This window comes from Marinobacter sp. ELB17 (assembly GCF_000169375.1).
GTDB lineage: Bacteria > Pseudomonadota > Gammaproteobacteria > Pseudomonadales > Oleiphilaceae > Marinobacter.
Genome location: NZ_AAXY01000001.1, coordinates 166834 through 282176, shown reverse-complemented (window position 1 = coordinate 282176; position 115343 = coordinate 166834). Strand labels below are relative to the sequence as shown.

Here is a 115343-nt window from a genome sequence, read left to right as displayed (position 1 = left end):
ACCGGTATCAGTCCCAGAATAAGCAGGCCCAGGGCACGGGGCAGGTAATAGCCGATTTTCTGCAACTCGCGCCACAGCGAACGCGGAATGTCTTTAACAATACCCGCCCAACCTTCGTCGTCACCGATTGGTTGACCGGTCAGGTGCTGCTCGCAGCGCTCCGCCAGGTAACCGTAAAACGGTGCACCAATCAGATTGGCCACCATCACAAAACCATAAGCCAGCACCAACACAATAACAGCGCCGTAAAGCAACCAGAACAGCCAGTCCAGCGCTTGCAGCCAGGCCCAGTCTGGCAACCAGCCCATGGCCGTCGCAATCAGACCGGAAAATAATTCACCCAGATAAAAAAATAGCAGGCTGAACAGCAGAATGTTAATCAGCAGGGGGATAATCACAAAAAGGCGAAGACCGGGTTGCCAAATCAGGCCAAAACCTTCGCCCAGATACCCCAATCCGCGAAAAAAGTTACCATTGAGCATGGCGTAAAACCTTGGTTGCAGTGACATTGACGGGCTGCAAAGCATATCATGATGCGGTCTTTGCCACAGCCGGAACAATCAATCAATATGCTTTTAGCAACCACGAAACAACGGCTTGCACAATTACTCCGCTTATGTTCCCTGTGGCGGTTTGCGCTATTGGCGTCTATCGCCGCTATCCTGTTTCTGGCCACGACCGCAGGCCCGCTGCCCGTGCCCTCTGCGCCCAGCGACAAGGTCAATCATCTGATTGCATTTCTAGAACTTACGCTGCTGGTGCGCCTGGGCTGGCCGCAGCTGAAACCGCTTTATTTCGTCCCGCTGCTGCTGGGTTTCGGCATGCTTATAGAAATTGTGCAAGCTACCCTGCCCTACCGCGACTTTTCACTGGCTGACGTGGCCGCTGACGCCGCTGGCATCGCGGCCGGAATGCTGATTTGGCCTTGGCTGCAAAAATTTAGAGCGCAATACTGAAAAATGTGCAGGCCAGTGTAAGCATTCTCTTACAAATCCATTGTTTTTTGGCTTTTTATTAGCAAGAAAATACAACATGAATAATAATAAATCATTGATTATTAGAGAATTTATATAGAAAGTCCGTGTATTTTATAGGGTTATAATCCGAAGGTATAACCTCCCAAACACTCTGTATTGGTAAAATGGCGTTGGTCACGGACGATGTATGCGCCACGGAGTGGGCCAAGGAGCAGCAACACGGCAGTTGCACATTGCGCAAGGATGCGCCGACCTATTATTAATGGCGGTCCTTTTCGTACTAGCCCCGGCACAATCGAACTAACTGCTCTATACTGATTTCCCAATTTGGCCAGTTTATCCTCCTTTTATGATCCGCAGACAAGACACCGACGATTACCTTTCTCTATTTTTAAACAACACACCGCTGCTAGACGTACGTGCGCCTGTCGAATTCGACAAAGGCCATCTTCCCGGCGCTATTAACGCACCGCTGATGAATGACGATGAGCGCCACCTTGTCGGGATTTGTTACAAAGAGCAGGGCCAAAGCAAAGCCATCGAGCTGGGCCACCAGCTGGTGCAGGGCGACATCAAGGCTCAGCGCCTTGCAGCCTGGAAACACTTTTGCACCCAACATCCAGACGGCTACCTGTATTGTTTCCGCGGCGGACTGCGCTCTAATCTTTCACGCCAGTGGATTGCGCAAGCGGGCGTTGATTATCCGCTGGTAGAAGGCGGCTACAAAGCCATGCGCCGGTTCCTGATTGATCAGCTGGAACAGCAGATTGCCAGCGAGACGTTTTACATCCTCAGCGGCCGCACCGGCACTGGCAAAACCCGTGTATTGAACACCCTGCCCAACCCGGTAGATCTCGAAGGCCTGGCCAATCACCGCGGTTCCAGCTTTGGCCGGCAGGTAACGCCACAACCCACGCAAATCAACTTTGAAAACCAGCTTGCAGTCGCCATGCTACACGCCAGGCATCAGCGCGGCGGCCCCATTTATCTGGAAGACGAAAGCCGCCTTGTGGGGCGTTGCGCGCTGCCCGTCAGCCTGCGTGAACGCATGGCGGCGGCGCCTTTAGTCGTGCTGGACCGGCCAATGGCCGGGCGCATTGATATTATTCGCCAAGACTATGTCGAAAATATGCTGACCGATTACACCAATCTGGATGGTGCACAGGCCGGTTGGCAAAATTTCAGCGACTACCTTCTGAGCGCGCTTGATCGAATTCGTAAACGCCTGGGGGGCGAACGTCATCAGCAACTGCGCAGCATGATGGAGTCAGCACTGGCGCAACAGGCAGAGAACGGCGCAAGCGACGGTCATAACGCCTGGATACAAAGCCTGCTAGAGCATTACTACGACCCAATGTACGATTACCAGTTGGCCCGTAAACCGGGCACAGTGATTATGCATGGCGGTCCGGACGCCATCGCACAGTGGGCCCTGCACGCCCACCCGCACATTTCATAAAACGAAAATTTCACAAGGAGTTAGCTATGGAAGATTTATTCGGCGCCAACGGCCGCGCCACAGAACTGGTAGACCAGGCCATCACACTGGTCATGGCCTACGCACCCAAAGTGGTACTGGCCATTATCACCCTCATTGTGGGTATGTGGCTGATCAACCGGTTTGTTCGCTTACTGGATAGCAAACTTGGCAAAAAAGACCCTACGCTGAATACCTTCCTGTGTGGCCTGTTATCGGCGATTCTGAAAATTCTGCTGCTGATTTCCGTCGCATCCATGGTGGGCATTGCCACTACCTCCTTCATTGCCATTATTGGTGCTGCCGGCCTGGCCATTGGCCTGGCACTGCAAGGCAGCCTGGGCAATTTCGCCGGCGGCGTGCTGATTCTGATCTTCAAACCATTCAAAGTGGGCGATGTCATTGAAGCTCAGGGCTATCTGGGTTCGGTGGTGGAAATCTCTATCCTGTACACCATCGTTAATACCTTTGATAACCGCCGCATCATTATTCCCAACGGCGACCTGTCCAACTCCAGCCTGACCAACCTCAGCGCCTACCCTACCCGCCGCTGCGATATGAGCTTTGGTATTGGCTACGGTGACGACATCGACAAAGCCAAAGCCACCATCAGGCACCTAATTGAAGAGGACGAACGCGCCCTGAAAGACCCGGAGCCAATGATTGTGGTGGGCGGCCTGGGCGACAGCTCTGTTAACCTGACCGTCCGCGCCTGGACCAAATCCGCAGACCTGTGGCCGTTCTACTGGGACATGCAGGAACGCGTGAAGAAGGCGTTTGACGCCGAAGGCATCAGTATTCCCTTCCCCCAGCGCGATGTGCACATGTACAAGGCCGATTGAGGCTGCGTACAAAAAGCCAGCACCCACTCCACGGCTTGCCTGTTCGTTGCCATCGCGTAAACTGACAACAACAAACAGGAACCCGATATGACTCAAGCATTTGATATTGCGGTTGTCGGCGCCGGCATGGTGGGTGCAGCCCTTGCGACAGGCCTGGGCCGCAACGGTTTTCGCGTGGCGCTGATTGACTTCGCTGACGCTCCCGAATTTGTGCCAGGCAGCACGCCGGATATTCGCGTGTCCGCCCTTAGCGCCGGCAGTGAACGCTACCTGCAAGGCCTAAAGGCCTGGGACAACGTTCTGGCCATGCGCGCCACGCCCTATCGCCGCCTGGCGGTGTGGGACCAGTCCTCGCACCCGCTTACCCGGCTGCTGCCAAAGCCCCTGGCACGGGTGGAATTCAACGCCGACAAGTTGGGCGCCAGCCACCTTGGCCACATCGTAGAAAACAGCGTTACCCAGGCGGCTCTCTGGCAGGCCGCGAGTACCCAGCCGAACATCACTTTAATGCCGGGCGTTGCGGTTACAAACCTCACCCAGAACCACGATCACGCTCAGCTAGACCTGAGTAACGCTACCGCCATTACGGCAACCCTGGTGGTGGGCGCCGACGGTGCCCAATCCCGGGTGCGCGATCTGGCCGGCATTGGCGTCACCCGCAGCCAATACGACCAACAGGCCATGGTGATGTCTGTTCGTTACCGCGGCGCGGTGGAAGACATCACCTGGCAGGGCTTTTTACCCTCTGGCCCGCGGGCCTTTTTGCCGTTGCACACAGCCGGCGAAGAATTTCCGGGCGAAAGCTGGGGCTCGCTGGTGTGGTACGATGCTCCCGCCCGGCTTGCACAGCTCAAAGCCATGCCCATCGAACAGCTGATGGCCGAAATTCAACAGGAATTTCCCCAACCGCTGCCAGAGCTAACGCATATAGACACCCGCGCCAGCTTCCCCATTGCCCGCCAGCACGCCAAACATTATTACCAGGGCCGTGTGGTATTGGCCGGCGATGCGGCCCACACCATCAACCCGCTGGCCGGCCAAGGCGTGAACCTGGGTTTTCAAGACGCCCAATGCCTGCAACAGCTATTGATCGTTGCCCGCAACAACGGCACCGACCTGGCCGACCCCGACTTACTGAGCCAATACGAACACCAGCGCCGACCGGCTAACCGCCGCATGATGCTGGCTATGGATGTCTTTTATCATCTGTTCAGCAACCGCGTTCCGCCTCTGCACCTGTTGCGCAATCTGGGCCTGGGCGCCGCGCAGGCACTGCCCTTCGCCCGCAACCGCGTAGCCCGTTACGCCATGGGTCTGGATTGAAATTCACTTTAAACAAGGAGCCTGTTATGTCAGAAACCCTTTTTACCAAGATCATCAACCGGGAAATTCCCGCCGACATCGTGTACGAAGACGACACCACCCTGGCGTTTCGCGACATTAACCCGCAAGCCCCCGTGCACCTGCTGATTATTCCGAAAAAGCACATTGCTACTATTAACGACATCACCGAAGACGATCGGGAGTTGGTGGGCAATCTGTATTACGTGGCCGCCAAGCTGGCGAAAGAAATGGGCTTCGCCGACGACGGCTACCGAACAGTCATGAACTGCGGCGAAAACTCCGGCCAAACCGTGTTTCACATCCACTTGCATCTGCTGGCCGGTAAACCTATGGGATGGCCGCCTTACTCTGACAAAATGAAGCAGGGGTAGAGCAAGCACTGTTTGAGCAAATCAAAAGCGGCGCCTGCAACGGGCGCCCCTTTTTGCAGTTGTTCAACGTTCATTTACGGAGCTTTTTTGAACAGGAATGCGAAAGGGTTTTTCATGCTGGGGTTCTCTGGATAGTTGGCAGAAAGCAAAACCACTGATTACTGCTGTTTACTCACATCTTTTGATTTTGAGTTACTATAACTCGCTCAGTGTTTACTTTGCTGGGTGCTTGGGTTTGTCGCCAAACGCCAAAAATAACGGCTTATGGGTAGTCTGAATGACCGAACAGAAAAGTAAAACGAGGTTAAATTTGCCATTAGCTTACCGCCTTCCCATTGCGTTATATATTCTCGCTTTGTTAGGCCTCGTGGCGTCTGCCGGTTACGTAGCTCAGAGTACCTACAGGCAGGCTTCCGAGACGGCGACCAATCGCTCTGCCGCCCATGCCGATCTCGCGGCTGAAATGGTTGCTAACCGGCTGCTTTCTGCCGGGTACGACCTGCGGACTTTCGCCGGATTTGTTCAGCCTCTGGTGCGCCAGCCAAATACCCCCGGGGACACTCGCCCTGAAAACATAGAGCCGTATCTGGACAAAAGGGTATCCACCCTCGGGTTCGTAGGCGAGCTGTTCGTCGCCGATCCAGCTGGCAATTTTTTCTACCCGTCAATGGCCGAGAAAGTGACCAGAGCTCCTGACTGGCCCTTTATTGCAAAATACCTGTCTGACAACCCGAACCGAGAGGTTGTAACGCCGCTGTACACGGACCCCGTGACAGGTGAGCTGCAGATCTGGATGTTAAGTGAGCTACATTCCGACCCGGGCGACGTCGCTACTGTGATTGTGGCGCGTCAACCGCCGGATGTGCTTTCTGGATCGCTGGCCGGGTTATCTTTGTCCGCTGGTCAGAGCATTGCCATTCTGGACGAGTCGATGATGCTGGTGGCCCGCCTTCCGGTCGTCGCCGGAGCCGCAGTCAGCCCGGGGCAGATTCTTACGGATGCGCTGGCCCGCCGTTTTATCGATAGTGGCTCCGACAGCTACCAGGTGATAATCGAAGGGCCTATTCCTAATGATGGTGAAGCGAGATTTTACGCTTTCAAACGTGTTCCGGGTGCACCCTATATCGTTGTCGTTGGCGAGAAAACGTCAGTGGCGTTACAAGATTGGCACCAGAGTCTTTGGGTTGGGGCTACCGGCATTTTACTGGTTGCGATCATTGGCCTGTTTTTTCTGAAGCAGTTCTGCCGAAGACTGTCCGTTGAGAATGCACTGTTACACGAAAACCGGGAACGGAAGCTTTTGCAGCAAAACGCGCAGGCCAATGAAAGTCGATTACAGGCCCTTGTTAACTCCATTCCGGATTCGACCTTTGTGTTCGATGAACACGGAAGGTTTACCTTTGCTCATGCGCAGAACAAAGGCCAGCTACTGAGGCCTGTGGAAAAACTGCTTGGCCTGCATTACAGCGAAGTACTGCCGCCCGAGCTCGCTGCCCGGTTCGACGGAATTAAAACAGACGTCGAAAAATCACAGAAAATGCAGAATATTGAATACCAGTTATTTATTGACGGCGAGGCCCGCGATTATGAGGCTAGGGTAAACGCGCTAACAGACTTGGAAGGCCAGCACAGTGGTTTCCTGACCTTAGTGCGAGATATCACCGAAGACAAAGTTCTCGAAGCTGAGCTGCGTATTGCTTCCACCGCGTTCGAGACCCACCTCGGCATAATAATAACCGACGAGAATAGTATAATACTGAGGGCCAATAAAGCGTTTTCCCGGATCACCGGTTATGCCGAGCATGACGTTTTGGGAAAGACCCCGAACGTTCTTCAATCCGGCCTGCAAGATGCCACTTTTTACCATTATCTCTGGGCCCGGGTTCGGGAAAGCGGCTCATGGGAGGGTGAAATATGGAACCTCCGAAAAGATGGGGAGGCGTATGCGGAATGGCTGACGATCACCGCGATTTGTGGAAAATCCGGCGTTGTCCAGAACTATGTGGGAACCTTTCACGATATCACCAAGCGGAAGAAAGCCGAGCGGGAAGCGCATCGATTGGCGTTCTACGATTCGCTGACGGGGCTCGCGAATAAGGCACTTCTTGAGGAGAGGCTTTCTGAGGTCTGCAAAGCAAACACTCGACAGAATACCCATGCTGCCCTTTTGTATGTCGATGTTGAGCAGCTGCGTTCGGTTAACGATGCCAGGGGATATGAGTTTGGTGACCTGGTCCTGAAGGCCATTGCTGAGCAGCTCGGTACCATGGTGCGTGAGAGTGATACGCTTGCTCGCATCGGAGGTGACGAATTTGCCATCCTGCTTTCCAACCTGAACCCCTCACAGGACGTTGCCGCCCGCGTGACAGAGGGTGTTGCAGATAAAGTTCTTGATGCCTTCACCCGCCCGATTGAGGTTCTGCAGCAGAAAATACAGGTGAATATCAGTATCGGTATCACCCTGATTGACGGACGGAGTTCTCCTGTCGATCAACAGCTTCAGAGGGCCGAGCAGGCCACCCAGCAGGCAAAAGAGCAGGCTAAGCTTCGGGGTGAAAAGCGCATCTCATTCTTCGATCCTGAAATACAGGCCCAGGTTGTTCAGCACGTTCTTATGGAAGAGGAACTGCGGAACGCGTTGGCGGAAGAGCAACTCGTGCTCTATTACCAACCCCAGATCCGCAACCCGAATCAGCTGCTCGGCTACGAAGTACTCTTGCGCTGGCGTCACCCGAAACGGGGCATAGTATCCCCCGCTGTTTTCATTCCGATAGCCGAACAGAGCCGGCTTATTCTGCCTATCGGTCGGTGGATTATCGAACAGGCGTGTGAAAAGTTGGCCGCCTGGCAGTCAGAGCCAACAACCTCTGAGCTCAGTCTTGCAGTGAATGTCAGCATCATTCAGTTTCAGAGTAATAACTTCGTAGAACAGGTGGGCCAGATTCTTGAAAAAACAGGTGCGCCACCACGCTTGCTCAAACTTGAGGTGACCGAGAGCCTGCTAATGAATGACCCCGAGCGGATCACTGAGATGATGAACCGTCTCCGTTCTATGGGAGTTCGCTTTTCATTGGACGACTTTGGCACAGGTTATTCTTCGATGAGCTATCTCAACCAGTTACCGCTGGATCAGATCAAAATAGATCAGTCGTTTATAAATGAGGTGGCGAACAACCTGGCAAGCTCTGCCATTGTGGAGTCCATAATCGGGCTTGCCAAGGGGCTGAATCTGGAAGTCATTGCCGAAGGGGTAGAAACAGAAGAGCAAAGAAACTGGCTGGCGAATCATGGATGCCAGAATTTTCAGGGGTACCTGTTTGGCCGCCCGGAAGAGATTTGAGTGCTGGAGCTGCGCTTGGGCTTGATGAGGCCGAACGAATGAATCTTACACACAGACAAGCTAGTTGAGCGAGTAGGCGCGGCAGATGTTCGGCGTCAACTATCCTGTCCGGCCATCCTAATTGTCGCCGAACAGGCAGAAGTTTGGTAATGGAATGCTATTGATTGTGGCTAGAAAAAACTCGAAATATTGTTTGAGATTAGTTGACGGCTACAAAGCGTAAGACAAAAAAGCCCGGTCAGCGGATTTTAATCCACGCGCCCGCAGGGGGCGCGACAGGGAAGTATTAGTTGATGAGCAAAGACTTGTGGGGTTTCAATCCACGCGCCCGCAGGGGGCGCGACACAGGCCGCTGATTTTCTCGCCAGATTGGCCGCGTTTCAATCCACGCGCCCGCAGGGGGCGCGACTCCAATGGTTTCAGCCCCACTACTAATTACAGTTGTTTCAATCCACGCGCCCGCAGGGGGCGCGACAAACAGGTCGAAAGGTCGCAAGCGCACATAGTAGTTTCAATCCACGCGCCCGCAGGGGGCGCGACTAGGAAAAAGCTCAGAAGGTACTTGGCTATGCTTGTTTCAATCCACGCGCCCGCAGGGGGCGCGACCTGAGAAGGCCGTGAAGTTCTGCGCCGATGTTGAGTTTCAATCCACGCGCCCGCAGGGGGCGCGACCCGGTCGCGTTGCAGTCGTGGCAGGGCATTTCGTGTTTCAATCCACGCGCCCACAGGGGGCGCGACCGGAAGGGTCGCCTTCTACCATTGAGTTTTTCGAGTTTCAATCCACGCGCCCGCAGGGGGCGCGACGTGTGGCTGGACATATTCCCGCAAACAACGCGCGTTTCAATCCACGCGCCCGCAGGGGGCGCGACCTGCGCAAGCGCCAATTGCGCGTGGGTGATGTGGTGTTTCAATCCACGCGCCCGCAGGGGGCGCGACGCAGGAGGTAGCAGGCCATAAGGTGCGTATCGCTGTTTCAATCCACGCGCCCGCAGGGGGCGCGACGCCGGACCAGTAGTTATCAATCACCCACTGGCAGTTTCAATCCACGCGCCCGCAGGGGGCGCGACAAGGGCAGTCGGCGCGGCATGTCACCGAAAGAAGTTTCAATCCACGCGCCCGCAGGGGGCGCGACCTCTGAGCGTCTTTGACTTGCATTGGTACCAGTGTTTCAATCCACGCGCCCGCAGGGGGCGCGACTTTCGACGCAAGCCATGGCCTGGCGCCTGAGTATAGTTTCAATCCACGCGCCCGCAGGGGGCGCGACATCATGCTCATCACGCGGCCTCCTGAATGCAGTGTTTCAATCCACGCGCCCGCAGGGGGCGCGACTCGCTGGAAGTCGCCTTGTCTGCGTCTGTTTTCGTGTTTCAATCCACGCGCCCGCAGGGGGCGCGACTTAGGTGCGTCATGCAACCATCTCCACTGGACCTGTTTCAATCCACGCGCCCGCAGGGGGCGCGACGATCGCATGATGTAACGTCGTGGCCTAAGGCTCGGTTTCAATCCACGCGCCCGCAGGGGGCGCGACGACTCCGTGCCAGTTCTTTCGGCATATTTCCCAGTTTCAATCCACGCGCCCGCAGGGGGCGCGACATGAGGCCGCCGCTAGAGCCCTGGCCAACATGAGGTTTCAATCCACGCGCCCGCAGGGGGCGCGACCTCAATCTGGAGCGATTCACTGGCTGTTCGTAACGTTTCAATCCACGCGCCCGCAGGGGGCGCGACTAGCACCGCTCAAGCATGTGTTTCCATGCCCGATAGTTTCAATCCACGCGCCCGCAGGGGGCGCGACGCGATACATATAATTGACCGGAATGTCAATTTGGTTTCAATCCACGCGCCCGCAGGGGGCGCGACATCAATTGGTCGGTGGTGCCGGTGTCCTTTTTTCTGTTTCAATCCACGCGCCCGCAGGGGGCGCGACGAGCGCAGAGCTAAGGAGGTCTTGGAATTTGGAAGTTTCAATCCACGCGCCCGCAGGGGGCGCGACAGATGGGTTTAGTAATGATGGGGATGAAACAAGCGTTTCAATCCACGCGCCCGCAGGGGGCGCGACATCATAGGCGTACTGGCGCAGAATCAAGACGGCGTTTCAATCCACGCGCCCGCAGGGGGCGCGACTCAGATAACGGAATGAATTTCTGTATGGGTTGCGGGTTTCAATCCACGCGCCCGCAGGGGGCGCGACCAGGAAGCCTACGGCCAGTTCTGCCAGTGGGTGAGTTTCAATCCACGCGCCCGCAGGGGGCGCGACGTTTTGATGGTGGGTGTGTTCATGACGCCTCCGAGTTTCAATCCACGCGCCCGCAGGGGGCGCGACTTGATTAGCTTACCGTCTGACTTGCCATTGCTGCGTTTCAATCCACGCGCCCGCAGGGGGCGCGACCATGTACGTGCCTCCATACGCCTCTACGTGTTTGCGTTTCAATCCACGCGCCCGCAGGGGGCGCGACGTATGGGCTGTGACGATGTTGCCGATGAATTTTTGTTTCAATCCACGCGCCCGCAGGGGGCGCGACAACCATCCATAGAGAGTCCATCCATGGATGCCAAGTTTCAATCCACGCGCCCGCAGGGGGCGCGACCGCTTCATTGACACTGAAACTGTTTTATATGCGGGTTTCAATCCACGCGCCCGCAGGGGGCGCGACGCGCAACACCACTATCCGCGTCTGCTGTTGATAGGTTTCAATCCACGCGCCCGCAGGGGGCGCGACCTGGGCCTTGATCCTAGGCTTCATACGCATTCTGGTTTCAATCCACGCGCCCGCAGGGGGCGCGACCTCGATATTCATAATCAACCCCCTTCCATCCAGTGTTTCAATCCACGCGCCCGCAGGGGGCGCGACTTGAACAGAAAGCGGTAATCGCTTGCATCATCCTGTTTCAATCCACGCGCCCGCAGGGGGCGCGACATTTGGACGACGGTGGGCCGGCAGATAACGGAATGTTTCAATCCACGCGCCCGCAGGGGGCGCGACAATGTGGACCGCATCAGTTCGTCATATCTTTTGGAACGTTTCAATCCACGCGCCCGCAGGGGGCGCGACGAGGATGGGGAGTGAGCCGCACAAAGCATCACAGTTTCAATCCACGCGCCCGCAGGGGGCGCGACTTTCTCAATGCACCATATGGCGCATGGGGTAATGTGTTTCAATCCACGCGCCCGCAGGGGGCGCGACATGATTCCGTTTAGCTGTCTTTCTCGCCTCTGCTGTTTCAATCCACGCGCCCGCAGGGGGCGCGACGATCCCTCTGGAATGATTCTAATATTCGATATTGGTTTCAATCCACGCGCCCGCAGGGGGCGCGACCAGCCGCGCATCCTCTCTTTCGCCTGTAAAACAGGTTTCAATCCACGCGCCCGCAGGGGGCGCGACATTCTTTGCGTTGGCGGGGTTCGGTACACAAAGCGGTTTCAATCCACGCGCCCGCAGGGGGCGCGACCCGTATTTTGGCGAAAACGTAAACGTGGTCATGCGTTTCAATCCACGCGCCCGCAGGGGGCGCGACGAAATACAAGCCGGTAAAGTAGGTGGCCAAACCTAGTTTCAATCCACGCGCCCGCAGGGGGCGCGACTGACCAGGTTGAGCAATTGCAGGCGCGTGTGGCTGTTTCAATCCACGCGCCCGCAGGGGGCGCGACACCATGCCAACTTTTTACAACGCACACTTTTATCTGTTTCAATCCACGCGCCCGCAGGGGGCGCGACCCGACAAAGCCGAAGGAGCCGACAATGCCAAATGTTTCAATCCACGCGCCCGCAGGGGGCGCGACACCGCATCGGATGGCACGGACGCCAACTGTAAGCGTTTCAATCCACGCGCCCGCAGGGGGCGCGACTGCCCGATCATATCTCATTGATAACGGGCGCTCTACAGTGCAAAGATCGCTAACGTATTTCATAACGATTATTTGCGCGCTACAACTTCGCGCTAAAAACGAACAAAGCCAGTCCCATCGCCGGAACTGGCCTTGCGCTAACATCACGGGTTTTTAATGAGCACTTCCGGTTAGCGTTTACAAAATCATCGCGTCTCGGAAAATGTCTGGTGCAGGTTTGGCACCATGGTGTTCAATACGGTTCTTCCAATTTTTACCCAACTTATAAAATCGGAGACTGTCTTTTGCAGGGTTATAAAGTCGGAGCAATTGATCTCTAAAAAAAGCCCACTGAGCTGGGTCAATCTCACATTCAAAAACAGAATATTGAACCCTCACGCCATAATCCAAACAGGCTTTAGCAACACGTCTCAACCGTGCCGCGCCACCAGAATCCTCCATCGAGATGTCATAGGTTATAAGTACCATCATTTCAAACTACTACCTGAGTACGCATGGCGGATATCGCTCCAGATCGCCTCTTAAATGACGAGCAAGCAGCATGGCCTGAATGTGGGGAATGATGCCTATCAGTACTTTTTCTTTGAGGAATGGATGCATCACTTCTTGCTGCTTTCTTTCTTGGTAGGCAATCAGTAACTGTTTCCGCGCGCCGTCAGCTAATCTGACGGCACCCGAAGCTTCGGTTATAAAATCCGACGCTTTTAACTGCCGTCGATTGATCAAGCTCAAAACCAATCTATCCGCCAGCCAGGGCCGGAACTCCTCAAGCAGATCTTGCGCCAAACTATCTCTTCCTGGTCGGTCTGCGTGCAAAAAACCAACCTGCGGATCTAGACCAACTCCGTTCAAGGCCGCACTGATATCCTGACCTAAAATGGAATAAACGAATGATAGGAGTGCATTAACTGGATCGCGGGGTGGGCGGCGATTGCGCCCGGTAAATGGGAAGTCGCCTCGCAGCTTTTCATTAATTAGCAGCTCAAAAACAGAAAAATAGGTGGCTGCAGCATCGCCTTCAATTCCGCGTAACGAGTCCAGATTATTGGTGTGCCGTGCCATACGTACAGATGCGGCCAAATGCTTCACCGCATGCTCGATTGGAGCACTAACACCGTGGTTACGCTTATGGCGTAGAAGAACATTTCTTCCACCCACCAGTTTTGCAGCTATCACCGAACGGGCAATTTCCAGCGTTTTTTGCTCATCTGCGTGATATTGCGCCCGACGCAGCAGAACATTGCCGGACGTTTTACCCTGAAGTCGGCCATAAAAACGGCCATATTCAGTGAAAAATGCAAGGTTAACGCCCTTTTCTCCACAAAAACCCATCAGCGCTGGTGATACCAAAACATTACCAAAACAGAAAACTCCAGAGACCGAGTGAATCGGAAGCTGCATCAGTTTTTTACGCTCATGCTCGATAACGATGGTTTCTCTCTCTTTATGAACATATACGCCCTGCCGCGTGATGTAGAGGCTGTTTTGAAGTTTCTTCATTGAGCCTCTCCGTCGTCGAAAAGGTCTTCAACATAACGGGTACTTCGGTCTCGACTCAGTAACTTGGGGTTGCATAAATCGTAGAGCGAACAGGCATCACACTTTTTTTCATAGACTGCCAGTGGGGTTTGGCCGCTGATCAACAATTGACGTACTTTCTGAATAACGTGGTGAGTCTCTTCACGTAGCTCATCGGTAAATGCCACTTCATCTCTGCGACGAGTCTGCCAATACCAAAGCGCGCCTGAGCTCACGGGTTGCCCTCTCATCTCTTCAAGACATAATCCTTGAGCGCACAGCTGAACTCGATCCGAACTGTCCTTCTTCGGCTTTCCTCTTTTGTACTCAACCGGTTTCACTGCGTTGGTCGATAGGTCAATCTCAACCAAATCCAACTTACCCGTTAGACCGATTGTTTCTGCACTCACAAGAACACCTCGCTCATAGCGCGTTCCTTTACGAGTTTCAGGCGGACCATTATCGACTCGTTTATGCAACACTTGCCCTTGCGCCGTCAGCCAGTTCTCAGCCCATAACTGCTCGTTATGAATTAACGCACACTGTCTCGGGCAGAAGGCATAATGCTGCAACGCAGAGAGCGGAATGAACTTTTCGTCCTGCATTGGCGACGGGGCCTCCCTAAGCCGCGAACTGAATGACCTCAACCTCATGATTCAGTTTCATGGCTTTCTCTGCCATCGCGAGGGTTTTACCCGAGATTTCATCGCTCAGGTAATATTCGCCACAGTTTTCACAAATATCTGCCGGCACTTTCTTAATCACTATTGTTGCCTCACCGCGGGTCAACGTGACAGTGGTGACGCCAGAATAGGTTTCACCCTGCTTGCAAATTACGCATTTCATTCAAGACCTCCTGGTTTTGAAGTCATCAGCCCAAATGGCCAGCGCTGGATAGTATGCTGTGATCACGTAACAGGCATCGTTTTCCGAGGCTTGCGACACCACAACATGAATCGCTTTTTCGCCCACCCAGCCGAGCCGAAGCTGGCTTGGATGCGGCCTGTCATCAGGATAATCCATTATCACTTCACCTGTCTGAATAGCGAACAGAACCTCGTTATTCATCAGGCCTCTCTCGAACATTCTCCTAAGCGCATGGCCGTTGAACGATATCGATGAACATTGTTTCATCCCTGATCAAACTCCCTCTAACACTAAAATGCAAGGTGTTGGCTCAGTCCAGAAGCGCCGTCAGTTCAATACCTTTTGGAAGTCTATCGCGGTGAACAGTGACCTCATAATCTCTGAAATCCCGCGCCGGACCATCAGAAACTTTGTGGATTTCTATCAGTTCAAACAGCTTTCTGGCAGGGGCATTACCAAGCGCGGATTCGTGCTTGAACACGTAAAGGGCGCAGGGCGACATTTCACCACGACTGGCTGATCGGTCATGGTCCAGCATATTAATCAACGCATCCCAAAACAGCTCCAGGTCTTCTTCGCTGAAGCCTGTCTGCCCAGCCAAGTTGGCAGAAACATAACCATGGCAACGGTAAAGGCCGTAGGGAATCGTAAACTTACGACCCATTGTGCGGTTGTCACCGCCTTGTTGTTCCGCCTCTTTTTCAGTCGTGACGGCCATGCGGGTAATGCTGTGCTCCGCGCTGACGACGGGATCAATACTTCTGGCAAAATTCATTTGAATCGGGCCGCGAACCTGACCAGTATTCACCTCAGTCGACATAACGGCGCCAAAGGTGCGAATGTCAAAAAAGTTCTGGCACATCCACTGGGTTATTCGCTTTGCATCTTCTTCCTTCTTGGGCAGCTTCTTTGACTCGTGCTTAAGCTCGAGCGCCTCATACGCACGCAAATTGCTGCGGTTCAAAACCGCCTTCTCTTTGATATAGATTTCAAACGGTGGAGTTTCTTCTTTTACCATGCCCACATAATTGCGTATTTTACGTTTAAGGCACACGTCCGTAACCAGCCCCTGACCCGTTTCAGCATCGATCCTCGGCAGGTTGCCTGCATCGGGATCACCGTTCGGGTTACCGTCTTTAACGTCAAACAGAAAAACAAACTCATAACGGTTATTCAGGCTCATGCTTCAGCTCCTTCGGTTTGTACTTTGCTTGTTTCCGTGCCTTTTTTTGTAAACAGTTCCTGGCGCTGATGGTAGTAGCCGATAGCAAACAGGCCCTGATCTTCCAGCGGCAAGTGAGCGGGAAACTCATTGATGTCGGCCATAACCGCAGCAATTCGTTTTTCCATATTCACCCGTTGTCCGTGGTGAGGTAACTTTTTCAGGTGGTGGGCGTGGAGCCGCATTAGCGTGCCAAACACTGCTCTTGGGGTGCAACTGGCACTGCTGTAATAACGATCCCTAATTGTCGCGTTGAGGCCAGGGTTAGCGTCGTTTTGCAGTTTTTCCAAAATCGCAAACAGACACCCCAGCCTATAGCCAATCCGTTTTTCTTCAGAGTTGTAAGCCATAGTAATTTCCTTGTTGCTCGACTGCCGGTAACGGTATAAACGGTTGAGATAGCCTTTGATGAGGCTCGCGCGGTGGAAGGTTATATACCCCTGCTCGGCTTTGATGCGTTTAATAACCGCTTGAAGCAGGCTTGCAGGCAAAGGTAACCCCATTAATATGGCGCGAACGGTTTCTCCAATCAGGTGTGGCGGAAGATTTTCGTCTTTGCCCAGCAATGCGGTAGAGCGCAGTAGCGGCTTTAAAGGCGGGTACTCGAAATTTCTGGAGATGATCTCAATATCTTTGAACCACTGCCCTAAGCGCTCACTAAATTCGGCAACAGTACCCACCTGCCAGAAGCGGATGGAAATGCGAGCAGCATTGGGAGACAAGCCGAGCAAGTAAAAACGCTCGCTACCCTCTGACTTATTTACAGCGCCACTGTGAAGACTTTCGAAAAGTTGTTTAACGGCTCTGGTACCGCGCTCTGGATCATCTTTCGGCGCATCATTGAAAAACGATGACATATCGGCTTCCAACGCATTTTTACCGGAAGACCACCAAACCATAGATGTTTCGTTCAGTTGTAACCGCGTAGGACTGGCCGTGCGCAGTAGCTGATTCAAAGCCGTTGTGTATTTGACGGCTGCTTCTTCGCCAACGGGTGCGTTGTTGCCCTTTTCTTTACCCCGGGAATTGAACGAGTCAATATTGAACGAAACAATATTCGCGCCGGCCATTTGCGCACCCCATACACCTTTGACGGAAGGGTGCAGGCGGGCAATATTGGTTTTCTCGCCTGTTACCAAGCAAATACCAGGCTGATTATCAATGCCTAATGGCTGTTCGCGAATCCAATACTGTACCTTAGACGACTGGCATATCAGGTGGTTTTCTATCGCCAGTTGAAATGTCAGATTACAGCCGGGTATTTTCAAACACTCCTGAAATTCAGGCGATGCTTTAACTTTTTCCTTCTCGGTTTCGCTTGCCAAGAACGCATGTACGGCCTTTACACCGTCGTCGTTCGGTATTTCGTTATGTAGCTGGCCAACCAGCTCAACAAACGCTTTATGTTGCTTAGCCGCCATATCGATTTCTTTAGCGCTGGGATTACTGTCTGGTCGAGCGACTTTTGGCTGATTCAGCACATAGCCGTAATGATCCCAGAGGCAATATGCGGTTTCGTAAGCCTTCCCTCCCATTCGTTTTGGGCCCTGAGGAACAATGAAACTTTTTGCAAGCGGCTTTCCCTTGCTCTGAATTTCCCGCGTATCTCTGAGCAAAACGAAGCGACCGTCCAAGTCCAAAACAATAACAAACGAGATTTCTTTTTCTTCAAAGCCAACTTGAGGCAACGGGTTGTCAGATATTTTTTTGCGATCGTAATATTCGCACAGAGCTTGCAGAATCATCCGCGCACCTCCGGGCTGTGTCGAGCAGGCACGTCCAGACTGCCGTTTTCAATGTGGGCTCGAAAGAAAAGAGGCGTCGGCGACGCTGGATTCGAATAATCCAGATCGTAGAGCATAAATCCCAAATCGCGGGTGTCATTAATTGGATCAGGGTTAGCGGTGTCGCCATCTACTAATGCGAAATCACAGGTAAACTCACGGCATCCCAGATACGGTTGATTAAAACATTGACCTTTCTCCGCGCGTCGCCGAAACATATCCGCAAATTTTGCCGCTGAGTCTTGCGGACCCGCTTTTTCCGTCATAGTGAATTCGCCATGTAGCCTGTAGCGGACATCTTTTAAGAGCAGGCTGGCTCTTTGTTGTCGCTCTTCATCGACATAAATGCCGAGATGCCCAGAGCCATTTTTCATCGCTGTCTGCGCGGTACGAGCGGAAATAATCGACTCAACCTCGTTGCGCCTGAGGTTCATCCACTTGATAGGGTTAAGCACTTCAATCCGAGTGATATGCCATTGAATTGCAGGTTTCCAGAGAATGGCTTCAAAGATCGCTCGTGCAGCGGAGGGTGTAATCACGTCGTAACTGACCCGCTCAACTTTCATTTCGGGCCGTGTAAAACACGCGAACTCACCACTGATTTCCAGACAAAATCCCATATTTTCTCCTAAATCACACTACCCGCCGCAGACAGTAGATTGCCAGGTGGCTGCATGCCCCAAACCGGGTGGTAATTGCTGGTTTCAATAACAAATTTGCCAGCACGTTCGTACAAAGCGCCGGCAGAATGAAGTTGCTTAGCGAGTCTTTCTGGCAGAGTGACGCTGTAGCGCTGGAGTTTCCGATGGGCCCATTTTTGTGAAGAGTCTTTCTCCAGTGCGGCCAACCAAATATGTACCGGGCTTTCTTCATGCCCTTCCGGGCAGAAAGGCACCACAACGCCGATACCGACGTCGTCAATCAGTCGGAATTTTTTGGCGGCCTCCCTGAATTGAATCTCTAAAGGCGCGTCCGGCGAAGTCTTTGCGTGCAGTAACTCGCAAATTCCGTGAGCATCCCGGTTGCCCAGGTAATTCAATTTGGTGAAAAATGCCTGCATAGCCGCAGGGCTGAAGGGGTCGTCGAGTTGGCCGCTCTTGAGCAGTTCCAGAGTCGTTTGGGCCGCCTGGCGCAGAAAACCTGGCGGCGGTAAGGTTTCAGGCTGAAACACAACCACCCTGCCGGGTTGGGGCATTTTGCCCTCGCGGTTACAGCGCCCGGCAGCCTGGGCTATCGAATCCAGGCCAGCCATTGCGCGAAAGACAACTGGAAAATCAACATCGACACCCGCCTCAATCAGCTGGGTGCTGATCACCCGTAGAGGCGTTGTATCACCATTACGCCTTGCTATCAGTTTCTGACGAATCTCCTTGAGTGCCACAGAGCGATGTTCCGCACACATATTGGCCGATAGATGATAGGTATCCCCATCATCCGGCAAAAGTTCGTAGACTGTTTTAGCATCTTGGCGTTTGTTAACAATAACCAGAGCGCAGGCTTCATTGGCGACCTGCCATGCAAGGCTTTCCCACGTTGTAGGTTGGTCAACATTTTGCGGAAGTTCAATCTCGACTCGCTTTAGATTCTGGGCCAGGCCAATTGGGTCAGGAATAATTTCGCTTATGTTGCTCAAACCTTCGTGGAGGGTTCGGTCAAAGGCATCCGTTTGTTGGCCCAGTTCAGGTTGGGTCGCAGTACAGAGAACCCAGGTCACGCCGAAATGATCGCTCATCTGTTGCATGGCTTGCGTAATCGGTGCATGAAAATCCCGGGGAACCTGCTGTGCTTCGTCCAGAATGATGATGCTGTTAACCAGGTTATGCAGCTTTCGACAACGGCTTGTGCGGGATGCAAACAGTGACTCAAACAGCTGGACATTGGTTGTCACAATAAGAGGCGCATCCCAGTTTTCAGCTGCCAGTCTGGAGCCGGCGTTTTCAGCACGCTGATCAATATCCAGGCTGCTATGGTGTTCCAACACCGCGGTGTCCCCAAGAAACCCCCGGAATACGTCTGCGTTTTGTTCGATGATGCTAGTAAAGGGAATGGCATAGACGATTCGGGACTTGCCATGCTGCTTTGCATGCTCGAGGGCAAACCCCAAACTGGCCAGCGTTTTACCGCCGCCTGTCGGCACGGTGAGGCTAAAAATACCAGGGGCTTCATAGGCTTCACGGTGGCATGCTTCAAAAATCGATTTCCGAATGACGTTCAGAGGCGTTTGCTCGGCGTTTTTCTGAAGCGTGCTCATTTTTTCGAAAAACAGACTATGAAGTTCATCTAACTGCGGGTATTGGTTTCTTTTGCCAACCTTTTCAGGAGACATATAACTTTCTGTATCCAGAAAGTCGGCGTCAACAAGGCTTGAAAACAGGATGCGCATCCAGAGAGCAATAGATTTCAGGCTGCGCGCCACATCTGGAACAGCGGGCTGCGCTGCCGTTAACAGTTGTTCTGGGACCCCAGCGGCAAGAGACTCTTGGTATTCTTTTGTTGCTTCAGCAAGCCGGTGCTCCAAAGACCCCCGACCTCCGGACCAATCTGGTAGTCCAGCGTGATGTCCACTAATGAGATAAGCCAGAATGTAACCTGGAATAGACGGCCACTGATTAATTGCGTGAACGGCGCCAGCTGTGGAATGCGTAACCCTGGGAGAGTGCGCTCCTTGTTCCACATGTGCGTTCTCACGCTCAAAGCCGGATGCATCACGGATGTACATTTGAAAGCCGGACCGGTACTTGCCCAGATCGTGCCAAAGCCCCGCAGCAAAACCCCAACCTTCTGACTGGCACTTTTCGGCGAAGCGCGCGCTTAGTTCCGCCACTTTTTCGAGGTGTTCATGAAGCAGGTGGGGCTCGGACCAGCTCCCTTTAGAATCTTGTTTAACGTGAGCGATATAGTTAACTTGTTCAGTCACAAGCTTCCCTCCTCATGCTTTCCGAATGTCGGCACTCTTATCTCTGCTCCGGCCTAGACGAAAACCAGTGAAATCCCCCTATCGTGCTCTAAGTCCAAGGTACGGCCTGTGACAAGACAGTCAGAAATACCAATTAATGACGTCGACGGCTACGCCACTGAAGAAGTTACAACCTTCTGACTTGGAAACCAACCATCACACCCTTTTAATACATCTCTGTTGTAATAAAAGGGTGTAGCTGCCGAACAGGTAGATCGGAAACAACGGCCGCAGACGTCAATTAAACCAGCGCCCTTCAACGCCAAGCAGGCAAGGCATCAACACGAATCTCGGCTTAACGCTAAACTTTACCCTACCGCCCCACTACCCGCTCCGTCTCTTCCATCGGCGTATGGCGTACATCCTCACCCTTAACCATGAAAATCACGTTTTCAGCAATGTTACAGGCGTGGTCGCCTACCCGTTCCAGAGCCCGCAGTACCCACATGATCGACATGCAGCGGGAGATGTTGCGGGTGTCTTCCATCATATGGGTCAGAAGGGTGCGCGCCGCAGCCTGATACTCTTCATCCACCCGTTTGTCTTCTTTCATCACTCGCAGCGCCTGTTCGGCGTCCAGCCGCGCAAAGGCGTCCAGGGAATCGTGCAGCATGGCTTGCACATGGCTGCCAATGTGGCGGACTTCCACGTAGCCCAGTGATGTCTGGCCCTCTGCCTCCAGCTTCAGCGCCAGTTTGGCGATTTTTTTGGCTTCGTCGCCCACCCGTTCCAGGTCAACCACCATTTTAATGACCGCAATCACCAGTCTCAGATCCCGCGCCGCGGGCTGACGCCGGGCGATAATGAGTATGGCCTCTTCATCGATGCCAATTTCCATCTGGTCAACGCCACGGTCTCCCGCGCTCACTTGTTCCGCAAGAACGCTGTCATTGGCGGTCAGCGCCTGCACGGCACTGCCAATCTGCGCTTCCACCAGCCCGCCCATTTCCAGAAAACGGGTTTTCAGTTCCAGCAGCTCATTGTTGAAACGCTGGGAGATGTGATCGCCATACACCTGGTCTTTGTTATTCGGCATTGTATTGCTCCGTAAATAATCTGGCCTTACCGGCACAGGCAGGCTTAGCCGAAACGGCCGGTAATATAGGATTCGGTCAGCGGGTGCTGGGGCGAGGTAAACACCGTGTCGGTTTCATTCACTTCAACAAGGTGACCCATGTGGAAATAAGCGGTGCGATTGGAAACCCGAGCCGCCTGTTGCATGGAGTGAGTCACAATGACGATGGTGTAGCTTTCGGACATCTCGGCGATCAGTTCTTCCACCCGTGCCGTTGCAATCGGGTCAAGGGCCGAGCAGGGCTCGTCCATCAGGATCACTTCCGGACTGACGGCAATGGCGCGGGCAATACACAGCCGCTGCTGCTGGCCGCCGGACATACCGGTTGCCATGGCGTCCAGACGGTCTTTAGCCTCGTTCCACAAGCCCGCCTTGCGAAGGCTGTTTTCGACAATGTCGTCAAGCTCGGACTTGCGATTTGCCAGCCCGTGAATTCGGGGCCCATAGGCTACATTGTCGTAGATCGATTTTGGAAAGGGATTCGGCTTTTGGAACACCATGCCTACCCTGGCCCTCAGTTCAACCACGTCCCGCTTGGAGTCATAGATGTTCTGCTCGTCCAGCTCAAGGGAGCCTTTGACGCGGCAAATATCGATGCTGTCATTCATGCGATTCAGGCATCGCAAAAAGGTTGATTTACCGCAACCAGAAGGACCGATGAAAGCAATAACCTCGTTTCGGCCAATATCCAGGCTGATATTTTTGATCGCCCGGTCTGCGCCGTAGGAAACGTCCACATTACGCAGCTTGAATTTAGGGTCGGCGGTAAATGGCTTTCCAACCGTCTTACCTTCTTCAATCACAGTATCTTCGGGCTTGTCTTCCATCAGGGTATCTTTGCGCCGGCCATCAGGCACAGGAACCGCTGCCCCCTTGCTTCGCATGTCGGCTTCTGCGGAAATACTCGGACTCATCGTGTTCATATCCTTCTCCTTACCAGCGACGCTCAAGCCGCTTGCGCAGCCAGATCGCCAATGCGTTCATAATGATCATGAAGGTAAGCAGCACCATGATAGCGGCAGATGCCAGCTCCACAAAACCTTGCTCGGAGCTGCTCGCCCAGAGATAAATCTGTACCGGCAGCACGGTGGCTGAACTGAAAAGCCCGTCAGGTACATCCACGATAAACGCCACCATGCCAATCAGCAGCAGCGGTGCGGTTTCGCCCAGAGCCTGAGCCATACCGATGATGGAGCCGGTCAGCATACCGGGCATCGCCAGGGGCACCACATGGTGAAGCACCACCTGCATCTTGGAGGCGCCAACACCCTCGGCCGCCTCCCGTATTGAAGGCGGGACACTCTTGATGGCGGCACGGCTGGAAATGATGATGGTTGGAAGCGTCATTAACGCAAGCACCAAACCACCGACGACAGGAACCGACCGGGGCATTCCGAACAGGTTTATGAATACCGCCAAGCCTAGCAAACCAAAGATGATAGACGGTACCGCGGCCAGGTTATTGATATTCACTTCGATAAAATCGGTGAGCTTGTTCTGGGGCGCGAACTCTTCCAGATAGACTGCCGCCGCAATTCCCACGGGAAATGAAATGGCCAGGGTCACCAGCATGGTCAATAAGGAACCGACAATCGCACCAAGAACACCGGCGTTGGCAGGCTCTCTGGAGTCGCCTCGACTGAACAGCACGTCGTTGAAGCTGGTATCGATAATCCCTTTCTGCAACAGCTCGTCGACCCAGAGTTGCTGCTGTTCGGAAAGTTTGATGCTGTACTGCGGATTGTCCGCATGCTTGACGTAGACCGACACCCGATCATGAGTGGGAAACTCAATGGTTTGGGTGGTATTCAAAAGCTCCGGATTTTTTGTCAGTAAATCGCGGATTTCGCTGTCTGCGAAGGTACCCAGAAAACGGCCCAGCTCACGCTTCTCAGCCGCGCTGGCTGCCTGAGGAACCTGCGCCTGCAAGGCGGCGATAATCGGCGCCTTAAAATCCGCGCTAGACCATTGATCTAAATCAGTCGGGTCATCCAGGTACATCATTCCGGAATCGAGAGTCACGTCCAGGGTGATGGTGGTCTTTACGAAACCTGTATGTCCCTTGCTGATGATGTCGGCGAACAGGATAAACAGGGACGCGAGTGCAATGAAAATCGCCAGAATTCCGTACAGCCGGAATCGACGTTCCGTACGGTACCGGCGTTTCAGTGATTTGCGGACGATCTCCGCCTGAGAACGTTGATCAGTCATACTGTTCCCTATATTTACGTACGATTTTCAGTGCGAGTACGTTGAGCAGCAGCGTGACAATGAACAGCAGCATGCCCAGAGCGAAGGCCGAAAGCGTCTTGGCGCTGTCGAACTCCTGGTCACCCACCAGCAGTGTCGCAATCTGCACGGTTACGGTGGTTACAGAGTCCAGCGGATTGGCCGTCAGGTTGGCCGCTAGGCCTGCCGCCATGACCACAATCATGGTTTCACCGATGGCACGGGACGCCGCCAGCAGAATGCCGCCAATAATGCCCGGCAAGGCCGCCGGAAAAATCACCTTCTTCATGGTTTCCGACTGTGTCGCACCCAGAGCCAACGAGCCATCGCGCATGGTCTGAGGTACCGCACTGATCACATCATCTGACAGCGATGACACGAACGGCACAATCATGATTCCCATCACCAGGCCAGCGGCCAAGGCACTCTGAGAAGAGGCTTCAAGGCCCACTATTGCAGCAAGGTCGCGGATAAACGGGGCAACGGTCAACGCAGCGAAAAAGCCGTAAACAACGGTCGGAATGCCCGCCAGCATCTCCAGCACAGGCTTTACCGTCGACCGCATACGCTTGCTCGCATATTCTGAGAGATAGATGGCGGACAGCAAGCCAACGGGCACTGCAACCAGCAAAGCGATGGCAGAAATCAGCAGGGTGCCGGTAAATAGGGGAATAACACCGAAAGCGCCTTCGGAACCTATCTGATCGATCCGTAAAGCGGTTTGAGGACTCCAGCTGGTCCCGAACAGGAACTCAGTAATCGGCACTCTGTCGAAGAAACGCAGGGTTTCAAGAAAGACCGAGAATACGATGCCTGCGGTGGTCAACACGGCCAAGGCGGCACACACAAAGAAGATTCGACGCAGGGTGGTTTCCACGTTTTTTCTGGCGTTTATGTGGGGCGCTACGCGGGTCCAGGCAAAAGTTGCTCCCAACACGGCAATCAACACAACCAGGATGGCCTTAAAGTTCCCGCTCTTGTCTTGCATAGCTTCCAGCAATGAAGCCGCCCCGGTAATATGCTCCGGCAAAAACTCAGGGTTGAGGCTGCCAGCTGCCACGTTGCTGATTTGAGAAAGAATCAGGCTTGCCTGTCCGGCCGACTCGGGCCAGGTATCCGGGGGCAGCGATGCAATCACAATGCCCTGAATGACCTTGTCTTCAAAACCGGCCCAGACCGCTAGCACAATCAATGCCGGGATAGCACACCAAAGTGCTGCTCGCGCCGCGTAATAAAAAGGGAGAGCCTTGAGATTCCGGATGCCGCCAAGGGGCGCTGCCACAGCCCGGGATCGCATATAAGCGAGGCCATAGGCAACCACGGCGAGAACCAGAACCAGGGGCAGAAGATTGGCCGTCTGCATAACAGTCTCTGTGTTGGTGGTTTTAAGTTAACTGGGCGCCTATTCTGCCAGTTTGCCGCATAAAAATATTCATACAACCGCAACGAAACAACGCAGGCTTGAAAGCCCGCGTTGTTTCGTCGTCATCCTTGACGTTGCCTGACTGGCCTTATAACTCGTTACCCGTCATCAGCGTCAGTTCTTTCACTGCTTTGGCAATCCTCATGCGCTCGTTGCGCGGGCTTGGTATCAGGCCTACGTCGACCAGGTAGCCGTTATCACCCCAGGTGCCTTCGCTAGTGAACTCGGAAATGTATTCCTGGATACCAGGAACAACACCCACGTGCGCCTTTTTGACGTAGAACCACAGTGAACGGGCTACTGGATATTGATCGCTGGAAATCGCTTCGGGAGTCGGTTCGACGCCGTTCACGGTCGCGGCCTGGATCTGGCCAGTGTTTTCCATCAGGAAGCTGTAGCCGAAGATACCGAGCGTTTCCGGATCCTGGGCCAGACGCTGAACAATCAGGTTATCGTTTTCACCGGCTTCAACGAACGGGCCGTCGTCACGCATGCTGTGACATACGGTCTTGAACTTGTCTTCGTCCTCGTCTTCCATCTGCGCGATCATGGGGAACTGTTTGCAACCGCTTTCCATCGCCAACTCAACAAACGCGTCGCGGGTGCCTGAAGTCGGAGGCGGGCCCATTACGCTGATGGCAATATTCGGAAGGCTGGCGTCGATTTCACTCCAGTTCATGTAAGGGTTGGCTACCAGCTCGTTGCTACCGTCTGGGTTAGGTACATCTTTAGCCAGTGCCAGGAAAATTTGCTTCAGGGACAAGTCGAGCTTTTCCGCTTCCTTGGAGTTTGCCATAACGATACCGTCAGCACCGATACGTACTTCGGTGATTTCCTTGACGCCGTTGGCCTGGCACATGTCGAATTCGCTCTTCTTCATGCGACGGGAAGCGTTGGTGATGTCTGGGTGTTGGGTGCCAACACCTTGACAGAACAGCTTCAGGCCGCCACCGGAACCGGTAGACTCAATCTTGGGCGTCGCGAAATCGGTGTTACGCCCGAAGCGCTCGGCAACCACGGTCGCAAAAGGATATACCGTTGACGAGCCGACAATGCTGATGGTGTCGCGAGCCATGGCCGGAGCCGAAAGTGCCGCAATTGCGCCAGCAAGGGTTACTGTTGTCAGAGCTTTATAGAGTTTAGTCACCGTGTTTCTCCTGGGTTGCATCACTTTTTATATCGACATCTGCTGTTTTGATGGCCCAAGATTAGGCATTCTCTGTGACAGGTTTGTGACAAAGGCTGAAATTATCTAAATTCACCATCAGAACCGCGAACACACCTGACAAATGGCAGGCGCGGCATTACCATGCAGCCAAACAATTAAGGAATCTGCCAAACTGGCGGTCCGCCACTTTTCTTAAAGGTCTGTGTGATGAGCACTTTTGACGACGACAACCCAATGCCCCTCGGCGAGTTAATCCTGCGAATCATTCCATTCCCCGGCGATACCAACGCCAACGGCGATGTGTTCGCGGGCTGGCTGGTGAAGCAAATGGATATTGCTGCGGCCACTTTGGCAGCCAGGATATCCCAAGGCCGCAGCGCCACTGTGGCTATGGACCGGATGGAGTTTTTGTCGCCGGTGCGGGTTGGCTCGCAGGTTGGCTGCTATTGCGAGCTGATCGAAATTGGCCGTAGCTCAATGAATATTAAAGTAGAAGTGTGGACTATGGACCGCTACTCCGAAGATCGCCGCAAGGTGACCGAAGGCCGCTTCGTTTACGTGGCGATTGATGAAGTGGGCCGTATCCGCGAAGTGCCAGACCAGTCCTGATCCTTGATGTGTGTAATACCTTGGTCTGCTTTAGCGCCCCGGATTGTTGTGAAACCTTGGATTGATACGATATGGACTTTTTTCAGGCGGTTTTTCTTGGCCTGCTGCAGGGGCTGACAGAATTTCTGCCCATCTCCAGCTCTGCCCACCTTATTCTTACACCGGCCCTGCTGGGCTGGCAGGACCAGGGCGTAGGCTTTGACCTGGCCGTTCACGTGGGCACTCTGCTGGCGGTGGTGCTCTACTTCCGCCGCGATGTGTTCGGCATTGCCCGCGACGGCTTGGTATCCATGGTCCAGCGCCGGATTGTGGGCCAGGGCGCCATGGCGTTTTATCTTGTGATAGGCACCATCCCCGCAGGCCTGGCAGGATTGGCGCTGCTGGATATGATTGATAACGAGCTACGCTCACCTGCGATCATTTTCACCACCACCCTGGTGTTCGGTTTGCTGTTGGGTGTGGCCGACTGGATACCCAAACGCGATCGCTCGCTGGACTCCATTCGCTGGAAAGACGCGCTGATTGTTGGCCTGGCCCAGGCCATTGCCCTGGTGCCCGGCACCTCGCGCTCAGGCATCACCATCACCGCCGGCCTGTTTCTGGGCCTCAGCCGCGAAGCAGCATCCCGCTTTTCATTCCTGCTGGCCATCCCGATTACGGCGCTGGCGGCGAGTGTAAAAATTCTGGAAGTGGCGATGACGGACACCGCTGTAGACTGGACGGGCTTTCTGATCGGCGGCGTTACTTCATTCGTTATGGCCATCACAGCCATCCACTTCTTCCTGAAGTGGCTGAATAAAGTGGGTATGTGGCCATACGTGGTTTACCGGGTGATTCTGGCTGGGGTGATTTTTGCGGTTCTGATGTAGGTTTGGGTTTTGGCCGCAGCTTTTACACCGTGCAAACAGCCAAAGCTTTAACAAGCCTCCAGCGGCGCATACGCCAATACCAGCCACTTGGCACCGTCATCAAAGTTAACCTGAATCCGGGTGTGATGGCCGCTGCCTTCGCTGTTCATCACCGTGCCTTCGCCGAACTTCGGATGCATAACCTGCTGCCCCAGGCTGAAACCCGACTGCTTGGCCGATTCCTGGCTGAACATACTTTCGTTAGGCCGCGCCACCATGGCCGGGCGGGTCACCGTATTGCGCAGCCGCACTTCTTGAATACAGTCGCCAGGGATTTCCCGCACGAACCGCGACAGCGCATTGAACTTTTCCTGACCGTACAAACGGCGGGATTCGGCGTAGGTGATTATCAGCTTCTTCATCGCGCGGGTAATGCCCACATACGCAAGACGGCGCTCTTCCTCCATACGTCCCGGTTCCTCCAACGACATGCTGTGGGGGAACAGACCTTCTTCAACGCCGGCCATGAACACCAGCGGGAACTCCAACCCTTTTGCAGAGTGCAGAGTCATTAACTGCACGCTGTCTTCGTGGTCTTCCGCCTGAGCTTCACCAGCGTCCAGCGCAGCCTGGGCGATGAATTCAGACAGCGGATCAATGCCCTCCTCCACTTCGTAAGTCGTCAACGCATTTACCAGCTCTTCCAGGTTTTCTACCCGCCCCTGGCCCTTTTCACCTTTTTCGCTGGCGTGGTACTCCTTCAAACCGCTGTCGTCGATGGTCTGCTGCATTAGGCCATGAAGGGTTCCATGTTCCGCCAGCGCAGACAGTTCTTCGATGATCGACAGGAATTTCTGCAATCCGGTTTTTGCGCGGCCTTTCATCTGGCCGGCGTCCAGCATGCGCTGGGCGGATTCCCACATTGAGATGCTTTGCTTGCCGGCGTATTGGCGCAAATCGGCCAGGCTTTTGGCCCCTATGCCCCGCGGTGGCAGATTTACCACCCGCTCAAACGCAGCGTCGTCGCGGCGGTAATGCACCAGGCGCAGGTAAGCCAGTGCGTTGCGAATTTCCTGGCGATCATAGAAGCGCAGGCCGCCGTAAACCCGGTATGGGATGCCTTGGCGCATCAGCGATTCTTCCAGTACGCGGGACTGGGCGTTGGAGCGGTAAAGAATCGCGCATTCGGCGCGCAGATTGCCGTCTTGCACCCAGCTGGTGATGGTGTCGGCAATGTAGTTGGCTTCGTCTTGCTCGTTAAACGCGGCGTAAAGGCTGACCGGTTCACCGTCAACCCCGTCGCTCCACAGTTCTTTACCCAAGCGGCCCTGATTGTTGTCAATCACCGAGTTGGCGGCTTTCAGGATCAGCTTGGTAGAGCGGTAATTCTGCTCCAGCTTTACCAGACGGGCGTTGGGGAAATCGCGCTGGTACTGCTGGATGTTTTCGACTTTGGCGCCGCGCCAGCCGTAAATAGACTGGTCGTCGTCGCCCACCACGGTTAATGGCACGCGGTTGCTGGCCAGAACTTGCAGCCAGGCGTATTGAATGGCGTTGGTGTCCTGAAACTCGTCCACCAGAATGTGCTGAAAGCGCTGCTGGTAATGGGCCAGCAGTTCCGGGCGGTGCAGCCAGAGTTCGTGAGAGCGCAGCAGCAATTCGCCAAAATCCACCAGGCCGCTTTGCTGGCACAGTTTTTCGTACTGGCGGTACACCCGCACCATGGTGCTGGTGAAGTGGTCACCGGGATTTTCCTGAATATTGTCAGCGCGCAGACCTTCGTCTTTCTGGCTGCTGATCCACCACTGGGCCTGCTTGGGCGGGAACTGGGTTTCGTCGATTTGGGCTTCGCGCATTACCCGCTTCACCATGCGCAGCTGGTCGTCGCTGTCCAGTACCTGGAAGTTTTCCGGCAGGTTTGCGTCTTTCCAGTGGGCGCGCAGCAGGCGATGGGCAATACCGTGGAAGGTGCCAATCCACAGGCCGCGAGAGGGTATGTTCATCATCTCCTCAATGCGGTGGCGCATTTCCTTGGCGGCCTTGTTGGTAAAGGTCACCGCCAGAAGGCCGGTTGCCGGTACCCGGTTCACCTGCATCTGCCACGCCATGCGGTGTACCAGCACCCGGGTTTTGCCACTGCCGGCGCCGGCCAGAACCAGCAAGTGATCGCTTTCTGCCGTCACCGCCTCGCGCTGGGCGTCGTTCAGGCCGTCGATAATGTAGGAAACGTCCATAAAATATCGCTACTGGTTAAATAAACAGGTCGGAAAGTATACCAGCCTTGAATCGCCCTTGCCGAATACGGGTGCATGGGGGCAAATTCCATGGGTTTTAGCCAAAAAAACGGTGAGCCGCGGCCCACCGTTTTAGTTCACTCTTTCACGCTTTCACGCTTTCACTGACAAGCGATAACGCTTGTTTGGCTAGCCGGCGCGACTAAAACCCGCGGGGTACGGTTTGCGCTTCGGTGAATTCAAACAGCCCTTCTTCGCCGCCTTCACGGCCAGTACCCGACATTTTCATACCACCAAATGGCGCTTCCGGCGTGGGGCCTGTGCCGGTGTTCCAGCCCACGTGACCAAAACGCAGCCCGGCCGCTACGCGCTGGGCGCGTTTGACATCGGCAGTGAACACGTAAGAGGCCAGGCCAAACTCGGTGTCGTTACCGGCAGCGATTACTTCGTTTTCATCGCTAAAGCTGGCAATGGGCACCAACGGACCAAAGGTTTCTTCCCGCGAGCAACACATTTGCGGGGTTACGCCAGTGATGACCGTGGGCGGGAAAAACAAATCGTCATCGTTCAATTCTGACGGCTTTTTACCGGCTACCAAAGTGGCGCCCTGCTCTAACGCGTTTTCCAAGTGGCGTTTGACCTTATTATAGCCGTCACGGTTGATCAGCGGGCCCAGGTCCACATCACCGTTGATGCCGTCACCCACGGTCATTTTTCTTACCCGTTCGGCCAGTTTCTGGCTAAAGCTTTCGACAATTTTTTCGTGGGCAAAAATACGGTTAGCGCACACGCAGGTCTGGCCACTGCCGCGGAATTTGTTGGCCATCAGGTTATCAACCGCGGCGTCCAGGTCGGCGTCGTCAAACACGATAAACGGCGCGTTACCACCCAGCTCCAGCGCCAGTTTTTTCACTGAATCGGCGCTGTCTATGATCAGCTGGCGCCCCACTTCTGTAGACCCGGTAAAGCTGAGCATGGGCACATCCGGGCTTTCGCTCAGCGCTTTGCCGATCATGCTGGCCTTACCCATCACCAGATTCACCATACCCGCGGGCAGATCAACGTATTTATCCATCAGAGTGAACAGCGCAACCATGGTCAGCGGGGTGGCGCTGGCGGGCTTGATCACCGACGGGCAACCGGCTGCCAGAGCCGCCGACAGCTTTTTGGCAATCATGCCAATGGGGAAGTTCCAGGGCGTAATCAGGCCCACCACGCCGACCGGGCGAAAATGCACGGTCCAACTGCAACCTTTGGGCCTTTCGTCCAGGTTACGCGGGCTCAACACCTCAATATTTTTGGCGCAGTAATCGAAGAAGCCGGCGGCGTAATCCACTTCGCCCTGGGCTTCGTTTAAAGGTTTGCCGTGTTCAAGGCACAGAATACGGCCCATCTCTGCGCGATTGGCGGTCAGGGCATCACGAATGTCTTCCAGCCACTTACGGCGGGTTTCCAGCGGGTAGGGCGTGGTCAGTTTTTCGGCTTTTTTTGCCGCGGCTATGGCATCTTGCACCTGTTGCTCGGTTACAAACGGCACCTTGGCAATAACGGCGCCGGTTGCCGGGTTATCCACGTCAAAGGTATCAGCAGCGGCTTGTTGCCACTGGCCACCGGCGTATCCGGTTATATTCTGCAATAACGGTGATTCAATCATTCAGGCTCCCATACATGATAGTCAGGCTGTTGCAATGCTGCTCAAGCTGCTGCGATACGATCTGAACGCTTGATCGCAGAAACGCCAATTCCTAACCATAGTGGATGCTGTCCGGCAACCTGTAAAGCTGACAGCGCTTTTTACGGGCTACGTTTTTTTGACCCACGCCAGTCAGTGCCTATACTCGGGTGAGCATGCACTACCGATCTCTAAAAAGGCCTCCGTAATATGAAAGCATTTTTTCACCCCGCACAAGATCAGCACAGCCCGCAGTCGTACTTCACCCGCGGCCAAATGCGCCAACCGCAAGAAGTGGCAGACCGTACCCGGGAAATGTTGGCGGGCCTGAAGGCCAGCGGTATTCCGGTGCTGCATCCGGCTGACCAGGGCGCGGGCCCCATTGGCAAGGTGCACGATCTGAGTTATCTACGCTTTCTGGAATCTGCCCACAGGCGCTGGAAGGCGATGGGCGATGACTGGGGCGATGAGGTCATGTCCAATATTTTTGTGCACAGCCCCAACGCGCTGAAAGGCGTTCTGGCCGAGGCCGCACGCTACCAGGCCGACGGTAGCAGCCCCATTGGCAAGCACACCTGGGACGCCGCCTACTGGTCGGCACAGACCGCCCTGGGCGCGGCCGACGCCTTGATGGCAGGGGAACACACCACCTATGCGGTATGCCGCCCGCCGGGCCATCACGCCCGCCACGCAGCAGCCGGTGGCTTCTGCTATCTGAATAACGCGGCCATTGCTGCCGAGCGCCTGCGCAGCCGATATCAGCGCGTAGCCATACTCGACACCGACATGCATCACGGCCAGGGTATTCAAGAGATTTTCTACAACCGCAGCGACGTGCTTTACGTTTCGGTGCACGGCGACCCCACCAACTTCTACCCGGTGGTGGCCGGTTATGAAGAAGAACGCGGAGAAGGCGAAGGCTACGGTTACAACATCAACCTACCCATGCCCCACGGCTCTGATGAAGAGTATTTTTTCAGCAAGGTGGAAGAAGCCCTGACCGCGCTGAAGCTGTACCAGCCGGATGTTATTGTACTGGCCTTGGGCTTCGATATTTACAAGAACGACCCCCAAGCCAAAGTGTCAGTGTCCAGCGAGGGCTTCTGTCGTTTGGGCAGCCACATTCGCCAAATGGGCCTGCCAACACTGACGGTGCAGGAAGGCGGCTATGACCTGGACACCCTGAGTCTCAACGTGCAGCAATTTTTTAAGGGCCTGACTGGCTGAGCCCTGTTGCGGTAAGGCACGTTGAAAACAGGTTCGGTGGGTTCCAGCCCAGTCTGGAATCCAGCGTTATTCGGTAGCACATCGGCAAAAAAACACTTAGTGTAGCGCCTCGGCCGCCGGCAATCGGACGAGCACCCGTGTGGTGGAGGATGCCGGCCGCATACCAAGGAGTTTTACGACCGATGAATGAACCCACCATCAACGCGTTGGTGTCGCCCGAAGGCAGCCTCGAAATCCTGTCTAACCATGAAGTAAACCGCCTGAAAGACCGCAGCGAAGGCGGCCTTTACCGATTGTTTCGCCAGTGCGCACTGGCCGTACTGAATACCGGAGTGGTTACCGACGATTGCCAGGATTTGATGACGGCCCACAGCGACTTTGAGGTGCACCTGGTGCCCCAGCCCCGCGGCCTGAAACTGGAACTGATCAACGCACCCCACCATGCCTTTGTCGACAATGAAATGCTGCGCGCCAATCGCGAACATTTGTTTTCGGTGTTACGCGACATCGTATACACCCATTCCAGCCCGCAGTTCATTGAAGCCCAGCGGCACCCGCGGCCGGAAGATCTGACCAATATGGTGTTCCACATTCTGCGCAACGCGCGCGTGCTGCAACCGGGGCGACAGCCAGACATGGTGGTGTGTTGGGGTGGCCATTCCATCAGCCATGAAGAATACCAATACAGCAAAGAAGTGGGCCACCAGTTGGGCCTGCGTGAACTGAGCATTTGCACCGGCTGCGGCCCCGGCGCCATGAAGGGCCCGATGAAAGGCGCCACCATAGGCCACGCCAAGCAGCGAGTAAAAGACGGTCGCTACATTGGCATTACCGAACCAGGCATAATCGGCGCCGAGGCACCCAATCCGATTGTGAACGAACTGGTGATCATGCCGGATATAGAAAAACGCCTGGAAGCCTTTGTACGCCTTGGCCATGGCGTGATCGTATTCCCCGGTGGTGTAGGCACAGCAGAAGAAATTCTTTACCTTTTGGGTATTCTGTTGCACCCAGACAACGCCGATATTCCCTTCCCGGTCGTATTTACCGGCAGGCGCGAGAACGCTGATTATTTTGAAATGATCGACAAGTTCATCCGCAACGCCCTGGGTGACGACGCCGCGAAGCGCTATGAAATCATCATTGACGATCCGGTGCGGGTAGCGCGCACTATGAAACACGGCATGCAAGATGTCGAAACCTTCCGCCGCGCCATGCAAGACGCCTATTACTTCAACTGGACGTTAAAAATAGACCCTGTGTTTCAGCTGCCATTTGAGCCGGACCACGCCAACATGCGCGCCTTGGAACTGCATCGTGATCAGCCCGTGCACTTGATTGCGGCGAATCTGCGCAAAGCCTTCAGCGGTATTGTTGCGGGTAACGTAAAAGAAGAAGGAATTCGGAAAGTGCAGGCCCATGGCCCGTTCGAAATTGCGGGCGACCCCAGCCTGATTAAGCCTTTGGAAGCCATGTTGGAACAGTTTGTGGCTCAAAACCGAATGAAACTACCCGGCACCTCGGCTTATCGACCAAGTTACCGGATTATCAGCAAGGCTTAACATGTCGTCTGGCTAAGTTGACGGACACCTTAGCCAAACGTAACAACACCTCACTATTTTGCAAAAACTGACTGCGGGATGGCTTATTTTCCGCCTGCAGGCAGACTGGCGAAGTACGCCGACAGGTTGGCAATATCTTCATCACTCAGTGCCATTGCCTGACCCTGCATAATGGCCGCCATGCCGCCATTACGTTCCTTGCTTCTGTAGGCCTTCAGCGACGACACCAAATACATCTCGTGCTGGCCCGCCAGATTCGGATACATCGGGATTAACGCAATACCGTTCTGGCCATGGCAGGCGGCACACACGGCCGCTTTTGCCTTGCCAGCGGCCGCATCTCCGGCACTGGCCATCATCGGCAGCGCGGCACTCATTGCAAAAAGACCTGCAACAGCAAAGTGCTTCAATTTCATTCGGGCAACCCTCTCATTTTTTTCAAATCGAATGTTCACAGTGTCTTCTACGCGAGTAACAGCGGATGACGCATTCTATTATTATAACGAATTATCGTTATAGCACGCGCCAAACCCTGCTCAAATGCGATAAATCAAGACGCAATCGTCTTGTCGCGGATGATAGCAGCACCCGCCCGCGATACCACGGAGATTTTTATGTCGGCCAACATCCAAAAACTGGCCTGCTATTTTTGAACATCTGATGGCGGCGGATATCAATAATGAGTGGTGGCATCAGCGTATGGCCGATTAACCCAGCGCCAGCCAGTCTGCAACCATAAACCTAAGTTGCTGTTCGGCATCGCGCTGGCCGCTGCACAGATTCTCGCGCTGAAGCTCAGCCCAACTGCGGCCCTGCACCACAGAGCGGCACCAAAGCGCGCACTGCGCGGGCTGTAATGCGGTCAGCCAGTCTGCGGCGCCGGCGCAGCGGCTAAGAGTTTGTAGCGCCGGCAGGGTCAGCTCAAAGCCGCGATGGCCAGCGGCGAAATACTGTAAATCGCGAGTGTCCTCGGCATCCGGTTGCGGGCCGGCTGGCAGGCTGCGCATTACGGCAGCCATCAGTTCCGGCTGACATTGAACCCATTGGCGCCTGGCCAGCACCAACCAGTGCCGGCCCAGGCGCTGCTGTAAATCCTGTACCAAACGCTCGCCCGCTGCACTGAGCCCGCACACAGCCTGTAACGGATATTCACCACTGCTGGCCTCCTGGCTGAAACCCAAGCGCACCGGCTGCAACCCCTGGCGCTGCCAAAAGGCCAAGAGCGCAGGCGTGCCACCAAAGCTGCTGCCGATATAATCAAAGCCTTCCGCTGTGGCATAGGCCTGAGCGGCCGCTATTAAGCGCTGGCCAATACCGCTGCGCCGCTGCGGGGCCGCCACAGCAATTCTCGTTATCCGTAAACTGCGCTGCTGGGCCGCTTGCGGCAGGCCCGCGTGCAACGCCAGCGACTGTGCCAACAAGTGTCCGCGCAGCCGGCGCAGCCCAAGACTGACCTGCTGCGCTAAAGGCGCTGAAAATTCGCCTTCGCCCTGAGCCCACAACAACCCCACGGTGCGCCCATTCATGCGAGCGCGCCAGCTGACGGCTGCGGGGTTGTCTAACCACTGGCGCAGATCTGCAGGCGTAGTGCGGTAATGGGCGTTCACTAACAGCCCGAAAGCTTCCGCCAAGTCGTTTTCTGTTGCCTGAGCCGGCTGCCAGCGCTCTACCTCCAACACCGACAAGGGATCAGGAGCCTGCTGTTGTGTATTGCCCTGGCCCTGTGCCGCTAGCATGAACAAGCGGAAAACCAGCGGTTCCAACGGGTCACTGGAGGCCCATCGCACCGGCTGCGAAAGAGGTCGCTCTTGCCAGTGCGGCGTGTGTTGGTCCAATTGTTCGCGAAAGCGAACCGCAAACCCCCGCCCGGCGCCTTCGTAACCGTGAACGGTGGTGGCAAAGGCCACCCTGGGCCAGCCCAGCAAAATACGCTGCAACAACGGCGCGGCTATGGCGGCGGCTTCGTCTACCATCACAACTTCTGCGGCAGGTTTGTCCGCCAGCAGCTGCTGCGGCAATAAAAATGTCAGGCTGGCGCCGCTGGTGGTGGTCAATTGAGTGGCCGATTGACTTTGTAGTTGGGCTCCCAGGCGCTCATGGGCGTGAGCCATAACGGTGGCCACCTGTTCGGCCGAAGGCGCAGTCAACAATACTCGCTGGCGGCCCCGCAACAGTAATTCCGCCGCCGCCAGGCCCAGGGCTGCCGATTTTCCGCGGCCGCGATCGGCGGTAATCACCAGCGGACGGCGCCGGCGCCCCAAGCCAAAACGTACCAGCGCTTGCACCAGTTGGTCCTGCTCGGGCCCGCCGCTAACGCAAAAAGCCGTTGCGGGTCGGCGACGACTTAATTCATCCCGCACACGGCCCAGTTCTGAGTTTATGGTGGCGCTCGCGCGCTCATCCGCACTCTCTACCACTCTCTCATCCGCACTCTCTACCACTCTCTCATCTGCACTCGCACCCTCACTCATATTCAGCCGAATGACGTCCGGCGCATCACACAGTATCTTCGCCAAGCGCTCAGCAAAGGGGTGCTCAGTGGCCTGATCGAGGCCGGTGCGGGCGTAGTCCGGGTCAGCAAATGTGCCCCATTGCGCCAGCGGCGGCGTCAACCAGAACCACAGGCCGCCAGCCGTTAATGTGCCAGCCAGCGCCGCCAGCCCGTCAGGCGGGTTACCACTGAAGCCATCCCACACCAGCAGGTCTAGCTCGCGCCCCAGCCAAATTCTTGCTTGCGCCGGTGTCGCTACGTGCAAGGCCGGCAGCGGGCTGTCGGCCTTGGTGCTAACCCACAAGCCCTGATCGGCACTCAGAAATGGCAGCTCTGCCGCCAACCAGTTCAATGCTGCATTGCGGTCGCCCTCAATCAGCACTAGCCTTCGTTCACCGGCGTGCCGCAATTCAACCCGCAGGGGCTGCAATGCGCGGGTACTGGGTGAATCCGGTGTAAACGTCATAAAGGGTGCTCTTGAACTGCTGAATATGAAAAATGACGACGCCATTATGGAACAGGCCTGTGCCCGCGGCCAGTTGCCGATTACAATGGCGCCATGCCACAGCAACCACCCGCTACCGATTACCAGCATCAACCCCACACTGCCGCAACGGCCCTGGTGAAACCAGCGGCACAACTCGCGCTGCCGGAGTTCCTGACTGATGAGCAACGGGACATTATCAGCGCCGGCTTTGAACACGCGGTGATTACCGCGGTCGCCGGCAGTGGCAAAACCACGACCCTAGCTTGGCGTATTCGCTATCTGTTGCACCAAGGACATGATCCCGCCCGCATGCTGGTGCTGATGTTTAACCGCAGCGCCAAGATAGATTTCGAGCGCAAACTGCAAGCGGTGAGCGGCAACAGCGGCTTGGCGCTGCCAGAAATACGCACCTATCACGCCATGGGCCTGCGGCTTTACCGGCGCTTTGTGCGGGAGGGCTACCTGCCCAATTTTTCCGCTAACATTCTCAGCGACCAGGAAATTAACTATCAGGTATTTCAGCTCAGTCGCCGGCTGGTGCCGGAAGACCTGGCAGAAGAGCTGCGGCGGAACAAAAAAGAATTTATAGAAACCGCCATCGGCTTTATTGACCGGGTGAAAACCAGCCTTTCGCCGGCTGAAATCGTGTTTGAAGACATGGAGTTCACCGAACGCCAGCGCTACCTGATTGACCTGTTCCACAGTTTTGAGCAATGGCGCAAAGGCCAGAGCCGTATCAGTTTTGCCGACATGCTGTACGAGCCGGTAATGGCCATTCACCAGAACCCGCCCCTGCAAAGGCTGGTGGCGAATAAAATGGACCTGATTCTGGTCGACGAGTATCAGGACACCAACGAAATTCAGCACTTGCTGCTGCGCTATGTAGCCGGCGATCGGGCCCGGGTAACCGTAGTGGGCGATCCGGACCAAACCATTTACGAGTTTCGTGGTGCCAAACCGGAGTTTATTCTGCGCCGCTTCAGCGACGAGTTTGAAAGCCCGCTGGAACAAACCCTAAGCTACAGCTTCCGCTATGGTCATCGGGTAGCGTTGCTGGCTAACCATCTGATTCACAACAACAGTGGCCGTAAAGACTTACTGTGTCATGCGCATCCGTCTACGCCTGCCACCATCATTACCCTGCACCGCCACGACAATGACGCCGATACCGTGTTGCAGCTGCTGCAGGTCATGACAGCAGAACAACTGACCAATACCGCCATTCTGTTCCGGGTATGGAGCCAGAGCGTGGCCATTGAACTGAAACTGCTGGCGCGACAAGTACCCTACCGCATTGATGCCGGCAAAGGTGCACTGTTCAGCCGCGAAGTGCAGGCCATTATGGCGCTGCTGCAGGTAGTAACCGGACAGCTCAAGCAATTACCCGACAGCGACCGCCTGGAGCTGGCGCGGCAACTGCTGCGGTTTCCCCACGTTGGCCTGAAAGAGCCGGAGCTGGACCAGCTTGCACGCTTTTTGGCCGGTTTTGGCGAAGACTGGGCACAACGCATACTGGTGATGGACTTTAACGCCTTGGCTCCTATGGCCGCCCGCAAACTGCGCAAACTGGCAGAAACACTGAACCAGCTCAGTGGCTATCGCGGCCCGGTGGCCGGGCTGATCAGCGTATACGCCGACAGCACCGACCTATACGACGGCATTCGCAGTCTGGCCCTGACCCACGACAACGCGGAAGAGCGAATCAACACCATTCAAGGCTTTCGCCAATACCTGAAAAGCCTGGACATTAACGCTGAAAAGGCTCTGGCCCACCTGCACACGCTGAAGCAACAAGCCGGCGCCCACCGCAACGACGGGCAAAACACCAAGCCCGTGGGCGTTCTGCTGTCGACCATTCATCGCACCAAGGGTCTGGAGTGGCCGACGGTGATCGTGCCCGGTCTTCAGGAAAAGTACCTGCCTTATAGCCCCCGCGCCGAAGACAATCTACGCGCCCACCTGGAAAGCGAACGACGCTTGTTGTACGTAGCCATTACTCGCAGCAGGCAGCAGTTGCACTTGATTACGCGCCCTGCAAGCGGCCGCCCTCACCTGGACGGCGAACAGGGCCCCAGCCGCTTTGTTGCAGAGTGTTGCTTTGAGCTATCCGATGAACTAGGCGGCGCTTTGCATCAACCAGATGGCAGCAACGCTCTCACGCTGAACGCCCCGCTAACGGCTATCAGCGAGCGTTACGGTCGCCACGAAGGCATAACCCTGAGCGGCGAAACAAGCCAAGAAGACAATGACCAGCCCCTATGGCAGCGGGAACGGCTGCAACACGCCATATTTGGCGCTGGAACCGTTGTCAGTGAGGATGAAAGAGCCTTTGAAGTTCGATTTGATAACGGCGATACCCTCAATTTCAGCAAGCAAAGCGCCCACCTTTACTTCAGCTCGTTAAATTAACACGAACTCAGATGTCAAAATTCTACTTATTCAATTTAAATCAATTAGTTATATTAAAATCTAATAGGTATATTGGTATAATTCCTGAGGTAACATTACATAAGCTTGTTTTGAGTTTTGCGCCTCAATAGCCTAATTTAGCGCAAGGAGTTGATGGCAATCACAAGTTCGTAGATTTCCTGAAACTTAATAATTGAAATGGAGAGCGTTTATGAAATTGTTGCGTCCGGTAGCTATTGCAGCCCTTGCTTCATCTTTTGCAGTTCCTGCATTGGCTGAGCGCCAGGAAACTATTTACCTGAACCCGTTTGCCGGTTACCAGTACTTTGGTGACAAACGCGACCTGGATGAGTCTGGTACCTACGGTGTCGGCATCGAATATCGCTTTTTGCCGAACTGGGCCATAGAAACTGTCTATTCGCGCGCTGATGCAGAGCGAAAATACAGCAGTGGCGCCACCGATTTTGACGAAGTACGTGTAGACGGTACCTATTACTTTGCCGGCCCGGATCGCACCTGGAACCCATACGTATCGGTGGGTGCCGGTCATGCCAGCTTTGACGGCACTGGCCCGTCTACTCCAGGCATCAACAGCGACGAAACTCGCGTAAACCTGGGTACCGGCGTACGTTACAACATCAACGATCGCGTCTCCTTGCGGGGCGATCTGCGTGAATTCCACGGCATTGATGAAAGCACTTTCGACACCATGGCGTCTTTGGGTATCAGCGTTGCCTTCACCCGCACCGTTGGCCAAGCAGCTCCCGTTGCACCAGCACCCCAGCCGCCGGCTGATGCTGACAACGACGGCGTGCCCGATACCCGCGACCAGTGCCCTAACACCCCCCGCGGCGCCAAAGTTGACGCCAAAGGTTGTGAATTAGACAGCGATAAAGACGGCGTAGTGGACAGCAAAGACAAGTGCCCGAACACCGCAGCTGGAATGAAAGTCGACAAAGACGGCTGTGAAGGCGTGGTTAAAACCATCGACACCTTTGAGATTGACGTTCAATTCCCTCTGAACAGCGCCGAAATCGGTGCCGCCTATGACAGCCAGATCCGTCGTGTTGCCGATGCACTGCGCGCAAACAGCACCACTTACGTTGAAATTGCCGGTCACACCGACAGTACCGGTGCCGCGGCGTACAACCAGGATTTGTCAGAACGCCGCGCCGCAGCCGTTGCCAATCGCCTGACAAGCACACTGGACGTTAACCCGGATCGCGTATCCAGCAAAGGCTACGGTGAAGCCGAGCCCATTGCTAGCAACAGCACAGACGCTGGCCGTGCGGCCAACCGTCGGGTTGAAGCTCGCATTCAAGTGCGTCGCTAAGACGTCCAGCTGAGAAAGTGAAGTATAAAAAAGGCACCTTCGGTGCCTTTTTTTGTTTCTATATGATCATTAGCGGCCTACTCACTGAAGCGCTCCGGGCGGAATGCATCCAGGCACACCGCCGGCTCCTGATTATCGATCACACTGGCGATCACATCCGCGCTTCCAGCGGCAAGCGTCCAGCCAAATACACCGTGGCCGGTATTCAAATACAGATTTTCGCGGTTGCCACGGCCAATGATCGCAGGGCCGTCTGGCGTCATCGGGCGGAACCCTGTCCAGCTCTCTGCACTATCGATATCGGTGCAACCCGGAAAGCGACCGCGAACCGCCTTTTTAATAGTTTCAAGACGTGCCTGCGGAATGCCCCGGTCAAAATCGTTCAATTCCACAAACCCCGTTGCCCGCAAGCGGTCGCCCAAGCGGGTCATAACCACTTTGTACCGGTCATCATGTACGGTAGACGTTGGCGCTTTCTGTTCATCCGTGATGGTTGCCGTCAGGCTGTAACCTTTCACCGGATAAATCGGCAGTGGCTGACCCAATGGCCGGGTTAGCTTGTCAGACCAGCAACCGGCGCTGACAACAACCGCATCGGCGTTCAGATTTTCCCGCTGCCCGTCTTTGCTGCGCAACATGATGCTGTTGACACGCCGGTCGTCTGCCAGCAGTTGTTCTACATCTACCTCATAACGAAACACCACGCCTTTTTCTTCACAGGCCCGCGCCAGTTCGCGGCTGAACAGGTAGCAGTCGCCGGTGCCGTCAGTGTCATAGCTAATCGCGCCATAAAGTGGCCCGTTGCCGCTCAGGCCAGGCTCTAACTGTTCTACCTCGGCGGCGTTCAAAATACGTGCGGGAATGTCCATACTATTCAGCAAGCGTTGAGTCCTGCGATAGCCGTCCAACGCCTCCGGCGTACTGGCTAAATGCAACAGGCCTTTATGGGCACCGTCAAAGTTTAGCTCGAGCTCGTTTTCCAGAACCAGGAAACGCTCACGGCTGTGCCTGGCCAGGCGCAACATGGCGCGCCTGTTAAAACCGAAAAGCCCTGGCGACCAGGCGTAGCGCAACGTCGAAAACATGAAACGAATGGTTGCCAGCGACGGCGGCATCCCCATTTTTAGTGGCCCGTCCTGCTTTACCAACCAAGGCAGTGCTTTAAGCACCATAGCCGGGTCTGCCCAAGGGTACACAACACCATAGGAACGCTGCGCTGCATTGGCCTTACTGGTTTCGTTCCCTGCCAAGCTGTGTCGCTCCAGAACGGTCACTTGATGGCCGCGGCGACAAAGTTCCCAAGCTGTGGTTACACCAACCACACCACCACCAATCACCACAACGTGCATAGAACTCTCCTTTGGCTGGGTGAACAAAGCGTAAAACTGTTAATATTGCGACATTCCTTGCCGACAACGTATTGCGAGTGACTCATGAGTAAGAAGCGTCGTGAAATTCCACGATTTGATCACCCTATCATAGAAACCCACTGCCATCTGGACTACCTCAAAGAGCGCCCACTTGAGGATATTCTACTGCAAAGTGAGCAGCTGAACATTGAGCGCATCATCACTATTGCGGTCGCTCCGGATAATCTTGAGCGTGTGCGGCAACTGAGCCAGATGGCACCCTGGATTTATGGCACCCAGGGGATTCATCCCCACGAAGCCGAAACCTACAACGATGAAGTGGAGGCTGAAATCCGCACCCACGCCGGCGATACAAAAATCGTCGCGGTCGGCGAAATCGGGCTGGATTATTACTACGATCACGCTGACCGCGAGGTGCAGCGCACCGTGTTTCGCCGCCAGCTACAAATTGCCTGCGACTGCAACAAACCGGTAGTGATTCACAGCCGCGACGCCGACGACGACATGATTGAAATTCTACGCAAATTCGAAGCAAGCCTGACCCGGCGCGGAGTGATTCATAGCTTTACCTCCGGCCCCGGGCTGGCGCGCTATGCCCTGGACCAGGGCTGGTGCCTGGGTTTTAACGGCATAACGACCTTCAACAAAGCCGAAAGCGTGCGGGACATTGTACGCATATCGCCCATCGAACAAATTCTGCTGGAAACCGACGCGCCGTTTTTGACCCCGGTACCCTATCGCGGGCGTGAGAACGCGCCTTGTTACCTGCCCTTTGTGGCCGAAAAAATTGCCGAAGTAAAAGAGCTGCCGTTGCAGCAGGTGATCGAGCAAACCTACCACAACAGCTTGCGCACGTTTTTTCCGGCGGGCTAAAGCCGCAACCGGGTCAGACTTGCCTAGCCTAATGACAAAAACAGCCCCATGAACACCGGTGCGAAAAAAGACAGCAAAAAACCAGAGGCGATAGCCACGGGCACGCAGGCCAAGCCGCCGCTGCTGCGAATCACCGGCAGGGTGAAATCCATAGAGGTGGCGCCGCCATAACCAATGGCCATTGCCGGGCGGCGGGCGATCACCAGCGGAATAATGGCCAGAGCGATAATTTCGCGCAGTACGTCGTTCATAAACGCCACCCCGCCCCAGGCGGGACCCATGGCATCACCAATGACAATTCCCGACAACGAATAAAAGCCAAAGCCGGAAGTCAGTGCCAATGTCTGATGCCATGGCAAGCCTAGCACCGGTATCAGCAGCACACCCGCCAGCATCGAACTGGCCATTAAAACCAGCGCAATACCCAGGCCCTGCACGTTCATCAGCAGCTTGCGCAGAGACAAACCAGCGTTACGAAGCTGCAAGCCAATCAGCAACAACAACAACATTAGCAGGCCGGTGGCGATCTGATCGATAAACGGTATAGCCGGCAACAGGTAATAGCCCAACAACAAGCCAGCAAGCGCCGCGATCAATGGTTTTAACGCCGCCATGAACAGCCGCCGATTGCCCGGACTAGCCGACTCTTCCGCGCGGTTCACTGTCAGCGGGCGCCAACGGTGGAACAGCCACAAGCCACCCATATTGCACAGCAACAACAGTGCCACCAGAGCCAACACCTGGCTTGCCATGGTGCTGAGCTGACTGCCTAAGCCTTCCATTTGCCCTAGCCCCAAACCAAGCATACCCAGAATCAGGTACACCATAGTTTCTACCAGGTAGTGAATAACCGTCATCGCTCGACGGTTGGAAATAAAAATGGCGAAACCCAGAAACAATGGCGCCAGTATCAGCAGCACTCCGGTCAGCATCAGTGCATTGCGCCGTCGGCACGGTCTTGCACCAGCACCCAGGGCGCGATCACCACTGCCCACAACTCGGTATTGTTTTGGTGCCAGGCGCGGGCCAGATCCGGCGCAACATCACCCACCTTGCCGCTGGCCAGCCAGTGTTCAAACTGTACTTTGTTGTCGGCAACCAACTCGCACGCCACGTTTAACAAATCGGTGTCGGCGGCCACTCGCACAACTTGCCCGCGGGCATAATACGTTTGCAGGTCATGCCAGTGAATACGGGAGGTTTCAAGATTCAGTCGGGCTTTGATTTCATTCGCAGATTCAGAAGAAGACATAATGGCCTTGATGGATGGTTGTCAAAATGCGTGGCAGATTTTAACCGATTGCCCGAACAGCAGCCACCGTTAGGAGCCAGATCGTGCTTTAACCTAAACCATCCAGCCCGAGCCGACGCATTAACCACTTACCGTCATCACTGTCTATTAGCCCACTCTCGTATAACCCGGCAGCCCGCATAATCAGTTTCGACTGGATCACTGTTTCTCGCGGTAGAAAATGTACAGCACCGATCAGCTCCCGCAGCGGCAGCGGCAGGCGCCAGTGCACTTTAATCTGATTGCCCAAGGGTTGTGCCCAGTCGGCCAGGGCCTGGTCTATCGCCTCAGCGCTCAGGGCTTTGTCGCCTGAGTCACAGTACTGTTGCATCAGTTTTAACGCCGCTAAGTCTCCGGCCCGGCTCAACAATCCGGCGGTATGGCAGAGTACGGCAGGCTCACCAAGCTTCAATGCCAGCCGGTACGCACCGTCGGCCACGGCCACGGCCTGTACCAGCAATTCTTTTGCTTTTTGTGCCAGTAACGGCTGCGCCAACTGTCCACAAATATCCAACGACAGCGCCAGCGCGTGATTCAGTGCCATAGGCACACCCAGAGCCAGAATGGCATCCTTCAGTGTTGTCACCGGCAGTCCGGAGCGGCGAAAAGAAATACTGCCCGCAACCGCCAGTAAACGCGCCGTTACTGAAACTTCGTTACGCCATGATCGCACCAGCTCTGCCGCGCTGACATCCTGGCCACGCTCAAGCAGCTCGATTATTCCAGCGGTGTTCGGGGCCCCGGGTAGCTGCACCATGGTGCTAACAGCTGCGGCAATGTGCTCGTTCAGGTTCATACTGACACCTATCTGCCCTTGGGGGAGCAAACTGCGCAGCCGCTGGTGCAATAATTCAACGCTGAACGGTTTACTGACAAAGCCACTGATGCCCAGGCGAGCCGCCTTCAATATGGATTCACGATCGGCCGTTCGGCTGATCATTAACACGGGCACCTCGCTTTGCGAGCGGCGCACACGGCGAATAAGCTCCAGGCTGCTGCCATCGGGAAGGTGCACATCCGCCAGTATCAAATCCGCTCCGTGAACTTCCCAGTGGTCCAAAGCGTTCTGCACAAAGCCAAATGCGTGCACTCGCACCCTTGGGTCTACACCGACGCAAATACTGGTCAGCAAAGCAACCATGTTGTCGTCGCTGTCAACAATCAACACATTCATCCTATGGCCTTTTCCCTTAGTGAGACTTACCAAAACGACGCACCTGCCAAAAACGTTCAGACAACGTGTCAAATATACGATCGTAAACTGCGCGCACAGCATTACAGGCTTTGATGCTCGCACCGCCACATGAACAAAAGGCCAGCTCCCTTTAGGTAGCTGGCCTTTTGTTCATAACGACTTTTAGCAACAGAAATCAGGCATTACGCAGCATTTCCCGAACCACGTAGTGCAGAATCCCGCCGTGGCGGAAGTACACCGCTTCGTTCGCTGTGTCTATGCGCGATAGTAAATCACAACTTGCGGTTGTGCCATCCCCATAAGTGACCGTCATGCTCAGAATTTGCCCGGTCGTGATGTCACCAGACAAGCCATCAATAGCGATGGTTTCATCGCCGGTCAGCTTCAGGGTTTTGCGGTCGGTGCCACTTTGGAACTGCAGTGGCATTACGCCCATGCCAATCAGGTTGGAGCGGTGAATACGCTCGTAAGATTCGGCGACTACCGCACGCACGCCCAGCAGGCGAGTGCCTTTGGCGGCCCAATCACGGCTGGAGCCGGTACCGTATTCCTTACCGGCAATCACCACCAGCGGCGTACCCTGCTGCTGGTACTTCATTGCGGCGTCGTAGATCGGCATCTGTTTGCCATCAGGCACGTAACGAGTAAACCCGCCTTCTACGCCATCCAACATTTCATTGCGAATACGTACGTTGGCAAAGGTGCCACGCATCATCACCTGGTGGTTGCCGCGACGTGAACCGTAAGAGTTGAAGTTTTTTGGTTCTACACCGTGCTCCTGCAGGTATTTACCGGCGGGGCTATCGGCCCTGAACGAGCCGGCGGGGGATATGTGATCGGTGGTGACCGAATCCCCCAGCAGCGCAAGAATACGCGCTTCGCGAATGTCGTCCACCGGCTCGGGCTCTGGGCCCATGTCTTCGAAGAACGGCGGGTGCTGGATGTAGGTCGAATCGTCTGACCACTTGTACACCTTGGTTTTTGGCACCTCTATGGCCTGCCAGGTAGCATCGCCGTCAAACACGGCGGCGTATTCGGTGCGAAACATGTCCGTTTTGACTTTTTCCACCGCCTCTGCCACTTCCTGCTGGCTGGGCCATAGGTCTTTCAGGTACACCGGGTTGCCGTCTTTGTCGTCACCCAGCGAATCTTCCAGCAGATTCACCCGTACGTTACCCGCCAGTGCGTAAGCCACTACTAAGGGCGGCGACGCCAACCAATTGGTTTTCACCAGCGGGTGCACCCGGCCTTCAAAGTTGCGATTACCAGACAGCACCGACGCCACGGTAATGTCACCATCGGCAATGGCTTTTTCCACCGCATCGGGCAGCGGGCCGGAGTTGCCGATACACGTGGTGCAACCGTAGCCCACCAGATCAAAACCGAGCTTGTTCAGGTCGCCCTGAAAACCGCCTGCGCGCAGATACTCGGTGACCACTTTCGAGCCTGGCGCCAACGACGTCTTCACCCAAGGCTTGGTTTTCAAGCCCTTGGCGACCGCTTTTTGTGCTACCAGGCCAGCGGCCATCATAACGCTGGGGTTGGACGTGTTGGTGCACGAGGTAATCGCCGCAATCACAACCGCGCCCGGGTCCAGTCGGGTTTCCTGGCCATTCATAGCCAGCATCTGACTGGAGTGATGATGATAACTGTTGTCGACACCGACGGCGGTTTGTCCACCCTCAGATCCAAGTGCGTTGTCGCGTTTATCATTCGTTTTGGGTGCGCCTTCGCCGGTTTCCATCACCAGTTCAAACGCGGCTTTCATGTTCTTCAGCGCCACCCTGTCTTGCGGGCGCTTGGGTCCAGCCATGCTGGCTTCGACCTCATCCATATCCAATTCGAGGGTAGCGGTATACGCCGGCTCGTGGCCGGGTTCACGCCACAGGCCCTGTGCCTTGGCGTAGGCTTCTACCAGCTCGACCTGCTGCTGCTCACGGCCGGTCAGGCGCAGATACTTCAGAGTCTGTTCGTCTACCGGGAAGAAGCCGCAGGTGGCACCGTATTCAGGCGCCATGTTGGCAATGGTAGCGCGGTCGGCCACCGGCATGTCTTTCAGGCCGTCGCCGTAAAACTCGACAAATTTACCCACGACTCCATGGCTGCGCAGCATTTCGGTAACGGTCAGCACCAGATCGGTGGCGGTAATGCCTTCGCGCAATTTTCCGCTGATTTTAAAGCCAACCACTTCGGGAATTAACATAGATACCGGCTGGCCCAGCATGGCGGCTTCGGCTTCAATACCGCCCACACCCCAGCCCAGTATGCCCAGGCCGTTGATCATAGTGGTGTGGGAATCGGTACCCACCAAGGTGTCCGGGTAAGCCAGGGTTTTGTCGCCCAGCTGTTTGTGCCATACGGTTTTGCCCAGGTATTCCAGGTTCACCTGGTGGCAAATACCGGTTCCGGGTGGCACCACGCGGAAATTATCAAAGGCCTGCTGGCCCCAGCGCAAGAACTCGTAGCGCTCCTGGTTGCGCTCCATTTCCATGGCAACGTTGTCTTTGAACGCCGAAGCGTCGCCAAAGCGATCAACCATAACGGAGTGGTCTATCACCAGGTCCACCGGCGTCAGCGGGTTGATCATTGCCGGGTCTTTGCCGGCTTTTTGAACGGCCTGGCGCATAGCCGCAAGGTCTACCACACCGGGCACGCCGGTAAAGTCCTGCATCAACACCCGCGCCGGGCGAAACTGGATTTCAGTGTCGGAATTGCGGTCTTTAAGCCACTGCACCATGGCATCAATATGGCTGCGGTCTACCGTGGTACCGTCTTCATTGCGCAACAGGTTTTCCAACAGCACTTTCAGCGAAAACGGCAGGCGGTCAAGGTCACCCAGCTCAGCCGCCGCTTTCGGCAAGCTGTAATAATAATAGGTAGTGTTTCCAGCCTTCAGGCTGCTAAGGGTGTTCAGGCTATCCTGACTGTGAAGTTCACTAGACATAGCGTACCTCCTAAGGTGAATTTAGCTCCTATTACTATCGCACCGTTTCGGTAGACTGCAACTCTATAACAGCGATCTTCACTATTCAGCGGCTGAATAGTGAAGCGTTAACACTCATTTTATAGTCGGTTTTAGCGGGTTTTGTAACCGGCGATCAGCTCATCTTCCGGGCCAATCATCTGCGCGATGTCGGTCACCATGACTTGGGTTTTTTGGCTTCGCGCAAGACGTCCTGGCTTTGTTCAGCCACCTGCTGAACGCTCTGGTTGATCTGTCCGGATGCCACTGCCTGTTGTTCGGTCGCCGATGCAATCTGCAGGTTTATGCCGTTCACCTCGGCAGTGGTGGCACGGATTTCGGTGGTAAATTCCTGGGTACGCCGCGACAGTTGCCGCACCCCATACGCGACCACCGCAAAACCGCGCTGGCCAGAAGAATTACAGACCTATGTCTCAAAGCTGAGCTTCCCGTCTTAGTCATGGAAAAAATGATGGGTTGGTCGGCAATTCCCGACCAACTAACCCATAGTTAACGACGGGAACAACGTATTTTTTAGGCGGCGCTTTTGCGATTATAGCCACTGCACCCAAGCCAGTCAGGACACAAACATATTTTGAAACACGATTGCCACTATCACCCCGGCGACCCGGCCAAATGGCATTGCGGTGAATGCCAGCTGCATTTCTGCGCCCGCTGCATGCCAGACGCTAATACCAAACAACGCCGCGGGCTCTGCCCCCTGTGCAACAAGGCAATGCGCTATTTGGGCGCCGCCACCGAGGTAGTGCCGTTCTGGCATCGACTGGGCGCGTTTTTCCGCTATCCATTCCACACTGATCCACTGCTGGTTATCGCCATCTGCACACTGGTGCCGGCCCTGGTACCTCAAAACCTACTGGGCATGCTGGTGTGGCTGTTACTGGCGCTGGCGCTGATGAAATACACCTACGCCGTTATCAATCGCACCGCAGAAGGCCACCTGAAGCCACCACCGCTGGCCGAGGCCTTTAGCGGCAGCGGCTTTAACATTGTGATTCTGCAGATTCTGGTGTTTGCGCTGATGGGCGGGCTGGTAACGGCCGCAGGCATGCTGGGCGGGCCCTTGCTATTAATGCTGACGCTGGCGTTTGTGGTGTTAGCCCTGCCCGCCAGCATTATGGTGTTGGCCATGGAGCGCAGCGTGGGTGCGGCGGTAAACCCCCTGAACCTGGCCACTTTGATCGCCCGCATCGGCAGCCCTTACTTCCTGCTTTACGGTTACCTGATTCTTCTGGTGCTGGCGTCTGCCGCGGCCCAGGATTTTGCCCTCACGCACTTTTCAGAATGGGTATCGCGGCCGCTGGCGGGTTTTCTTAACAGCACTTTTACCCTGATGCTATTTCACATGCTGGGTTATCTGCTGTTTCAGTATCAGGAGGAGCTGGGCTTTGCTGCGGATTACCAAGACGCTGTCGAACCCGAAGACCAGCACCACCGCGATCGCAGCCAGCGCTTTGATGCCGACCTGGACATGAACCTGAAAGATGGCAACTACGATCGCGCGCAGACTCTGCTGCTAGAGCAGCTCAAGCGCGAGCCAGACAACTCGCTGCGCATTGGCCAACTTTACAGACTGCTGGCGGCGCGCAATGACATTCGCAGCCTGCACGCTAACCATCCGCGCATCATGGCCTGGCTGGCAGCGCGCAATGATGGCAAGGCCCTGGCAGACTTGCTGGTGCAGCTGCAGCAGGCAGACCCACAATTCCGCTTGCAAGACGCCGAGCTTTCGGTAACGGTGGCCGGCGCACTTTATCGCAGCAGTCACTATCGTTTGGCATTGAAACTGCTACAGGATTTTCACAAGCGTTTTGCCGACAGCCAGGCACTGGTGCCAGCCTACCTGCTGGCCGCGCAAACCCTGGCCAACGGCCTGGGCCAGTGGGAAAAAGCCACGGCGTTTTTGGGTTTTATTCAACGCCAGTGCCCGCAACACCCCCAGCACCCAGAGATTCAGCACTTCTTGGATCAAGCGCAGGAGCGCCAGCCATTACGCGGCCCCAAAGCCAGCTTTAACATAGCGGACTAGTGTTCTGCCTGGCTAATTCATCAGCCTGTTGAGCGTCTGATGCCACCAGCGTAGCGCTATAACCACTGCCGGTAGTGCTGGGCCTTGGGCGCCATCTGGCGTTTTTCAAACTCCGCCACCAGCAGCCGACAGGCCTCGCTGACCATCAGCTCGCTGCCCGCACCTCGCAGGCGCTCAAAGGCTTTTTCTGCGGTGTTCAAATCGTGCTGTTTCAGGCTGGCAAACAGCACACGGTTGTGGTCTTCCGCCGCCAACGGCTGGTGCGCCTCGCCTTTGGCCAGATATTCCCGCCATACCGCAATAACTTGATCAAATTGCTGCCTGCTAAGCGCATCATCCATCCGCTCGCGGCTAAAGTGGCGATACTCGGGCAGGTCCGGGCGCAGTTGTGCCAGTTGTTGCTGATGTTGCAGCACCAACGCGCGCTGGGGATAAGCTTCTCGCAAAGCCTCAAAGCGCGTACTGGCCAGCTCAAAATCCAGGGTAGATATCGCCGCCATAGCCTGCCCATAAGCCTCGGTAAAAACGGCATCTTCCGCTTCGGGTTCAGGCTCGAAAAACGTGTCTTTCACCTGAAACCAGCTTTTACCCAACGCCCCCACTAGAACCGCACCTGCCAGCAGACCGCCAGCGTGGGCCATGTAGGCGATACCGGTAGCGCCGGCGTACCAGTAATCGTAAATTTCTTTACCCAGCCACACCGGCAGAATGGCGATAGCCGGCGCTCGGAAATAGTTGAAGTAGACGCCCAGAAAAATGAAAAAGCGGATTTTTTGCAGACCGTAAATCGCCACGTACATGCCCATCAGCCCGGAAATGGCGCCAGACGCACCAATCAGCGGCACCAGGCTGCCCGCAGAGAACCCTGTGAACATCAGGCCAGAAAGTGCCCCACACAGCAGATAAGCCAACAGAAAGCGCGCAGCTCCCAAGGCTTTCTCCACGGTAAATCCCAGCAAAAACAGAAACACCAGATTGCCCAGCAAGTGGCCCCAGCCGCCGTGCAAAAACTGATAGCTGATAAGGCTGTGCAGCGACAACTGCGCGGGTATCAGCCCAAAACGCTGGGAACTAAGCCGGCCAATAAAGTTGTCTTCAATAAAAACCCGCTGCTGTTGCCAGCGCTCTCGCTCTACGCTGGCCCACACCAGATCACGGTTATCGAGCAAATACTGATAAAAGTCGCGGTCCATCAGCAGGGTAACCGCCAGCCAGCCGTCTTTCTGATTGGCCTGTAGCTTACGCATCTGCTGCAGCTGGTAAACCGACTCGCTATCGCCCTGCTGGCGTATCTGGCGCAGCAGGTAATCTTCGTAAACCGGCGCCTCCAGAGCCTGCAGATTATTTTTCACATAGTGGTTAACAGCCATCTGAAGCTTGCGCTGGTCGGCGCCCTGATAAAACGTGAACACCAGCACACAGGCCAGCATCAACCCCAAGGTAATCCAGGGCGGGCGTTTCCAGTTAACAGCGTTTTCAGCGGGAATAATCAGCATGGGTCATCACATTTGATCACAATTGGCCACCTGTAAGCCGTGTTTTGTCATAGCGTAGCCTTGGTTGCGCGGTTTAATGGCGCTATCGACCAACCGCCTAATGCTGTTATTGTTCTGCGCGCCAATAGTTCGGTCTTGATATAGTACGGCTTTAAATTCCGGCTATGAAAATCATCGTACGGCGTAAAAACATTATCAGCCGGCCCCCGAATGCAAGGAAACCCCACATGACCGTTCTTGTTTTGGATAGCCCGGAATTACTGGCCCGCGCAACCCTGGCCGAGGGTTTTCAGCCTGATTCATGCGCCGAGTCACACAAACCCCGTCAGCTGAAGTTCCATTACGGCTACAACAAGCATCAGCTTAGCGCCGCCGACATGGACATGCTTACCCGTCACGGCCACTACTTGCGCCGCAACGTTCATCTACATGTGCGCGTACACGGGCATTCCGACGCCTTTGGTACCGACGACTACGGTCATTTTCTATCGCGCATGCGGGCCAGCGCCGTGGTGCGTTTTCTAATTGAAGAGGGCGTGGAGGAACAGCGTTTAAAAGCCGTCGGCTGGGGTTCAGACCGCCCGCTGGCAACACGGGCAGATCATGCGGCCAACCGCCGGGTGGAACTGGAGTACGTGCAACACAGCGTATCCAGCGCGCTGTCCGGCTAAATTGCCCAGACCCCGGACATTTTTCGACCTAACCGTATACTTGAAACACGTTCAGCAGCAACAACACGGCGATCACCAGAATCGCAGCCCAGGTTAGCAAAATACCCACCACGCGGGCCTTGTGGGGCCCGCCCTGGCCCTGAAACATGCCCCAGGCGTGTAATATACGACCCACCACAAAAGCCATACCAACCCAGTAAATAAACCCGCTGGAAACGCCGTTCAACTCGGCAATACCCAGCATTATCAGGGTCAGCGGTGCGTATTCCACCAGATTACCGTGGGCACGCACGGCGGCCTCAAAATCGAGATCTTCCGCAGTACCCATACCCTTGCCGTATTTGAGCCGGTACTTAACCACCACGGCAGACAAAACCAGCAGCAAAATCCCGATAACAGCCGCGAAAACACCGGTTATAGGTACAATCATATTCAGTCCTGTTGTTGACATCCTCCCCGCCCTCTTGCTTCGCTCGTCGCTACGCGAAAAGGACGGGGATTCCTACGGCGATTTAAGCGGCTTGCGCAGCGTCGTCGCTTCGGTGGGTTCCTGCTGCTGACGGCCTAACTGCACCGTTCACTGCACAGGCTATCCGAGCCATATCCGGCCCTTTGAGCAGGTTTAATCCGCGCTCACGGATGTTCTTTGCCGCTACCCGGTCGGCATTTTCGCAGTGGCCGCAGGCCGTGCAGAGAAACAGCGCCTGGGTTTGCCGGTTGTCAGCATGGATATGTCCGCAAACCGGGCACTGGCGGCTGGTGTTCTGCGCCGGCACCGCGACAAGCCAACCACCGGTCCACGCCGACTTGTAGTCGAGCTGACGGCGAAACTCACCCCAGCCTTGATCCAAAATCGAGCGATTGAGTCCTGACTTTTGCCTGATATTTCGACCCGGTTGAGCGGCACTGCCTTTGGCCGAACGACTCATGTTGCTGACCTGCAAATCTTCGACACACAGCAGCGCGTGGCTTTTGCTGATGCTGTGCGAAGCTTTATGCAGGTAGTTATTACGGGTATTGGCGATCTGCCGCTGAATGCGCTGGAAACGGGTTTTGGCCCGCTTCCAGTTGCTGCTGAACTTGGTTTTTTGGCTCATCTGCCGCTGCGCTTTGGCCAGGCGCTGCTGGTGACGCTTGAAGCTGTTCAGCGGTGGCAGGACGGTTTCTTGGGTTCCATCCCAGAGGGTGGCGAATCGGACAATCCCCAGGTCGATACCGACCGCCAGCGGGGAGGCGTGCAGCGGGGTTTCCACCTCGCGCTCGGTCTGGATCGAGGCAAACCAGCGCCCAGCGCTCAGGCTGACGGTGACGTTTTTCACCGTACCCAGCACCGCCCGACTGTTGCGATAGCGCAGCCAGCCAAGTTTGGGTAGGAAGAGTCGGGCATTACCCTGATCGAGCTTGATCTGTTTGGGGTCGGGGTAGCGGAAGCTGTCGCCCATGCCCTTCTTTTTGAACCGAGGGAAGTCCGCCTGCTTAGCGAAGAAGTTACTGTAGGCGCGGTCTAAATCTTTGAGAGCGTGCTGCAACGGATGCACGGGGGCGTCCTTGAGCCAGGGCGTTTCAGCACCCTTGCGCCAAGCCGTCAGATGCTTGGCCATCGGCACATAGCCAATGAACTTCTCGCCTGCCTCACGGTTAGCCTGCTGCAACGCCAATGCCTTATTGAACACGAACCGGCACGAACCCGCGAACTGCCGCAGCTTGCGCTGTTGTTCGCCAGTCGGCTCAATACGGTACTTGAAGGCTTGGCGTCTGGTCATAGAAATACTGTATATCCATCCACATTCAAGAGCAAGGACGGCTACGCCGTCCGCGCTATCCTTCCCCGCCCTGAAGGGCGAGGTTTGCCGCGCACTGGATCAATGAACTGCCCGCGCAGGCCATGCCTGCGTCGCCGACAAGTGACGGAAGCAACCTCACTGTGCCTTACTTTCACCCAGCTCGGCAATTGCCTTGGCCATAGCGCTGTGGCAGCGCGCGATCAGTTCGGGTATGTCTTTGTTGGTCATGCCGGTGGTTTCAATAGCCGGTAAAATCCTGAGCGGAACCGGTTTGCGGCGGCCCAGCCAGCCCAAGGAATCATCCTGGTACTGGCCAACACACACCATCACCAGCGGTGATCCGGAGGCAATGGCCGCGTAAAATGCACCTTTTTTAAAACTCTGCAGCCCTTTACCACGGCTGCGCGTGCCCTCTGGGAAAACCCACAGGCTTTTGCGTTCGTGAACAATGGTATCGCCTACCGCCTGCATGCTGGCAACGGATTTGCGCAAGCGCGAACGGTTCAGAATCACGTTGCCACCAAGCCAGAATACCTGTCCGAAAAACGGCACCCACAACAGCCCCGACTTGCCCACCGCCACCAAGCGCCGCGGCACAACATCCCCCACAATCAAAAAATCGTCGTTATGCTGGTGATTTGCAATAACCACCATGGAACGGTCTTTGGGCATATTCTCCGCGCCGTACAGCGGGCGCTGCATGCCAAGAACGACGCGCCCAAAACGGGCACATACCCCAGCCAGAATACGGTTATTATCCGGATTAAAGGGCCGGGCCAAATACAGCACCATCGACAGCAGACAAAGCAGTAACACACCCGTCCAGGCCAGTATTTTTCTTAGTAGGGCCATAACATAGCAACTCTGTGTCCGATATTTTGGCGCACAAGTGTACGCCAGGTTTACGGCCCGGAGACAGTACCAATTTGTTCAAACACCCATACCGCAGAATCCAGAGCGTCGCCGGTTTCGCCAAACAGCGGGTGCACAAACAGAATCAACAACATAACCAGCCACAGACCTGCGGCATCACGGCCACGCCTCAACCCGGCTATGACGCGGCGTAACAACACACGGCTAAATGATATTACCTGCGCAAAAAATAGACTTGTCATCATCATAATCAGCACCGCCATTTTACGTTAGTAAGTTGCGTTATTGCTGCGGACACCCGGCAGGCACCCGCAATCATTGCAACAGCACTGTATGACCCTAATATGGCAACGATAGCGGGCAACTGTGATCAATTGTGGCAAGCCCCGCAGTACAACTCTTTTGCCCTTGTGCCGCGCGAGCGTCATCACTATCTTAGGTTTGCAGCATTGCTCGCCTATTAACCCCTCATCCACTCACCGGGCCGCCATGAACAAGCATCTGGCACTGATCGAAGACGAACCCTCCATCCGCGACAATTACCGCGCCGCGTTCGAACGCAGGGGCTTTTCTGTGTCTACCTACGGTGACCGGCCAGCTGCCTGGCAGGCGTTACAGCGGCAGTTGCCGGACCTGGCGATTATTGATGTGGGCCTGGGGAGCGAAGCGGAGGGCGGGTTTACCTTGTGCCAGGATTTACGCCGGCGGTCAGCCACGCTGCCGATTATTTTTCTTACCGCCCGCGACAGCGACATAGACTCGGTACACGGCCTGCGCCTGGGCGCAGATGACTACGTCACCAAAGACATGAGCATGGAACATCTGCTGGCCCGCATTAATGCACTGCTGCGCCGCGCAGACGCCTGGAATCAGGCCCACCAACAGCCCGACGAATTGCTGGCAAGAGGCAAACTGACACTGAATCTGGACCGCATGAGCGCCAGCTGGAACAACCAGGCCGTTGAGCTGACGGTCACCGAGTTCTGGATGCTGCACGCACTGGCCCGCCACCCAGGCCACGTGCGCAGCCGTGTGCAGCTGATGGACGCGGCCAGCACGGTACTCGATGACAATACGGTGACGTCGCATATCAAACGTATTCGTGGCAAATTCAGCGCTCTGGACCGCGACTTCAACAGCGTTCAGACGGTTTACGGCATGGGTTACCGCTGGCACGACCACAATGCCTGAGCACGCCATTTCAGGCCTAAGCCAAGAGCCGTGCGCGTGGCCGCACTGAGTCTGAAACGCCAGCTGTTGCTGGTAAGCCTGTTAATGCTGCTGGTTCCTCTTGCCGGGGTTCAGTTTGCGCTTGAGTTAGACAACATTCTGCGCCAGCAGGCCCAGCAACAATTGCAGCAACAGGCAAATCGCCTGGCCCTGCTGGCGGGTGATGAACTGCTGGCACAGCCACCGTTGGCCGCTGGCACGTTTGCGGTTTATACCGCGGCTCAGAATAGCGCCCTCCTGCTTGACGGCTACGCTGATGATTGGCCAGGCTACGATTCACCCGAGCCGTTCCCGCCGTCGGCGCAGGCACTTCTGTCTGCTCTTCAACCTTGGCAGCAGCTGCCTGGGGCAGCCCCTCAGCCTAGCGCGCTTTACTGGCAGGCCAGCCACAGCGATAAAGCCCTGTATCTGCTGATTCGCATTCCAGGCCAGCCGCCTCAGCTATTCAATCCCGGCGCGCCGCAGCAGGCCCACCACCGGTTATTGCTGCAACTGTTCAGTAGCGCAAATGAGCTCCGCATAAACCCGCGCAATCAGGCCTGGTTGCTACGCCCGTCGGCACCCGGACAGCTGCCGGCCCGCAGCGGGGCTGACTGGACCAAAACCGACCCCGACGTGAACGCGTTCTGGCAACCGGTAGCCAATGGTTGGCAGCTGGAACTGGCCCTGCCCCGGCCTGCCGTGGGCAGCCGCATAGCGCTTGCCCTTTATGGAGGCGAAGGCGTGGCTGCTGAAAGTCCACCATTGGCGCAGATTCCAGCGGCCACTCTGGTTCGCCGCAACGCGGATCTGGAACAGGCGCTGGCCAGTTGGCTAGACAGCGGCCAACAACTGCGGGTAATGGAAGAGTCCGGTTGGGTTATCGCCCGTCAGCAGCGCACAGTCATAGCCAAGCCGGCGACCACGACGGACGTCGAACAAACCACAGCACGCCTCGACCAAGCAGATGAAAACGCCTCGTGGCTGCAACAGATTGGGCAAAATCTGCTGCAAGCGCTGGTGAAGGCCAATCAACCCGACTCGCTTCTGGTGAATGAACAGCTCTGGCGCCAGCTCCCGGTTAATCTTCCAGCCCCGGCGTTGATGCGTCACAGTAACGGTAGCCTGTGGCTGAGCGCACAGGCACCCGTGTTTGGTGGACGAACACTGGTGCTGGAGCAATCGCTGGATCAACTGCTGAACATTTCAGGCGCCGCTCTGGGCACCGTACTGGCCCGCAGCTTTCTGATTATTATTGGCTTGGTGGTGGTTTTGCTGGGTTACGCCAGTTGGCTGTCATGGCGCATCAGCCGTTTGGCGAAATGGGTCACCCAGTGCGTGAATGCCGATGGCCGAATGGCGGCCCAAGTGCCGTTACAGGCAAAGTCAGACATCGGTAACGACGAGCTGGGCCAGCTTCAGCAACGCTTTAACCGGCTGATCAGCAGTCTTCACGGTTACAACCAATACCTGGAAAGCTTCTCACAGCGCTTGTCCCATGAACTGAAAACGCCACTGGCGGTGGTACGCTCATCTCTTGATAACCTGACTCACTGCACCGATGAAGCCGAGCGGCAGAATTACCTGACCCGGGCCCAAAGCGCTGTGGCCAGGCTTAGCGGTATTTTGCGCAACATGAGTGAAGCCACACGGCTGGAGCAGAGCCTGGAAGCCGAACACAAAGAGGTGTTTGATGTGGCTGAAGTGCTGGCGCAGGTGACGGCGGCCTACCAGGCGTTGGATCCGCACCACGTTATTGTGTACCAGGGCCCGGAGCATGGCAGTCAAGTTTTGGGGTCGCCGGAGCTGTTGGTACAGCTTTTGGATAAGTTAGTCGACAACGCGCGGGACTTCACCCCCGGCGGCCAACGTATTGAGCTGGATTTGCGGCGAGTTGACCAGGGCTGGCAACTCAGCGTATTTAATCAGGGTTCCCGATTACCCGCCGGAGCGGATATTTTTTCGGCGTTTGTGTCCCATAGAATAGGCGAACTCGACACGTCCGAACATCATCTGGGCCAGGGCCTGCTGATTGCACAGCTGATTGCGAACTACCACCTGACCCGCCTGGAGGCGGATAATCAGAGCCAAAACGGCCTTGACGGCGTAGCGTTCCGGCTGGTGATTCCCGCGGTTGAATCAGGCGCGGATATAAACTCGACGACGCCTTAGCCACCGAGTAAGCGCCGACTAATCAACTATCGGCGAGCGCGGGCCGTGCTGACGAAAGAACTGCTGCGCTGTGCGGCCATTGCGCACACCGCGAGCGGTCGCGAAACGAATGGCTTGCTGGTGCAGGGCCTCACGATCGGCAACTTCGGCAAACAAAGCATCAATCGCCTGCAAGTAAAGCTCCTGGGAAAACGCATAGAACGAGAGCTGCACGCCAAAGCGATCAGCCAGGGATATCTGCTCTTCTATGGCTTCAGCCGGATGAATTTCACCCCCACGACTGTGGCTACTCATATTGTCTGCCATGTATTCGGGCATCAGGTGGCGGCGATTCGAGGTGGCGTACACACGCACATTCTCCGGTGGCAATTCCAGCGAACCTTCCAGAACGCTTTTCAGCGCCTTGTAGCTGGTTTCACCGGCCTCAAATGACAGGTCATCGCAAAATATAACGAAGTGGTAGGGCAAGTCCCACAACTCATCCACAATTTCAGGTAGGTGCACCAGGTCGTCTTTATCCACTTCAATCATCCGCAGGCCCTGTGCCTGATACTGGTTCAGCAGCGCTTTGATCAAAGACGACTTACCAGTACCACGGGCGCCCCAAAGCAGCACGTTATTAGACGGTTGCCCCTGCAAAAAACGTTCGGTGTTCAGCGCCAGCGCCTGTTGCTGTTGATCTACGCCGGTCAGCGACCCCCAGGTAACCGGATCCAGGCGCCGAATAGCACGCAGGCCGGAGCTGTGCCGGCGCCACACGGCGGCCGGCGTGGTGCGCCAGTCGATAGAGTCGGTAACCGACATAAGCTTCTCCCTGTAACCATAGTGAAAGCAGGCACTGTAGCGCAAAGCGGTTTGCTGTAAACAAAAAAAGGAACCAAAAAAAGGCGTGACAACCCAATGCCACGCCTTTTTCGCTCTTCAGTCGTTCTTAGAAGGGCACCATGACAGTCCATTAACGCAGCCGTTTCAGAAGTGCGGTTATTAACCGCGACCTATTGGACAATAGCCGCCTTTGGTTCATCATTTCGCACTCGCATAAAGCTGGCAAACCGTGGCAGGCCGGTGGCGGTGTGGCCGGAATATTTGAAGGTAATAACGCTGCCCGGTGGCGGTGGGTCTGTGCGCTCGGCGTCGCTAAAGCCGCTACCAATGCGGAACTCACGGTTATCGGCCAGACGCACCCGCAGCGCGCCCATCAGGCCCTGATATTTGCCCTTGCCCGGCAGAATGCCAACAACGATCGCCTCGGCGTCGTCAAAGCGCTTCACTTTCAACAAGTCATCCGAGCGACCAGCCTGATAAACGCTAGCGCCACGGCGCAGCATCAGCCCTTCACCGCCGACAGCAATCACGTCATCCCGGCGAGCCATCAGCTGCTGATGGTTTCCGGGCCGTTGCTGCTTAACCAAGGCCAGGTAGGGTGAACCCGCTTTACTGACCAACTCGCGCAAACGCGGAAGACGTTGGTCGAATGTCTGGTCGGCTAACGGCAAATCGAACACCATAAAACGCACAGAACGCCAATCTGCATCTGCTGAACGAACGGTGCGCACAATGCCGGAAAGTTGCGCAAACTGGCCGCGCCCCAGCCACAGTTCGCCGTCTAACGGCTGTGGCGGGAACTCGCTGATAAACCAGTCAGGCGCTTGAAACGGATTGCCGCGGCGGGACCACAGGCGTTCACCGTCCCAATAAGCTCGTACCCCATCCAGCTTTTCGCTCACCCAATAATCCGCAAGCGGCGCACCTTGTTGATACACATTGGCCAGCGGAACCTTTGCTGACGCACCAAGCGCCACGGCCGTCATCAGCGCGAGACTCGCCAACAGGCCTGAAACCAGCCGCTTCATCCATAATATGCTGGACATTCACAACTCCTTTTGCAGCGTTACGTTAATACAGGCTGCGCGGCAGGCGGAACCCACTCAGCAGCTTCTCGGTAAAAGGGTTGGTGTTACTGGCGGCGTGCAGGCGGTAGCGCATTGCACCCTCATCAACTGTGAATTTAACGTCTACCGCGGTGCTGTTGACCCCGGTTAAATCAGCGTTTTCCAACAGCCGGAACAACGCCCAGGGTCCCTGCTGCGACAGGCTGCGGGGCGACCTGTTAACTTCCACCGGCACCAGGGTAATGCGACTTTGCACGTTATCCCGCAGGGTATTGGGCCACACCAGCGGAATACTCTGCCGCGGCCCGTGGTTAAACTCCACCAGCTGACCATCCAGATTCATCACGCTACGGCGCTTGTTGGAGGTAAGGTTCAGCGGCTCTAATGCGAACTCCACGTCCAACGAGCCCGACGTTGTAAAATAGGCGCGACGAATGGCATCGGCGCTGGCCAGGGCCGCCGTGACTTCACGCCGCAGCAACCCTGCGCGAGCCAACGCCCCCGACTGCTGGGGATGATCTTCCACAAATAGCTTTAACTTCTGGTTATAGAAGGTTTGCAAGGTGCCGCCCGGCGCAAAGAATTGCTCGAAATCCTGCAGCGCAGCATCGCGGTCGGTGCCGGCCTTGAAGGGATAAAACGGAGCCAGATTTTGGGCGAACGGCTGGTACACCTCGCGAAACCACTCGCGCTCTAGCTGCGCCACGGCGCTGTCCAGCAGTACCCGCCAGCTCTCACTGGCTAAGTGGCCAAGCATTCGGTTAAGCGGTTCGGGTTGATAGGCCGCCATTCGCTGAAGGGTGAAGATCGGATCTGCGCCTTCCAGGCCCAGTCGCGCCCGTGCGGCTATCAAGGCAGACTTGCCGCTATCTGGAGCCTCCTGAATATTACGCAGGTATTGATGCAGGTCTGAGACCACCAGCATGATTTGGTCCAGCTCGCTGGGGTTTTCACCTTGCGACAGGGTTAACCGGTTCAGGTCACTGAACTGTCTTTCGATGTTCTGCAGCATGGCCAGCCTGGGTGGCGCTTGCGCAGGTGCTAATGCCAGCCCAGCCGCTGCTGGCGAGGCCTGGCGCAAATCGTTGCTTAAGCCCGCCGCCAGCGCTGTGTTTTCACGTAGTTGCTGCAGCACGCCTGCCAGGGGCTGATAACTGCTGCCCAAGCTCTCCAGAATCCGTACGCCGTGGTTCAAATCCTCAAAACGATGGATATTCAGGCGACTGAGCGCCCCACGCCAATGGCGCACATATTCTTGCGAGTAAATGTTGTGCAAGCCGGCCTGCAACTGCTGTTGATCGGCCAGACTGAAATCAATGTTGTCACGCCGGCCCAGCACCCAGGCGTCTATCAGCGCCAGCTCGGTTACCTTCGCCGCGCGATCCAAAAACCATTTTTGCAGGCTGTCGCGCGTAAACAGAGCCGGTATCAGCATAGGGTTGTCATTACTCACGACGGGCAGAGACGTTGTGTCAGCATCCGCAACGCCGAATACGGTAGCAAAGGCCGGGCCGCTGCTGCGGGCAAGATCCCGCGCTGGCGGCAGCTGCTTGGCGGCGGCCTGTTCCAGGTCACGGTATACCCGCTGCAATGTGGGGACACGCCCAAGTTCATACTGAGCCCACTCCACGCGACCGCTGAACGGCGCCAGTACCCTCTGGGCGCTGACGTCACCGGCCTGAGCCCAGCCTGCCAGATCGGTATTCTCAAGGCCGTAATCAAGATGCGTTAGCAGATGCTCCTGGCGCTCGCGCTGGCCCGGATACAGGCGCTGCCAATAATCCTGAAGATAGCCGCGGACCATGTTTTTGCGGCGACCGCTAGCGTCAGACAGCATGCGCAACACCCGCAGTTGTTTCAGGCTCTTGCTGTTGTAGTCTGAAAAGACTGCTGAGCCTGACGTGCCTGCAAAGCCTAAAGAGTCTGGTGAATATGGGGACCCGGGCGCGGCCACCATCTGCTCACTGACGGCAAACATCAGCGCTGGTAAAAACTGATAGGCCAGCATGTCGCGATAGGCACCTTCCAGCGCTGGCGCAATCTGATCGCCCCGGTACAGGCCCATATCCCGTAACCATGGCCAGGCTTTTTTACGTTCGCCAAAGGCCAGAGTGGCGTCGCGCAACCGATTTAGAGACCCCAACAGTTCTGCGCCAGACACAGCATGGTCAACATTAACCGTCGCGGTGTTGTTTAAAAACTGCTGCACCCGGGCCTCGACCATCAACGCCGCTTCGGCATTTTTAGTAAAATAATGCTGCCAACCGGCGCTCATCAACATACCAGCGGCCAATGCCAAAACCGCGGCAACTGCGATCTGACGTTGCCGTCTGAAGCGGCGCTGACCCTGGCCTGCCAGGCCCTCTTCCGCCACAATAATCGCCGAAAACAACTGCGACACAAACATCGACACCGATCGCCGCTGACGCTGGGCCGGCTGAACGGGACCGGTTAACCGGTAATTGGCTGCGGCCGCCGTTACGAACGCATCTTCGGGCACGCCTTCCTGGCGCACCGAGGTAAAATAACTGCCGCGCACCAGCGCCGGATTAGAGAAACCGTCGGCGGCCAGCAACGTGGCCAGGTGGGCTTCAAGTACCGGCGCCAGGCCGGCCATCTGGCGAGTAAAAGAATAGGCCGCCGACCGCGTCTCGGCGTTGTGACTCCCGCCCAGAACGTCTGGAAGCCGTGCCATCAGGCCCTGCACAAGCTGCTCATAACGTTCAGCAAACTGCATTAGCCAACGGTCGTTATCACCGCCGCGATGCAGTTCGAAGGTAAAACCCAATGGCTGCTCCAGCTCGACTTTTGACAAACTAGCGGCGAAGCTCTCAAAGCCGTACAGCAAGTCCATTTTTGTGAAACAGATGTAAATTGGCAGCTGTGGGCCGGTTTTTTCCATCAACTCACGTAGGCGATTGCGAAGACCGATGGCCTGGGCCTGGCTTTGCTGTTCGCTGGCCATGCTCAACTGGGCCAAATCGATCACCATTAGCACGCCGTTGAGCGGCTGATCCGGTCGATTGCGTTGCAGCCAACCCAGAAAGTGCCGCCACAGGCGGTGCTGAATCTCGCCGCCGATGCCGCCTTCATCACGCTGATCAAGAAGCTCGCCGGCAGGATCGATCATCAAACCGGTGTCGGCTACCCACCAATCGAAACCAAAGGGATTGCGGTCGGTGCGGTTGTTACGGGTAACATCGGACAACGCCCAGGACTGCCCACAGTTCTGAATCAAACTGGTTTTGCCAGCGTTTTCCGGGCCCATCACCAGATACCAAGGCAGCCGATAAACACCGTGGCGGCGCGAGCGCTCACCCTGCAGCGCAGCCAGTTGCCGGTCCAGCAAGCGCTGCTGTTTGCGCTCTAAAGGCAACACCGGATCTTCCTGCTCCTGCGCCACAGCGGTTTGCGAGTGTTGGCTTTGGCGTAATCGCCGCGCCAGCATTAAACCCCACAGCAGCGCAACCAACAGCACGGCCGCCAGTGTTACCAAAGAGCGGGCCTGCCAGCTCGCAAGGGGAAATTCACCGTTCAGCGACCAGCGTGGCCCCAGCCACCAGACGGCAGCCAACGCAAATGCCAGCGCCACAAACAGGGCAAGAGGCGCTGCGCGACGTAAATGCGGCGTCACTACGGCAACAGTGCGGCCGAGTCGTAATCCATAAGTCCACATGGCATCCCTTCCTGCGGGTTAAGGTTAAATTCAATGATTTCAGGCTGACTGTTCTAACTGTTTCAGTAAACCCGGCTCCCAGGTTTCCAGTGTCCGGCCCAGCAGCTGCTGTCGTAAGTCCTGCTGTTGTTGCTGTGCCAGAGTTGTCATCCCGCTGTGTTGCAGTAGGCGGTTAGACGCCAGACGCCAATAAAAGCGTTCACGGGGTTCGCGAGCACTCAGCAAGCCGTCCTCCAAAATCTGCATGGCGGCGGCCAAACCGCTGTTGGCAAGCCTTTCACAAGCCTGCTGATAGGCCTGATTCCACGGGCTGGCAGCAGAAGGCGTTGATGTGCTGCCCACCTGCGGCGCCTGCAGCCAGAGCCTGGCCTCGGCGCACAAGAATTCGGTGCCGTCGCTGAAGGTCAGGTCTTGCAGGGTCGGCAGGCGTTCCACGAAAGCTGCCAACGCCCCTCGAATAGCTTCAGCACAGCGGCTATGGCCCAATGTCTGCGCCGCTCGCGCACTGAGCCAGTGGCCGTCAAGCCAGAACGGACTGGCGGCTACGCTTTGCTCAATACGCTGCCAAACCCCGCTGCCTGCTGCTTTTGCCAAGGCATCCTGGTAGTCGGCCACCCGGTCCGCACTGATCGCTGCCAGCTCGGTGCGCACACCGTCGCGGGTTGGCGGCGCGCCGCTGATGCTGAACCAGAGCGCATGGCGGCGCAGTTGGTAACCCAGAGGGTTGGCCACGTCTGTGGTGGTGAGCAGTTCTGCAACTTTCAGCAGGCTCTGGCGGGTGGCACGCTCGTTGTCTGGGTCCAGAGTGAGCGAACCAGGAACTATCACCAAGCTCGCTGTTGCTGGTTTGGCAGAATCTGCAGGCGGATGTTCTGCGCTCTTGCCCGCGCTTTTATTGGCCGAGTTGATTATTTTCGATGGCGCAAAATCGGTGGGCAGTCTGGCCAGTGTCTGTTGTAAACTTTTTACCGGTTCAGCGGGCAGCTTTTGCGCGGACAGCAACGTTAGAATTCGCGACAGGGCTGCCTGGCAGAATGCTTGCCCATCACCCTGGCTGGCATCAAAACTCAGAGCATCGGCATGCTGCGCTGCCCGCTGCAACATCTGTTTGAACAGCATCTTCCGGGCCCGCTCGCCCTTGACCCCGGGGTAGGGCCAGGCTTGCGCCCACCAGCTGTCCAAAACGCCGGCGAGTAGCCACAGCGCCAGAGCGAAGCGCTCACCGCCGCCACCTCTGAGCAGGCACAACAAAAGAAAGCCGAATACTTTCAGATCTTTACTGCGGTCAGAAAGAATACTGAGCGCTTCCCGCTCTACCTTGGGCCAATCAATACCAGTGTGTGCCAGCGAGCCTATTTTCATCAATTCCTGCTCCAGAAAATCCAGTGCCGGATCGTTTTCCAGACGCTCGCCAAATTCGGGCCCGGCTCCTTGGTCGAGCGTTGCCAATACCAGGTTTACATAAGGGTGTTGCTCAATGGTTTGCATAGACTCTCCTATCACCAGCCGCAGGCGTTTCGCAGCGGTTTGATGGCGCTGGAAAAGCCCGCCAGATCAAACACCAGGCCATCGATTGAGCTGGCATTAGCCTGCACTCGCACTTGCGGCATGAGCGCCAGCGTTTTAGCCAGCGCTATGGACGGCAGCCCACGGCCGGCGCTGAGCATGTAGCCGTCATCGCGCAGGCGCCACAGTGACGGGTCACCGTTAATGTTCACCCGTACCCGATCCTGACCTAACGGCTGCGGCAACATCAGCGTCAGCTCGGTAATATTGTTGTGGCATTGCAGTACCATTAAAGGCCTTGGCAGCGTGGCACCCAGAGCCGGCAACGTAAGCAGCAAACCAGCGGCCATGCCACTGTCGCGATAAACCCAGCCGTCAAGGTTATCGCCAGCCGCTTGAGCATAGGCCTGGCGCCAACGTTCAGAGTTGGGTAGTTGTGGCTCCTCGTGGGCGCTCTGAACTGCCAGCGGCGTGGCGAAAATCGCATCAAAACACGCCAGGCGCTGCAAGCGCCTGGGCTCACCGGTACACTCCCGTGCCTGCTCCAGTAGCCCGCCGTGGGCGGGCGCAGTGGGCAGCAGAAAAAGGCCAGCCAACGCCCAGAGACAGCATTTCTGATAGTGCACAGCTGTTTTTTTGATGGCGAGAATCATGGGTGCATCACTTCATATTTAAGGCATTTATGCGCAAGTGTTCGCTTTGGCAATCCCAGGCTCTGTGCCGCCTGGCTGCGGTTGCCGTGGTACTGCTGCAAACGCTGGCGAATCAGTGCCGCTTCAAAGGCCTGAGCGGCGGCTTTCAGGTCTTGCACCTGAGCCAGTGGCGGCAGGCCCGCCAGAAATTCACGATCAAGGTTGTCGCTGCGCTGAGCACACTGCTCACTGGCGAGAGGGGCAGCGCCGCTGTTATACACGCCATCATTAAATGGGTCATCCAGACGAATAACGTCAGGCTGAATATCATCACCGAGTGGGGTCTGCAGGCAGGCCAGCTCAATCACATTGCGTAATTCACGCACGTTGCCGGGAAAATCATAGTGTTTCAGCCGCCGCAATCCACGGCTACTGATGCCCTGAGGGCCGGCACCTTCGCGCTCGCAGTAGGCACGAATGAAATGGCGGGTTAAAGCTTCCAGATCGTCGGGGCGCTGGCGCAATGGTTCAATCCGCAGTGGAAACTGGTTCAGACGGTAAAACAGATCGCGGCGAAAGCGACCGTCATTAATGGCCTGCTGCAACGGCTGATGGGTCGCCGCCACCAAACGAAAATCCGAATGTTGTTCCTGTTGCGCTCCCAAAGGCCGGAACTGTCCGCTTTCCAGTACCCGCAGGAGTTTGGCCTGCAAGGCCAAGGGCATATCGCCAATTTCATCAAGAAACAGCGTGCCACCGCGGGCCTGTGTCAACAGCCCTTCCTGGGCACGATCAGCCCCGGAAAAAGCGCCTTTAGTATGACCAAAAAGCTGACTTTCCAGCAAGGTATCGGGAATGGCGGCGCAGTTCACCACGACCATCGGGCCTTTGGCTCGCGCCGAAAATTCGTGCACCGCCTGCGCCACTACATCTTTGCCACAACCGGTTTCTGCCTGTACCAACACCGCCAGCTGGCTGCTGGCCGCACGCACGGTTTGAAGACGCAACTCGTCCATCTGCTGCGAATGACCCACCAACACGGTCGCTAGTCTTTTGGCCCGCTGGCGCAGCAATTGCGCATCCTGCAGGTGATCTAGCGAACGTTTAAGCAGCCGGCGCTGCCAGATCTGATCATGGTTGCGCAACACACTGACCCATTGATGGCTGATAATCTGGCGCAGGCTGCGGTAGAGCGCCTGCTCGGTCACCCTCGCCCACTCCGGCTGGTCACTGCACAGCACCAGCACGCCCAACGTTCGTCCGTCACTGCCAAAAAAGGGTTCCAACCACATGGATCCAGGCCGGCCGCTGAGAGCAATCAACGCCTGAAAACCCGGATGTTCCAAGCGATAACCGGCAACCCGCGACACCGCGCACGGGAGACCGCTTTGTAACAAACGAGCAAATGGGTGGCTGAAATCATCACAGACAAACTCGCTGGCGCCTTGCGAAGACTGTTGATCGGCCAGCGCGCTGCAATGCAGAGTGCGGCCGCTTAAGTCTAGCTCTAGCGCCCAACAGCGCTCCAGGCCAAAGGTTTTTTGCATCTGGCTAGTGGCTGTGCGCAGCAAGTCCGGCAGATTTTTTTGCCCAATCAGCGCCAGCGCCAACTCGATACCGGTATGCAGTTCCGTCTGCATCTGTCCCATATCCGATTGTCCGTTTTAAGGTGTGTAATGTGAGGTGGCCGTTCAGGCAACCGTGCCACTGAATCCGTTTTCGCCGGCGCTCAGGGTGACCCGCACAACCGGTTCCCGCCGCGCCAGTTTTTCCAGTAGGGCCAGTGACACTTTCGGCAGCAGTTCGCCCTCAATAACGGCCTCGAGCATGCGGGCGCCATTTTCACTGTGCAGAGCGCGCTCGCGGATGGCGCCGGCAAGATTGCCATCCAACACCACCTCAGCCTGGTAGCGCTGGCTGATCTGATTGGCCAGTCGCTCCAGTTTGTCCACAACGATGCAGTCGAGAGTGCTGTCATTCAGCGGCAGGTAAGGCACTACCTGCATACGCGCCAACAGCGCTGGCTTGAAGAAAGCGGCCAGCTCCGGGTAAATCGCTGCGATGAGTGCTTGCGGCTCAGCGGCGTTTTGCACAATGGTCTGGTGGCCAAGATTTGAGGTCAGGAAGAACACAATATTGCTGCAATCGATCAACCGGCCTTCGCCATCCGCCATTTCGCCTTTGTCGAAGGCCTGGTAGAAAAGGTTCAGAACATCTGGATGGGCTTTTTCCACTTCATCCAGCAGCACCACCGAATAGGGTTTTTGGCGCATTGCCTCGGTGAGTAAACCGCCCTCGCCAAAGCCTACGTAGCCGGGGGGCGAGCCAATCAGGCGCGATACGGTGTGCTTTTCCTGATACTCGGACATATTGATGGTGGTCAAAAACTGTCGGCCACCGTAGAGCAGCTCAGCTAACTGAATCACGGTTTCCGTTTTGCCCACACCACTCGGGCCCGCCAGCAGGAAAGCGCCCATTGGCCTGCCGGGGCGGCGCAGATCGGCGCGGGCGGTCAGTAAATGCTGATGGATTGCGGCAATGGCGCTATCCTGACCTTTGATGTGGGCGAACAGATACGCCGGCAGGTGGGTGATTTTCTCCAGCTCGTCGCGGCTCATACGGTTGACCGGAATACCGGTCCAGTCGGCGATGACCGCGGCAATCTGACGTTCGTCTACCCGCGCGTACACCAACGGCTCGTCGGCCTGCAGCTGCGCAAGCTGTTGCTCAATCGTGCCGGCTTCTGCGGCCAATTCGGAATTACCAGCCAATAGCTGTTCTTGTACCTTAATCAGCCGCCCGACCAGCTCACGCTGGGCTTGCCAACGTTGTTCCAGATCGGTTGCGGCGACCTGCAATGACGCTAATGCTTCATCAAGTGCAATTTGCCGTGCGCTGTCTGTTGCCTGCCCCAGTTGCTGTTCACGCTGCAGTAATTCCTGCTCTAGAGCCAACTGAGCAAGTTCGCTGCGGATGTGGCTGAGCTGGCGCGGCGGCGTGGTTAAATTCAGGCTGACCCGGGCGCAAGCGGTATCCAGTACGTCAATGGCTTTGTCGGGCAATTGGCGCCCGGCAAGATAGCGTGCAGACAATTCAGCCGCGGCCTGCAGTGCGCTATCAGCAATCAAAATCTGATGGGCTTTTTCGTAAACCGGTCGCAAGCCGCGCAGTATGTGCACCGCCTGTTGCGGGCTGGGCTCATCCAGAGCAACCGGCTGAAAACGACGGCTCAGCGCCGGATCTTTTTCAAAATACTTTTTATACTCGCGCCACGTGGTGGCACCGATGGTGCTCAGTTCACCACGGGCCAGAGCCGGTTTTAGCAAATTAGCAGCGTCTGATCCGCCCTCGCTGTTACCGGCGCCGATCAGGGTATGGGCTTCGTCTATGAACAGAATAATCGGCGTTGCGGAGTTTTTGACGGTATCAATCACACTTTTCAGACGCTTTTCGAATTCGCCTTTCACCGACGCACCGGCCTGCAGGGCGCCCAAATCCAACCCCCAAAGCGCCACTTTGCGCAGGCGTTCTGGCACTTCACCATGGGCGATGCGCAGGGCAAGGCCTTCCACCACCGCGCTTTTACCAACGCCGGCATCGCCCACCACCATGGGGTTGTTTTTGCGCCGGCGGCACAAAATGTCGATGATCTGGTCGATTTCCCTGTCGCGGCACAACACCGGGTCCAGCTTTTGCTGCCGTGCCAGCGCGGTGAAGTCTTGGGCGTAGCGCTGTAACGGACCATCATCAACGCTGACCTGGCGACTATCGGCGGCGGAGCCCTGCTGCGCAATAGTCGGCTGTTCTGCCGAGCCACGGGTGCAGGCTTCAAACTGGCGCCGCAGCTGTTCGCGGTTGATCGGCGCCAGAGTGTCGCATACCTGCGCTGGCAGATAGCGCTGCGGATTCAGCAGCAGCGCCAGCGTAATGGCTCCAGAGCGCAACTGTTGCTGCCCCAGTTCGGCCGAAGCCAGCAGCCAGGCGTCTTGTAGCAGCTCAATCAGCAGCGGTGAAAAAGCTGGGTAAGGCTCGGCGTTTTGTACGCTACCGGCCAGGCTGTCACCCAGTTGCTGCTGCAACGGCGAATACCCGATGTCAGCCTGCTGAAGAATCTGTCGAACATCGCACAGGGGCTGATCCAGTAATTGGAACAGCAAATGGGCAGGCGTTATTTCAGCGCCTTGGCGACTGATACACAAGGCCGCGGAGGCTTCAAGCGCCTGACGGCATACGTCGTTGAGGCGTCCGATTAACGCCGGCAGTTCAACCCGAATCACGGTGATTTCCTTATCGTGGTAGTTGTTCTAATAATTCATGTACCTGCGCTACACGCTCGTCCAGAGCGCTACTGTACAGGTGAAAAATACCGCCCAGAGCGAGCACTAAAGCCAGCCCAATACCCGCCAGAGGCCAGTGATTGCCATAATGGCTGCGGGCCGGCACACGATTTTTCAGCGCGTCAGCCAGCGGCGCAGATGCCGCGTCGCCATTAAGAGTGGCGAGTTGCTGGCCCAAGCCGCGCAAAATGCTGTTGTATTCGTCGCGGCCGTTGGTCATCACTTTGTATCGGCCCTCGAACCCCAGGCACAGGCACAGATAGATAAACGCCAGCATGTTCTGGTAACGCTCCGGTTCCTGCTCCATCCGCGCCAGAATGCCGAACACTTTTTCTCCGCCCCAGGTTTCGTTATGGAAGCGCGACAGCAGGGACTGCTGCGACCATACGCTGTGGGCACCCCACTGTGTTCCCAGCATGGCCTCATCAATAAAGGCGCAGAGTACGTAGCGGTAGGACACTAACGCCGAGTTTTCATAACCCTGCGCCACCAGCTCGCGTTCAATAACTGTAATGTCGTCCAGCACCTGTTGGTAAAGACTTTCAACCGACGAATAGTCTGCTAACCGGCGAATCCGTATCACCAGCCCCAGTAATGGTGCTGCGGCGTCAATCAGCGGGTTTGGCTCCAGCCCGCGCAGACTGAAGGCATTGCTGTGCATCTCGTTGTCCATGGCTTATCTCCGGATAGCCCAGAACTGCATTTCCAGCGCGGGGAATTCACCGGCCACGTGAAAAGCAAAACCGCTGGCATTTTCCAGCATTTGCCAGGCCTGACTGTTGTCGTCTAGCTGAAAGTAAACATAACCGGCATGGTACGGCAGCTGACGCGGCGCCACCGGTAACACCACCAGTGGAATGCCCGGCAGCTGCAAACTGATCAAATCACGAATTTTTTCCACTGACGCCACTTTGCACTGCTGTACGAAGCCACTGCGCAGGTCGTCGTGGGGCATGTCGGCTTTTACCGCCAGGATGAACTCGGCGCTGCCGATCAGACCGGAATCGTGCAGCGGCGCAACCGTCAACCCAAACTGACGTTCCTGAAGACCAATAGCCATGGCTTGTGGCTCCAGCACCGTGCTCAGGGCCTGGCGCAATAGCTGCATAAGCTGGCTGAAACAGACTTCCGGCAAATCGTGGTGATAGGGCACAAACGGCGGCGGAAGCCGGCTCTGATCGGTGAAGGTCACCAGTTCTGCACACAGTTCTAGCAGTGCTTCATAGAGAGCTTGTGGGTGCAGCTGCGGCAACCGTGACAGGTGCAGAAAGCGCGGGTGGCTGCGGTTCATCAACTGCAGCAACAGAAAGTCGGTGACTTCGGCCACGCCGTTGTGGCCAGGAGCCCCGACACGATCGGCGATATTGCGGGCACGCTCTCGCATCAGCCCGGCCATTTCTTCCACAAACCGCTGCAGCCGCGGCGCCGCTTTTATGTCCAGCAGCGTCGGGATAAAATTCGCATCCATCATCAGACTGCCGTTGGCTCGTTGTTCCAGAATGCGGCCAATGGCCAGCGTGCTGTAGGCGCTAAAGTCTTGATTTCCAAGCATTAATCTTGGCGCCACCCGCGCCAGGTCAACGCTGTGTGTGTCGCCCTGAGTGGTATGTAGGTCGCGGATATCCGTGCAAGCTGCCTGGAAGCGCGAATGCACCGCAGGCTCTTCCGGCCAGCAAATTTCAGTCTGAGTGTTGCTCTGCAGCGGCAGTGCCAGGTAAACCAGCTGATTGGCCACTGAAGCGTCTGTAATTTCTAGCGGCTGCGGCATCACATCATCACGAAGCAGATCAAAACAGGTGCCGTCGGCAAACAGCCCGGCCGCATTGACCAGGGAGATCCGACCAAAACCCAGATATTCGTCATTCAACGCCAGTGCACTGAAACCATAAAGTGACCGACACAATGCCAGCGAACGCTGGTGAATCTGCTGTTCCAAATAGCGCTGTTGCTGCTGGAAGTGCTGGGGCTTTATAAACAACCCATCACTCCAGACTACGCGGTTGCTGCTGCCCATCACGATTCGCCCGCGCGTTTCAGTTGCACTTCGCGCTGGCGCAAGTTCACCAATAGGTGATAACGCCCGCCCAACGGGTCCACTTTGACCACCTTTTTCCACTGCGACTGATTGGGATAAGCGTAAAAAGCGATAACGCCGATAACCCGCGTGTCGGCGCTAACATCGAAAGGTTCTACAAACTTGAATTCGCCCGGCAACACGGTGTAGTCACTGTGATCTATGTAATTGCGCCCCAGGGACAACTTCAGGTTGCTCAGCAGCTGGTCAAAGTCGGCAGCCATCAGCAACGAGCTATCGCGCAGCTCGATAATCTGAAACGCAATGGGTGTCGGGCTCAGCGCTTCATTCGGGTTTACGTCTTGCTCGGCCACCATCGCCAGATCTATGCGGCTGGGAAGATCTTCGGCGTAGCCCACCGGAATGTCCGGGTCCCACAGTACCTTGCCGGTTTTGCTGACCACTTTGTAGGGGGTGCTGCAGCCGGCCAGGCCCAGGCCCAGGATTAGAATCAATAGGTGGCGCGCGATTAGACTCATAACAGGCTTTCTCTTTGCAGTTGGCGTATGTGCTGGTCGTAGGCTTGGTCAAACACTTCCTGGAACAACCGTTCAAAGCCTTGCTGACGGCTGGAATTCAGCTCCTGGTAATAGTGCCGGTACATATCCCAGGCCCAGGTATTTTCATCTTCATCGGTTTGCAGGCCGCGGCGATATCCGCGAAAACGCTGTAGCAGGGCGTCAGGTGACAGCGCGTGCAAGATCGCTTCCAGGCCCTGGCTGGTCGCCACGCGGGTGGCTTGCTGGTGGTGTTTCAGACTGGCCAGACTCTCCTGCACGGCCGCGGGCGCAGACAAGTGCACCGGACTGCGCTGGCCAGCAAACAGGGTGTGTACGGTCGACGAATAATCGGCCGCAAATCGCAAAGGGTTGTCTTCAATAGGCTGTAAGCGCGTGCGCAGCACCTGGTGCCGGCTGTCTTCGCTTTGATGCAGCGCCAGCAGCCCGCTAATGGCCGCTTGCAGAGTTTGCCCGGCTTCCTCCAGCAACAGCGTCATATCATCACTATTAGCCAGAGTCAGATTGCTATCAAGGCCCCGCAGTAAGGGCGCTACGCCAATGTGCTGGCGGCTGTCCAGGCCCGTCTTTTGCGATTGAGAGCACCGGGATTCCACGCCGTCACCCTGCTCTTCCGCTGGGATGTTTACCCCAACATTCGGGCCCGCCAATGACCAGGGTGGGGCTCCGTTAAAAGCGGCGGCATCCTGAACCGGAGCTCTTAATGTTTGTAGGGGTTCCGCAGCCGGCAGCTGTTCTTTTTTAACGCGCAGCAAAGGGGCTTCAGCGCTATGCACTAAAGGCTGCTCTGTGAGATTTTCGGTATCTGGGCCTGTGCCCAGTTCCGCCGCCGCAACACCAAATTCGGCGCGCATACGATAGATGCCAATGGCGATGGTATCGCCCTGCTGTAAGCGGGCCCGCCGCCCTCGCCCGATCGGTTGGCTGGCACCATTAATGTGTGTACGGCCACTGCGGTCAATCAGGCAATAGCCGTCGTCGGCAAAGCGTACTTCGGCGTGACCGCAAACCGCGCCGGTGCGATGGGCAGACAGCCGCCAGGAATCGTTTCCGGCGCTACCAATGGAACCGCCTTCACGGCCGAAGCGGAAGTCTGTGGCGGTGCCGGCAACCGGTGGACTCAGCAACGTAAGCGTCAATACATCGGTCGATAAGGGCATGGCGTTCGGTCCTGCAGGTTAGTGGCGAATGGGCAAGCAGACATAGGAGCTCGCAGATGCCCTTTCGGGACTTAAAAACGTGGTCCACCCCAGACAGCCGTGCTGCCCTAGTACAACCGGCTGGATATCCTGAGGGCGCATGTGCAGTTCCAAATCCCACGCCAGGGGTTCACGCACCACAAACTCCAGCAGGCGAATCAGCCTTGGGTAGTCGTCGCCGTTGGGTAAAAAATCGATGAAACGGCGATGGCAAAGATTGCCAAGACGCAGGGAAAACTTGCCGCTGCGGTCCGCCACCTTGGCACCCACCAAGGTGTCCTGACCCAGACTGGCGTTGGCCTGCCCCAAGGCAGTTTGCTGGGCCGGCGCAATATCGACGTTGCGCAGCACCCACTGACGAATGGCCACGTCGGCCAAGTCAAAACAATGACCAACAATCTTCGCGACTACATCCGCCGAACGGCTGGGGCCTGCCAGTACACCAGAGTATGCCAGCAACCTGGATTCGCTCACGGCCAGGGCCTGGCGCCTTTGCCGATCGCCCAGCCCCATCAATGCAAACACGGTGTCAGAAAAGCCATCGTTCGCGCCCGGGCGGTAGCGCACGTGGTAACGGTATTTGCGCCAGCAACGGTGGAACAGTGTGACCAGGCGATGGTTGAAAAAATCGAGGAAGTGGCGGCGCACACCCAAATTCTGACCGGCCTCCCAGGCCAGGTCTTCCAGATAATAGCCTGGCAATGGCGACTGCGAGCCGTGCAAACCCAGAAAGCTCACCTCCATCTGATAGGGCGCATGCTCATGCGCAGGCGACAGTGCTGACACCACATCGCTGCCAGGGAACCCCAAACCCGCCGAGGCTGAAAAGCGGATACGTTCAGGGGCCGGCGAGCCATTGCTGACTGCAGAAGATTCCATGTCATCGTTATGGTGCCGGTGAATAACATCCACCAGTTGAAAAAAACTGTAGCGCCTGGCGTCGGCTAAAACGGGCTGCAGAACCGCTACATCAGAGGCTGCTGATCGTGCTGTAACTTCCATGTATAGCGTTCCTGATTATCGGTATTCACCACATCCAGTTGGTGAAAAGCATTAATACTGGCATAGAGTGCAAAAAACCGACTCAGCACCGTGCCGAACAGGTAGAGCTCGCCTTCCGAGGCGAACCCCTGTTGGCTTAAAAACAAGCTGGTGCGAGTGCCCCGTACCGGTAATCCCCGCAACATCCGGTCTAGCGTCTGCAACTCCAAGCCCTTTATGGCCGACTGACGCCGGCGCGCAATTCGCGCAGCCTGACGATCAGACAACGCGCGAAAATCGTACAACCGCACCAACGTGCGCAGAGCCTCCGCGTCTGGCGCCACTACGTAGTTGAGCGACAAGTTGGCCACTAATGCCCACAGCAGCCGCCCGTCAAGAGTCGGCCTGATCGCAGCGGTTGGCCGGGTAATGTTGCGAAAGCTGGCGAAGGTTGGCGAGCTTTCGGTACCCATGCAGATTTCCCCTGCTGCCAGCTGTTCCGGCAGCTGCCGGTTGCTGCACACAAGGCTCAGCGAAATGGCTTCCTGCCGGTTCACGCAGGCGGATTCGTCTGCGCGTACAAACGCCATGTAATGGTCAAAACCGTTGTTAAGCACGCTTTGCCGCGCCCGCAGGTGATAATACAAAGGCGTGTCCTGTTGCTCGCTGTCCATGTCATGGCGAAAACTCTCGAACGGCGTGTAAATGCGTGGAGTATTTCGCCCGGCGCGCCCCTCCAGCCAACCTTCAACCTGTTCAACGCTGAACACTTCATAGTGGTCGGGCGAGCGGCTGGACGCCAGAATTCGGTACTCGGTCTGGCGCCCGTTCAAGTCCACCGGCTCACCTTCGTGGCTGAACAGGTTAATGGCAGGCGTGCAGTACAACTGAAAATCATCGACGCCCATACGCATCTGCGCCGGCAATAAGCGGCTGAAATGAAAGCGCAGGCTGATTTCGTCTGCCTGCAGATTCGGCAAACGCGACAACAGACCCGTCACGGTTACAAAACGGAAGGCCTCGGGCATGCTCAGATATTCCTGCAGAAGGCGGTGGCCAGGTAAAGCATTCTGCGGGCAGGGCAACAACGCCTCATCGTCCGCAAAACCCGCAGGCCGAAGCAGCTCGGTGGGCAACGGCCAAGCGGTGTCGCCCACCACCAACTCCATAGTTTCGAGGTAGTGGTTTAACCATAAGTAAAGCGTGGAGGCGTTTGGCTCATTTCCGCCCAGATAAAATTGTAGACTATCAAGCCCCAGGCCGTTCATCGGCTGATCGCTGTGCACACCTAGTGACACCGTGACAGATGACTTCTGCGGCCCGTGCTCAGCCTGCACCGCGGCCACCGTTAATGGATAGATGTCCAGTGCGCGGCAGGTGCGGAAACGGCACTGGATCTGGCGATTGGCTTCGCCCACCGGCCGGCTCTTCACTTCAGTGTGGCGCGGCACCCGCTGGCGTTCGCTGATGGCGTGCAGCTGCGGGTCAAAACGCATGATGGTCAGGCTTGGCACAGGGCGCAAGTAGTTGGGCCACAACAGGTTTAACAGCGAATGGGTCAGCTCAGGAAATTCATCTTCCACTTTTTCCCGTAGCTTACCGGTCAAAAAAGCAAAGCCTTCCAACAGCCGCTCCACGTCAGGGTCTGCGCTTTGCTCCGACAGAAAACGCGAAAGCTGCGGATGGCTTTGCGCAAACTCCCGCCCTTGCTGCTTGAGAAAGCTCAACTCATCCTGAAAGAAGCGGTTCAATTTCATTCATACGCCCGTTGGTGTGGTATCACGGCTGGTTAGATCACCCGGTAATAGCGTTTGTCGTCCAATAGCAGATCGATGGTCGCTTTGTCGTCTACCGCCGCCACCCGCAAATGCACGGTTACCTGAAACTTCAGCTGAAGCGGGTCTGCGCCCTGGGGCAATGCCAGAACGTTGACCCTGTTCACCCGGGGTTCAAAACGTTCGATGCACTGGCGGATGGCGTTACGCACACGAATACCCAAATCCAGAGTGCCCAGGGTAGCGTCATTGAAATCCAGCAGGCCCAGTTCCGGCGCGCTGCGGCTAGCACCAGGGTGGGCATTGAGCAGGCGTACCAGATGGCGTTTGATGGACTGCACCACATCGCCCAGCTCGTCCAACAGCGGCACGGCCGATTCGCCCGCCTGCTCCAGGCGTTCAAACAGGCTACGCCCGGATGGTACAGCGGGGGGTGGAAAATCTGCCTCAGAAACACCGAACATGGTTTATTCCTTGTCCAGCCGGCCCACCAGCGACAACTCAAAATTGGCGCCCATGTACTTAAAGTGTGGCCTTACTGACAGCATTACCTGATACCAACCCGGTTCGCCGTCTACGTCTGACACAGTGATTCGGGCAGCCCTTAGGGGCCGGCGACTACGCACCTCCGCCGGCGGGTTTTCTTGATTGGCTACGTACTGGCGAATCCAGGTGTTCAGCTCACGCTCCAGATCCTGGCGTTCTTTCCAGGAACCGATCTGCTCGCGCTGCAAAACCTTGATGTAATGCGCAAGACGATTAACCACCATCATGTAAGGCAACTGGGTGCCTAGCTTGTAATTGGTCTCGGCGATTTTGCCATCACGGGTATTCGGAAACTGACGGGTTTTCTGCACCGAGTTTGCAGAGAAAAACGCTGCGTTGTCGCTGCCTTTGCGCATGGTGAGTGCAATAAAACCTTCATCCGCCAGTTCGAATTCGCGGCGATCGGTGATCAGTACTTCGGTGGGAATTTTTGCTTCCAGCTGGCCAAAGGATTCAAACAGGTGCACTGGCAGATTTTCCACCGAACCGCCACTTTGCGGGCCGATGATATTCGGACACCAGCGGTACTTGGCAAAGCTTTCGCTCAGCCGGGTGGCCAGAAGATACGCCGTATTGCCCCACAGATAATGCTCGTGGTCAGCGGATACGTCTTCTTTGTAATTAAAACTTCGCACCGGATTCTCAGCCGGGTCATAAGGCGTGCGCAGCAAGAAGCGCGGCGCGGTCAGGCCCAGGTAGCGAGCGTCTTCAGATTCGCGCAGGCCGCGCCATTTGGCGTAGCGAGGGCCCTCGAAGACCGCTTTCAATTCCTTGATGGCCGGCAACTCCTGATAGCCGTCTACGCCGAAAAACGACGGCGCCACCGATGACAAAAACGGTGCATGAGCCATGGCACCAACAGAAGCCACATAGTGCAGAAGCTTGATGTCTGCCGCGCCGGGGCTGAAGGCGTAATTGCCCACCACCGCGGCCACCGGTTCACCGCCAAACTGGCCGTATTCGGTGGCGTAAATGTGCTGGTAAAAGCCTGTTTGAGTCACATCCGGAGCGAACTCGAAGTCTTCCAACAGCTCGGCTTTGGTGGCGTGCAGAATGTCTACTTTGATGTTTTCGCGGAAGTCGGTGCGGTCGACCATCAGCTTGAGTCCGCGCCAGGACGATTCCAACTCTTGTAGGCTAGGCGCGTGCAGAATTTCATCCATCTGCGCGCTGATTTTACGATCCAGCTCCACTACCATCTGGTCCACCAGCGCTTTGTTCACCGGCTGGCCTTTTTCATCACTTCGCAGCAGATTGGTGATGAAGGTGGCAACGCCTTTGCGCGCTACCTCATAGCCTTCATCCGCTGGCGCCATTCTGCTGTTGGCCATTACCTGGTCCAGCAAAGAACCCTCCACAACAGTTTCAGCAACCGTGTGCTGCCCGGCAGTATCAGACATACCAATTCCTTTTAGTACGTGTTTCTTCGTGAGGTTTATATCAAGGTTACGGTATAGCGGTGACCGTTACTCGCCGTCGGTGGCCAGTTGCAGTTCGCTCAGCAGTTGCTCCCGGGCGTTGTCGTTGTTCAGCAATTCTTGCAGTTTATTGCGAAACGACGGCACGTTGCCCAGCGGGCCTTTTAAGGCGACCAAGGCTTCACGCAGCTCAATCAGCTTGCGCATTTCTGGAACCTGGCGGGCAATACTGTCGGGGGAAAAGTCTTCAAGGCTGTGAAACGCCAGATTGACCGCGAGGGCTTCGGCCTCTGGATCCAGCTTATTGCCAACACTGGCTGAAAGATTCAGTCCGGCCTCTTTGATCACCGAACGAAAATTGCCTTTGTCTACGCTGACGGCTTTGCGTTCTTCGATAGGGGTAGTTTCGGCATGGCCCTTAAAATCGCCAACAACGAACAGCTTGAGTGGCAGCTCGGTTTCGGCCTGACTATCGCCAGTAGCGGGTACATATTTGATATTGATGCGCTCTTTTGGCGCAACAGAACCGTCTTTTGCAGACATGGCTTGCTTCCTGTGCAATTCCTTTGCAATGTTACTTCCTTGATTGCGCACCATCCTGGTGGGCAAGTGGCAGTACCTTACCTAGAGAACTCTTGCCCATCAAGCCAAACTTTGCCTTGCACATGCAGAATGTGAACACGATCAGGTTTTCGCTCCAAAACATCACGCTTTGAACTGTGACGACAACCACCGTGCCCGCTATACTCGCTCCAGCAGCCACAGGAGAGCCACCATGAGTGATTTAAAAGCCCAATTTGATGAAGCCGTGAATGAGGTGCAGAACGCCGACGGCGACTTTAAGCCTTCGACTGAAATGAAACTCGAATTCTATGCGCTGTACAAGCAGGCAACCGTCGGCGATGCCAGCGGTAAGCGTCCTGGAATGATGGATTTTGTGAGTCGGGCAAAGTACGACGCCTGGGCCAAACTGGAAGGTGCGTCAAAAGACCAGGCAATGCAGCAGTACATCGACAAACTCGTTGCGGTTAAGTAGCGCCGTGGGCCGGCCATGAAAACCAATCTGATTACCCGCGAAGGCTATGATTTGCTGCAGCAAGAGCTGGATCAGCTCTGGCGTCACGAACGCCCGGAGGTTACCCGCAAAGTAACCTGGGCCGCCGGCCTTGGCGATCGCTCTGAAAACGCTGATTATCAATACAACAAAAAGCGACTGCGGGAGATAGACCGTCGCGTGCGCTATCTGCGCAAGCGTTTTGAAGAATTGAAGGTGGTTGCCTATTCGCCCGAGCAAGAAGGTAAGGTATTTTTTGGCGCCTGGATCAGCCTGCTGGACGAAGACGACAAGCCACTGACGTTCCGCATTGTAGGGCCTGACGAAATCTACGGCCGCAACGATTACGCCTCTGTCGACGCACCCCTGGTGCGCGCCTGCCTGAAAAAAGAGGTGGGTGACGAAGTGGTGGTTATACTGCCGGCCGGCGAAAAAACTTGGCTCATTGAGACCATTCGCTACCCTTGCTGACATTCCATGAACGCTGACAGCAGACATAAAAAAACCCCGTTAAACGGGGCAAGGTTCGCGCTGTCTGGAGTCCCAGCTTCTGAATAAAACAAGTATACTCCAACACTATTACCAATGGGTGTCGGGGCCATTACCCGTTGGTCACAATTGATTGCTGAGCGCTACCGTTCACCATAATTAGGTTGTGCGCTCTAGTCGCCCGGCGTAACGTTCAGCCAACGCAGTTACATTCACAACGGAGGCTGTTATGAACCGTCAAAAATTACAGGACCTGGCGCTACAAGGTGTCGACACCCTGGGTTATCAGCTGGACCGTTTCGGTATTACCAGTAAGGTAAATCGCCATAATCTGGCGGCTTATCTGATGCACGGGCAGAAACAGCTAGAAGGCGAGTGGGACAGTTTACAGGTTCGTTTTGATCTGCAAAAAGCCCGCTTCGAAAGACTGAGTGAAACGGTTGAACAGAGGGCTAATCGCCTGTTACGCCCAGTCAAGCAAGATAAACAACAGGGCTGAATCCGCCTTCAGACTATGCTGGTGTCGTCGTCAATCGCCGGGTTAGCAGCGTTGATGGTTTTTCTACGCCGCTTTTTGCGCTCTTTCACCACCGCCGGCATACGCACGGTAATGGTCAACCCCGGCGACTCTTCGCCGGGGTGAGTGTCCGTCAGGTCGATGCGGGCCTGATGAATTTCCGCAACCGCATTCACCAGGCTAAGGCCAAGCCCGTTACCCGGCAAAGAACGGCTTTTACCCACCCTGTAGAAGCGTTGAAATACCTGGCTCTTCTCTTCGTTTGGAACGCCAATACCGCTGTCTTGCACCGAAAATACCGCTTCGTCGTTTTCTTTGCGCACAACAATGCGAATAGTGCCGTGTTCCGGGGTGTACTTGATGGCGTTATCAATCAGATTACTGAACATCTGGAACAGCAGATCCCGGTCGCCTTCAACGTTTACACCTTGTTCCAGCTCTTGCTCGAAGTTCTGATCTTTAACTTCGGCCAGTGCTTCGTAAAGTTCGCAGGCGTCTTCCACCAGAGCGTCTATTGCCACGGTTTTCACATCCCCGGCATTGCCACGACTTTCCAGGCGGGCAATGCGCAGCAGGGCGTTAAACGTGGCTAGCAGTTGGTCGGCTTCGGCCACCGCACGTCTGGCCTGCTCACGGGCTTCATCGTTATCGACCGACATCAGGGTATTTTCAAGCTGATTACGCAAGCGGGTCAGCGGGGTGCGCAAATCGTGAGCGATGCTGTCGGATACATGGCGAATACCCTCCATCAGATACACGATACGGTCCAGCATCTGGTTCAGGTTTTCCGCCAGCTGGTCGAAATCGTCTTCGGTTCCGCGATTTGGAATACGCAGTGACATGTGCCCGCTCATAATTCGGCGCGAGGTGTTATTGATGATTTCAATGCGGCGAGTGGTACTTCGGCTCATCAAAAAACCGCCCAGCAGGGCCAGAGCAAGGGTAATGCCCATGCCCCAATTGATGGTGTTTTCAATGACCTTTTTAACGTTGGTCAGCTCTTCCACATCGCGGCCCACCAACAGCAGCAAACCGCCCTGCACTTCGAAGATTCGCGCGCGGGCCAGGCGCTGATTGCCCATCCAGCCTACTGATTCATCGAGTTTGAAGTTGATCCAGCCGGTTTCCGTGGGGGTGCTTTGCGGCCATTTCTGGATGTTACCGGCGAGCTTGACATGCTCGTCGGTGGTCAGCAGATAAATAGACTTTGCGTTGGGCTCGCGGGCCACACGCTCACGGATGATGGTAATCAGGCCGTTCACACCGCGCCCACGATATTGCTCTGCAAGGCCCGCAATTTCGGCTTCAATAGTGGCATCTGTCTGGGCTGTCATAAAACCGGCTGTACGCCAGTATATGAACGCCAGAAGCAAGAACACCGAGGTGGCAAAAACCACCATATAGAGCAGTGCCAGCTGGAACGACGACGTTCTGAGCTGGCTAAGCAGTTTCACGCAGCATGTATCCTGCACCGCGAACGGTTTGCAGCAGCGGCGTATCAAATTCTTTGTCGATCTTCGCCCGCAGACGGCTTATGTGCACATCAATCACGTTAGTCTGGGGGTCAAAATGATAGTCCCAGACTTTTTCCAGCAGCATGGTACGAGTAACCACCTGACCGGCGTTGCGCATCAGATATTCCAGAAGGCGGAATTCCCGCGGCTGTACGTCGATATTCTGGCCTGCGCGCTTCACCGTGCGTGCCAGCAGATCCATTTCCAGATCGGCCACATGCAATACAGTCTCGGTTTCTGCTGCCTGGCGATTACGACGAATCAGAGATTCGATACGAGCCAGCAACTCGGTAAACGAGAACGGCTTGGTGAGATAGTCATCGCCGCCACCACGCAGGCCCTCTACCCGGTCGTCCACATCGCCTAGGGCGCTGAGAATCAAAATGGGCACCTGATTGCCTGTAGCGCGAACGGTTTTGATGATGGCGAGGCCATCCATGCCAGGCAACATGCGATCGACAATCATAATGTCGTATTCTTCGCTGGCTGCCATCAACATGCCTTTTTTGCCGTCGTCCGCGTGATCCACCACAAAGTCAGATTCCCGCAGGCCTTTCACCAGATAACTTGCTACGTCATGATCGTCTTCTATGACCAGTGCTTTCACCGGTATTCCTCCCGCTGGCCTATGATAGTGTTCCAAGGGTACGAATAACCCGGCCGCTGAGCCAGTTACCATCTTGTAAGAGGCTGTCGCCTATGACGACGCAACACTTACGAAAACGCCACCGGGCGCAAAAGCGGCGGTGGCGTTAATTGGCAGAGCCTTGTTAACGCTGCAGTTAAGCAGTTAAAGTCAGGCCGCTTCTTGCATCTGCAGACGTATTTTCTTCATCGCATTTTTTTCCAGTTGACGGATGCGTTCGGCAGATACCCCATAACGATCGGCCAACTGGTGCAAGGTCGATTTGGTCTCTGACAGCCAGCGCTCGCGCAGAATATCCTGGCTGCGATCGTCCAGGCTGGACAGAGCCTGCATCAGACGCCCGTTGGAATCTTCAGTCCAGTTGGAGCGTTCCAGCTGGGTAGCCGGATTGCTGCGGTGATCTTCAAGATAATACGCCGGCGCCTGGTAGGCACTGTCTTCGTCATCGTTCATCGGGCCGTCAAAAGCCGTATCGTGAGACGACAGGCGGCCTTCCATTTCGCGTACCACGCGAGCTTCCACGCCTAAGTCTGCGGCCACTGCGTTTAGCTCATCGTGGCTCAACCAGGCCAATTTCTTTTTCTGACCGCGCAGATTAAAAAATAGCTTACGTTGGGCTTTAGTGGTCGCCACTTTCACAATGCGCCAGTTGCGCAAAATGAATTCATGAATTTCTGCTTTGATCCAGTGCACCGCGAACGACACCAGCCGCACACCGTATTCGGGGTTGAAGCGTTTAACGGCTTTCATCAGACCCACGTTACCTTCCTGCACCAAGTCAGATTGATTCAGGCCATAACCGGAATAACTACGGGCAATGTGAATCACAAAACGCAGATGCGACAGAATCAACTGGCGGGCAGCGTCTACGTCGCCCTCGTAATACAGGCGTTCCGACAATGCGCGCTCTTCATCCACTGTTAAAATGGGTATGCGACTCGCAGCCTGAATGTAAGACTCGAGATTAGCGCCCGGAACCAGCTTGTCCATCAGCTGTAAACTTGTGCCCATGCTTTATTCCTCCGAATCTCTACACTGTAAAAAAAGGCAATGGGCCATGAGACCACAAAATGCCCTGAAAGTTCCTGAACGCATCATTAAAACGCGGTAAATATGGGTGTTTACAGACTTCCGGCCGGCTATTCTAATGGTCTCCGGGCTCCATGTCATCCAAGTGTCTTCGCACCGCCACCCAAGCACCCAGCCAGCCCAATGTCATGGCAGTAAAAATCAACATTATTGCGTTTTCAAAGCCCAACCCACTCAGAACGAAATCACTGTGATACAACGCCGCTAATCTTGCTACCGGTGCGCTTAGCCACCAAAAAGTAATGAGTAGCAACAGCCACGCCACTAATCCGCCACCCAAACCAAACCAGGCGCCGGTGTACAGAAAGGGGCGGCGCACAAAAGCGTCAGTGCCACCCACCAGTTTGGCCACCAGAATTTCATCGCGCCGGCTTTCAATGGCCAAGCGCACGGTGTTACCAATAACTAGTACGACCGCAACCGCCAACAAGATTGCCAGCGCCAGAGCCGCCCGCGTCAATAAACCGGCCAGGGCATTCAGCCGCTGCAACCAGCCCAGGTCCACCTGTACACGCTCCACTGCAGGCAGGCCTTGAAGGTACTCCACTAAAGCCTCTACACCGTCGGTACTGCGATAACTCGCCTCCGGCGTAATTAATAGGCTGTGCGGCAGCGGGTTCTCCTGCAGAAAGTCCAGTGCGTCGGCAAGCCCGGAGCTGACGCGAAACTCCGCCAGGGCGCGCTCGCGGTCTACCAGCTCTACAAACGCCACCCGACTGTCGGTGTCTATCTGATCAGCCAGCGCATTGGCCTGCGGCAAAGGCGTTTCAAGGCCAAGGTAAACCGTCACTCGCGCGCCATTTTCCCAACCGGCACTGACATTCTGCAAACTGGCCAGCAGCAGCAATAATGCCACCGGCAGCGCCAACGCAACGCCCATAACGGCCCAGGTCATCATGCTGGACACCGGGTTGCGCCACATGCGCACTATGCTATCGCGGGCTACTGTGCGGTGGTGGTCCAGATAACTGCCCGCAACCTGCTTCAGCGGCGAGGCGCTTTGGCGAGCGCCGCCGGAGCGCGGTACCGGTGCTTTAGCCATGATTAGCCTCCGTCCGCGGGCGGCCATCAGCCACCAGCTGGCCTTGGTCTAGCCTTAGGGTGCGGCGGTTCATGTCGTTAATCAGTGTAATGTCGTGGCTGGCAATCAACACGGTTACGCCAACCTGACTGAACTGGCCAAACAGATTCATTATATCGGCAGACAGCTCCGGGTCGAGGTTACCGGTAGGTTCATCGGCCAGCAGCACCGGTGGCTTATTCACCACCGCCCGGGCAATGCCGACGCGCTGCTGTTCGCCACCAGACAACTGCAGGGGGTTCATCTTCTCTTTGCTCAGCAGACCCACTTTGTCCAACGCCGCGCGCACCCGCCGGCCAATGTCACCCGGGGCGACTCCGATGACCTGCAGCGGCATGGCGACGTTGTCAAATACGGTGCGGTCAAACAGCAACTGGTGGTTCTGAAACACCACGCCGATGTGACGGCGAATGTAGGGAATTTGCCGCCGCGGCAGGCTGTTCAACAACTGCCCGCCAACCCATACTTCACCGGCGCTGGGGCGCTCCATCACCATCAGCAGTTTCAGCAAGGTGCTTTTACCGGCTCCAGAATGCCCGGTCAGAAACGCCAGTTCGCCCCGATTAAGAGCAAAGTTCACCTGTCGCAGCGCGGTGTGATCGCTGTCATAGCGTTTCGTGACCTGGCGGAACTCGATCATCACAATCCCTGGTGGTTGGCGCTCAAACGTTAGTCAAACAGAGCGTCGACAAAGGCACGGGCGTCAAAGCTGCGCAGGTCTTCAACCTGCTCCCCTATGCCAATAAAGCGAATCGGTAGTTGCAGCTGGCGAGCAATCGCGAACACAATGCCGCCTTTGGCCGTGCCGTCGAGTTTGGTCAGAGTGATGCCGCTGACGCCCACCGCTTGCTGAAACACCTGGGCCTGATTCAATGCGTTCTGGCCGGTGCCGGCATCCAGCACCAACATAACTTCGTGAGGAGCTGCGGTATCGAGCTTTTTCATCACCCGCACGACTTTTTCCAGCTCGCTCATCAAGTTGTCTTTGTTCTGAAGACGCCCGGCCGTGTCGGCAATGACCACGTCAATGCCGCGGGACTTGGCCGACTGAATGGCATCAAAAATAACAGACGCGCTGTCGGCGCCGGTGTGCTGGGCAATCACCGGGACTTTATTGCGGTCGCCCCAAACCTGCAACTGCTCCATTGCGGCGGCGCGGAATGTATCACCTGCGGCTAGCAAGACAGACATGCCTTCGTCTTGAAATTTCTTGGTGAGCTTGCCAATGGTGGTGGTTTTTCCAACCCCGTTCACGCCAACCATAAGAATGACATAAGGCTTCGTCTGGGCGTCGATCACAAGCGGCTTACTAACATCTTTTAATAAACCGTGGAGCTGGTCACGCAGCGCCTGGCGCAGGGCTTCGCCATCTTTGAGCTGATCGCGTTTAAGCTTCTCAGTCAGCGATTCAATAATTTCGGTGGTTGCGGTTACGCCTACGTCTGCCATTAACAGTGTGGTTTCAATTTCTTCCAGCAGGTCTGCGTCAATCTTCTTGCCCGCCGAGAACATATCCGCCAGGCCGCCGGTAAAGCTAGCGCGGGTTTTGCCCAAGCCGCGGCGAATGCGCTCAAGAACGCTAATCTGGGGCTCGGGCTCAACTAACGGTTGTTGAGGTAAAACCTCCGGCTTGGGCGCTGCCGGTTCGGGTACGATGGCCGCCTGTTTAGACTGGGGCTCAGCCACAGCGGTGTCGACCGGCTCGGCATCAGGCTCTGGCTTTGTTTCAGGCAGCGGTTGCGGCGCAGGAGCGGCTTGCGAGTCTGGCTGGCGCAACTTGAACGTGCGCGGGCGCGGAATCTTTCGCCGGTTGCTGGCCAGATCCAGCACGAACAACAAAACAAGCAAGGCCGCAAGGCCAATTGAAATCCACTCTGCCGTTATAGTCATACCATTGAATCCAAAAATAAGCGGGACAAATTAGGCCGCCATTCTAACAGACTGCGGCCGGTTAGCGAGGTAGCGCACACGGCGACGCTTTTGTTTTATCATGGGCCGGCCCAGACACCGCCTTTCAGGACCCATGCCATGCCTCAGCGCCGCAACTCACCGCGCCTTTTGCCCAAGCAACACGCCGCCGATGGTCAGCGCCCTAAATCGGCTTCCGGCCATAGAGCCCAGGGCGAATTACGCATCATCGGCGGCGACTGGCGCAGCCGCAAGCTGACATTTCCAGACAGCGGAGGTGTGCGGCCAACGCCGGCGCGCACCCGCGAAACCCTTTTTAACTGGCTGCGTTTCCATCTGGCCGGGGCTCGCTGCCTGGATTTGTTTGCGGGCTCCGGTGCACTCGGGCTAGAGGCTTTATCACGGGGTGCAGCCCACAGCGTGTTTGTGGACCACACGCCAGAACTGGTCAAAGCGCTCAACAGTAATCTTGCACTTCTGCGGGCCGACAATGCCCGGGTTGTGCGCCAAGACACCGATGCCTTTCTGGCGAGCCCGGGGGAAAGCTTTGACATAGTATTTATTGACCCGCCCTTCCGTCAGGGCTGGCTAACACGATTGCTGCCGGCGTTGGCAGACAACGGCTGGGTCAAACCCGGTAGCTGGGTGTATCTGGAACACGAAAGTGAACTGACGACCCCAGCGGTACCGGCCGGCTGGCAATTGCAGCGGCAAAAGAGCGCCGGGCAGGTATGCTACTGCCTGTTTCGGATAACCGCCGAAACACCAGCCTGACGTTTTTTCTCTGACGGAGTGATCACCGTGCCCGAATTGCCTGAAGTTGAAACCACCCGCCGTGGCATAGCCCCCCATCTGGAAGGCCAGACCGTTCGCTCTGTCGGCGTTCGTAATGGTCGATTGCGCTGGCCGGTGCCAGAAGATCTGGCTGTGCGGTTGGAAGGAGAAGTGATACGCAGTGTGGAGCGGCGCGCCAAATACCTGTTTCTGAATCTCGACAGCGGCAGCGTTATTGTGCACCTGGGCATGTCTGGCAGCCTGCGAATCATTACCGACGACAGCGCTGCATTAACCCATGATCACGTAGAGCTGACGCTGCATTCGGGTGTTCGCCTGAGATACAACGACCCGCGCCGTTTCGGCTGCTGGCTGTGGTCCTCGAATCCCAGCACTCATCCGCTGATCGCTAGCCTGGGGCCAGAGCCGCTGGCGCCCGAATTCAACGGCGCCTATTTATTTCGCCGTTCCCGCGGCAAAAGTACTGCGGTAAAATCCTTCATTATGGACGGCCATGTGGTGGTGGGCGTGGGCAATATTTACGCCAACGAAGCCCTGTTCGGAGCCGGCATTCACCCGCGGCGGCAAGCCGGACGCATAAGCCTTAGCCGTTACCACCGATTGGTCGAGGTGATTCAGGAAACCCTGACGGCCGCCATCCTGATGGGTGGCACCACCCTGCGGGACTTTGTTAACAGCGACGGCCAGCCCGGCTATTTCGCACAGTCGCTGCTGGTGTACGGCCGCGGTGGCCAGCCCTGCCCCGAATGCCAGGCTAAGCTGCGGGAAATCCGCATGAATCAGCGGGCGACGGTATACTGCACCCGCTGCCAGCGCTGAGGCCGTGTTCAATCTGCCAAAATCGTTTGAAAAAGCGCAAATATGCTTCATAGTTAACAGCGCTACAGACCAGCGCTGCTACACTGAACACTGGCAGCACACCCATCGTTGCGGCCGCTGTTCAATTAAGTAGCCACACAAAACAGCCGATCATAGCTCTTGTAACTCATCAGGGCTGATTTCGCTCAGGAGACATCGAATGACCCGCAAGCTGACCCGAATTTTGACGACTGTTTTGAAGACTATGATGGTCGCCAGCCTGCTTTCGTTTTCCGCCATTGGCCACGCCAATACGTTAGATGAAAGCCCTTCTGCGCTGGCTATGACGACCGATGCGCTGATTGTGCGCCCTTTGCTGTTGGCGACGACTATTGTGGGCAGCGCGGTGTACCTGGTGTCATTGCCATTTTCACTGCTGGGTGGCAACACCGCTGAAGCCGGCGAGGTATTGGTAGCGGGGCCGGCCAGAGCCACATTTACACGCTGCCTGGGCTGCACTCGCAGCGGGCGCAAGCACGATACCGTTGAGCAACCCGCGAACTGATTCAGCCCGCTTCAACGGCTCTGGGTCAGCACAAGCCTGGGTTGTCAGGCGCAACCAATTGAGGCAGCCTGTGAGAAATTTCACGGGCTATTTTTGTTTATGGTGAACTGGTCAACTCTCGATACGGTGTTTCTGGATATGGACGGAACACTGCTGGACCTGCATTTCGACAACCATTTTTGGCTGGAACATCTGCCGCTGCGCTACGCACAAAAGAACAATCTGCAACCTCAGGTAGCCAAACAACAGCTGATGGCTTTGATTATGGCCCAGCGTGGTTCGCTGAACTGGTACTGCACCGATTACTGGAGCGACCAGCTGTCCATGGACATCAATGAACTGAAAGCAGAGGTGGGTGAGCGTGTGGGCTATCGGCCCCATGTGCGGGCGTTTCTATCCAGCCTGCGCGAACGCGGCTTGTATACGGTGATTGCCACCAATTGCCACCCGGACCCCCTGGCCATGAAACTTGAGCGTACCGGCCTGGACACACTGGTTGACGATATAGTCTCTAGCCATCAGCTTGGCAAACCCAAGGAAGACCCTGCCTTTTGGCAATCACTGAACCGTGTGACTCCCTACGATCGCAGCCGTACCCTAATGGTAGACGACAGTTTTGCCGTGCTTGAAAGCGCCGCTAAAGCCGGTATCGCACAACTGCTGGCGGTACTGGCACCAGACAGCCAGCAGCCTGCCAATAGCCCTCACCCGCAAATCACCGGCATTCATGACTTCGATGAAGTACTGCCACAGCTGCAGAAGCGGCGGCCCCTGCCATCTGCAGGATGACACCGTTATAATCAACTCGCGCAACAAAAGGTGAGATGACATGGCTACACCCAACAAAAACGACGATGACCGCGTCAGGCTGGACAAGTGGCTATGGGCCGCGCGCTTTTTCAAAACTCGTGCCCTGGCCAAAGCCGCGGTGGAAGGCGGCAAAGTGCGTTACAACACCCAGCGTTGCAAGCCCGGCAAACTGATGGAAGCAGGGGCGGAACTGTCGATACGGCTGGGCTGGCAGGAAAAAATTGTGGTGGTAGACGATATCAGCGACCGCCGCGGCGGGGCAGCGGAAGCGGCCCTGCTTTATCACGAAACCGAAGACAGCGTGAAAAAGCGCGAAGACCTGGCCTGGCAACGCAAAACTCTGCAAACTTCCCAGCTTCCGCCGGCACGGCGCCCGTCGAAAAAGGACCGCCGCGACATAGACCGGTTTCGCGAACACAACGGGCTCTAGCAGCCGCTTTATTTCACGATTTTTCAGGAGACACACAATGGCGTCCGGCGATCAGTTCCAGCGCTTTATATTTGAAGACAGCCAGATCCGCGGGGCTTGGGTACAGCTGGATGAAAGTTATCAGCAAATCGGTCGCCAGGCCCCCTACCCGGAATCTGTGCGCCAATTACTGGGCCAGTCGCTGGTGGCCAGCGTGCTAATGAGCAGCACGCTGAAGTTTAACGGTGCGTTGTCATTACAGGCTCAAGGTGATGGTCCTGTGCAAACGCTAATGTCGGAATGCAGCCACGACCGCTTTGTACGCGGATTAGCGCGGTTTGACGATCAGGCCATCGGCGACGGTGATTTCCAACAGCTATTGGGCGACGGCCGCATAGCCATTACCATCACGCCGGACCAGGGCCAGCGATACCAAGGTGTTGTACCCCGCGAACAGGACAGCCTGGCAGGCTGCTTGGAAGAATACTTTGAGCGCTCTGAACAAATCGCCACATCGCTGCTGCTGTTTGCCAGCGAAGACAAAGCCGGCGGCCTTCTGCTGCAGCGCCTTCCCGGTCACACCCAAGAAGATGACGAACTTTGGGAGCGAATCAATCACCTGGCACGCACCGTGGAAGCCAGCGAAATGCTTGAACTGGACAGCGAAACACTACTCCACCGCCTGTTCAACGAGGAAACCGTGCGGGTATTTGACGCGGAACCGGTGGCCTTCCGCTGCAGCTGTTCCCGTGAGCGCACAATGAGCGCGCTGGAAGCGATCGGGAGCGAGGAATGCTATAACATTCTAGAAGAACAGGGCTCCATTAAAATGGACTGTCAGTTCTGCCATGCAGACTACCGTTTTAACCGCGTCGACATAGACCAGTTATTTACCGGCCACACCCTGCACTGAGCGCGTGTTGGCGAGCGACGACGGCGGCTTGAGAAAGGCCACCAGGCAGACTTTGATGGCAGTCGTTTTTTACTGGCGCGTCTGGCATAATAGTGCGCCTAGACTGACTCGATTGTTCAGTTTTCCACCGCTTCCGGTGCGGCCCTGGCAATCACCAAGACACCCGAGGGCGAGATCGTAGTGAGCATATCTTATCAAGATCTAGGAACGGCACAGCTGGTTGAACAAGCACTGGCGCGCAACGAAGGCCAAATGGCTGCAAATGGCTCACTGGTGGTTAAAACCGGGGTACGCACAGGCCGGTCTCCCATGGACCGCTATATCGTGCAAGAGCCCAGTACCGCTGACGATATTCACTGGGGCCCGATCAACCGCCCGTTCGACGCCGACAAGTTCGACGCCCTATGGGAAAGAGTCGAAGCCTACGTGGCCGAGCAGGATTCTTTCGTGTCTCTTGTGCATGTGGGCTCCGATCCAGAGCACTACCTTCCCATCAAGATGACCACCGAACTGGCCTGGCAGAATCTGTTTGGCCGCAACCTGTTTATTCGCCCGAACACCTACAACCCGGCTGACAAGCAAGAATGGCAAGTTCTTAACATTGCCAACTTCAAATGCGTGCCCGAGCGTGACGGCACAAACAGTGACGGCGCTGTTATTATCAACTTTGCCCGCCGCAAAGTTCTGTTGGCTGGCATGCGCTACGCCGGCGAAATGAAAAAGGCCATGTTTTCGGTGCAGAACTTCCTGCTACCAGAGAAAGACGTGCTGCCCATGCACTGCTCTGCCAACGTGGGCGACGACGGCGAAACCTGCCTGTTCTTTGGCCTTTCTGGCACTGGCAAAACCACCCTGTCTGCAGACCCGGAGCGCTATCTGATTGGCGACGACGAGCACGGCTGGGGCCCCGGCACCGTATTCAATATCGAAGGCGGCTGCTACGCCAAGTGTATTGATCTGAGCAAGAAGAACGAACCGATTATCTGGGACGCGATCCGTTTCGGCGCCATCGTCGAGAACGTGATGATTGACGAAGAAACTCGCGAGCCAGATTACACCGACGTGTCGCTGACCGAAAACTCTCGCTGTGCCTACCCGCTCGAGCACATCGAAAAGCGCGTAGCAGAAAACCTGGCCGGCGAGCCGTCGCACATTGTATTTCTGACCTGCGACATGACCGGCGTTCTGCCCCCGGTATCAATCCTCAGCAAAGAAGCGGCGGCCTATCACTTTCTTAGCGGCTATACCGCTCTTGTGGGCTCAACAGAGATGGGCTCTTCGTCAAAACTGAAGTCTACTTTCTCTACCTGTTTTGGTGCACCCTTCTTCCCGCGTCCGGCCGGTGTTTATGCCGAGTTGCTGATGAAGCGGATGGACGAATTCGGCAGCAAGGTGTTCCTGGTAAATACCGGCTGGACCGGCGGTTCCTTCGGCGAAGGCAAGCGCTTCAGTATTCCCACCACTCGCGCCCTGATCAGCGCCATTCAAAACGGCGAGCTGGACGATGTGGAAATCGAGCATTTGCCAACGCTGAACCTGAGCGTGCCAACACGCGTGTCGGGCGTTGACAGCAAACTGCTGAACCCGCGAAACACCTGGGCCAGCACCGAAACCTACGACGAAAAAGCAGCCGAGCTGATCGGCCAATTTGTGGAAAACTTCAAAAAGTTTGACGTGTCAGACGCGATCGTTGCGGCCGGTCCCAGGCAGTAGAGCCAAGCTGACAAAAAAAGCGCCTTGCGGGTTACGCAAGGCGCTTTTTTTATGGTCTTTCAAACGCCGGAATTCGCCGCTGGCCCTTTGAAAAACTGGCGTTCACCAACTCGTTAAGGCAACAGTGACGGCCAGGCCTTGTGGCCGGCAACCAGGGTGTAATGCACCACACCCGGCATTGAGCGCTCCAGTACCGGTCCGTTGCCACCGGCAGACACCAGAGTGCCGGGGCCAGGGCGCCAGGACTGGTCGGGATTGAAAATACACAGATCTGCCACTGCACCGGCGCTCAGGCCTGCGTTGCTTGCCTCACTTTGGCCCAGCACCGTGGCAGGGCCAGCGGTCAGCGCGCGCAGCAATTGCGTTAGGCTCAGCTCGTTAGCAGCTACCCGCTCCAGGCCCAGCGACAACACAACTTCAATACTCGATAAACCCGGCTCGCTGGCGGCCAGGGGCGCCTGCTTGGCAGCGCTTTCATGGGGCTGATGCTGACTGACAATGGCGTCAATAACACCGTCGCGAACACCCGCCACCAAGGCCTGCCGGTCACGCTCTGAGCGCAGTGGCGGGCGCACGTGAAAACGGCTATCAAACCCACTCAGCGCGTCTTCGGTAAAGGCCAGCTGGTGCATGGCCACGTCAGCGGTGACCTGAATTCCCCGTTGGCGCGCTTCCGCCAGCATGTCCACGCTGCGGGCGCACGACAGCTGGCTAAGGTGCAAGCGCACACCGGTTTCCTGCGCCAGCAGGATCATTTCCATGACCGCGGTGGTCTCAGCCACCTCCGGAATTCCCAGCAGACCAAGGCGTGTGGTCACCAGGCCATCGTGGGCGTAACCATCGGCGGCCAGCGCCTGATTTTCCGGGCTGAACATCAGCGTTAATCCGAAGGTCTGGGCGTAAGACATGCAACGTCGTAGAACCCGTGCGTTACGTAAGCCCCGTGAGGCGTTGCCTAGGGCAACACAACCTGCCTTCTGCAAACCGGCCATGTCACTGAGCAGCTCACCTTCCAGGCCACGGGTAACCGCGCCTATGGGCAGCACTCGGACCAACGCCCGGCTGGCGGCCATGTCACGAATCAGGTTGGTCACAGCGCCAGAATCGTTCACCGGCGAGGTGTCGGGTGCGGCGCACACGCTGGTAAAGCCACCGTGGGCCGCAGCCCGTGTTTCCGAGGACATATTGCCTTTTTGACTATTGCCCGGTTCGCGAAGATTGCAGCACAAATCCAGAAACCCCGGGCTGACAATACAATTTTCCGCCATCAAGGTTTCATCGGCCGCTTGCGCCAGGGCGTCGGGGCCAAGGGCGGCAATCCGGCCATTTTTTATCAGCAAGCCAGGGTTGGCTTCCAGCGCTCCAGCGCTGGTCGCCGTGGCTCCACGGTACAACTGACCACCAACGATTTTCACGCTGCCAGCAGGGGGGCGGGAAGACAGTTTCATGAGCGCACCTCTTGTTTGGCAATGTCGTTCAACGCTTGCTGACGCTCAGCCAGTTGGCCACCCATGGCCATGGACATCACCGCCATACGAATGGCGATGCCGTTGGTCACCTGATTCAGAATAACCGACTGCGGCCCGTCGGCCACCGCCGATTCGATTTCTACGCCGCGGTTAATTGGCCCCGGATGCATAACAATGCAATCCGGTTTCGCCAGCGCCAGTTTGGCCCGATCAAGACCGTAAAGGCGGTAGAACTCTCCTTCACTGGGCAGAAGCGCACCTTCCATCCTTTCTTTTTGCAGGCGCAGCATAATCACCACGTCGAGATCTTTCATGCCGCGCATCATGTCGTACTCTACGGTGCAACCCAGCGCTTCTACATCCCGGGGTAACAGCGTGCCCGGTGCAATCACCCGCACCTCGGCCACACCCAGCTCGTTAAGAGCACGAATCTGCGAGCGCGCCACGCGCGAATGCAATACATCACCCACAATGGCCACTTTCAAACCGGCAAAGGTTTTTTTATGCTGCCGAATAGTGAGCATGTCCAGCATGGCCTGAGTGGGATGGGCATGGCGCCCGTCGCCGGCGTTAATGATGGCCACTTTGGGCGTCACGCTTTCGGCAATAAAGTGCGGTGCACCGCTTTGGGCGTGACGCACCACAAACATGTCGCTGGCCATGGCCTCCAGGTTGTACAAGGTATCCGCCAAGGATTCGCCTTTAGAGGTCGCCGAGGTGCTGATATCAAGATTCAGTACGTCTGCAGACAGGCGTTTGGCCGCCAGCTCGAAGGTGCTGCGGGTGCGGGTACTGGATTCGAAAAACAGATTCACCACGGTACGCCCGCGCAGCAACGGAACCTTTTTAATAGTGCGCTCGCCCACCTCTATAAAGGAGTCAGCCGTGTCGAGGATGTCGGTCAGCAACTCGCGGCCAAGGCCGTCCAGAGTCAGAAAATGCCGCAACTGACCTTCCCGGGTCAGCTGCAAATGATGGGGGCCGGTAGCGGTTGCGATCATGGGTTGCCTGTATAAACAAAGGTGGCTGGGGCACGGCTAGGATGTGGCTTAAGTGGAGCTAGGCCTGTTCCAGTTCAATACGCAGCGGATCGGGCCCGCGTAACTTTATGCGCTGGCTGGTTTCCAGCCTCAACGCAAGGCCACGCACATCGGGCTGCACCGGCAGTTCACGGGCGCCCAAATCAATCAGCGTAGCCAATATAATACTGGCCGGGCGGCCATAATCGAAAATTTCATTCATCGCGGCACGAATAGTACGGCCGCTCATGATCACGTCGTCTATCAACACTACGTCTCGATCGGCGGTATCAAACGGCAAGCTCGACGGCTTTACCTTAGGGTTCAGACCAATACGACTGAAATCGTCGCGGTAAAATGAAATGTCCAGCTCACCGAACGGTTCCTGCAACTGCAGGCGCCGGGCCAGCTCAGCAGCCAGCCACACACCACCGGTTCGAATCCCGATAAGCGCCGGTGAACTTACGCCACGTTCCTGCAGCAACTGGCGCAGACCGGCTTCCATTTTGTCCAGTAGTGGCTCTATATCAAGTTGTCCGTTCATAGATCCTCGTCGCAGCACCGGGCAGGCACTGTGGTTAACATTCGTTAGTTCAACATGGGTTGTCAGACAGGGCTATTGATTAAACCAGGTTTCCAGAATCAGCACCGCGGCGCGATCATCTATACCATCGCGCCTATAATTGCGGCTACCGCCGGCGGCCATCACTTCACCTTTGGCCTGATAGCTGGTCAGGCGCTCGTCCACCATTTCCACGGTTACGTGAAAGCGCCCGTGCAGGCGCTTGCCAAATTTGCGAGCGCGGACGCACATCTCGTTTTCGCTGTCGTCCATGTTCAGCGGCAGGCCTACCACCACCAAGTCAGGGCGCCATTCGTGCAGCAGTTTTTCCAGTTGGGTCCAGTCTGGCGTGCCATCACGGGCCGCGATCATGGTCAGTGGCTCGCCGCGGCCGAGCATTTCCTGGCCCACGGCAACGCCGATGCGGCGGGTGCCAAAATCAAACGCCATAACGCGGCGCTGGCCGGCTTCATGCATGGCCTGTGGTCTCGCTAAGCTGGTTAATGTCGATGCCCATACTGGCCAGAACCGCCTGATAGCGACGGCTCCAGGGCGTACGAAACAATAAGTCTGGGCTCGCCGGACACGTCAGCCAGGTATTGCCGCCCAACTCCGCTTCCAACTGACCGTCACCCCAACCGGCGTAACCCAAGGCCACCAGAAATTCATCCGGTCCCTTGGCAGCGCCAATGTCGGCCAATATGTCGCGCGAGGTGGTCAGCCAGATGTCTGCGGTCACTTCCGCAGTATGCTGCCAGCGCTGCCCGGGGTTGTGCAGCACAAAACCGCGCTCGGTCTGCACCGGTCCGCCGGCAAACACCGGCAAATCCAGTTCGCCGCCGTGCATGTCGAGCTGTTCCAGGATTTCCCCCAAATGTATGTCCAGCGGCTGGTTCACGGCCAAACCCAGCGCTCCCTCGGCGGAATGTTCACACACATAGATCACCGCGCCGTGAAAACGCGGGTCGCTCATCCACGGTGACGCCACCAGAAAATGATTGCGGAAATTGTCCGTTGTATTGGCAGTATCGCTCATCCGGATGTCAGCCCCCGCTGCTGGAATGACCAGGTACGTATGATTTCAAGTTCATCAACATTGCGGCTCATTTCCTTGGGGAATGGCGGATAGGGCGCCGCAAGCCTCACAATGCGAATGGCCGCGTCGTCCAGTAAAGTGCTCCCGGACGACTGCACCACTAGAACTTCCTTAAGACTGCCATCTTTGCGCAGTGTGACCAGCAAACGCAAGTCACCATAAAGACCGCTATTCCGGGCTTCGGCGGGGTAATTCATGTTACCCACTCTGGTAACCTTGCTGACCCAGTTCTGAACATACCAGGCGTTGCTGGACCGAAGCGTTGAAGCCGCGGTTACCCGCAGCACACGGGGCTTGCGTGAATAGGCTTGTTGCTGGGCATCCAGTCGGGCTTCCAGACTGGCAATTTCCAGGCTGCGCTGCAGCAGATTTAGCCTTGGCTTTGTTGGCAGTTCTTTCACTGCTTCGGCGCGGATTTCTGGCTTGGCAACCTTCCTTGCACTGAGCGCTTTGGTCCTCACCACCGCTTGCTGTTGCACCGGCTGTGGTTCGGGCTGCGCCTGAGGCTCGGGTTGAACATGCGCAACTTCGGTTTGGTTCAGTTCCACCGGCTGCGGGCTGGTCAGTTCTTTCGCCTGTTCTTCGGTGCCGCTGCCCTGCTGATTGGTGGGTGCCAGAAAATCCGCTTTTTCCGGCGCTTTTTCATCGGCGAAACGCGACAGGGTAATTTCCATGGTTTGCGCCGATGGCGGCGGTGTCTCGGGCGCGAAAGTAATGCCCAACACAATCACCCCGTGAATCGCCAAAGCCATAAACAGGGTGAACGAAAACCGATCAACATCGCTTACCTGAACTGCCATTCCCGTTGCTCTTGAACCATCAAATTAATACCGCTTTAAACAATCAGCGCTGCTGCAGCCGTTTGGCAATGGCATCCATCAACATCGCGCTGATATCAATGCCAAAGGCGGCGTCTAGTTCGCGGATACAAGTGGGGCTAGTTACGTTGATTTCGGTCAGGTAATCGCCAATCACGTCCAGACCCACAAACATCAGGCCCTTGGCTTTTATCACCGGAGCCACCCGGGCACATATCTCGCGATCGCGGTCGGTCAGTTCGCGGCCTTCACCGCGGCCACCGGCAGCCAGATTACCGCGGTTTTCACCGGCGGAGGGTATGCGCGCCAACGCGTAGGGTACGGGCTCACCTTCAATCATCAGAATGCGTTTGTCGCCCTGTGTGATTGCGGGCACAAACTTCTGCGCCATGGCCTGCCGGGTGCCGTGTTCAGTGAGGGTTTCAATGATCACACCCAGGTTGCCGTCGTTTTCTTTAATACGAAATATAGAACTGCCGCCCATGCCATCGATTGGCTTCATGATGATGTCTTTGTGCTCGGCGTAAAACGCGCGTAAGCGCGCTGAAGAGCAAGTGACAATCAGCGGCGGCGTCAGGTCTTCAAACTGGGTGGCAAACAGCTTTTCGTTGCAGTCACGCAGAGTAGCCGGCGGGTTCATCACCAGCGCGCCCTGCACTTCAGCGGCGCTCAAGATATAGGTGGCCATCAGAAATTCACGATCGACCGGGGGGTCCTGGCGCATCAAAATAACGTCTAGATCGCCCAGGGCAATGTCGGCTTCCGATTCAAAGCTGTACCAGTCGTTTGGGTCCATCCGCACAGTCAGGTTGCGGCTGCGGGCCCGAGCCTGGCCGCCATTCAGATACAGATCCTCCGGTTCCATATAAACCAATTGCCAGCCCCGTTGTTGAGCGGCCCAAAGCATGGCCAGCGAGCTGTCTTTTTTGAACTGGATCCTGTCAATGGGATCCATCACGATACCGAGTCGGACTGTCATAACGTCTCTTTCTATTGCCGGGGATTTAAAAATACGAACCGGTCTGCAAAGCAGGCCTTTCACATAGTGCTATGCTGACAGTTCAGATGGTATTGTACCCGAGCCGTGAATGCATCTGCAGAAATCCTCAGCCCATAACGTGATGGGGCAGACAAAAGTACGTTTGTTGACGAACAAGTACTGTCTATTCGGGCACCTATACTTTATAAAGGAGCGGAGTTCATAGGACAACATTGGTGTTTGTGCTAGAACCCCGGTTTGCTAACAATACAGTCGCTGAGCGCAAGGCAGTTGGACAATGGACGACAACTTCGGGAACTTGAAAGTCATGGTAATCGACGACAGCAAAACGATTCGTCGCACTGCCGAAACCCTTTTAAAGAAAGTTGGCTGTGATGTCATAACCGCGACTGACGGTTTCGATGCTCTGGCCAAAATTGCCGATTCCAAACCCGACATTATTTTTGTTGATATCATGATGCCGCGGCTAGACGGTTATCAGACCTGCGCCCTCATCAAGAACAATTCTACCTTTAAGAACACGCCGGTAATCATGCTGTCCAGTAAAGATGGCCTGTTTGACAAGGCAAAAGGCCGTATTGTGGGTTCCGATCAGTATCTGACCAAACCATTCAGCAAAGACGAGCTGCTTAATACCATTCGTCATTTCGTGCCGCAGGCGCAGCACTAATTCTGACAATTCCGGAACTCATTGGGGACATCATGGCTCGCATTCTTATTGTTGACGACTCGCCCACCGAGGTGAAAAAAATCACCACCATGCTGCAAAAGCACCAGCACGAAGTGCTGACCGCAGATAACGGCGCCGATGGCGTGGCCAAAGCTCGCTCGGAAACCCCAGACCTGGTGCTGATGGATGTCGTCATGCCGGGCCTGAACGGTTTTCAGGCCACCCGCCAGCTAACCCGCGCCCCGGAAACGGCATCGATTCCGGTCATCATTGTGACCACCAAAGATCAGGAAACAGACCGGGTTTGGGGTACTCGGCAGGGTGCCAAAGGTTATTTGGTCAAGCCGGTTAATGAGAACGATCTGATTCAGGTCATCAATAGCCTGATTGGCTGATTTTCAAACACGGAGTACGTATGTCTGCCCAGCCTGCCCCCTTTGCTGTTCTGACGAACATAGCCCTACGCAGCCGTCAGTTATCAGCAGGCCTTCCAGAGCAGGAAAAAACGGCCGAACAATGGAATGGAATCGGTTTTATGCTGGCTGGTGAACACTACGTTGCGCCCATGGGCGAGGTTACTGAAATACTGCATGTCCCCCGTTTTACCCAGATACCAGGCGTACGCCCGTTTCTGATGGGAGCGGCCAACGTGCGCGGCCGATTATTGCCCCTGGTCGATCTTGACGCTTTTTTTGAACTGCCCCGCTCCGGCACCGGCCCACGCCAACGAAGGGTCCTAGTGGTTGAAAAAGACGACTTGTTCAGCGGGTTGGTTGTTGACTCGGTTCTAGGCATGCAATATTTCGGCGCAGAGAATTTCACATCAGACACCAGCGGTGTTCCTGATCGTATTCAACCCTTTGTGGCCGGCGGCTATACGCGCAACGGGAAAACCTGGAATGTGTTCTCGGCTACCGAGCTGCTCGGTGACGAACGCTTTCTTGACGTTGCACAGCGTTGATCGCAACGGCCGTGGCAGGCTTATCAGCCTGTGACCGCACCCATTCCGAACCAACAGACTTGTCCATTTCAGAACAAAGGCCGGGAGCCAGAAGATGAAAAACAAAGCCGGAAGACTCGGTAGCAGACAAGGTGGCAACAAACTGATTGCCGGGCTGACTACCGTGCTGATCGCCCTCACCGTATTACTGGTTGTGGTGCTGTTCATGGTTAACCGTGACAGCCAGTACGATCGCGAATACACGAACACCACCGCCGAGCTGAGAGTGCTGTCGCAGCAGATCGCCAAAAACGCCACCGAGGCCGTCAGTGGCAACGCCAGCGCGTTTGACCAGCTGAGCAACGCCCGCGACAGCTTCCGCCAGCTCTGGAGCAATCTGACCGAGGGCGACCCGCAAACTGGCCTGCCCGCCAGTGAAGCCGCAGCTGCCAGCAATGTGCAGCAGCACTGGGATTCGGTGCGCGAAAACGCCGACATTATTCTGGCCACCCGCGACTCGGTCATGAACATGCAGGAGGTGACCAGCACTCTCAGTGAAATCATCCCGCAGATGCAGGTTGAATACGAAGACGTCTCTATGGTTCTTCAGGACAGCGGTGCCCCGGAAGCCCAGATTGCTCTGGCGCGACGTCAGTCGTTGCTGGCTGAGCGTATGTTCCGCTCAGTGAACAACGTGCTCTCCGGTGACGAAGACGCGGTGACCGCCGCCGACCGTTTTTTGACCGACGCCACCCAGTTTGGCCGCGTACTGAATGGCCAGCTTGACGGCAACAACGCGCTGGCCATCACCCGCGTTGCCAACGAAGGTGCGCTTTACGGGCTCGGGGCGGTCGCCGAGCTGTTCGGGTTCATTGCCAGCAACGCCGATGCGGTATTGCAGGCGTCTCCCGATCTGTTCAAAGTCTCCAACGCCGCTAACGACATCTTCGAAAACTCCGAAATTCTGCTCACAGAACTGTCCGAACTGGCCACAGAACTGCGTGACCTTTCGGCCGCGCGAGTCATCAGCCCTACTCTTGCCTTTGCGCTGCTGGCCGCAGTGATTGCTATCGTCGTGTTCATTGGTTTGGCGGTTTATCGCGAATCCCAGACCCGACTGACCAAAACCCAAGCGCAGAATGACCAGAATCAGAACGCCATCTTACGTCTGCTGGACGAACTGGCCGACCTGGCCGACGGTGATCTGACCGCAGAGGCCACGGTAACCGAAGACTTTACCGGCGCCATCGCCGACTCAATCAACTACGCCATCGACCAGATGCGCGGACTGGTGCAAGCCATTCGCGGTACCGCTGTGCGAGTTGCTACAGCGGCTCAAGAAAGTCAGTCTACAGCCATGCAGCTGGCCGACGCTTCCGAACACCAGGCACAGGAAATTGCCGGCGCCTCGGCAGCGGTTAACGAAATGGCCGTATCCATTGACCAGGTATCGTCTAACGCCGCAGAATCGTCTGCGGTAGCGGAACGCTCGGTTGCCATCGCCAAAAAAGGCACCGACGTGGTGCAAAACACCATCCGCGGCATGGACAATATTCGCGAGCAAATTCAGGAAACCTCCAAGCGCATCAAACGCCTGGGCGAATCATCCCAGGAAATCGGCGACATCGTGTCGCTGATCAACGACATTGCCGACCAGACCAACATTCTTTCGCTGAACGCCGCTATTCAGGCTTCTATGGCGGGTGATGCCGGCCGTGGCTTTGCCGTAGTTGCAGACGAAGTACAACGGCTGGCAGAACGGTCTTCTGCCGCCACCAAGCAAATCGAAGCTTTGGTAAAAACCATCCAGTCAGATACCAACGAAGCGGTTATCTCGATGGAGCACACCACTGCCGAAGTGGTCCGTGGTGCCCGCCTGGCGCAAGACGCAGGTGTCGCCCTGGAAGAAATCGAAAACGTTTCCACGAACCTCGCGGAGCTGATTCAGAACATCTCCAACGCGGCTCGCCAACAGTCTTCTTCTGCTTCGCACATTTCCAATACCATGAACGTCATTCAGGAAATAACCTCGCAGACCTCATCGGGCACCAATGCCACGGCTTACTCAATCGGTAATCTGGCAGACATGGCCTTCGAGCTGCGTTCGTCGGTAGCAGGTTTCAAACTTCCAGAGGAAGACGAAGTAGCAGACATCAAGGTTCCGCTGGTGAGCTGAGTCTGAATCAGAGGTGGAAGCAGCAATGGCAAACGCCCCGGGCAATCAGGCCGCAATGAGCGGCCGCTGGACTCCACAGCGCTTTACGGCCATGGACGATGCGCAGTTCGACCAGTGGCAAACGCTGCTGGAGCAGCGCACGGGCATGGCGCTGGCAAGCGCACGACGCTCGTTTTTAGAAACCAATCTTGGCATACGCATGCGCGAGCTTGGCTACTCAAGCTACCAGGACTATTACCAGGCGGTGGTGTGCGGTAGCGGTGCTATCCGTGAATGGGCCAGCCTGGTAGACCGGTTAACGGTTCATGAAACCCGTTTTTTTCGTGACCCGGATGCCTGCCAGATGGTCGCCAATTATGTAAACGGGCATTCGCGCGAACAACTGACGCAACGGCCTCTGGAAGCCTGGAGTGTTGGCTGCTCCAGCGGTGAGGAGCCCTACACTCTGGCCATGGTGTTAGCTGACTGTTTGCAACAGCGCGACGTAGAGCCCTTGTTCGGGATAACCGCATCGGACATTAGTCCCGTAGTGCTTGAAAAAGCCCGCCGTGGTTACTTTAACCTGCGCCGGCTTGAAGGTATGAAACCGGAGTTTCAGGCCCGTTACTTCAGCCCGATTGACAGCAAACAGGTACAGATATGCAGCAGCCTTCGCGAGCGCGTGTGCTTTAATTGCCTGAATGTGCTGGATCTGGAAAGCGCGCCGACTCACGGAATGAACATTATTTTTTGCCAGAATCTACTGATTTATTTTCACCGCTGGCGCCGCCAGGAGATCGTTCGGCATTTGGCAGAACGCCTGGCTCCAGGTGGCCTGTTGATTTTGGGCCAGGGCGAGCTAAGCAAATGGCATCCACCCGGCTTGCAGCGGGTGCCCTCGGGACATGTACTGGCGTGGACCAAACGCCAGACTGACGACGAATAACCGGAGAGGTTATGGGCAATAACCATGACAGTATCGCCCTCGACTGGGTTCGGGGCGAAATACAGAGTACGCTGACTCAGGGCCAGCAGGCTTTGGAAAGCTATGTGGACAACCGTAAAGACACGGCCCGCCTACGCTTTTGCCTGAACTATCTCCACCAAGTGCACGGCACACTGCAAATGGTTGAGCTCTACGGAGCATCCCTGCTCACCGAAGAGATGGAAAAACTCACCCAAGCCATTCTGGGCAACCAGGTTGACAGCGAAAACGAAGCCGTTGAAGTGCTGATGCAGGCCATTCTGCAGTTGCCGCAATACCTCGACCATATTGACAGAAGCAGTGATGATTTCCCGCTGGTGCTGCTGCCCCTATTGAATGATCTGCGCGCCGCACGCGGCGAAGCATTGTTATCTGACACCTCTTTGTTCAAGCCTGATATGTCGCCGGCGCGCGCCCGCGGTGAAATAAAAGACGACCGATTGCAAGAACCAAAAGTGCGCGACCATGTACGCAAACTGCGGCAAATGTATCAGTTCGCGCTGGCTGGAGTGGTGCGGGAAGCCGACCTGGGCTCCAACTTTGATTACATGCAAAAAGTAATCAAACGCTTGGTTCGGCTGTGTCAGAAAACGCCGCGGGGTGAGCTGTGGAAAGCCGCCGCTGGTTTTGTCGAAACACTTCAGCTTAAAGCCAACCCGGTTAACGCGGCTGTAAAGTCGCTGCTGCGGGAGCTGGATAGCGAAATTCGACAATTAACAGAAAATCCCGGCACGGCCCTGGCACATCCCGCACCAGAGGCTCTGTTCAAAAATCTACTGTATTATGTAGCCCGCGCCCGCGAACTCGATTCACCACGCATAGAAGCCCTGCGCACGGATTACCAGCTAGCCCAGGCATTACCTTCTGATGATGATGTAGATGCAGCACGTTCACGGGTCAGCGGCCCTAATCGCGACGCCATCCATTCTGTTGTGCACGCCCTCAACGAAGAACTCGCCAAGCTCAAAGACTTGCTGGACCTGTTCGTCCGCGCCGACCTGCGCAGCAACGATGAACTCGAAGACCTGCTGCCAGGTTTACAGCAGGTAGCCAACACCCTTGCGGTTGTTGGTCTGGGCGTGCCGCGTAAAGTGGTTAATGAACAGATTGATCTGGTGGCCCAACTGGTCCGTCAGGATCAGCGTGTATCCGATAACACGCTGATGGACATCGCCGGCGCCCTGCTCTATGTGGAAGCCAGTCTGGCTAATCTGGGTCAGGACGGCCAGCATGAAGATACCGACCAGCGCGACCTGCTGAACCCCGGTTCGCGGGAGCTGGGGGATGCCAACGGTGCACTGCTGAAGGAGTCTCGCAATACTCTGGAACAGGCCAAATCGGCCGTCGTCAACTTTATTGCCTCACAGTGGGACACCCGTGAGATTGAACACCTACCGGCGCTGCTGCACAGCATCTGCGGTGGTCTGAGGTTGATACCGCTTGAGCGTGCCAGCGAGTTGCTGGAAGCCATGGAACGCTACATCAATGACGTGCTGCTGAGCGGTCGCGAGGTGCCCAACTGGCAGGAGCTGGATACTCTGGCCGATGCTGTTACCAGCATCGAGTACTATCTGGAACGCTTGAGTGAGGGGATCCGTGACAACGACAGCGTGTTGCGGGTGGCGGAAATCAGTCTCGAAAGCTTGGGCTTCCCGGCAGGCAAGCCGTCTACCTGGCGTCCCAGAGCTGACATCAACGAAGCCGACATTCCCTTGGTGGACACGCCACTGCTGGACGCCGTATCAGCGCCCACCTTAGACACGGGTGTAGCCCCAGACGAACTGTTGGATGACGAAATTGTTGGTATTTTCATCGAGGAAGCCGAAGAAGTTCTGGCGACCATCCACGAATACTATCCGCGCTTACAACGGAATCACGACGACCGTGCAGCGCTGGCCGAAATGCGCCGCGCCTATCACACATTCAAAGGCAGCGGCCGCCTGGTGGGCGCCAGCAGCCTGAGCGAACTGGCCTGGGCGGTTGAAAACCTGCTGAACAAACTGATTGATCAAACCGTCAAACCCAACGATGACGTGTTTTCTCTGGTCACTGACGCCAACGCGTACCTACCGCAGCTGATCAATGAGTTCCGCGCCGGCAACCCGGAGGGCGATGTTGCCAATCTGGTTGCTCGTGCCGAAGCCATCACTACCACTCGCCGCGCAGATACCGCAGATACCGCTGCCGCTACCAATGCGCCGGCCAGCGCCACAGACCGCACCGGTAACCCGCAAAGCGAGCTGATTGACGACGAAATCCTGGAAGTTTTCATCGAAGAGGCCGGTGAAGTATTAGCCAGTATTGATGAATACATGCCTATGTTGTTGCGTCACTATGGCGATCGCAGCGCCTTGGGTGAAGTGCGCCGCGCCTTTCACACCCTTAAAGGCAGTGGCCGCATGGTCGGCGCCGACGTGATCGGTGAACTGGCATGGTCTGTGGAAAATCTGCTGAACCGGGTGCTTGACGGCAGCCGCAGCATGAGTGACGCCGTTGCCGCTCTGATTAGCGATGTTATCGCGATTTTGCCGGCGTTGGTCAGTGATTTTGAACAACACCGCAGCGCAACCGTTGACACCCATGAAGCACAAGCCCGCGCCCATGCACTGGCCGACGGCAAAGACGTGCTGGCGGCCACTAGTGCAGTTGCCGCAAGCGAAGCCGCCACCGGCGATGTTCTGCAATCGCCCGATTCAGGGCCAGAGCTGGACGACGAGTCAGACGTAGACCAGCTTCTGCTGGACATTTTCGAGAGCGAGGCCCTGTCTCACCTAAAAACGGTGGAAGCCTATATTGCCAGTGCCGCAAACAAACAAACCACGGCCTATACCGACGAACTAACACGGGCACTGCATACCCTCAAAGGCAGTGCCCACACCACCGGTATAACGCCCATTGCCGATTTGGTTACCCCTCTTGAGCGCTTTGTGAAAGACGCCCGCGCTGAAAACAAACGGTGCGACCGCGATGTTATCTCCTTGCTAGAGCAAGGCGTGTCATTGTTAAACCAGGGCCTGTTGCAACTTCACAGCCAGCCACTGGCAGAATTACCGGGCAGCCGCGAGTTCCTGGAGCAACTGGCACAGCTGGCTCGCGCTACCTTAACGGGCACCAGCTACGATGACACCCAGCTATCGTCGGCCAATAGCCGCTCCGCTTTGCTAGAACTCTTTCTTAGCGACGACATCAACATCGTGCTTAACGCCAGCCGCATACTGGACAGCTGGATTGCCAACCCCGCTAATGGCCAAGCCCTTGAACAGCTGCGTCACGAACTGACGCTGCTGACCGCGGCTACCGAAATTACCGGCCTGGACGACATAGCCACGTTGTCGGCGGCGTTGCAAGACAGCTACAGCGTTCTGGCTGACAGCGACCGCGAGCCAAAACCCGAACTTCAGGCCTGCCTGCACCTGGCCCATGAGCAGCTAATCAACATGATGGATCAGGCCGCCGCCGGACTGACCATCGACAGCGCAGATCCGCTGCGACAGCAGCTGATGGATCTTACCGATGATGTTCTGGCCAGCGACGCCTTCCTTGCCGAGTTCCAGGAAGACGAAAACCTAAACCATCACCAACACATAGACAACGAACCGGCAGCTGCTGAGATAGCATTTGAAGCACCCGTGCAGCCCTACACACCGGATACGGAAGACGACATAGATCATGAAGTGCTGGAAATTTTCCAGGAAGAAGCCCGCGAGTTGATCGACAGCACCGCCGACGCACTTCAGCGCTTCAGTCAGGACAGCGGCAATCACGATTTACTGCGATTGCTGCAACGGGACCTGCACACCCTCAAAGGCGGTGCCCGCCTGAGCAAAGTGGGCAGTATTGGTGATCTGGCCCACGAACTGGAAACCCTGTTCGAAGGGCTGGTTCAGCAACAACTGGCAATATCGCCGATGCTGTCTGACCTGCTTTTCAGCTGTCACGACCGTCTGGCCAGCATGGTAGAAACGCTGGAAAATGGCGACAGTCCGCGCTCAGCGCCCGACCTGATCGCAGAAATACAACGTTATTCCAGCAACGCTGCAAGCGCTAGCGCCGATCATTCCTCGGTTGCTTTGCAACCGGAGCCAAGCCCAGACGCGCACGACACCAACAGCGTAACCACCGACCCGGAACTGATGGGCATCTTCCTGGAAGAAGCCTATGACCTGATCAACGCCACCGGCAGCGCACTGCACAGCTGGAGCGAGAATCCCGAAAACAGCATGCTTGCCGCCGAATTGCAGCGCGATGTGCACACCTTGAAAGGCGGCGCACGAATGGCGGGCGCAGACGCCATGGGTGATCTGACACACGCTCTGGAGGGTTTGTTCGAGCTGATTACGCGGGGCGAACTGAAGCCCGGGCCAGAGTTGTACGAACCTCTGTTTGCCTGTCACGACCGCCTGGCCGCCATGGTAGAACAAATTGCCACCGGCAAAGCCTGCCCACCAGCTCAGGATCTGATCGCGCAGGTGCACCAGCTGCATCCGCCGCAACAGACCGAGCCTTCAGCGCTGGTTCAAAAGCCTGCGATAGTGGAACAAAAAGTCGAGCAGGAAGCTGCACAGGAAGCGCCAGCGCCGGCACCAGAGCAGCGGCAAACGCCCACTGTTGCAGTGCCCAAGCCAAAGCCTGCGCGCACGCAAACCCGCAAGACCTTGCGCACCACGCAAGAAACCATTCGGGTGTCGGCACCGCTGCTTGACGAGTTGGTCAATCTGGCGGGCGAAACCAGTATTGCCCGCGGCCGCCTGGAACAGCAAACCAGTGATTTTAGCCACACTCTGGAAGAGATGGCCGCCACTATTGAGCGCTTGCGCGAACAGCTGCGGCGCATGGATATCGAAACCGAAACCCAGATTCTGTTCCGCGCCGAAAAAGAGCTCGGGCCCGATTACGGTGAAGACTTCGACCCACTGGAAATGGATCGTTATTCGTCTATACAGCAGCTATCGCGGGCTCTGTCGGAATCGTCTTCCGACCTGATCGATCTGCGCCAAACCTTGGCCGACCGGATTCGCGACACCAAAACCCTGCTGGTGCAGCAGTCACGTATCAATACGGAACTGCAAGAAGGTCTGATGAAGACCCGCATGATTCCGTTCGCCTCAGTGGTGCCGCGTTTACGCCGTATTGTGCGCCAAATCAGCGCCGAGCTAGACAAGAAAGCCAATTTTGAGGTGTACAACGCCGAAGGCGAAATGGACCGCAACGTTCTGGAACGGATGATTGCGCCTCTGGAGCACATGCTGCGTAACGCGCTGGACCATGGCGTTGAAGCGCCCGAAAAGCGTCTGGCCGCAGGCAAAGCAGAAACAGGGGAAATCAGCCTGTCGCTGCAACGCGAAGGCGGCGACGTTGTTCTGCGCATGCGGGATGATGGTGCCGGCATTTCTACCGAGCAGGTACGCAACAAAGCCGTCAGTCAGGGCCTGGTCGGCCCAAATGATGTGCTGACAGAGCGCGAGGTTCTGCAGCTGATCATGACACCAGGCTTTTCCACCGCCAAGGAGATTACCCAGGTATCCGGCCGAGGCGTTGGCATGGACGTGGTAGCGTCAGAAATCAAACAGCTGGGTGGCAGCCTCGACATTCACTCCAGCGCCGGCCACGGCACCACATTTACCGTTCGACTACCGTTCACCGTGTCGGTTAACCGTGCCTTGATGGTCACCAGCGGCGACAATTTCTACGCCATACCGCTGAACACCATTGAAGGCATAGTGCGGGTGAGCACCTACGAGCTGGAAGAATATTACAAACCTGAAGCGCCGCTGTACGAGTACGCCGGTCAGGAGTATCGCCTGCAGTATCTGGGCAATCTGCTGAACAGCGAACACCAGCCAAAGCTTCAGGGCCAGGCACTGCCACTGCCGGTTATTTTGGTGCGCGGCGCAGAGCAACCTATGGCCCTGCAGGTAGACAGCCTGGTGGGCAGCCGCGAAATTGTGGTGAAATCTCTCGGGCCTCAGTTCAACTCTGTGCGTGGCGTATCCGGCGGCACCATTCTGGGTGACGGAAATGTGGTGGTCATTCTTGATCTGCCAGCAATGATCCGCTCCGACATACTGTCAGAGCAGCAGCGCGCCAGCTTCAAAACAGACCAGCCGCGCCAGAAACCGCGACTTCACCAGCGCGCCACCCTGGTGATGGTGGTCGATGATTCCGTAACCGTGCGTAAAGTGACGTCGCGCCTTCTTGAGCGCAACGGTATGGAAGTGATTACTGCCAAAGACGGCTTGGATGCCGTGGCCCAGTTGCAGGATTACCAGCCTGATATCATCCTGCTGGATATTGAAATGCCGCGCATGGATGGCTTTGAAGTGGCCGGCTTTGTTCGCCACGACGACGTTCTGCGAAATACACCCATTTGCATGATTACCTCCCGTACCGGAGAAAAACATCGTGAGCGTGCATTAGCCATTGGCGTTAACGAATACCTGGGTAAGCCGTTCCAGGAGACCACCCTGCTAGAGGCCATTCGCAGGCTGACAGGTAACCAATGATGGCAACTGGCGCCGGCACACTGGCTATCGGCATAGTGGCAGATACCGTCACGCAGCGGCAACGGCTCAGATCTAGCCTAAAAGAACTGGGGCTGGTTACCTGTTTTTGCGGCAGTCCGGCGGAATTGTACGCCAGTGCAATATTGCCGCTGGCGGCCTGCTGGCTGGTTCAGCTGGAAGACGAAGAGGAGCATCCCGAAGATTGGGATCTGGCCCTCATTGACGGAGATGCGCCGGTATTATTAGGACTGGACCCCGCGCCCGCTGAGAACGGTAAAGACAACGCCCGCTGGCAACGTAAGCTGGAGAATAAACTGGAGCGCCTGCTCGGGCCGTTATCAGCACCCCAGAGCGCCAACGCAGAACCATCAGAGCTCATAGCCGCCAGGCAGGTATGGGTTCTGGCGGCGTCACTAGGTGGGCCAGAAGCGGTAAAGAGTTTTCTGGACCAGCTTCCCCCCGATTTGCCGGTGGGGTTTGTGTATGCCCAGCACATCGACGGTCAGTTTACAGACGTGTTAACCCGGGTACTGGGCCGCCACGCCCACTACCGCTTGAAAACAGCAAAGCCGGGTGACGTCATCGCAACGGGGGAAGTGGTCATGCTACCGGTCGACCACGAATGGCAGATAGACCGCAGCGGCGCACTGGAGGAGCTGCCTGGCCCTTGGCCGGGGCCCTATGGCCCGTCCATCGACCAGGTGCTGCTGAATATGTCGAATTACTACCGCGAAAACTGCCACGCCATTATTTTTTCCGGTATGGGATGCGATGGCGCAGTGGCTGCACCCATGCTGCGCGCCTACGGCAGCCGCATCTGGGCGCAAGACAGCGAGAGCTGCGGGCAGGCCTCCATGCCCGAATCGGTCGCCGCCACCGGCTGTGTCAGCTTTCGTGGCACGCCCCAGCAGCTAGCGCAGAAACTGGTCGCAACTCTCGAAAACACTGACCTGCAGCAAAGCAGTCAGCCATCAGATTACGCCGGAGGTAACCCATGACCGATAACAACCAGACCCTGGCTTGCGTGATGATTCCGATGATCGGCCGTCAGCTTCTACTGCCCAACGTATCGCTGGCTGAAGTGGTGGACTACAGCCCCGACATCAACACAAGCGCCGACGCACCCGCCTGGCTGGCCGGCCATCTGGAATGGCGCGGGCTAAGGCTACCGGTTATATCCTACGACGCAGCCAGCGGCGGCCAATTGGCACAACCGAATAATCGCCGCGGCCGGGTGGTTATCCTCAACAGCATCGTCGAAGAACACCGCGAACACCCCTTTATTGCTTTGATGACTCAGGGCATACCCAGCCAGAATCGTATTAATCAAAGCCAGATTCAGCGCCTGGACAGTCCAACCGGCGTCGCCGACCTAATGGAAGTCGAAGTAGACGGCGAGCGCGCCTGGATTCCCAATCTGGAATATCTGGAAAGCCTGGCGCAGCAATTACGCTGATGCCTCACCCAACGGTGCGGAAACTCTGGCAGCACGGATCGCAACTGTTATAATGTTGCAAATTTTTACCGGATACTTGCCATGCCCGCCCGCGCTTTACCCTATCGCCCCCACAATCATGATCTTTGCGTTGATCAGGCCTTGGCTCAAGCCAGGGAAATCTGCCGGCGTAACGAGGCGCGGCTAACCCCTGTCAGGGAAAGAGTGCTAGAACTGATTTGGCAGTCCCACAAACCATTGGGCGCCTACGATGTGCTGGCTCAGTTAAGCGCCGATGGCCACAAAGCTGCGCCGCCAACGGTGTATCGCGCCCTCGATTTTTTACAGCAGCACGGCCTGGTGCACCGTATTGCGTCGCTTAACGCGTTCACCGGTTGCGACCACCCGGGCCAGCACCACTGCGGCACCTTTCTGATCTGCCGCAGCTGTGGCAACGTGCTGGAGTTAGCCGCCCCGAACATAACCGCTGCTATTAACCAAGCCGCCACAGCCGAAACGTTTCAGGTAGAACAGATTACTTTGGAAATTGCCGGCTTGTGCCCGCGCTGTCAGAGCGACAGCGCTGATCAGCCGACACCATCATGAACGAGGTTTTGGCAGAACTGAGCAAGGTATCGGTGACGCTCAATGCCCGATTGATTGTTGATCGGGTGTCTTTGAGTATAAAGCGCGGCGATATCATCACTATTATTGGCCCCAACGGAGCCGGCAAAACCACCCTGATCAAAAGCATCCTGGGCATCCAGAAAGCCACTTCTGGATCGATTAGCCTGCAGCCCGGCTTGGTGATTGGCTATGTGCCACAAACCCTGAACCTCGAAACCACCCTGCCGCTGAGTGTTGAGCGTTTCATGGCGCTGGGCGGCTGTGACCGCAAAGGCTGTCAAAAGGCGTTGGCGCGCACTGGTGTAGCCCACCTGATGACAGCTTCGGTGCACCATCTTTCTGGCGGCGAGAAACAACGCCTGCTGCTGGCCCGCGCGCTGGCCCGTCAGCCCGGCCTGTTGGTCCTGGATGAGCCAGCTCAAGGGGTCGACATCAATGGCCAAGCCGCGCTTTACGATCTGGTGCGCCAGCTCCGAGACGAACTCAACTGCGGCGTTATCATGATATCCCACGACCTGCATCTGGTTATGGCCGCGACCGACAAGGTTATCTGCCTGAACCAGCACGTGTGTTGCAGCGGTTTTCCGGAAGACATATCCCACGACCCGGCCTTTATTGAAACCTTCGGCACCGCCGTTGCCGAGTCACTGGCGGTGTACCATCACCATCACAATCACCGACATGATCTGCACGGCAATGTTATTGGCGGCGGCTCCGCTATCGATGGCACTCTCAGCGAAGGCACTCTCAAAAAAAGTACTCTCGACGACGCAGAAGCAGCGCCAACTTGCTCAGGGCACCACCATGATTGATGGCATTCTGGATGATTTTTTCTGGCGTGCGCTGATCGGCGGCCTGGGTGTCGCTCTGGTAGCGGGGCCTCTGGGCTGTTTTGTGGTTTGGCGGCGGTTAGCCTATTTTGGCGATACACTGGCCCACTCGGCACTTCTAGGCATTGCCCTGAGCTTTGTGATTCAGGTGCCGATTAATGTTGGGGTGATTATCACTTGCTTGGGGTTGGCTCTGGCGCTGGTGCTGTTTTCCCGCAGCAAAACATTAGCCACCGATACCCTACTGGGCATCCTGGCCCACAGTGCGCTGGCCATTGGACTGGTCACCCTGAGCTTTATGCCCTCGGTGCGAATGGACCTGACCGGGCTGCTGTTTGGCGATCTGCTGGCCATGAGCCGCAGCGATCTATGGTGGATTTACGGCGGTGCCGCCACTATTTTGTGCCTGCTGGCGCTGCTATGGCGTGGCCTGCTGATGAGCACCATTCACGAAGAACTGGCGCGGGTTGAAGGGGTGCCGGTAGAACGCCTGCGGCTGGCTCTGATTCTGATGTTTGCCATTGTTATTGCAGTGGCCATGAAAATTGTCGGCGTGCTGCTGATTACTGCGCTGCTGATTATTCCCGCCGCCACCGCAAGGCGCCTGGCACGCACACCCGAACAGATGGTGGCCATGGCGATGCTGTTCGGCTTTATTGCCGTGACCGGGGGGCTGGCCCTGTCATGGGAACTGGACACACCGGCGGGGCCGTCGGTGGTGGTTACCGCATTCAGCTGTTTTCTGCTGATATCCGCGGTTGGCGGCAAACAACGGGCATAAGTCGGCTTAACAGAAGGGTTCTCGCATCCAAACGCAGGGGCTACAGCGGCTGCATCACTGAATTCCACTGGCGCTTTTCCACCAATTCCATGAATTCATCACCCAGGCGTTCACTCTCGGCAATCGCCCGACGCCAGGCCTTTTCGCGGCCGGCATCGTCGCCCAGATACTTTTCAAAATCACGACGGTCCGGCAGCTTTCCATTGGGCAAACTCGCCAGATAGTCCGCCGAGGGGGCCACCAACAGCACATCCTGCACATGTGACGCGTTAGACTTGCGCCAAGGTAAAGACTTATCAAACCAACCGGGAATTATTCGGTCGGTAAAATGCGGATACAGCAC

General features: G+C 56.3%; 98 protein-coding genes and 1 CRISPR repeat array (2 of these 99 only partly in view). Of the genes, 38 read left to right on the top strand and 60 right to left on the bottom strand.

What is annotated here, in order from left to right:
* Window positions 1–482 carry the 5' portion of a sulfate transporter CysZ gene (cysZ, locus tag MELB17_RS01390; RefSeq protein WP_007348329.1) on the bottom strand. Its footprint begins 268 nt before the window's first position, so the window shows 482 of its 750 coding nt (coding positions 1–482); its start codon is at window positions 480–482; the stop codon falls past the left edge of the window.
* Window positions 483–569: 87 nt separating this feature from the next.
* On the opposite strand from cysZ, the gene MELB17_RS01385 reads away from it, so the two are divergent.
* From MELB17_RS01385 to MELB17_RS01360, 6 genes are all read left to right on the top strand, one after another.
* Window positions 570–956: a VanZ family protein gene (locus MELB17_RS01385; RefSeq protein WP_050774892.1), complete on the top strand. Its 387-nt coding sequence runs from the start codon at window positions 570–572 to the stop codon at window positions 954–956.
* A 370-nt stretch (window positions 957–1326) separates the two neighbouring features.
* Window positions 1327–2436: a tRNA 2-selenouridine(34) synthase MnmH gene (gene mnmH / locus MELB17_RS01380; RefSeq protein ID WP_007348327.1), complete on the top strand. Its 1110-nt coding sequence runs from the start codon at window positions 1327–1329 to the stop codon at window positions 2434–2436.
* A gap of 26 nt (window positions 2437–2462) precedes the next feature.
* On the top strand, window positions 2463–3296 hold the full coding sequence (locus MELB17_RS01375) for a mechanosensitive ion channel family protein (protein WP_007348326.1): 834 nt from the start codon (window positions 2463–2465) through the stop codon (window positions 3294–3296).
* Window positions 3297–3383: 87 nt separating this feature from the next.
* The gene (locus MELB17_RS01370; RefSeq protein ID WP_007348325.1) at window positions 3384–4619 is read left to right on the top strand and encodes an FAD-dependent monooxygenase; all 1236 of its coding nucleotides are present in this window, start codon (window positions 3384–3386) and stop codon (window positions 4617–4619) included.
* A 26-nt stretch (window positions 4620–4645) separates the two neighbouring features.
* Window positions 4646–5011 (top strand): histidine triad nucleotide-binding protein, encoded by a 366-nt coding sequence (locus tag MELB17_RS01365; RefSeq protein ID WP_007348324.1) that lies wholly within the window; start codon window positions 4646–4648, stop codon window positions 5009–5011.
* A gap of 310 nt (window positions 5012–5321) precedes the next feature.
* Complete coding sequence (locus tag MELB17_RS01360; protein ID WP_227498755.1) at window positions 5322–8351, top strand: EAL domain-containing protein; 3030 nt, start codon at window positions 5322–5324, stop codon at window positions 8349–8351.
* Window positions 8352–8596: 245 nt separating this feature from the next.
* Window positions 8597–12195: direct repeats of the CRISPR family, unit length 32 nt; unit sequence GTTTCAATCCACGCGCCCGCAGGGGGCGCGAC.
* Between the two features lie 177 nt (window positions 12196–12372).
* Here MELB17_RS01360 and cas2 read toward each other — a convergent pair.
* The 14 genes from cas2 to MELB17_RS01290 all read right to left on the bottom strand — a co-directional run bounded on the left by cas2 (window position 12373) and on the right by MELB17_RS01290 (window position 26416).
* Window positions 12373–12666 carry a CRISPR-associated endonuclease Cas2 gene (gene cas2, locus MELB17_RS01355; protein ID WP_007348318.1) on the bottom strand — a complete coding sequence of 98 codons (294 nt, stop codon included), beginning with the start codon at window positions 12664–12666 and terminating at the stop codon, window positions 12373–12375.
* 9 nt (window positions 12667–12675) lie between these two features.
* Complete coding sequence (cas1c, locus tag MELB17_RS01350) at window positions 12676–13695, bottom strand: type I-C CRISPR-associated endonuclease Cas1c (protein WP_007348317.1); 1020 nt, start codon at window positions 13693–13695, stop codon at window positions 12676–12678.
* On the bottom strand, window positions 13692–14318 hold the full coding sequence (cas4, locus tag MELB17_RS01345; RefSeq protein ID WP_007348316.1) for a CRISPR-associated protein Cas4: 627 nt from the start codon (window positions 14316–14318) through the stop codon (window positions 13692–13694). The genes cas1c and cas4 overlap by 4 nt, the downstream gene beginning before the upstream one ends.
* A 16-nt stretch (window positions 14319–14334) precedes the next feature.
* Entirely contained in the window at window positions 14335–14559 is a 225-nt protein-coding gene (locus MELB17_RS01340) for a type II toxin-antitoxin system MqsA family antitoxin (protein ID WP_007348315.1), read from the bottom strand.
* A complete protein-coding gene (locus MELB17_RS01335) occupies window positions 14560–14847 on the bottom strand; it encodes a DUF4258 domain-containing protein (RefSeq protein WP_036183095.1) in 288 nt (95 codons plus the stop codon).
* A gap of 43 nt (window positions 14848–14890) precedes the next feature.
* On the bottom strand, window positions 14891–15763 hold the full coding sequence (gene cas7c / locus MELB17_RS01330) for a type I-C CRISPR-associated protein Cas7/Csd2 (protein WP_007348313.1): 873 nt from the start codon (window positions 15761–15763) through the stop codon (window positions 14891–14893).
* On the bottom strand, window positions 15760–17547 hold the full coding sequence (gene cas8c, locus MELB17_RS01325) for a type I-C CRISPR-associated protein Cas8c/Csd1 (protein ID WP_007348312.1): 1788 nt from the start codon (window positions 17545–17547) through the stop codon (window positions 15760–15762). Before cas8c ends, cas7c begins: the two co-directional genes overlap by 4 nt.
* Window positions 17544–18206, bottom strand: coding sequence for a type I-C CRISPR-associated protein Cas5c (gene cas5c / locus MELB17_RS01320; protein ID WP_007348311.1), 663 nt, complete (start codon window positions 18204–18206; stop codon window positions 17544–17546). The genes cas8c and cas5c overlap by 4 nt, the downstream gene beginning before the upstream one ends.
* Window positions 18207–18214: 8 nt before the next feature.
* Complete coding sequence (locus MELB17_RS01315) at window positions 18215–20503, bottom strand: CRISPR-associated helicase/endonuclease Cas3 (protein WP_007348310.1); 2289 nt, start codon at window positions 20501–20503, stop codon at window positions 18215–18217.
* Between the two features lie 352 nt (window positions 20504–20855).
* On the bottom strand, window positions 20856–21578 hold the full coding sequence (gene phoU, locus MELB17_RS01310; RefSeq protein ID WP_007348309.1) for a phosphate signaling complex protein PhoU: 723 nt from the start codon (window positions 21576–21578) through the stop codon (window positions 20856–20858).
* Window positions 21579–21622: 44 nt separating this feature from the next.
* Window positions 21623–22540: a phosphate ABC transporter ATP-binding protein PstB gene (gene pstB, locus MELB17_RS01305; RefSeq protein ID WP_007348308.1), complete on the bottom strand. Its 918-nt coding sequence runs from the start codon at window positions 22538–22540 to the stop codon at window positions 21623–21625.
* 10 nt (window positions 22541–22550) lie between these two features.
* Window positions 22551–23828, bottom strand: a complete 1278-nt coding sequence (gene pstA, locus MELB17_RS01300) for a phosphate ABC transporter permease PstA (protein WP_007348307.1) — start codon at window positions 23826–23828, stop codon at window positions 22551–22553.
* Window positions 23821–25209 carry a phosphate ABC transporter permease subunit PstC gene (gene pstC, locus MELB17_RS01295; RefSeq protein WP_007348306.1) on the bottom strand — a complete coding sequence of 463 codons (1389 nt, stop codon included), beginning with the start codon at window positions 25207–25209 and terminating at the stop codon, window positions 23821–23823. The genes pstA and pstC overlap by 8 nt, the downstream gene beginning before the upstream one ends.
* A 148-nt stretch (window positions 25210–25357) precedes the next feature.
* A complete protein-coding gene (locus tag MELB17_RS01290) occupies window positions 25358–26416 on the bottom strand; it encodes a substrate-binding domain-containing protein (RefSeq protein ID WP_007348305.1) in 1059 nt (352 codons plus the stop codon).
* A gap of 228 nt (window positions 26417–26644) precedes the next feature.
* On the opposite strand from MELB17_RS01290, the gene MELB17_RS01285 reads away from it, so the two are divergent.
* Together MELB17_RS01285 and MELB17_RS01280 are read left to right on the top strand one after the other, a co-directional pair.
* On the top strand, window positions 26645–27046 hold the full coding sequence (locus MELB17_RS01285) for an acyl-CoA thioesterase (RefSeq protein ID WP_007348304.1): 402 nt from the start codon (window positions 26645–26647) through the stop codon (window positions 27044–27046).
* Between the two features lie 71 nt (window positions 27047–27117).
* Entirely contained in the window at window positions 27118–27915 is a 798-nt protein-coding gene (locus MELB17_RS01280) for an undecaprenyl-diphosphate phosphatase (protein ID WP_007348303.1), read from the top strand.
* Window positions 27916–27962: 47 nt separating this feature from the next.
* Here MELB17_RS01280 and uvrD read toward each other — a convergent pair whose 3' ends face one another.
* Both uvrD and MELB17_RS01270 read right to left on the bottom strand, forming a co-directional pair.
* Window positions 27963–30128 (bottom strand): DNA helicase II, encoded by a 2166-nt coding sequence (uvrD, locus tag MELB17_RS01275; RefSeq protein WP_007348302.1) that lies wholly within the window; start codon window positions 30126–30128, stop codon window positions 27963–27965.
* Between the two features lie 202 nt (window positions 30129–30330).
* Window positions 30331–31782 (bottom strand): aldehyde dehydrogenase family protein, encoded by a 1452-nt coding sequence (locus MELB17_RS01270; protein ID WP_007348301.1) that lies wholly within the window; start codon window positions 31780–31782, stop codon window positions 30331–30333.
* Window positions 31783–32010: 228 nt separating this feature from the next.
* On the opposite strand from MELB17_RS01270, the gene MELB17_RS01265 reads away from it, so the two are divergent.
* Both MELB17_RS01265 and ppnN read left to right on the top strand, forming a co-directional pair.
* A complete protein-coding gene (locus MELB17_RS01265) occupies window positions 32011–33027 on the top strand; it encodes a histone deacetylase family protein (RefSeq protein WP_007348300.1) in 1017 nt (338 codons plus the stop codon).
* Window positions 33028–33209: 182 nt separating this feature from the next.
* Window positions 33210–34589: a nucleotide 5'-monophosphate nucleosidase PpnN gene (gene ppnN, locus MELB17_RS01260; protein WP_007348299.1), complete on the top strand. Its 1380-nt coding sequence runs from the start codon at window positions 33210–33212 to the stop codon at window positions 34587–34589.
* Between the two features lie 83 nt (window positions 34590–34672).
* Here the strand turns inward: ppnN and MELB17_RS01255 are convergent, their stop codons facing one another.
* Both MELB17_RS01255 and MELB17_RS01250 read right to left on the bottom strand, forming a co-directional pair.
* On the bottom strand, window positions 34673–35005 hold the full coding sequence (locus tag MELB17_RS01255; RefSeq protein ID WP_007348298.1) for a c-type cytochrome: 333 nt from the start codon (window positions 35003–35005) through the stop codon (window positions 34673–34675).
* Window positions 35006–35296: 291 nt separating this feature from the next.
* Window positions 35297–37546 (bottom strand): tRNA(Met) cytidine acetyltransferase TmcA, encoded by a 2250-nt coding sequence (locus tag MELB17_RS01250; RefSeq protein ID WP_007348297.1) that lies wholly within the window; start codon window positions 37544–37546, stop codon window positions 35297–35299.
* Between the two features lie 93 nt (window positions 37547–37639).
* Between MELB17_RS01250 and MELB17_RS01245 the strand changes: the two genes are divergently transcribed.
* Both MELB17_RS01245 and MELB17_RS01240 read left to right on the top strand, forming a co-directional pair.
* On the top strand, window positions 37640–39976 hold the full coding sequence (locus MELB17_RS01245) for an ATP-dependent helicase (protein ID WP_036183089.1): 2337 nt from the start codon (window positions 37640–37642) through the stop codon (window positions 39974–39976).
* Window positions 39977–40187: 211 nt separating this feature from the next.
* On the top strand, window positions 40188–41309 hold the full coding sequence (locus MELB17_RS01240; RefSeq protein WP_007348294.1) for an OmpA family protein: 1122 nt from the start codon (window positions 40188–40190) through the stop codon (window positions 41307–41309).
* Between the two features lie 77 nt (window positions 41310–41386).
* Here MELB17_RS01240 and MELB17_RS01235 read toward each other — a convergent pair whose 3' ends face one another.
* Window positions 41387–42658, bottom strand: a complete 1272-nt coding sequence (locus MELB17_RS01235; RefSeq protein ID WP_007348293.1) for a D-amino acid dehydrogenase — start codon at window positions 42656–42658, stop codon at window positions 41387–41389.
* A gap of 84 nt (window positions 42659–42742) precedes the next feature.
* On the opposite strand from MELB17_RS01235, the gene MELB17_RS01230 reads away from it, so the two are divergent.
* Entirely contained in the window at window positions 42743–43552 is an 810-nt protein-coding gene (locus MELB17_RS01230; protein WP_007348292.1) for a TatD family hydrolase, read from the top strand.
* A 23-nt stretch (window positions 43553–43575) separates the two neighbouring features.
* On the opposite strand, the gene MELB17_RS01225 is transcribed toward MELB17_RS01230, so the two are convergent.
* The 5 genes from MELB17_RS01225 to MELB17_RS01205 form a co-directional block, all read right to left on the bottom strand.
* Window positions 43576–44484 (bottom strand): lysine exporter LysO family protein, encoded by a 909-nt coding sequence (locus MELB17_RS01225; protein ID WP_007348291.1) that lies wholly within the window; start codon window positions 44482–44484, stop codon window positions 43576–43578.
* A complete protein-coding gene (locus MELB17_RS01220) occupies window positions 44484–44804 on the bottom strand; it encodes a DUF2288 domain-containing protein (RefSeq protein ID WP_007348290.1) in 321 nt (106 codons plus the stop codon). The genes MELB17_RS01225 and MELB17_RS01220 overlap by 1 nt, the downstream gene beginning before the upstream one ends.
* An 88-nt stretch (window positions 44805–44892) precedes the next feature.
* Window positions 44893–46017 carry a response regulator gene (locus MELB17_RS01215; protein WP_007348289.1) on the bottom strand — a complete coding sequence of 375 codons (1125 nt, stop codon included), beginning with the start codon at window positions 46015–46017 and terminating at the stop codon, window positions 44893–44895.
* Between the two features lie 196 nt (window positions 46018–46213).
* Complete coding sequence (gene acnA, locus MELB17_RS01210) at window positions 46214–48982, bottom strand: aconitate hydratase AcnA (protein WP_007348288.1); 2769 nt, start codon at window positions 48980–48982, stop codon at window positions 46214–46216.
* Window positions 48983–49175: 193 nt separating this feature from the next.
* Entirely contained in the window at window positions 49176–49379 is a 204-nt protein-coding gene (locus MELB17_RS01205) for a hypothetical protein (RefSeq protein WP_157133224.1), read from the bottom strand.
* Between the two features lie 216 nt (window positions 49380–49595).
* Between MELB17_RS01205 and MELB17_RS01200 the strand changes: the two genes are divergently transcribed.
* Window positions 49596–51050 (top strand): B-box zinc finger protein, encoded by a 1455-nt coding sequence (locus MELB17_RS01200; protein WP_007348285.1) that lies wholly within the window; start codon window positions 49596–49598, stop codon window positions 51048–51050.
* 56 nt (window positions 51051–51106) lie between these two features.
* On the opposite strand, the gene MELB17_RS01195 is transcribed toward MELB17_RS01200, so the two are convergent.
* On the bottom strand, window positions 51107–52546 hold the full coding sequence (locus tag MELB17_RS01195) for a rhomboid family intramembrane serine protease (RefSeq protein WP_007348284.1): 1440 nt from the start codon (window positions 52544–52546) through the stop codon (window positions 51107–51109).
* Between the two features lie 227 nt (window positions 52547–52773).
* On the opposite strand from MELB17_RS01195, the gene MELB17_RS01190 reads away from it, so the two are divergent.
* Entirely contained in the window at window positions 52774–53217 is a 444-nt protein-coding gene (locus MELB17_RS01190) for an OmpA family protein (protein ID WP_007348283.1), read from the top strand.
* Between the two features lie 28 nt (window positions 53218–53245).
* Here the strand turns inward: MELB17_RS01190 and MELB17_RS01185 are convergent, their stop codons facing one another.
* From MELB17_RS01185 to MELB17_RS01170, 4 genes are all read right to left on the bottom strand, one after another.
* On the bottom strand, window positions 53246–53647 hold the full coding sequence (locus MELB17_RS01185; RefSeq protein WP_007348282.1) for an MAPEG family protein: 402 nt from the start codon (window positions 53645–53647) through the stop codon (window positions 53246–53248).
* Window positions 53648–53729: 82 nt separating this feature from the next.
* Window positions 53730–54980 (bottom strand): RNA-guided endonuclease InsQ/TnpB family protein, encoded by a 1251-nt coding sequence (locus tag MELB17_RS01180; RefSeq protein ID WP_007348281.1) that lies wholly within the window; start codon window positions 54978–54980, stop codon window positions 53730–53732.
* 156 nt (window positions 54981–55136) lie between these two features.
* On the bottom strand, window positions 55137–55853 hold the full coding sequence (locus MELB17_RS01175) for a lysophospholipid acyltransferase family protein (protein WP_007348280.1): 717 nt from the start codon (window positions 55851–55853) through the stop codon (window positions 55137–55139).
* A gap of 50 nt (window positions 55854–55903) precedes the next feature.
* Entirely contained in the window at window positions 55904–56122 is a 219-nt protein-coding gene (locus MELB17_RS01170) for a hypothetical protein (RefSeq protein WP_227498754.1), read from the bottom strand.
* 241 nt (window positions 56123–56363) lie between these two features.
* Here MELB17_RS01170 and pdsR point away from each other — a divergent pair, with 241 nt between their 5' ends.
* Both pdsR and MELB17_RS01160 read left to right on the top strand, forming a co-directional pair.
* Window positions 56364–57065 (top strand): proteobacterial dedicated sortase system response regulator, encoded by a 702-nt coding sequence (gene pdsR / locus MELB17_RS01165; protein ID WP_007348278.1) that lies wholly within the window; start codon window positions 56364–56366, stop codon window positions 57063–57065.
* 36 nt (window positions 57066–57101) lie between these two features.
* Window positions 57102–59255, top strand: a complete 2154-nt coding sequence (locus MELB17_RS01160) for a histidine kinase dimerization/phospho-acceptor domain-containing protein (protein ID WP_007348277.1) — start codon at window positions 57102–57104, stop codon at window positions 59253–59255.
* Window positions 59256–59273: 18 nt separating this feature from the next.
* Here the strand turns inward: MELB17_RS01160 and MELB17_RS01155 are convergent, their stop codons facing one another.
* The 16 genes from MELB17_RS01155 to tssB all read right to left on the bottom strand — a co-directional run bounded on the left by MELB17_RS01155 (window position 59274) and on the right by tssB (window position 80352).
* Window positions 59274–60059, bottom strand: coding sequence for an ATP-binding protein (locus tag MELB17_RS01155; protein WP_007348276.1), 786 nt, complete (start codon window positions 60057–60059; stop codon window positions 59274–59276).
* A 191-nt stretch (window positions 60060–60250) separates the two neighbouring features.
* Window positions 60251–61126 carry a DNA ligase gene (locus MELB17_RS01150; RefSeq protein WP_007348275.1) on the bottom strand — a complete coding sequence of 292 codons (876 nt, stop codon included), beginning with the start codon at window positions 61124–61126 and terminating at the stop codon, window positions 60251–60253.
* A 25-nt stretch (window positions 61127–61151) separates the two neighbouring features.
* Window positions 61152–64823 carry a type VI secretion system membrane subunit TssM gene (tssM, locus tag MELB17_RS01145; protein WP_007348274.1) on the bottom strand — a complete coding sequence of 1224 codons (3672 nt, stop codon included), beginning with the start codon at window positions 64821–64823 and terminating at the stop codon, window positions 61152–61154.
* Window positions 64824–64862: 39 nt separating this feature from the next.
* A complete protein-coding gene (tssA, locus tag MELB17_RS01140; RefSeq protein WP_007348273.1) occupies window positions 64863–66311 on the bottom strand; it encodes a type VI secretion system protein TssA in 1449 nt (482 codons plus the stop codon).
* Between the two features lie 11 nt (window positions 66312–66322).
* Complete coding sequence (vasI, locus tag MELB17_RS01135) at window positions 66323–66982, bottom strand: type VI secretion system-associated protein VasI (protein ID WP_007348272.1); 660 nt, start codon at window positions 66980–66982, stop codon at window positions 66323–66325.
* Window positions 66979–68610: a sigma-54-dependent Fis family transcriptional regulator gene (locus tag MELB17_RS01130; RefSeq protein WP_007348271.1), complete on the bottom strand. Its 1632-nt coding sequence runs from the start codon at window positions 68608–68610 to the stop codon at window positions 66979–66981. The genes vasI and MELB17_RS01130 overlap by 4 nt, the downstream gene beginning before the upstream one ends.
* A 42-nt stretch (window positions 68611–68652) precedes the next feature.
* Complete coding sequence (gene tssH / locus MELB17_RS01125; protein WP_007348270.1) at window positions 68653–71238, bottom strand: type VI secretion system ATPase TssH; 2586 nt, start codon at window positions 71236–71238, stop codon at window positions 68653–68655.
* 10 nt (window positions 71239–71248) lie between these two features.
* Window positions 71249–71971 carry a type IVB secretion system protein IcmH/DotU gene (icmH, locus tag MELB17_RS01120; RefSeq protein ID WP_007348269.1) on the bottom strand — a complete coding sequence of 241 codons (723 nt, stop codon included), beginning with the start codon at window positions 71969–71971 and terminating at the stop codon, window positions 71249–71251.
* 3 nt (window positions 71972–71974) lie between these two features.
* Window positions 71975–73312: a type VI secretion system baseplate subunit TssK gene (gene tssK, locus MELB17_RS01115; protein ID WP_007348268.1), complete on the bottom strand. Its 1338-nt coding sequence runs from the start codon at window positions 73310–73312 to the stop codon at window positions 71975–71977.
* Window positions 73312–73851 carry a type VI secretion system lipoprotein TssJ gene (tssJ, locus tag MELB17_RS01110; protein WP_007348267.1) on the bottom strand — a complete coding sequence of 180 codons (540 nt, stop codon included), beginning with the start codon at window positions 73849–73851 and terminating at the stop codon, window positions 73312–73314. The genes tssK and tssJ overlap by 1 nt, the downstream gene beginning before the upstream one ends.
* Window positions 73848–75050, bottom strand: a complete 1203-nt coding sequence (gene tagH / locus MELB17_RS01105; protein WP_007348266.1) for a type VI secretion system-associated FHA domain protein TagH — start codon at window positions 75048–75050, stop codon at window positions 73848–73850. The genes tssJ and tagH overlap by 4 nt, the downstream gene beginning before the upstream one ends.
* Before the next feature lie 18 nt (window positions 75051–75068).
* On the bottom strand, window positions 75069–76091 hold the full coding sequence (tssG, locus tag MELB17_RS01100; RefSeq protein ID WP_007348265.1) for a type VI secretion system baseplate subunit TssG: 1023 nt from the start codon (window positions 76089–76091) through the stop codon (window positions 75069–75071).
* Window positions 76055–77827 carry a type VI secretion system baseplate subunit TssF gene (gene tssF / locus MELB17_RS01095; RefSeq protein WP_007348264.1) on the bottom strand — a complete coding sequence of 591 codons (1773 nt, stop codon included), beginning with the start codon at window positions 77825–77827 and terminating at the stop codon, window positions 76055–76057. The genes tssG and tssF overlap by 37 nt, the downstream gene beginning before the upstream one ends.
* Window positions 77828–77859: 32 nt before the next feature.
* Window positions 77860–78309, bottom strand: coding sequence for a type VI secretion system baseplate subunit TssE (tssE, locus tag MELB17_RS01090; protein ID WP_007348263.1), 450 nt, complete (start codon window positions 78307–78309; stop codon window positions 77860–77862).
* A 3-nt stretch (window positions 78310–78312) separates the two neighbouring features.
* Window positions 78313–79791 (bottom strand): type VI secretion system contractile sheath large subunit, encoded by a 1479-nt coding sequence (gene tssC, locus MELB17_RS01085; RefSeq protein ID WP_007348262.1) that lies wholly within the window; start codon window positions 79789–79791, stop codon window positions 78313–78315.
* A gap of 66 nt (window positions 79792–79857) precedes the next feature.
* Window positions 79858–80352, bottom strand: coding sequence for a type VI secretion system contractile sheath small subunit (gene tssB / locus MELB17_RS01080; protein WP_007348261.1), 495 nt, complete (start codon window positions 80350–80352; stop codon window positions 79858–79860).
* A gap of 232 nt (window positions 80353–80584) precedes the next feature.
* Between tssB and MELB17_RS01070 the strand changes: the two genes are divergently transcribed.
* The 3 genes from MELB17_RS01070 (at window position 80585) to MELB17_RS01060 (ending at window position 81851) form a co-directional block, all read left to right on the top strand.
* On the top strand, window positions 80585–80845 hold the full coding sequence (locus MELB17_RS01070) for an acyl-CoA-binding protein (RefSeq protein WP_007348259.1): 261 nt from the start codon (window positions 80585–80587) through the stop codon (window positions 80843–80845).
* 15 nt (window positions 80846–80860) lie between these two features.
* Window positions 80861–81334 (top strand): transcription elongation factor GreB, encoded by a 474-nt coding sequence (gene greB / locus MELB17_RS01065; RefSeq protein ID WP_007348258.1) that lies wholly within the window; start codon window positions 80861–80863, stop codon window positions 81332–81334.
* 247 nt (window positions 81335–81581) lie between these two features.
* Complete coding sequence (locus MELB17_RS01060) at window positions 81582–81851, top strand: hypothetical protein (RefSeq protein ID WP_007348257.1); 270 nt, start codon at window positions 81582–81584, stop codon at window positions 81849–81851.
* Window positions 81852–81859: 8 nt separating this feature from the next.
* Here MELB17_RS01060 and MELB17_RS01055 read toward each other — a convergent pair whose 3' ends face one another.
* The 6 genes from MELB17_RS01055 to ftsY all read right to left on the bottom strand — a co-directional run bounded on the left by MELB17_RS01055 (window position 81860) and on the right by ftsY (window position 88089).
* Complete coding sequence (locus MELB17_RS01055) at window positions 81860–83323, bottom strand: sensor histidine kinase (RefSeq protein ID WP_007348256.1); 1464 nt, start codon at window positions 83321–83323, stop codon at window positions 81860–81862.
* Complete coding sequence (locus MELB17_RS01050) at window positions 83310–83990, bottom strand: response regulator transcription factor (protein ID WP_007348255.1); 681 nt, start codon at window positions 83988–83990, stop codon at window positions 83310–83312. Before MELB17_RS01050 ends, MELB17_RS01055 begins: the two co-directional genes overlap by 14 nt.
* Before the next feature lie 189 nt (window positions 83991–84179).
* Window positions 84180–85040 carry an RNA polymerase sigma factor RpoH gene (rpoH, locus tag MELB17_RS01045; RefSeq protein WP_007348254.1) on the bottom strand — a complete coding sequence of 287 codons (861 nt, stop codon included), beginning with the start codon at window positions 85038–85040 and terminating at the stop codon, window positions 84180–84182.
* Window positions 85041–85173: 133 nt separating this feature from the next.
* Window positions 85174–86160, bottom strand: coding sequence for a permease-like cell division protein FtsX (gene ftsX / locus MELB17_RS01040; RefSeq protein WP_007348253.1), 987 nt, complete (start codon window positions 86158–86160; stop codon window positions 85174–85176).
* Complete coding sequence (ftsE, locus tag MELB17_RS01035) at window positions 86153–86839, bottom strand: cell division ATP-binding protein FtsE (RefSeq protein WP_007348252.1); 687 nt, start codon at window positions 86837–86839, stop codon at window positions 86153–86155. The genes ftsX and ftsE overlap by 8 nt, the downstream gene beginning before the upstream one ends.
* Window positions 86840–86868: 29 nt before the next feature.
* Window positions 86869–88089: a signal recognition particle-docking protein FtsY gene (gene ftsY, locus MELB17_RS01030; protein WP_007348251.1), complete on the bottom strand. Its 1221-nt coding sequence runs from the start codon at window positions 88087–88089 to the stop codon at window positions 86869–86871.
* A 138-nt stretch (window positions 88090–88227) separates the two neighbouring features.
* Between ftsY and rsmD the strand changes: the two genes are divergently transcribed.
* The 7 genes from rsmD (at window position 88228) to MELB17_RS00995 (ending at window position 94110) form a co-directional block, all read left to right on the top strand.
* Window positions 88228–88881 carry a 16S rRNA (guanine(966)-N(2))-methyltransferase RsmD gene (rsmD, locus tag MELB17_RS01025; RefSeq protein WP_007348250.1) on the top strand — a complete coding sequence of 218 codons (654 nt, stop codon included), beginning with the start codon at window positions 88228–88230 and terminating at the stop codon, window positions 88879–88881.
* A gap of 27 nt (window positions 88882–88908) precedes the next feature.
* The gene (gene mutM / locus MELB17_RS01020; RefSeq protein ID WP_007348249.1) at window positions 88909–89721 is read left to right on the top strand and encodes a bifunctional DNA-formamidopyrimidine glycosylase/DNA-(apurinic or apyrimidinic site) lyase; all 813 of its coding nucleotides are present in this window, start codon (window positions 88909–88911) and stop codon (window positions 89719–89721) included.
* 199 nt (window positions 89722–89920) lie between these two features.
* Entirely contained in the window at window positions 89921–90265 is a 345-nt protein-coding gene (locus MELB17_RS01015) for a hypothetical protein (protein ID WP_007348248.1), read from the top strand.
* Window positions 90266–90364: 99 nt separating this feature from the next.
* Window positions 90365–91054: a GMP/IMP nucleotidase gene (gene yrfG / locus MELB17_RS01010; protein ID WP_007348247.1), complete on the top strand. Its 690-nt coding sequence runs from the start codon at window positions 90365–90367 to the stop codon at window positions 91052–91054.
* Between the two features lie 40 nt (window positions 91055–91094).
* Complete coding sequence (locus MELB17_RS01005) at window positions 91095–91505, top strand: RNA-binding S4 domain-containing protein (RefSeq protein ID WP_007348246.1); 411 nt, start codon at window positions 91095–91097, stop codon at window positions 91503–91505.
* Between the two features lie 37 nt (window positions 91506–91542).
* On the top strand, window positions 91543–92397 hold the full coding sequence (gene hslO, locus MELB17_RS01000; RefSeq protein ID WP_007348245.1) for an Hsp33 family molecular chaperone HslO: 855 nt from the start codon (window positions 91543–91545) through the stop codon (window positions 92395–92397).
* 180 nt (window positions 92398–92577) lie between these two features.
* The gene (locus MELB17_RS00995) at window positions 92578–94110 is read left to right on the top strand and encodes a phosphoenolpyruvate carboxykinase (protein ID WP_007348244.1); all 1533 of its coding nucleotides are present in this window, start codon (window positions 92578–92580) and stop codon (window positions 94108–94110) included.
* A 113-nt stretch (window positions 94111–94223) separates the two neighbouring features.
* Here the strand turns inward: MELB17_RS00995 and MELB17_RS00990 are convergent, their stop codons facing one another.
* The 7 genes from MELB17_RS00990 to gshB form a co-directional block, all read right to left on the bottom strand.
* A complete protein-coding gene (locus tag MELB17_RS00990; protein WP_007348243.1) occupies window positions 94224–95558 on the bottom strand; it encodes a dihydroorotase in 1335 nt (444 codons plus the stop codon).
* Window positions 95555–96580 carry an aspartate carbamoyltransferase catalytic subunit gene (locus tag MELB17_RS00985; RefSeq protein WP_007348242.1) on the bottom strand — a complete coding sequence of 342 codons (1026 nt, stop codon included), beginning with the start codon at window positions 96578–96580 and terminating at the stop codon, window positions 95555–95557. The genes MELB17_RS00990 and MELB17_RS00985 overlap by 4 nt, the downstream gene beginning before the upstream one ends.
* A gap of 58 nt (window positions 96581–96638) precedes the next feature.
* Window positions 96639–97142, bottom strand: coding sequence for a bifunctional pyr operon transcriptional regulator/uracil phosphoribosyltransferase PyrR (gene pyrR / locus MELB17_RS00980; protein WP_007348241.1), 504 nt, complete (start codon window positions 97140–97142; stop codon window positions 96639–96641).
* Window positions 97143–97214: 72 nt separating this feature from the next.
* Window positions 97215–97637 carry a Holliday junction resolvase RuvX gene (gene ruvX, locus MELB17_RS00975; protein ID WP_007348240.1) on the bottom strand — a complete coding sequence of 141 codons (423 nt, stop codon included), beginning with the start codon at window positions 97635–97637 and terminating at the stop codon, window positions 97215–97217.
* Window positions 97630–98196 (bottom strand): YqgE/AlgH family protein, encoded by a 567-nt coding sequence (locus tag MELB17_RS00970; RefSeq protein WP_007348239.1) that lies wholly within the window; start codon window positions 98194–98196, stop codon window positions 97630–97632. The genes ruvX and MELB17_RS00970 overlap by 8 nt, the downstream gene beginning before the upstream one ends.
* Window positions 98193–99056 carry a TonB family protein gene (locus tag MELB17_RS00965; RefSeq protein ID WP_007348238.1) on the bottom strand — a complete coding sequence of 288 codons (864 nt, stop codon included), beginning with the start codon at window positions 99054–99056 and terminating at the stop codon, window positions 98193–98195. Before MELB17_RS00965 ends, MELB17_RS00970 begins: the two co-directional genes overlap by 4 nt.
* A 43-nt stretch (window positions 99057–99099) precedes the next feature.
* The gene (gene gshB / locus MELB17_RS00960; RefSeq protein WP_007348237.1) at window positions 99100–100053 is read right to left on the bottom strand and encodes a glutathione synthase; all 954 of its coding nucleotides are present in this window, start codon (window positions 100051–100053) and stop codon (window positions 99100–99102) included.
* Between the two features lie 298 nt (window positions 100054–100351).
* Between gshB and pilG the strand changes: the two genes are divergently transcribed.
* From pilG to MELB17_RS00905, 11 genes are all read left to right on the top strand, one after another.
* Window positions 100352–100744 (top strand): twitching motility response regulator PilG, encoded by a 393-nt coding sequence (gene pilG / locus MELB17_RS00955; RefSeq protein WP_007348236.1) that lies wholly within the window; start codon window positions 100352–100354, stop codon window positions 100742–100744.
* Window positions 100745–100776: 32 nt separating this feature from the next.
* Window positions 100777–101139: a twitching motility response regulator PilH gene (gene pilH, locus MELB17_RS00950; RefSeq protein WP_007348235.1), complete on the top strand. Its 363-nt coding sequence runs from the start codon at window positions 100777–100779 to the stop codon at window positions 101137–101139.
* Window positions 101140–101159: 20 nt separating this feature from the next.
* Entirely contained in the window at window positions 101160–101705 is a 546-nt protein-coding gene (locus MELB17_RS00945) for a chemotaxis protein CheW (RefSeq protein WP_007348234.1), read from the top strand.
* Between the two features lie 94 nt (window positions 101706–101799).
* Complete coding sequence (locus MELB17_RS00940; RefSeq protein WP_007348233.1) at window positions 101800–103860, top strand: methyl-accepting chemotaxis protein; 2061 nt, start codon at window positions 101800–101802, stop codon at window positions 103858–103860.
* Window positions 103861–103885: 25 nt separating this feature from the next.
* Window positions 103886–104785: a CheR family methyltransferase gene (locus tag MELB17_RS00935; protein ID WP_007348232.1), complete on the top strand. Its 900-nt coding sequence runs from the start codon at window positions 103886–103888 to the stop codon at window positions 104783–104785.
* A gap of 11 nt (window positions 104786–104796) precedes the next feature.
* Entirely contained in the window at window positions 104797–111327 is a 6531-nt protein-coding gene (locus MELB17_RS00930; RefSeq protein ID WP_007348231.1) for an Hpt domain-containing protein, read from the top strand.
* Window positions 111324–112325, top strand: a complete 1002-nt coding sequence (locus MELB17_RS00925; protein WP_007348230.1) for a chemotaxis protein CheB — start codon at window positions 111324–111326, stop codon at window positions 112323–112325. Before MELB17_RS00930 ends, MELB17_RS00925 begins: the two co-directional genes overlap by 4 nt.
* Window positions 112322–112783 (top strand): chemotaxis protein CheW, encoded by a 462-nt coding sequence (locus MELB17_RS00920; protein WP_007348229.1) that lies wholly within the window; start codon window positions 112322–112324, stop codon window positions 112781–112783. The genes MELB17_RS00925 and MELB17_RS00920 overlap by 4 nt, the downstream gene beginning before the upstream one ends.
* Window positions 112784–112864: 81 nt before the next feature.
* Window positions 112865–113368: a Fur family transcriptional regulator gene (locus MELB17_RS00915; protein WP_007348228.1), complete on the top strand. Its 504-nt coding sequence runs from the start codon at window positions 112865–112867 to the stop codon at window positions 113366–113368.
* Entirely contained in the window at window positions 113365–114201 is an 837-nt protein-coding gene (znuC, locus tag MELB17_RS00910; protein ID WP_007348227.1) for a zinc ABC transporter ATP-binding protein ZnuC, read from the top strand. The genes MELB17_RS00915 and znuC overlap by 4 nt, the downstream gene beginning before the upstream one ends.
* Window positions 114194–115000 (top strand): iron chelate uptake ABC transporter family permease subunit, encoded by an 807-nt coding sequence (locus tag MELB17_RS00905; RefSeq protein ID WP_007348226.1) that lies wholly within the window; start codon window positions 114194–114196, stop codon window positions 114998–115000. Before znuC ends, MELB17_RS00905 begins: the two co-directional genes overlap by 8 nt.
* A gap of 40 nt (window positions 115001–115040) precedes the next feature.
* Here the strand turns inward: MELB17_RS00905 and MELB17_RS00900 are convergent, their stop codons facing one another.
* On the bottom strand, window positions 115041–115343 hold the 3' end of the coding sequence (locus tag MELB17_RS00900) for a patatin-like phospholipase family protein (protein ID WP_007348225.1). It continues 780 nt past the right edge of the window; 303 of the gene's 1083 nt are visible here — the last part of the coding sequence; the start codon falls outside the window, past its right edge; the stop codon is at window positions 115041–115043.

Coding starts and splice junctions, on each gene's coding strand:
- greB (WP_007348258.1), top strand. CDS start 80,861: ATGAAAACCAATCTGATTACCCGCGAAGGCTATGATTTGCTGCAGCAA.
- MELB17_RS01370 (WP_007348325.1), top strand. CDS start 3,384: ATGACTCAAGCATTTGATATTGCGGTTGTCGGCGCCGGCATGGTGGGT.
- pdsR (WP_007348278.1), top strand. CDS start 56,364: ATGAACAAGCATCTGGCACTGATCGAAGACGAACCCTCCATCCGCGAC.
- MELB17_RS01235 (WP_007348293.1), bottom strand. CDS start 42,658: ATGCACGTTGTGGTGATTGGTGGTGGTGTGGTTGGTGTAACCACAGCT.
- MELB17_RS01230 (WP_007348292.1), top strand. CDS start 42,743: ATGAGTAAGAAGCGTCGTGAAATTCCACGATTTGATCACCCTATCATA.
- MELB17_RS00970 (WP_007348239.1), bottom strand. CDS start 98,196: ATGAGCGATACTGCCAATACAACGGACAATTTCCGCAATCATTTTCTG.
- pilH (WP_007348235.1), top strand. CDS start 100,777: ATGGCTCGCATTCTTATTGTTGACGACTCGCCCACCGAGGTGAAAAAA.
- MELB17_RS01335 (WP_036183095.1), bottom strand. CDS start 14,847: ATGAAACAATGTTCATCGATATCGTTCAACGGCCATGCGCTTAGGAGA.
- MELB17_RS00930 (WP_007348231.1), top strand. CDS start 104,797: ATGGGCAATAACCATGACAGTATCGCCCTCGACTGGGTTCGGGGCGAA.
- MELB17_RS01180 (WP_007348281.1), bottom strand. CDS start 54,980: ATGACCAGACGCCAAGCCTTCAAGTACCGTATTGAGCCGACTGGCGAA.
- uvrD (WP_007348302.1), bottom strand. CDS start 30,128: ATGGACGTTTCCTACATTATCGACGGCCTGAACGACGCCCAGCGCGAG.
- pilG (WP_007348236.1), top strand. CDS start 100,352: ATGGACGACAACTTCGGGAACTTGAAAGTCATGGTAATCGACGACAGC.
- znuC (WP_007348227.1), top strand. CDS start 113,365: ATGAACGAGGTTTTGGCAGAACTGAGCAAGGTATCGGTGACGCTCAAT.
- tagH (WP_007348266.1), bottom strand. CDS start 75,050: ATGCCCTTATCGACCGATGTATTGACGCTTACGTTGCTGAGTCCACCG.
- yrfG (WP_007348247.1), top strand. CDS start 90,365: ATGGTGAACTGGTCAACTCTCGATACGGTGTTTCTGGATATGGACGGA.
- MELB17_RS01365 (WP_007348324.1), top strand. CDS start 4,646: ATGTCAGAAACCCTTTTTACCAAGATCATCAACCGGGAAATTCCCGCC.
- tssA (WP_007348273.1), bottom strand. CDS start 66,311: ATGCAAACCATTGAGCAACACCCTTATGTAAACCTGGTATTGGCAACG.
- cas7c (WP_007348313.1), bottom strand. CDS start 15,763: ATGAGCCTGAATAACCGTTATGAGTTTGTTTTTCTGTTTGACGTTAAA.
- MELB17_RS01155 (WP_007348276.1), bottom strand. CDS start 60,059: ATGTCGGTTACCGACTCTATCGACTGGCGCACCACGCCGGCCGCCGTG.
- tssJ (WP_007348267.1), bottom strand. CDS start 73,851: ATGAGTCTAATCGCGCGCCACCTATTGATTCTAATCCTGGGCCTGGGC.
- rsmD (WP_007348250.1), top strand. CDS start 88,228: ATGCCTCAGCGCCGCAACTCACCGCGCCTTTTGCCCAAGCAACACGCC.
- MELB17_RS00965 (WP_007348238.1), bottom strand. CDS start 99,056: ATGGCAGTTCAGGTAAGCGATGTTGATCGGTTTTCGTTCACCCTGTTT.
- MELB17_RS01225 (WP_007348291.1), bottom strand. CDS start 44,484: ATGCTGACCGGAGTGCTGCTGATACTGGCGCCATTGTTTCTGGGTTTC.
- MELB17_RS00915 (WP_007348228.1), top strand. CDS start 112,865: ATGCCCGCCCGCGCTTTACCCTATCGCCCCCACAATCATGATCTTTGC.
- rpoH (WP_007348254.1), bottom strand. CDS start 85,040: ATGGGCACAAGTTTACAGCTGATGGACAAGCTGGTTCCGGGCGCTAAT.
- MELB17_RS01170 (WP_227498754.1), bottom strand. CDS start 56,122: ATGATGATGACAAGTCTATTTTTTGCGCAGGTAATATCATTTAGCCGT.
- tssF (WP_007348264.1), bottom strand. CDS start 77,827: ATGAAATTGAACCGCTTCTTTCAGGATGAGTTGAGCTTTCTCAAGCAG.
- MELB17_RS01250 (WP_007348297.1), bottom strand. CDS start 37,546: ATGACGTTTACACCGGATTCACCCAGTACCCGCGCATTGCAGCCCCTG.
- MELB17_RS00920 (WP_007348229.1), top strand. CDS start 112,322: ATGACCGATAACAACCAGACCCTGGCTTGCGTGATGATTCCGATGATC.
- MELB17_RS01195 (WP_007348284.1), bottom strand. CDS start 52,546: ATGCTGATTATTCCCGCTGAAAACGCTGTTAACTGGAAACGCCCGCCC.
- MELB17_RS01175 (WP_007348280.1), bottom strand. CDS start 55,853: ATGGCCCTACTAAGAAAAATACTGGCCTGGACGGGTGTGTTACTGCTT.
- MELB17_RS01340 (WP_007348315.1), bottom strand. CDS start 14,559: ATGAAATGCGTAATTTGCAAGCAGGGTGAAACCTATTCTGGCGTCACC.
- pstA (WP_007348307.1), bottom strand. CDS start 23,828: ATGACTGATCAACGTTCTCAGGCGGAGATCGTCCGCAAATCACTGAAA.
- MELB17_RS00945 (WP_007348234.1), top strand. CDS start 101,160: ATGTCTGCCCAGCCTGCCCCCTTTGCTGTTCTGACGAACATAGCCCTA.
- MELB17_RS01280 (WP_007348303.1), top strand. CDS start 27,118: ATGGACTTTTTTCAGGCGGTTTTTCTTGGCCTGCTGCAGGGGCTGACA.
- hslO (WP_007348245.1), top strand. CDS start 91,543: ATGGCGTCCGGCGATCAGTTCCAGCGCTTTATATTTGAAGACAGCCAG.
- tssK (WP_007348268.1), bottom strand. CDS start 73,312: ATGGGCAGCAGCAACCGCGTAGTCTGGAGTGATGGGTTGTTTATAAAG.
- MELB17_RS01270 (WP_007348301.1), bottom strand. CDS start 31,782: ATGATTGAATCACCGTTATTGCAGAATATAACCGGATACGCCGGTGGC.
- MELB17_RS01060 (WP_007348257.1), top strand. CDS start 81,582: ATGAACCGTCAAAAATTACAGGACCTGGCGCTACAAGGTGTCGACACC.
- MELB17_RS00990 (WP_007348243.1), bottom strand. CDS start 95,558: ATGAAACTGTCTTCCCGCCCCCCTGCTGGCAGCGTGAAAATCGTTGGT.
- acnA (WP_007348288.1), bottom strand. CDS start 48,982: ATGTCTAGTGAACTTCACAGTCAGGATAGCCTGAACACCCTTAGCAGC.
- tssG (WP_007348265.1), bottom strand. CDS start 76,091: ATGGAAGTTACAGCACGATCAGCAGCCTCTGATGTAGCGGTTCTGCAG.
- cas1c (WP_007348317.1), bottom strand. CDS start 13,695: ATGAAGAAACTTCAAAACAGCCTCTACATCACGCGGCAGGGCGTATAT.
- MELB17_RS01015 (WP_007348248.1), top strand. CDS start 89,921: ATGACCCGCAAGCTGACCCGAATTTTGACGACTGTTTTGAAGACTATG.
- MELB17_RS01375 (WP_007348326.1), top strand. CDS start 2,463: ATGGAAGATTTATTCGGCGCCAACGGCCGCGCCACAGAACTGGTAGAC.
- cas4 (WP_007348316.1), bottom strand. CDS start 14,318: ATGCAGGACGAAAAGTTCATTCCGCTCTCTGCGTTGCAGCATTATGCC.
- tssB (WP_007348261.1), bottom strand. CDS start 80,352: ATGTCTGCAAAAGACGGTTCTGTTGCGCCAAAAGAGCGCATCAATATC.
- MELB17_RS01285 (WP_007348304.1), top strand. CDS start 26,645: ATGAGCACTTTTGACGACGACAACCCAATGCCCCTCGGCGAGTTAATC.
- MELB17_RS00940 (WP_007348233.1), top strand. CDS start 101,800: ATGAAAAACAAAGCCGGAAGACTCGGTAGCAGACAAGGTGGCAACAAA.
- MELB17_RS01070 (WP_007348259.1), top strand. CDS start 80,585: ATGAGTGATTTAAAAGCCCAATTTGATGAAGCCGTGAATGAGGTGCAG.
- MELB17_RS01215 (WP_007348289.1), bottom strand. CDS start 46,017: ATGAATGTGTTGATTGTTGACAGCGACGACAACATGGTTGCTTTGCTG.
- MELB17_RS01185 (WP_007348282.1), bottom strand. CDS start 53,647: ATGATTGTACCTATAACCGGTGTTTTCGCGGCTGTTATCGGGATTTTG.
- ftsX (WP_007348253.1), bottom strand. CDS start 86,160: ATGGCTAAAGCACCGGTACCGCGCTCCGGCGGCGCTCGCCAAAGCGCC.
- phoU (WP_007348309.1), bottom strand. CDS start 21,578: ATGCCGAATAACAAAGACCAGGTGTATGGCGATCACATCTCCCAGCGT.
- MELB17_RS01385 (WP_050774892.1), top strand. CDS start 570: ATGCTTTTAGCAACCACGAAACAACGGCTTGCACAATTACTCCGCTTA.
- MELB17_RS01240 (WP_007348294.1), top strand. CDS start 40,188: ATGAAATTGTTGCGTCCGGTAGCTATTGCAGCCCTTGCTTCATCTTTT.
- pstC (WP_007348306.1), bottom strand. CDS start 25,209: ATGCAGACGGCCAATCTTCTGCCCCTGGTTCTGGTTCTCGCCGTGGTT.
- MELB17_RS01245 (WP_036183089.1), top strand. CDS start 37,640: ATGCCACAGCAACCACCCGCTACCGATTACCAGCATCAACCCCACACT.
- ruvX (WP_007348240.1), bottom strand. CDS start 97,637: ATGCATGAAGCCGGCCAGCGCCGCGTTATGGCGTTTGATTTTGGCACC.
- cas8c (WP_007348312.1), bottom strand. CDS start 17,547: ATGATTCTGCAAGCTCTGTGCGAATATTACGATCGCAAAAAAATATCT.
- MELB17_RS01220 (WP_007348290.1), bottom strand. CDS start 44,804: ATGTCTTCTTCTGAATCTGCGAATGAAATCAAAGCCCGACTGAATCTT.
- MELB17_RS00935 (WP_007348232.1), top strand. CDS start 103,886: ATGGCAAACGCCCCGGGCAATCAGGCCGCAATGAGCGGCCGCTGGACT.
- pstB (WP_007348308.1), bottom strand. CDS start 22,540: ATGAACACGATGAGTCCGAGTATTTCCGCAGAAGCCGACATGCGAAGC.
- tssM (WP_007348274.1), bottom strand. CDS start 64,823: ATGTGGACTTATGGATTACGACTCGGCCGCACTGTTGCCGTAGTGACG.
- MELB17_RS00905 (WP_007348226.1), top strand. CDS start 114,194: ATGATTGATGGCATTCTGGATGATTTTTTCTGGCGTGCGCTGATCGGC.
- mnmH (WP_007348327.1), top strand. CDS start 1,327: ATGATCCGCAGACAAGACACCGACGATTACCTTTCTCTATTTTTAAAC.
- MELB17_RS01265 (WP_007348300.1), top strand. CDS start 32,011: ATGAAAGCATTTTTTCACCCCGCACAAGATCAGCACAGCCCGCAGTCG.
- tssE (WP_007348263.1), bottom strand. CDS start 78,309: ATGTTCGGTGTTTCTGAGGCAGATTTTCCACCCCCCGCTGTACCATCC.
- cas2 (WP_007348318.1), bottom strand. CDS start 12,666: ATGATGGTACTTATAACCTATGACATCTCGATGGAGGATTCTGGTGGC.
- MELB17_RS01150 (WP_007348275.1), bottom strand. CDS start 61,126: ATGTCCAGCATATTATGGATGAAGCGGCTGGTTTCAGGCCTGTTGGCG.
- cas5c (WP_007348311.1), bottom strand. CDS start 18,206: ATGGGATTTTGTCTGGAAATCAGTGGTGAGTTCGCGTGTTTTACACGG.
- MELB17_RS00985 (WP_007348242.1), bottom strand. CDS start 96,580: ATGATCGCAACCGCTACCGGCCCCCATCATTTGCAGCTGACCCGGGAA.
- MELB17_RS01130 (WP_007348271.1), bottom strand. CDS start 68,610: ATGGGACAGATGCAGACGGAACTGCATACCGGTATCGAGTTGGCGCTG.
- MELB17_RS00925 (WP_007348230.1), top strand. CDS start 111,324: ATGATGGCAACTGGCGCCGGCACACTGGCTATCGGCATAGTGGCAGAT.
- pyrR (WP_007348241.1), bottom strand. CDS start 97,142: ATGAACGGACAACTTGATATAGAGCCACTACTGGACAAAATGGAAGCC.
- gshB (WP_007348237.1), bottom strand. CDS start 100,053: ATGACAGTCCGACTCGGTATCGTGATGGATCCCATTGACAGGATCCAG.
- MELB17_RS01190 (WP_007348283.1), top strand. CDS start 52,774: ATGACCGTTCTTGTTTTGGATAGCCCGGAATTACTGGCCCGCGCAACC.
- MELB17_RS01005 (WP_007348246.1), top strand. CDS start 91,095: ATGGCTACACCCAACAAAAACGACGATGACCGCGTCAGGCTGGACAAG.
- ftsY (WP_007348251.1), bottom strand. CDS start 88,089: ATGACTATAACGGCAGAGTGGATTTCAATTGGCCTTGCGGCCTTGCTT.
- vasI (WP_007348272.1), bottom strand. CDS start 66,982: ATGATTCTCGCCATCAAAAAAACAGCTGTGCACTATCAGAAATGCTGT.
- tssC (WP_007348262.1), bottom strand. CDS start 79,791: ATGTCTGATACTGCCGGGCAGCACACGGTTGCTGAAACTGTTGTGGAG.
- MELB17_RS01255 (WP_007348298.1), bottom strand. CDS start 35,005: ATGAAATTGAAGCACTTTGCTGTTGCAGGTCTTTTTGCAATGAGTGCC.
- ftsE (WP_007348252.1), bottom strand. CDS start 86,839: ATGATCGAGTTCCGCCAGGTCACGAAACGCTATGACAGCGATCACACC.
- icmH (WP_007348269.1), bottom strand. CDS start 71,971: ATGGACAACGAGATGCACAGCAATGCCTTCAGTCTGCGCGGGCTGGAG.
- ppnN (WP_007348299.1), top strand. CDS start 33,210: ATGAATGAACCCACCATCAACGCGTTGGTGTCGCCCGAAGGCAGCCTC.